The 114,272-nt window shown below is 69.5% G+C and carries 97 protein-coding genes and 1 pseudogene (1 of these 98 running past the window's edge); 37 read left to right on the top strand and 61 right to left on the bottom strand.

Annotated elements, in window-relative coordinates; genetic code table 11:
• Positions 1-548 precede the first annotated feature (548 nt).
• The 16 genes from GGQ63_RS03085 to GGQ63_RS03160 form a co-directional block, all read right to left on the bottom strand.
• Positions 549-1,364 carry a DeoR/GlpR family DNA-binding transcription regulator gene (locus tag GGQ63_RS03085; RefSeq protein ID WP_183852354.1) on the bottom strand — a complete coding sequence of 272 codons (816 nt, stop codon included), beginning with the start codon at positions 1,362-1,364 and terminating at the stop codon, positions 549-551.
• Positions 1,365-1,456: 92 nt separating this feature from the next.
• The gene (locus tag GGQ63_RS03090; RefSeq protein WP_183852356.1) at positions 1,457-2,230 is read right to left on the bottom strand and encodes an SDR family NAD(P)-dependent oxidoreductase; all 774 of its coding nucleotides are present in this window, start codon (positions 2,228-2,230) and stop codon (positions 1,457-1,459) included.
• 44 nt (positions 2,231-2,274) lie between these two features.
• Positions 2,275-3,099: a carbohydrate ABC transporter permease gene (locus GGQ63_RS03095; protein ID WP_183852358.1), complete on the bottom strand. Its 825-nt coding sequence runs from the start codon at positions 3,097-3,099 to the stop codon at positions 2,275-2,277.
• A 2-nt stretch (positions 3,100-3,101) separates the two neighbouring features.
• The gene (locus GGQ63_RS03100; protein WP_183852643.1) at positions 3,102-4,022 is read right to left on the bottom strand and encodes a carbohydrate ABC transporter permease; all 921 of its coding nucleotides are present in this window, start codon (positions 4,020-4,022) and stop codon (positions 3,102-3,104) included.
• Between the two features lie 66 nt (positions 4,023-4,088).
• Entirely contained in the window at positions 4,089-5,408 is a 1,320-nt protein-coding gene (locus GGQ63_RS03105) for an ABC transporter substrate-binding protein (protein ID WP_183852360.1), read from the bottom strand.
• 80 nt (positions 5,409-5,488) lie between these two features.
• Positions 5,489-6,718 carry a carbohydrate kinase family protein gene (locus tag GGQ63_RS03110; protein WP_183852363.1) on the bottom strand — a complete coding sequence of 410 codons (1,230 nt, stop codon included), beginning with the start codon at positions 6,716-6,718 and terminating at the stop codon, positions 5,489-5,491.
• A gap of 240 nt (positions 6,719-6,958) precedes the next feature.
• Positions 6,959-7,774, bottom strand: a complete 816-nt coding sequence (locus tag GGQ63_RS03115; RefSeq protein WP_183852365.1) for a DeoR/GlpR family DNA-binding transcription regulator — start codon at positions 7,772-7,774, stop codon at positions 6,959-6,961.
• A 9-nt stretch (positions 7,775-7,783) separates the two neighbouring features.
• Positions 7,784-8,722 carry an ROK family protein gene (locus tag GGQ63_RS03120; protein WP_183852367.1) on the bottom strand — a complete coding sequence of 313 codons (939 nt, stop codon included), beginning with the start codon at positions 8,720-8,722 and terminating at the stop codon, positions 7,784-7,786.
• On the bottom strand, positions 8,719-9,447 hold the full coding sequence (locus GGQ63_RS03125) for a ribulose-phosphate 3-epimerase (protein WP_183852369.1): 729 nt from the start codon (positions 9,445-9,447) through the stop codon (positions 8,719-8,721). The genes GGQ63_RS03120 and GGQ63_RS03125 overlap by 4 nt, the downstream gene beginning before the upstream one ends.
• A complete protein-coding gene (locus GGQ63_RS03130; protein WP_183852371.1) occupies positions 9,444-10,280 on the bottom strand; it encodes an alpha/beta fold hydrolase in 837 nt (278 codons plus the stop codon). Before GGQ63_RS03130 ends, GGQ63_RS03125 begins: the two co-directional genes overlap by 4 nt.
• A complete protein-coding gene (locus GGQ63_RS03135; protein ID WP_183852373.1) occupies positions 10,277-11,101 on the bottom strand; it encodes a sugar phosphate isomerase/epimerase family protein in 825 nt (274 codons plus the stop codon). The genes GGQ63_RS03130 and GGQ63_RS03135 overlap by 4 nt, the downstream gene beginning before the upstream one ends.
• A complete protein-coding gene (locus GGQ63_RS03140; RefSeq protein WP_183852375.1) occupies positions 11,101-12,177 on the bottom strand; it encodes a Gfo/Idh/MocA family protein in 1,077 nt (358 codons plus the stop codon). Before GGQ63_RS03140 ends, GGQ63_RS03135 begins: the two co-directional genes overlap by 1 nt.
• Positions 12,178-12,193: 16 nt before the next feature.
• Positions 12,194-13,021 (bottom strand): sugar phosphate isomerase/epimerase family protein, encoded by an 828-nt coding sequence (locus GGQ63_RS03145; RefSeq protein WP_183852377.1) that lies wholly within the window; start codon positions 13,019-13,021, stop codon positions 12,194-12,196.
• Positions 13,018-13,854: a carbohydrate ABC transporter permease gene (locus GGQ63_RS03150; protein ID WP_183852380.1), complete on the bottom strand. Its 837-nt coding sequence runs from the start codon at positions 13,852-13,854 to the stop codon at positions 13,018-13,020. Before GGQ63_RS03150 ends, GGQ63_RS03145 begins: the two co-directional genes overlap by 4 nt.
• Positions 13,851-14,783 (bottom strand): carbohydrate ABC transporter permease, encoded by a 933-nt coding sequence (locus GGQ63_RS03155; RefSeq protein WP_183852382.1) that lies wholly within the window; start codon positions 14,781-14,783, stop codon positions 13,851-13,853. The genes GGQ63_RS03150 and GGQ63_RS03155 overlap by 4 nt, the downstream gene beginning before the upstream one ends.
• The gene (locus GGQ63_RS03160; protein ID WP_183852384.1) at positions 14,783-16,120 is read right to left on the bottom strand and encodes an ABC transporter substrate-binding protein; all 1,338 of its coding nucleotides are present in this window, start codon (positions 16,118-16,120) and stop codon (positions 14,783-14,785) included. The genes GGQ63_RS03155 and GGQ63_RS03160 overlap by 1 nt, the downstream gene beginning before the upstream one ends.
• Before the next feature lie 195 nt (positions 16,121-16,315).
• On the opposite strand from GGQ63_RS03160, the gene GGQ63_RS03165 reads away from it, so the two are divergent.
• On the top strand, positions 16,316-17,464 hold the full coding sequence (locus GGQ63_RS03165) for a Gfo/Idh/MocA family protein (protein ID WP_183852386.1): 1,149 nt from the start codon (positions 16,316-16,318) through the stop codon (positions 17,462-17,464).
• A 6-nt stretch (positions 17,465-17,470) separates the two neighbouring features.
• Here GGQ63_RS03165 and GGQ63_RS03170 read toward each other — a convergent pair whose 3' ends face one another.
• The 10 genes from GGQ63_RS03170 to rfaD form a co-directional block, all read right to left on the bottom strand.
• Positions 17,471-18,388 (bottom strand): eIF2B alpha/beta/delta subunit family protein, encoded by a 918-nt coding sequence (locus GGQ63_RS03170; RefSeq protein ID WP_183852388.1) that lies wholly within the window; start codon positions 18,386-18,388, stop codon positions 17,471-17,473.
• Between the two features lie 47 nt (positions 18,389-18,435).
• Positions 18,436-19,335, bottom strand: a complete 900-nt coding sequence (locus GGQ63_RS03175) for a carbohydrate kinase family protein (protein ID WP_183852390.1) — start codon at positions 19,333-19,335, stop codon at positions 18,436-18,438.
• A gap of 93 nt (positions 19,336-19,428) precedes the next feature.
• Positions 19,429-20,745 (bottom strand): M20 family metallopeptidase, encoded by a 1,317-nt coding sequence (locus GGQ63_RS03180; protein ID WP_183852392.1) that lies wholly within the window; start codon positions 20,743-20,745, stop codon positions 19,429-19,431.
• Positions 20,745-21,698 (bottom strand): ABC transporter permease, encoded by a 954-nt coding sequence (locus tag GGQ63_RS03185; RefSeq protein WP_183852394.1) that lies wholly within the window; start codon positions 21,696-21,698, stop codon positions 20,745-20,747. Before GGQ63_RS03185 ends, GGQ63_RS03180 begins: the two co-directional genes overlap by 1 nt.
• Complete coding sequence (locus GGQ63_RS03190; protein WP_183852396.1) at positions 21,698-22,672, bottom strand: ABC transporter permease; 975 nt, start codon at positions 22,670-22,672, stop codon at positions 21,698-21,700. The genes GGQ63_RS03185 and GGQ63_RS03190 overlap by 1 nt, the downstream gene beginning before the upstream one ends.
• Positions 22,673-22,687: 15 nt before the next feature.
• Positions 22,688-23,671: an autoinducer 2 ABC transporter substrate-binding protein gene (locus tag GGQ63_RS03195; RefSeq protein ID WP_210308351.1), complete on the bottom strand. Its 984-nt coding sequence runs from the start codon at positions 23,669-23,671 to the stop codon at positions 22,688-22,690.
• A gap of 45 nt (positions 23,672-23,716) precedes the next feature.
• Complete coding sequence (locus GGQ63_RS03200) at positions 23,717-24,490, bottom strand: ATP-binding cassette domain-containing protein (RefSeq protein WP_343061063.1); 774 nt, start codon at positions 24,488-24,490, stop codon at positions 23,717-23,719.
• A 43-nt stretch (positions 24,491-24,533) separates the two neighbouring features.
• Positions 24,534-25,322, bottom strand: coding sequence for a glutamine amidotransferase (locus tag GGQ63_RS03205; protein ID WP_343061064.1), 789 nt, complete (start codon positions 25,320-25,322; stop codon positions 24,534-24,536).
• Positions 25,319-26,368 (bottom strand): LacI family DNA-binding transcriptional regulator, encoded by a 1,050-nt coding sequence (locus GGQ63_RS03210; protein ID WP_183852398.1) that lies wholly within the window; start codon positions 26,366-26,368, stop codon positions 25,319-25,321. Before GGQ63_RS03210 ends, GGQ63_RS03205 begins: the two co-directional genes overlap by 4 nt.
• 260 nt (positions 26,369-26,628) lie before the next feature.
• On the bottom strand, positions 26,629-27,594 hold the full coding sequence (rfaD, locus tag GGQ63_RS03215; protein ID WP_183852400.1) for an ADP-glyceromanno-heptose 6-epimerase: 966 nt from the start codon (positions 27,592-27,594) through the stop codon (positions 26,629-26,631).
• Between the two features lie 152 nt (positions 27,595-27,746).
• Here rfaD and GGQ63_RS03220 point away from each other — a divergent pair, with 152 nt between their 5' ends.
• The 3 genes from GGQ63_RS03220 to GGQ63_RS03230 all read left to right on the top strand — a co-directional run bounded on the left by GGQ63_RS03220 (position 27,747) and on the right by GGQ63_RS03230 (position 33,521).
• Positions 27,747-29,162, top strand: coding sequence for a PfkB family carbohydrate kinase (locus GGQ63_RS03220; RefSeq protein ID WP_183852402.1), 1,416 nt, complete (start codon positions 27,747-27,749; stop codon positions 29,160-29,162).
• A gap of 109 nt (positions 29,163-29,271) precedes the next feature.
• Positions 29,272-30,234: a class I SAM-dependent methyltransferase gene (locus GGQ63_RS03225; RefSeq protein ID WP_183852404.1), complete on the top strand. Its 963-nt coding sequence runs from the start codon at positions 29,272-29,274 to the stop codon at positions 30,232-30,234.
• On the top strand, positions 30,231-33,521 hold the full coding sequence (locus GGQ63_RS03230; RefSeq protein WP_183852407.1) for a glycosyltransferase: 3,291 nt from the start codon (positions 30,231-30,233) through the stop codon (positions 33,519-33,521). The genes GGQ63_RS03225 and GGQ63_RS03230 overlap by 4 nt, the downstream gene beginning before the upstream one ends.
• A gap of 13 nt (positions 33,522-33,534) precedes the next feature.
• Here GGQ63_RS03230 and GGQ63_RS03235 read toward each other — a convergent pair whose 3' ends face one another.
• Positions 33,535-33,969, bottom strand: a complete 435-nt coding sequence (locus GGQ63_RS03235) for a DUF1330 domain-containing protein (protein WP_183852409.1) — start codon at positions 33,967-33,969, stop codon at positions 33,535-33,537.
• Positions 33,966-34,628, bottom strand: a complete 663-nt coding sequence (locus GGQ63_RS03240) for a DUF2239 family protein (RefSeq protein WP_183852411.1) — start codon at positions 34,626-34,628, stop codon at positions 33,966-33,968. The genes GGQ63_RS03235 and GGQ63_RS03240 overlap by 4 nt, the downstream gene beginning before the upstream one ends.
• 190 nt (positions 34,629-34,818) lie before the next feature.
• Here GGQ63_RS03240 and GGQ63_RS03245 point away from each other — a divergent pair, with 190 nt between their 5' ends.
• Together GGQ63_RS03245 and GGQ63_RS03250 are read left to right on the top strand one after the other, a co-directional pair.
• Positions 34,819-35,262, top strand: coding sequence for an SRPBCC family protein (locus GGQ63_RS03245; protein WP_183852413.1), 444 nt, complete (start codon positions 34,819-34,821; stop codon positions 35,260-35,262).
• Positions 35,263-35,313: 51 nt separating this feature from the next.
• A complete protein-coding gene (locus tag GGQ63_RS03250) occupies positions 35,314-35,793 on the top strand; it encodes a VOC family protein (RefSeq protein WP_183852415.1) in 480 nt (159 codons plus the stop codon).
• Between the two features lie 94 nt (positions 35,794-35,887).
• On the opposite strand, the gene araD1 is transcribed toward GGQ63_RS03250, so the two are convergent.
• Complete coding sequence (gene araD1, locus GGQ63_RS03255) at positions 35,888-36,874, bottom strand: AraD1 family protein (protein ID WP_183852417.1); 987 nt, start codon at positions 36,872-36,874, stop codon at positions 35,888-35,890.
• Positions 36,875-36,950: 76 nt separating this feature from the next.
• Here araD1 and GGQ63_RS03260 point away from each other — a divergent pair, with 76 nt between their 5' ends.
• Complete coding sequence (locus GGQ63_RS03260) at positions 36,951-37,976, top strand: aldo/keto reductase (protein ID WP_183852419.1); 1,026 nt, start codon at positions 36,951-36,953, stop codon at positions 37,974-37,976.
• A gap of 58 nt (positions 37,977-38,034) precedes the next feature.
• On the opposite strand, the gene GGQ63_RS03265 is transcribed toward GGQ63_RS03260, so the two are convergent.
• Positions 38,035-39,384: an ABC transporter substrate-binding protein gene (locus tag GGQ63_RS03265; protein ID WP_183852421.1), complete on the bottom strand. Its 1,350-nt coding sequence runs from the start codon at positions 39,382-39,384 to the stop codon at positions 38,035-38,037.
• 62 nt (positions 39,385-39,446) lie between these two features.
• The gene (locus tag GGQ63_RS03270) at positions 39,447-41,066 is read right to left on the bottom strand and encodes a GMC family oxidoreductase (protein ID WP_183852423.1); all 1,620 of its coding nucleotides are present in this window, start codon (positions 41,064-41,066) and stop codon (positions 39,447-39,449) included.
• Between the two features lie 217 nt (positions 41,067-41,283).
• Between GGQ63_RS03270 and GGQ63_RS03275 the strand changes: the two genes are divergently transcribed.
• A complete protein-coding gene (locus GGQ63_RS03275) occupies positions 41,284-42,033 on the top strand; it encodes an SDR family oxidoreductase (protein ID WP_183852425.1) in 750 nt (249 codons plus the stop codon).
• Between the two features lie 3 nt (positions 42,034-42,036).
• On the opposite strand, the gene GGQ63_RS03280 is transcribed toward GGQ63_RS03275, so the two are convergent.
• Positions 42,037-42,939: an SMP-30/gluconolactonase/LRE family protein gene (locus GGQ63_RS03280; RefSeq protein WP_183852427.1), complete on the bottom strand. Its 903-nt coding sequence runs from the start codon at positions 42,937-42,939 to the stop codon at positions 42,037-42,039.
• Positions 42,940-42,957: 18 nt separating this feature from the next.
• Positions 42,958-44,691, bottom strand: a complete 1,734-nt coding sequence (gene araD / locus GGQ63_RS03285) for an L-arabinonate dehydratase (protein ID WP_183852429.1) — start codon at positions 44,689-44,691, stop codon at positions 42,958-42,960.
• 179 nt (positions 44,692-44,870) lie between these two features.
• Here araD and GGQ63_RS03290 point away from each other — a divergent pair, with 179 nt between their 5' ends.
• The 6 genes from GGQ63_RS03290 to GGQ63_RS03315 all read left to right on the top strand — a co-directional run bounded on the left by GGQ63_RS03290 (position 44,871) and on the right by GGQ63_RS03315 (position 50,840).
• Complete coding sequence (locus tag GGQ63_RS03290) at positions 44,871-45,623, top strand: FCD domain-containing protein (RefSeq protein ID WP_210308352.1); 753 nt, start codon at positions 44,871-44,873, stop codon at positions 45,621-45,623.
• Positions 45,624-45,631: 8 nt separating this feature from the next.
• The gene (locus tag GGQ63_RS03295; RefSeq protein WP_183852432.1) at positions 45,632-46,777 is read left to right on the top strand and encodes an alpha-hydroxy acid oxidase; all 1,146 of its coding nucleotides are present in this window, start codon (positions 45,632-45,634) and stop codon (positions 46,775-46,777) included.
• Between the two features lie 251 nt (positions 46,778-47,028).
• Complete coding sequence (locus GGQ63_RS03300; RefSeq protein ID WP_183852434.1) at positions 47,029-47,952, top strand: carbohydrate ABC transporter permease; 924 nt, start codon at positions 47,029-47,031, stop codon at positions 47,950-47,952.
• Positions 47,949-48,770, top strand: coding sequence for a carbohydrate ABC transporter permease (locus GGQ63_RS03305; RefSeq protein WP_183852436.1), 822 nt, complete (start codon positions 47,949-47,951; stop codon positions 48,768-48,770). Before GGQ63_RS03300 ends, GGQ63_RS03305 begins: the two co-directional genes overlap by 4 nt.
• 5 nt (positions 48,771-48,775) lie before the next feature.
• On the top strand, positions 48,776-49,933 hold the full coding sequence (locus tag GGQ63_RS03310; protein ID WP_183852438.1) for an ABC transporter ATP-binding protein: 1,158 nt from the start codon (positions 48,776-48,778) through the stop codon (positions 49,931-49,933).
• A 4-nt stretch (positions 49,934-49,937) separates the two neighbouring features.
• Positions 49,938-50,840, top strand: a complete 903-nt coding sequence (locus GGQ63_RS03315; RefSeq protein ID WP_183852441.1) for a dihydrodipicolinate synthase family protein — start codon at positions 49,938-49,940, stop codon at positions 50,838-50,840.
• 156 nt (positions 50,841-50,996) lie between these two features.
• On the opposite strand, the gene GGQ63_RS03320 is transcribed toward GGQ63_RS03315, so the two are convergent.
• Positions 50,997-51,611, bottom strand: coding sequence for a TetR/AcrR family transcriptional regulator (locus tag GGQ63_RS03320; RefSeq protein WP_183852443.1), 615 nt, complete (start codon positions 51,609-51,611; stop codon positions 50,997-50,999).
• 78 nt (positions 51,612-51,689) lie between these two features.
• On the opposite strand from GGQ63_RS03320, the gene GGQ63_RS03325 reads away from it, so the two are divergent.
• Entirely contained in the window at positions 51,690-52,601 is a 912-nt protein-coding gene (locus tag GGQ63_RS03325; RefSeq protein ID WP_183852445.1) for an SDR family oxidoreductase, read from the top strand.
• A gap of 58 nt (positions 52,602-52,659) precedes the next feature.
• Here GGQ63_RS03325 and GGQ63_RS03330 read toward each other — a convergent pair whose 3' ends face one another.
• The 5 genes from GGQ63_RS03330 to GGQ63_RS03350 all read right to left on the bottom strand — a co-directional run bounded on the left by GGQ63_RS03330 (position 52,660) and on the right by GGQ63_RS03350 (position 58,231).
• Positions 52,660-53,664, bottom strand: coding sequence for an ABC transporter ATP-binding protein (locus GGQ63_RS03330; protein ID WP_183852447.1), 1,005 nt, complete (start codon positions 53,662-53,664; stop codon positions 52,660-52,662).
• Positions 53,661-54,671: an ABC transporter ATP-binding protein gene (locus tag GGQ63_RS03335; RefSeq protein WP_183852449.1), complete on the bottom strand. Its 1,011-nt coding sequence runs from the start codon at positions 54,669-54,671 to the stop codon at positions 53,661-53,663. The genes GGQ63_RS03330 and GGQ63_RS03335 overlap by 4 nt, the downstream gene beginning before the upstream one ends.
• On the bottom strand, positions 54,668-55,681 hold the full coding sequence (locus GGQ63_RS03340; protein WP_183852451.1) for an ABC transporter permease: 1,014 nt from the start codon (positions 55,679-55,681) through the stop codon (positions 54,668-54,670). Before GGQ63_RS03340 ends, GGQ63_RS03335 begins: the two co-directional genes overlap by 4 nt.
• On the bottom strand, positions 55,678-56,562 hold the full coding sequence (locus GGQ63_RS03345; protein ID WP_183852453.1) for an ABC transporter permease: 885 nt from the start codon (positions 56,560-56,562) through the stop codon (positions 55,678-55,680). The genes GGQ63_RS03340 and GGQ63_RS03345 overlap by 4 nt, the downstream gene beginning before the upstream one ends.
• 79 nt (positions 56,563-56,641) lie before the next feature.
• Positions 56,642-58,231, bottom strand: a complete 1,590-nt coding sequence (locus GGQ63_RS03350; protein WP_183852455.1) for an ABC transporter substrate-binding protein — start codon at positions 58,229-58,231, stop codon at positions 56,642-56,644.
• A 300-nt stretch (positions 58,232-58,531) separates the two neighbouring features.
• Between GGQ63_RS03350 and GGQ63_RS03355 the strand changes: the two genes are divergently transcribed.
• The 6 genes from GGQ63_RS03355 (at position 58,532) to GGQ63_RS03380 (ending at position 68,128) form a co-directional block, all read left to right on the top strand.
• Positions 58,532-60,610 carry a hydantoinase/oxoprolinase family protein gene (locus GGQ63_RS03355; RefSeq protein ID WP_183852457.1) on the top strand — a complete coding sequence of 693 codons (2,079 nt, stop codon included), beginning with the start codon at positions 58,532-58,534 and terminating at the stop codon, positions 60,608-60,610.
• Positions 60,607-62,070, top strand: coding sequence for a hydantoinase B/oxoprolinase family protein (locus GGQ63_RS03360; RefSeq protein WP_183852459.1), 1,464 nt, complete (start codon positions 60,607-60,609; stop codon positions 62,068-62,070). The genes GGQ63_RS03355 and GGQ63_RS03360 overlap by 4 nt, the downstream gene beginning before the upstream one ends.
• Positions 62,063-63,805 (top strand): hydantoinase B/oxoprolinase family protein, encoded by a 1,743-nt coding sequence (locus GGQ63_RS03365; RefSeq protein ID WP_183852461.1) that lies wholly within the window; start codon positions 62,063-62,065, stop codon positions 63,803-63,805. Before GGQ63_RS03360 ends, GGQ63_RS03365 begins: the two co-directional genes overlap by 8 nt.
• Positions 63,805-65,883 carry a hydantoinase/oxoprolinase family protein gene (locus GGQ63_RS03370; RefSeq protein ID WP_183852463.1) on the top strand — a complete coding sequence of 693 codons (2,079 nt, stop codon included), beginning with the start codon at positions 63,805-63,807 and terminating at the stop codon, positions 65,881-65,883. The genes GGQ63_RS03365 and GGQ63_RS03370 overlap by 1 nt, the downstream gene beginning before the upstream one ends.
• Entirely contained in the window at positions 65,883-67,553 is a 1,671-nt protein-coding gene (locus GGQ63_RS03375; protein WP_183852465.1) for a hydantoinase B/oxoprolinase family protein, read from the top strand. Before GGQ63_RS03370 ends, GGQ63_RS03375 begins: the two co-directional genes overlap by 1 nt.
• Positions 67,554-67,708: 155 nt before the next feature.
• Positions 67,709-68,128 carry an OsmC family protein gene (locus tag GGQ63_RS03380; protein WP_183852467.1) on the top strand — a complete coding sequence of 140 codons (420 nt, stop codon included), beginning with the start codon at positions 67,709-67,711 and terminating at the stop codon, positions 68,126-68,128.
• On the opposite strand, the gene GGQ63_RS03385 is transcribed toward GGQ63_RS03380, so the two are convergent.
• Complete coding sequence (locus tag GGQ63_RS03385; protein WP_183852469.1) at positions 68,118-69,296, bottom strand: MFS transporter; 1,179 nt, start codon at positions 69,294-69,296, stop codon at positions 68,118-68,120. The two genes, GGQ63_RS03380 and GGQ63_RS03385, sit on opposite strands and share 11 nt — an antisense overlap.
• Positions 69,297-69,512: 216 nt before the next feature.
• On the opposite strand from GGQ63_RS03385, the gene GGQ63_RS03390 reads away from it, so the two are divergent.
• On the top strand, positions 69,513-69,956 hold the full coding sequence (locus GGQ63_RS03390; protein ID WP_183852471.1) for a helix-turn-helix domain-containing protein: 444 nt from the start codon (positions 69,513-69,515) through the stop codon (positions 69,954-69,956).
• Positions 69,957-70,552: 596 nt separating this feature from the next.
• On the opposite strand, the gene GGQ63_RS03395 is transcribed toward GGQ63_RS03390, so the two are convergent.
• The 6 genes and pseudogenes from GGQ63_RS03395 to GGQ63_RS03420 all read right to left on the bottom strand — a co-directional run bounded on the left by GGQ63_RS03395 (position 70,553) and on the right by GGQ63_RS03420 (position 79,530).
• The gene (locus GGQ63_RS03395) at positions 70,553-70,960 is read right to left on the bottom strand and encodes an Imm50 family immunity protein (protein WP_183852665.1); all 408 of its coding nucleotides are present in this window, start codon (positions 70,958-70,960) and stop codon (positions 70,553-70,555) included.
• A gap of 30 nt (positions 70,961-70,990) precedes the next feature.
• Positions 70,991-71,762: pseudogene (locus tag GGQ63_RS03400) on the bottom strand (IS5 family transposase); the annotation flags it as partial.
• Positions 71,763-72,047: 285 nt separating this feature from the next.
• A complete protein-coding gene (locus tag GGQ63_RS03405; protein WP_183852473.1) occupies positions 72,048-72,977 on the bottom strand; it encodes a hypothetical protein in 930 nt (309 codons plus the stop codon).
• A gap of 128 nt (positions 72,978-73,105) precedes the next feature.
• Positions 73,106-74,014 (bottom strand): polysaccharide pyruvyl transferase family protein, encoded by a 909-nt coding sequence (locus GGQ63_RS03410; protein ID WP_183852474.1) that lies wholly within the window; start codon positions 74,012-74,014, stop codon positions 73,106-73,108.
• 228 nt (positions 74,015-74,242) lie between these two features.
• Positions 74,243-77,953, bottom strand: a complete 3,711-nt coding sequence (locus GGQ63_RS03415) for an autotransporter outer membrane beta-barrel domain-containing protein (protein ID WP_183852477.1) — start codon at positions 77,951-77,953, stop codon at positions 74,243-74,245.
• A gap of 155 nt (positions 77,954-78,108) precedes the next feature.
• Positions 78,109-79,530 carry a hypothetical protein gene (locus GGQ63_RS03420; protein WP_343061065.1) on the bottom strand — a complete coding sequence of 474 codons (1,422 nt, stop codon included), beginning with the start codon at positions 79,528-79,530 and terminating at the stop codon, positions 78,109-78,111.
• A gap of 204 nt (positions 79,531-79,734) precedes the next feature.
• On the opposite strand from GGQ63_RS03420, the gene GGQ63_RS03425 reads away from it, so the two are divergent.
• Positions 79,735-80,337 (top strand): helix-turn-helix domain-containing protein, encoded by a 603-nt coding sequence (locus GGQ63_RS03425; protein ID WP_183852481.1) that lies wholly within the window; start codon positions 79,735-79,737, stop codon positions 80,335-80,337.
• An 18-nt stretch (positions 80,338-80,355) separates the two neighbouring features.
• On the opposite strand, the gene GGQ63_RS03430 is transcribed toward GGQ63_RS03425, so the two are convergent.
• From GGQ63_RS03430 to GGQ63_RS03445, 4 genes are all read right to left on the bottom strand, one after another.
• Positions 80,356-82,047, bottom strand: a complete 1,692-nt coding sequence (locus GGQ63_RS03430; RefSeq protein ID WP_183852483.1) for a GMC family oxidoreductase N-terminal domain-containing protein — start codon at positions 82,045-82,047, stop codon at positions 80,356-80,358.
• Between the two features lie 3 nt (positions 82,048-82,050).
• The gene (locus GGQ63_RS03435) at positions 82,051-82,779 is read right to left on the bottom strand and encodes an SDR family oxidoreductase (protein ID WP_183852485.1); all 729 of its coding nucleotides are present in this window, start codon (positions 82,777-82,779) and stop codon (positions 82,051-82,053) included.
• Between the two features lie 212 nt (positions 82,780-82,991).
• Entirely contained in the window at positions 82,992-84,242 is a 1,251-nt protein-coding gene (locus GGQ63_RS03440) for a class II D-tagatose-bisphosphate aldolase non-catalytic subunit (protein ID WP_183852487.1), read from the bottom strand.
• Positions 84,239-85,204 carry a sugar kinase gene (locus GGQ63_RS03445; RefSeq protein WP_183852489.1) on the bottom strand — a complete coding sequence of 322 codons (966 nt, stop codon included), beginning with the start codon at positions 85,202-85,204 and terminating at the stop codon, positions 84,239-84,241. Before GGQ63_RS03445 ends, GGQ63_RS03440 begins: the two co-directional genes overlap by 4 nt.
• A gap of 196 nt (positions 85,205-85,400) precedes the next feature.
• Here GGQ63_RS03445 and GGQ63_RS03450 point away from each other — a divergent pair, with 196 nt between their 5' ends.
• Positions 85,401-86,420, top strand: a complete 1,020-nt coding sequence (locus tag GGQ63_RS03450) for a LacI family DNA-binding transcriptional regulator (RefSeq protein ID WP_183852654.1) — start codon at positions 85,401-85,403, stop codon at positions 86,418-86,420.
• A gap of 41 nt (positions 86,421-86,461) precedes the next feature.
• Here the strand turns inward: GGQ63_RS03450 and GGQ63_RS03455 are convergent, their stop codons facing one another.
• The 4 genes from GGQ63_RS03455 to GGQ63_RS03470 form a co-directional block, all read right to left on the bottom strand.
• Positions 86,462-87,217: an ATP-binding cassette domain-containing protein gene (locus GGQ63_RS03455; protein WP_183852491.1), complete on the bottom strand. Its 756-nt coding sequence runs from the start codon at positions 87,215-87,217 to the stop codon at positions 86,462-86,464.
• Complete coding sequence (locus GGQ63_RS03460; protein ID WP_183852493.1) at positions 87,210-88,316, bottom strand: ABC transporter permease subunit; 1,107 nt, start codon at positions 88,314-88,316, stop codon at positions 87,210-87,212. Before GGQ63_RS03460 ends, GGQ63_RS03455 begins: the two co-directional genes overlap by 8 nt.
• Positions 88,317-88,485: 169 nt before the next feature.
• Positions 88,486-89,490 carry an ABC transporter substrate-binding protein gene (locus GGQ63_RS03465; RefSeq protein ID WP_183852495.1) on the bottom strand — a complete coding sequence of 335 codons (1,005 nt, stop codon included), beginning with the start codon at positions 89,488-89,490 and terminating at the stop codon, positions 88,486-88,488.
• A gap of 401 nt (positions 89,491-89,891) precedes the next feature.
• Entirely contained in the window at positions 89,892-90,800 is a 909-nt protein-coding gene (locus tag GGQ63_RS03470) for a sugar-binding transcriptional regulator (protein WP_183852497.1), read from the bottom strand.
• 183 nt (positions 90,801-90,983) lie between these two features.
• Here GGQ63_RS03470 and GGQ63_RS03475 point away from each other — a divergent pair, with 183 nt between their 5' ends.
• Positions 90,984-91,892 (top strand): tagatose-bisphosphate aldolase, encoded by a 909-nt coding sequence (locus GGQ63_RS03475; RefSeq protein ID WP_183852656.1) that lies wholly within the window; start codon positions 90,984-90,986, stop codon positions 91,890-91,892.
• A gap of 2 nt (positions 91,893-91,894) precedes the next feature.
• Entirely contained in the window at positions 91,895-93,412 is a 1,518-nt protein-coding gene (locus GGQ63_RS03480) for an ROK family protein (RefSeq protein WP_183852499.1), read from the top strand.
• A gap of 156 nt (positions 93,413-93,568) precedes the next feature.
• On the opposite strand, the gene GGQ63_RS03485 is transcribed toward GGQ63_RS03480, so the two are convergent.
• From GGQ63_RS03485 to GGQ63_RS03505, 5 genes are read right to left on the bottom strand one after another with little or no spacing between them, the layout of a single operon-like run.
• A complete protein-coding gene (locus GGQ63_RS03485; protein ID WP_183852501.1) occupies positions 93,569-95,041 on the bottom strand; it encodes a nucleotidyltransferase family protein in 1,473 nt (490 codons plus the stop codon).
• A gap of 19 nt (positions 95,042-95,060) precedes the next feature.
• Positions 95,061-95,753 carry a glycosyltransferase family 2 protein gene (locus GGQ63_RS03490; protein ID WP_246429572.1) on the bottom strand — a complete coding sequence of 231 codons (693 nt, stop codon included), beginning with the start codon at positions 95,751-95,753 and terminating at the stop codon, positions 95,061-95,063.
• On the bottom strand, positions 95,750-96,514 hold the full coding sequence (locus GGQ63_RS03495) for a glycosyltransferase family 2 protein (RefSeq protein ID WP_183852503.1): 765 nt from the start codon (positions 96,512-96,514) through the stop codon (positions 95,750-95,752). The genes GGQ63_RS03490 and GGQ63_RS03495 overlap by 4 nt, the downstream gene beginning before the upstream one ends.
• Positions 96,504-97,565, bottom strand: coding sequence for a serine kinase (locus GGQ63_RS03500; RefSeq protein ID WP_183852505.1), 1,062 nt, complete (start codon positions 97,563-97,565; stop codon positions 96,504-96,506). The genes GGQ63_RS03495 and GGQ63_RS03500 overlap by 11 nt, the downstream gene beginning before the upstream one ends.
• A gap of 1 nt (position 97,566) precedes the next feature.
• A complete protein-coding gene (locus tag GGQ63_RS03505) occupies positions 97,567-98,190 on the bottom strand; it encodes a PqqD family protein (RefSeq protein WP_183852507.1) in 624 nt (207 codons plus the stop codon).
• Here GGQ63_RS03505 and GGQ63_RS03510 point away from each other — a divergent pair.
• The 8 genes from GGQ63_RS03510 (at position 98,189) to GGQ63_RS03545 (ending at position 106,622) form a co-directional block, all read left to right on the top strand.
• Positions 98,189-99,376, top strand: a complete 1,188-nt coding sequence (locus GGQ63_RS03510) for a hypothetical protein (RefSeq protein ID WP_183852509.1) — start codon at positions 98,189-98,191, stop codon at positions 99,374-99,376. The two genes, GGQ63_RS03505 and GGQ63_RS03510, sit on opposite strands and share 2 nt — an antisense overlap.
• Before the next feature lie 249 nt (positions 99,377-99,625).
• Complete coding sequence (locus GGQ63_RS03515; protein ID WP_183852510.1) at positions 99,626-100,630, top strand: ABC transporter substrate-binding protein; 1,005 nt, start codon at positions 99,626-99,628, stop codon at positions 100,628-100,630.
• A 2-nt stretch (positions 100,631-100,632) separates the two neighbouring features.
• On the top strand, positions 100,633-102,183 hold the full coding sequence (locus GGQ63_RS03520; RefSeq protein WP_183852512.1) for a sugar ABC transporter ATP-binding protein: 1,551 nt from the start codon (positions 100,633-100,635) through the stop codon (positions 102,181-102,183).
• Entirely contained in the window at positions 102,173-103,117 is a 945-nt protein-coding gene (locus tag GGQ63_RS03525) for an ABC transporter permease (protein WP_183852514.1), read from the top strand. The genes GGQ63_RS03520 and GGQ63_RS03525 overlap by 11 nt, the downstream gene beginning before the upstream one ends.
• Positions 103,114-104,073 carry an ABC transporter permease gene (locus tag GGQ63_RS03530; protein WP_183852516.1) on the top strand — a complete coding sequence of 320 codons (960 nt, stop codon included), beginning with the start codon at positions 103,114-103,116 and terminating at the stop codon, positions 104,071-104,073. Before GGQ63_RS03525 ends, GGQ63_RS03530 begins: the two co-directional genes overlap by 4 nt.
• The gene (locus tag GGQ63_RS03535) at positions 104,070-105,041 is read left to right on the top strand and encodes a phosphotriesterase family protein (protein ID WP_183852518.1); all 972 of its coding nucleotides are present in this window, start codon (positions 104,070-104,072) and stop codon (positions 105,039-105,041) included. The genes GGQ63_RS03530 and GGQ63_RS03535 overlap by 4 nt, the downstream gene beginning before the upstream one ends.
• 8 nt (positions 105,042-105,049) lie before the next feature.
• Positions 105,050-105,808 (top strand): creatininase family protein, encoded by a 759-nt coding sequence (locus tag GGQ63_RS03540; RefSeq protein ID WP_210308353.1) that lies wholly within the window; start codon positions 105,050-105,052, stop codon positions 105,806-105,808.
• A gap of 13 nt (positions 105,809-105,821) precedes the next feature.
• Complete coding sequence (locus GGQ63_RS03545; protein ID WP_183852520.1) at positions 105,822-106,622, top strand: UTRA domain-containing protein; 801 nt, start codon at positions 105,822-105,824, stop codon at positions 106,620-106,622.
• On the opposite strand, the gene GGQ63_RS03550 is transcribed toward GGQ63_RS03545, so the two are convergent.
• A complete protein-coding gene (locus tag GGQ63_RS03550; RefSeq protein ID WP_183852522.1) occupies positions 106,612-108,174 on the bottom strand; it encodes an FGGY-family carbohydrate kinase in 1,563 nt (520 codons plus the stop codon). The genes GGQ63_RS03545 and GGQ63_RS03550 overlap by 11 nt on opposite strands.
• A 633-nt stretch (positions 108,175-108,807) precedes the next feature.
• Between GGQ63_RS03550 and ppsA the strand changes: the two genes are divergently transcribed.
• From ppsA to GGQ63_RS03565, 3 genes are all read left to right on the top strand, one after another.
• Positions 108,808-111,231, top strand: coding sequence for a phosphoenolpyruvate synthase (gene ppsA / locus GGQ63_RS03555; protein ID WP_183852524.1), 2,424 nt, complete (start codon positions 108,808-108,810; stop codon positions 111,229-111,231).
• Between the two features lie 822 nt (positions 111,232-112,053).
• Complete coding sequence (locus GGQ63_RS22305; RefSeq protein ID WP_183852526.1) at positions 112,054-113,379, top strand: SMODS domain-containing nucleotidyltransferase; 1,326 nt, start codon at positions 112,054-112,056, stop codon at positions 113,377-113,379.
• Positions 113,369-113,950 (top strand): SLATT domain-containing protein, encoded by a 582-nt coding sequence (locus tag GGQ63_RS03565; protein ID WP_183852528.1) that lies wholly within the window; start codon positions 113,369-113,371, stop codon positions 113,948-113,950. The genes GGQ63_RS22305 and GGQ63_RS03565 overlap by 11 nt, the downstream gene beginning before the upstream one ends.
• A 203-nt stretch (positions 113,951-114,153) precedes the next feature.
• On the opposite strand, the gene GGQ63_RS03570 is transcribed toward GGQ63_RS03565, so the two are convergent.
• Positions 114,154-114,272, bottom strand: the end of a protein-coding gene (locus GGQ63_RS03570) for a papain-like cysteine protease family protein (protein ID WP_183852530.1). Its footprint extends 517 nt past the window's final position; only the last 119 of its 636 coding nucleotides appear in the window; its start codon lies beyond the right edge, outside the window; its stop codon occupies positions 114,154-114,156.

Raw genomic sequence — 114,272 nt, forward strand, 5'->3', positions numbered from 1 at the left:
AGGCCGAAGGCCCGCCACGCCAGAGCACCCGTCACCCCGGCCTCCGTGCCGGGGTCCATAATCGTGACGCGCGAGGACCGAACGCCGCTGTCTCCCCCAACACACCCTTCATCCGGGGGCTTGATGGGTCCCGGCTTCCGCCGGGATGACGGACGGATAGGGCGTCCCCACAGCACCAACCCTCACGATTATGGATGCCGGCACGGAGGCCGGCATGACGGGTGGAGGGGGCTGTTCGAAAGAACGGGCGGAAAGGGCCGTGGAGCAGCCGGGCGGGTCCTGGAGCAGCGGACTCCCTACCCCGTATGGGACCACAAGGGGAGAGGATCGAGGTGGGGGTGACGGCGCCGAGGCCGAAGGGCCGCCACGCCAGAGCCCCCGTCACCCCGGCCTCCGTGCCGGGGTCCATAATCGTGACGAGGGGCGAGCCGAACCCTGCTCCCGGCCCCTCCCCTCCGGCCCTCCCCCAAAAAAGGGGGAGGGAGACCGGGCCCGGCGCGCGCCGCAGCCGTCCGGCGGGCTGCATCGCGGCCCGCCGCCTTGCGCGCTCAGGCCTCGGACGGCGTCACCGGCACCACGGTGACCTTGACGTTGAGCGACCGGAGCGCGGCGAGGTGTTCGGCGGGGATGCCGTCATCGGTGATGATCTCGTCGACCGCCGAGACGTCGCAGAAGGTGCTGAAGGCCGGTGCCTGGAATTTCGAGGAGTCGACGAGCAGGATCGTCCGCCGCGCCGACTGGATCATCAGGCGCTTGAGCGAGGCGACTTCGAGCGTCGCGTCGGTCAGCGTGCGGCCGGTGACCGCATAGGCGCCGACGAAGCAGATGTCGACATGGATCGACTTCAGGAACGTCTCGCCGGGCTCGCCCACCATCATCTGCGAACCCTGGCGGATCGTGCCGCCCGACATGATCACCCGCCATGTGGGACAGGCGGCGCAGAGCTGTGCGATGTCGAGGCTGTTCGTCACGACGGTGAGCGGAATGTCGCGCAGCGTCGCGGCGCGCACCGCCTCCGTCACCGTCGAGGAGGAATCGAAGATGACGCTGTCGCGCGGATTGAGCCGTGCCGCGGCAGCAAGGCCGATCGCCACCTTCTGGTCGTGCTGCAGCAGCGCGTTGATCGAGGGCTCGCGCTCGAAGGTGGCGCGCAGCGGCGGTACCAGGAGGACGCCGCCATGGGTGCGCTCGAGATAACCTTCCTCGGTCAGATGATCGAGATCGCGCCGGATCGTCGAGGGCGAGGCGCGTATCTCGTCGGCGAGCTCCTGGATCGTCGCGGCGCCGTTGCGGCGCACGCGCTCGAGGATCATCACGCGGCGTTGCGCCGGCAGGATTTCCACCCGCTTGGTGGGGGCGTCCATCCGCAACTCCTTCCCCACGCCGCGTCTGCCGCGGCGGCCGTCGACCGATGCGGCGGCGGGAGGCCCCTCCTCCCGCGCGCCGCCCTCGACACCTACCAGATCGTATAGCCGCAATCGACGACCACGACGGCGCCGGTCATCGCGCTCGACGCCTCGGTCGAGAGGAAGAGAATCGCCGAGGCGATCTCGTCGGCGCGCGCGACGCGGTTCATCGGCGTCATCGCCATCCAGGTCGGGAAGAGCGCCGGGTCCGTGAAGCCGCCGCGCGACATCACCGTGTCGACATAGGTCGGCGCGACCGTGTTGACCCGCACGCCGCGCTCCGCCCATTCCCCGGCGAGCGATTTGGTGAGGTGGTGCACGCCGGCCTTGGCGGCGTTGTAATGCGCCTGCCGCTGCGGCTTGTTGGAGATGATGCCCGACATCGATCCGACGGTGACGATCGCACCGCGCCCGCGCGACAGCATCGCCCGGCCGAATTCGCGGCAGGACCAGAACACGCCGTTGAGGTCGATATCGACGACCTTCAGCCAGACCTCGTCGGTCATCTCCTCGCCGCCCGTGTCGGGCCAGGCGATGCCGGCATTGGCGATCAGAATGTCGATGCCGCCATGCTTGGCGTTCGCCTCGGCGGCGACGCGGGCGACCTCGTCGGACCGCGTCACGTCGAGCACGACGGTCTCGACCGAATAGCCCTTCGCCGCGAGTTCCGCGCGGCCGCTTTCCAGCAGCTCGGCGCTGATGTCCGAGATGATGACGGCGGCGCCCGCCTCGAGCAGCGCCTCGGCGGTGGCGAGGCCGATGCCGCGGCCGCCGCCGGTAATGAAGGCGGTCTGGCCCTTCAGATCGTATTTGGCGAGATACATGGTTCCTGCCCCGTTTGCGGGTTGGCGTTGCGAAGAGGACGGCGTCACTTGACGGCGCCGAAGGTGAGACCGCGGACGAGCTGCTTCTGGGTCAGCCAGCCGAAGGCGACGATCGGCCCGATGGCGAGCAGCGAGGCGGCCGACATCTTGGCCCAGAACAGGCCCTCGGGGCTCGAGAAGGAGGCGATGAAGGCCGGCAGCGGCGTCGCCCGCCAGGCGGTCAGGTTGATGCTCCAGAACGCCTCGTTCCAGGCGAGGATGATGGCGAGCAGCGCCGTCGAGGCGATGCCCGGCGCGGCGAGCGGGATGATCAGATGGACGAACTGGTCGAAGGAGCGCGCACCGTCGATCCGCGCCGCCTCGAGGATCTCCTTCGGGATCTCGCGCAGGAAGGTGAACAGCATCCAGACGATGATCGGCAGGTTGATCAGCGTGTTGAGGACGAGGAGGCCGGTGATGGTGTCGAGCAGCCCGGTCCAGCGGAAGAGCAGATAGAGCGGCACGAGCACCCCGACCGCCGGCATCATCTTGGTCGACAGCATCCAGACGAGCAGATCCTTCGCCCGCCGGCCGGGATGGAAGGCGAGCGCATAGGCCGCCGGCAGGCCGATCAGGATGCCGAGCGCCGTCGAGCCGACCGAGACGGCCACGCTGTTGAAGAAGAAGTGCAGGTAATCGGCGCGCGCGAGCACCGCCTCGAAGTTTTCGAGCGTCGGCGTGAACAGGAGCACCGGCGGCGAGGCGATCGCCTGCGTCTCCGTCTTGAAGGCGGCGAGACCCATCCACAGGATCGGGAAGAACATCACGAAGGTCGCCGACCAGCCGGCGAGGCCGATCGCCAGCCGGCGCTTGGCGGAAGGACGCGGCATGGTCAGCGCTCCAGATTGTGCGCGATGGTGCGCACGAGGAAGAAGGCGACGATGTTGGCGAGGATGATCGCGAAGACGCCGCCGGCCGAGGCTCCGCCGACATCCCAGTCGAGCAGCGCGATCTTGTAGATGAGGAAGGGCAGCGTCATCGACTGGTCGCCCGGCCCGCCCGAGGTGGTGACGAGGATTTCGGCGAAGATCGACAGCAGGAAGATCGTCTCGATCATCGCGACGATGGTCATCGGCCGGTAGAGATGCGGCAGGATGACGTAACGCAGCCGCTGGCCGTCGCGCGCGCCATCGATGAGGGCCGCCTCCATCTGCTCCTGGTCGAGCGACTGCAGCGCGGTCAGAAGGATCAGCGTCGCGAAGGGGATCCATTGCCAGGCGACGATGATGCCGATCGAGAACAAGGGCCAGCTCGTGAACCAGTCGACGGGCGGCAGGCCGAAGAGCTTGGCGATCCAGGCGAACAGGCCGTTCACCGGATGCATGAGCAGGTTCTTCCAGACCAGCGCCGATACGGTCGGCATGACGAAGAAGGGCGCGATGGCGAGGAGCCGGGCGAGATTGCGGCCGGGAAAGCGCTGGTCGAGCAGCAGCGCCATCACCGTGCCGATTGCGATCGAGGCGACGAGCACGCCGCCGACGAGGAGGATGGTGTTGCCGACCGCGGTCCACAGCGCCGGGTCGGACATCAGGTAGCGGTAGTTCCGCAGGCCCGCGAAGCCGCTGACGCGCGGATTGAGCAGATTGTAGCGCTGCGCCGAGAACCACAGCGTCATGGCGAGCGGCACGATCATCCAGATGAGGAGCAGGACGACCGCGGGGGCGAGCAGCGGCTTCGTATTGACGCCCGGTCGCCGGCCCGGGTGAGCGGACCTCCCGCGCGCCGGCGCGGCGGCGGTCCGAGGCGATGCCATGGTCATGCGCGATTCCGATCGTTTCCGGTCGGCGGGCGGCGACGGAAGCCGCCGCCCGCCCGCCCGTCAGTTGAGGTAGCCGGCCTGCTGCATGGCCCGCTTCGTCGAGGCCTGCGCGGCGGCGAGCGCCTCGTCGACCGTCTTCGAGCCGGCGATCACAGCGGCGAACTCCTGGCCGACCGTCGTTCCGATGCTCTGGAACTCGGGGATGCCGACATAGGAGATGCCGACATAGGGCACCTTCTCCTGCGTCGCGTCGGTCGGATTGGCGGTCTCGATCGTCTGCAGCGTCAGCTTGGCGAAGGGCGCGGCCGACAGATACTCGGCATTCTCATAGGTCGAGGTGCGGGTTCCCGGCGGCACCGTCGCCCAGCCGGAGCGTTCGGCCACCAGCTTGATGTAGTCCTTCGAGGTCGCCCAGTAGATGAACTTCTGCGCCGCTTCCTGCGACTTCGAGCTCACCGGAACGGCGAGTGCCCAGGACCAGAGATAATGGTTGCCCTTGTTGAACTTGCCGTAGGGCGGCAGCGCATAGCCGACCTTGCCGACAACCTTGCTCTGCTTCGGGTCGGAGAGGAAGCCGGCCGAGACCGTGGCGTCGATCCACATCGCGCACTTGCCGTCCGCGAACAGCGCGAGGTTCTCATTGTAGCCGTTCGAGGCGGCGCCGGGAGGTCCGTATTTCTTCAGGAGGTCGACATAGGTGGTGAGCGCCTCCTTCCATTCCGGCGTCTCGAGCTGCGGCTCCCAGTTCATATCGAACCAGCGCGCGCCGAACGAATTGGCGACCGGCGTGATCTGGCCCATGTTCTCGCCCCAGCCCGGCTTGCCGCGCAGGCACATGCCGTAGACGCCCTTGTCGGGGTCGTGCACCTTCGCCGCCAACTGGTCGATATCCGCCCAGGTCGGCTGCTCCGGCATCGTCACGCCCGCCGCCTCGAAGAGGTCCGAGCGATAGAAGGTCATCTGGCTCTCGGCGTAGAAGGGCAGCGCATAGAGCTTGCCGTCGTGCGAGAGGCCGTCGCGCACCGACTTGAAGACGTCATTGAGATCGTAGTCGGCCGGCACGGTGTCGAACGGCACCAGCCAGCCCCGCTCGCCCCACATCGGCGCCTCGAACAGGCCGATGGTCAGGATGTCGAACTGGCCGCCGCCGGTCGCGATGTCGGTGGTGAGACGCTGGCGCAGCGTGTTCTCCTCGAGGATCGTCCAGTTGAGCTTGATGTCGGGGTTCGCCTCCTCGAACTTCTTCGACAGTTCCTGCATCACCACCATGTCGCTGTTGTTGACGGTGGCGATCGTCACCGTCGTCTGGGCGACGGCGGCGCTCGACATCAGCGCCGCGGCAAGACCCGCGGCGAATACGGCCCCAAGCGTTCTCTTCATTGTTTCCTCCGTTTGGTCGTGACGTGCCGGATCGGCCGGTGAACCGGCGTCCGGGCCTTCCCGGTCCTCCGCAGGGGCGCTCAGCGCGTCGGCGGCGAACCTTGTCCGAAGACCAGCAGGCACCCTCCGGTGAAGCTGTCCCCGAGCCCCAGCGTCGTCGCGGGGGTTTCCAGATAGGGCGAGGCGCAGGAGACGAGGGTCCACCGCCCGCGGCGGACCGGCTCGTCGAAGGGAGAAGCGGCGAAGCGGGCGCCTTCCGGCAGGCGCTCCGGCCGCACCGGCGTGCCCGCCGCCGCCCGCGAGGCGGCGATCAGGCAGCCGGCCATCAGCGCGTCGCGGTCGCGCGCCGCGTCGCGGCGGGTGGCGATCGCGGCGAAATGGTCCGCATGCACCACCAGCCGGTCGAGGCCGAGCTCATCGGCCATGGCCGGCATGCCAACCGACAGGTCCTCGGCGCCGCCGAGGCCGCGATATTCGGAATGGCTCATGCCGAGCGCGTCATAGCGGCCGCGCAGGCCGGTCAACGTCGCACGGCAGGCCTCGATGGTGTCGAAGCCGCCGAGTTCGTAATAGACCGTATCGAGGCCACCCGCCTTCCAGGCACCGGCGAGCGCGCCGACGCGGGCGATCTCGCCGTCGAGCCGGTCGCGGGCGACCGCATTGAAGGCGGAGATGAGCCCCGCCCCCGCCTCGCCGGCACGCGCGACGGTGAGGGCGTCGAACGCATCGTCGTGCTCGAGATCCGGATCGTTGAAGCGGACGATGATGCGCGACGAACGCGCCGGCACGACGTCGCCGATGGCGCGGCCGGCGGTGTATTCGAAGATGAAGATATGCGGCCGGCTGCGGCCGGCCCGCCGTGCCTCGCCGGCGGGAACGAGCCGGCCCTCCTCCGCGACGAGGATCTCGGCCGGGACGTGGGAGAGCATCGTCTCGCTGCGGTCCTCGAGTGCCACGACCGCCGGCGCACCGGCGGCCGTGAGCACCCAGGCGGCATGGGGACCGGTGCCGCCGAGGGAGGAGCGGATCGGCAGCCGTTCGGAGAGCCATGCCGGACCCTCCGGCCAGTCGACCCGCACCTCGCCGCCGATACCGCGGCGCGCCCGGTCGACCAGCATGGAGAGGAAGTGCCGCGCTTCGGCCGGCGCATCGCCGTCGAGCAGAGGCGCGATCGCGGGAAGGTGGATACGCGCGTCGATGCAGGAGCCCATGCCGCAGAAGGTGAGCCGCGCGCGGGCCACGAGCGCCGGCAGCCGCTCGAGCAGCTCCCGATACGCCTCGCTCCACGCGATCGCGGCGATTGCGGACATGTTTTCCTCCCTCGCGCCCCGTTCTCGAGGTCGCCAATTTGTTCCAAAAGATATCATCCTAGCCGGGGGAGTCAACGGCGCATTTTGGTGGATTTTGGAATTTATAGGACAGCGAAAGGCGCTCGAAGAAAAACGCCCGGGCTCGGCAAGGGATGGGGCACGCGCCCGACCCGATGGCGGGCGCTCCCGGGTCTCTCCGCGCGCAGCCGGCTCACGACCGGGCCGCCGGTCTGCCGACGCTCAGGGGTGGCAGACGAGGACCTGGACGCCGGCCCGTTCCAGTGCCGCGGCGAGATCCGGCGGCGGCGGCGCGTCGGTGACGAGATGCTCGATATCGTCGAGCGGCGCGATGTTCGCGAAGGCGGCGACGTCGAACTTGCTCTTGTCGGCGAGCACGATGGTGCGCCGGGCGATGCGGATCATGTTCGCCGTGTGGCTCGCCTCGTCGAGCTTGCTCATCGAGATGCCGGAGGCGGAGACGCCGGTGCAGCCGATCACGGCCGTGTCGACATGGATGCCGGCGACCGGGGCGAAGCCGATCGTGCCGATCGTCACCTGAAAATTCGCCCAGTAGGTGCCGCCGAGGATGTGCACGGCCTCGACGGCACTCTCGGGCAGTGCCGGCGGAACGCGCAGATTGTTGGTGACGATGGTCAGCTTGCGCCGGGCGCCGAGCGCGGACGCGAAGAAATAGATCGTCGAGCCGCCGTTCAGCAGCAGCGTCTCGCCGTCGCGCACCAGTTGGGTCGCGGCCCGGCCGATCCGCCGCTTCGCCTCGACATGCTCGTCCATGCGGGACCCGAGCGTCGTATCGACCCGCACCATCCGGTCGCCGTTCACCGCGCCGCCATGGGTGCGGACGAGCAGGCCGCGTTTTTCGAGCAGATCGAGATCGCGGCGGATCGTGTCGCGCGACACGTCGAACAGGGCGACGAGCTCGTTGACGGTGACCTGGCCGCGCTCGCGCACCAGCTGGACGAGCCGGTTCTGGCGGGCCGCCGGAAGGGCGCTCCCCGATTCGCCGTCTGTGATCGCCGCCTGTTCTTCCCGCTCCATCGCCTCCGTCTAGAGCACGAGACCGGCTGCGCCGACAAGGCCCGCATTGCGGCCGAGCGCGGCGGCAACCACCGGCACATCGCGATAGGCGACCATCGCCCGCTCCGCGATGGTCGCCTCGATCGTCGCACGCATCAGGTCGAGTGCCTCGCCGACGCCGCCGCCGAGGATCAGCCGCTCCGGCGCATAGAGATGGAGAAGGTTGACGAGGCCGATGCCGAGCCAGACGGCCTCGGCCTGCAGGAGACCGGCGGCGACCGGGTCGCCCGCGCGCGCCGCCTCCGCGACATGCCGGGCGGTCGGCGCGCCGCCCGCGGCCCGCGCGGCGATTGCCGGGGCTTCTCCCGCCTCCACGCGGCGTGCCGCCTCGCGGCCGAGCGCCGTGCCCGAGGCGAGCGCCTCCCAGCAGCCGAGCGCGCCGCAGGCGCAGCGCTCGCGGCCGGCGGCGATCGTCATGTGGCCGACCTCCGCGGCGAGGCCGCGGTGGCCGCGCAGCAGCCGCCCGTCGGCAATCACGCCGCCGCCGATGCCGGTCGAGACGGTGACGAAGACGACCGAGCGGGTGCCCCGCCCGGCACCGAAGCGCCATTCGCCGAGGGCCGCGGCGTTGGCGTCGTTCTCGATCCGCACCGGCAGGCCGAGCCGCGCCTCGAGCCGCGCGGCGAGCGGCACGTCGCGCCAGCCGGCGAGCGTCGGCGGGGCGATCGCGATGCCCGCCTCGCCGTCGAGCGGCCCCGGCGCCCCGACGCCGAGGCCGACGGGCGCGATCTGCGGCCGCTCGGTCGCGACCCGGCCGACCAGCGCGACGATCTGGTCGATCACCGCGTCCGGCCCGGCGGCGGCCGCCGTCGCGGTGGCCGCGAAGGCGCTGACCGCGCCGGTCTCCTCGACGATCGCGGCGCGCAGCTCGGTGCCGCCGAGATCGACGGCGAGCGCGGCGCGTGTCACGGCAGCGCCTCCGGCATCGGCAGGCCGTGCAGCCAGGCGATGCGGCCGGCGAGATCGGGATCGGCGAAGGCGAGCGAGCCGAGTACGACGGTCTCGGCGCCGGCGGCGCGCAGCAGCGGCACGGTCTGCGCCCGGATGCCGCCATCGGCGGCGAGCCGGATCGCGCCCTCCCGTCCCGCGGCGGCGATCAGCCGGCGTGCCTCGACGAGCCGCGGACAGGCGGTGTCGGAGAGCCCCTGCCCCTTCACGCCGATCGCCGTGCCGAGGAGCGTGACGAAGGAGACCCGGTCGAGAAAGGGCACGATCGCCTCGACCGGCGTTTCGAGCCGCAGCACGATGCCGGCTGCCCGGCCCGCCTCCGCCACCGCATCGAGCGCCGCGTCGACCGCGGCGCCATTCTCGGCATGGATCGTGACCAGGTCGGCGCCGGCCTCGACGAACTGCCGCGCCTGCGCCGCGACGATGTCGCCCTCGACCATCAGATGGACGTGCAGCGGCTTCGCCGTCAGTGCCCGGATGCGCGCGAGCTGATCGGGGAAGAACAGGAAGGACGGTGCGAAGCGGCCGTCCGCGACATCGACGTGATAGAGGTCGACGAAAGGCTCGGTGCGAAGGATGTCGCGTTCGAGATTGGCGAGATCGGCGGACCAGAGCGAGAACTCGCCGAGCAGGCGATCGCGCGGCAGGGTGTCCAGCCAGTCGGCGGCGGGGTGGTTGGCGCTCATGGCCGAGGCTCTTCGGTTACGGGGCGAAGGGGAAGCGTAGCGGCGAGGAAATCAGCGACCGCGGCGCGGAATTCGTCGCGATGGCGGGCGCGGTCGGTCGCCTTGGGCGCGATCTCGACGAGGCGCGCCCGTGGCAGCGTCGCGGCGAGAGCGCGCGCGAAGGCGACCGGGTGGGCATGGTCGACGCCATGACCGATGACGAGCGTCGGCACGTCGAGCGCTCTGGCCTCGGCCTCGGTGACGCCCGGACCGTCGGCGGCGATGTCGGCGAGCAGCTCCGCCGTCAGCGGCGGGTCCGGCCGGCCGAAGAAGCCGAGCAGCGAGGCGAGATTGTCGGGCGCGTCGCGGGAGAGCATGGCGGCGCAATCCGACGCGGCGAAGCGCGCTCGGGCGGCGTCCGGCGGCAAGGCACGGAGCGCCGCGGCGACCTCGGCATAGGGCCGCATATTGTCGGGTGCCGGCGCGAACAGCCAGGCCGGCCGGGCGAGCACGAGCGCCGCGACCCGGTCGGGATGGCGCGCGCCGATCGAAAGGGCGATCGCCGCGCCCATCGAAATGCCGCCGAGCGCGAACCGATCGAGGCCGAGCGCATCCGCCGCGGCGAGCACATCGTCCGCGAACAGGCCGATCGTGAAGGGCCGCACGTCTCCGGCCGTCGAGCCGCCATGGCCGCGACATTCGATGGTGATGCGGCGGAGCCCCGCCATTTCGGCGACATTGTCGGCGACCTGGGCGGCATCGCCGCCGAGCCCGTGCTGGAAGAGGACGGGGAAGCCCTCGCCCGCCTCGACGATCCGCAGCCGCGCGCCGTCGCGCCGGAGAAAGCCGGTCATTGCCTCACGAGACCGCGGAGGAAGGACGCGACGCCCGGCGCCTCCTCGGCCGAGAGGCCGTGCGTGACGAGCGGCCCGTCGAAGCCGGCGGCGCCAAGTCGGGCGATGAGATCGGGGAAGTCGACCACCCCCGTTCCGGCCGTCACGAAGGCGCCGTCGGCAGCGCGGTCCTTGGCATGGGCGAGCGCGATATGGGGGCCGAGCGCATCGACCGCCGCGGCGACGATCGCCCGTGCCTCGGCCGGCGTCGCCCGTTCGAAGAGATTGGCCGGGTCGAGCACGATGCGGATCGCCGGCGAGCCGATCGCACCGATGAGCCGGAGCGCATCGGCGGCCGAGGTGACGACGTTCGCCTGTTCCGGCTCGATGCCGAGCGCCACGCCGTGCCGCTCGGCGAGCGCAGACGCCTTCTCCATCTCGGCGAGCAGGTCGGACCAGGCCTCGGGCGTCGCATTGTCGGGATGGTGCCGCCACATGTCGGCGGCGTCGCGCGTGCCGGTGCACAGCGTGACGAGCGGCACGCCGAGATCGGCGGCCGCGGCGAGCATGCCGCCGAGCCGGGCGAGCCCGCTCGTCCGCACCACCGGGTCGGGATGGATCATGTTGTAGGTCGCCGACAGCGCGGCGATCGCGACGCCCGTCCGGCGCGAGGCGAGCCGGATCGCGGCCAGCGCCTCGTCCGGGATCGCCTCCGGCAGCGAGGCGAGCCCGGCGCAGCTCATGTTGAACTGCACGCAGTCATAGCCGGCTGCCTTCGCGGCCGAGAGGACCGTCTCCGGGTCCGAGCCCGGGAAGGTCTTGGCGAAGATGCCGACCCGCATCACACCGCCCCTTCGAAGTCGGCGACGCCGACCGCCTCGCCGGTCTTCACCGAACGGGCGATCGCCGCCATCGCGCGGACCGAGGCGAGCCCGTCCTCGATGTCGGCGCCGCGCATCGGCGCTCCGGCGAGGATCGTGTCGGCGAAGCCCTCCAGCTGGCGACGGAAGAAATGTCCGTCCGCCCCGAGCGGGCGCCGATAGGCCGCCTCGCGCTCGGAGAATATCTCGACATCGCTCGATCGGTAGTACCACGGGTTGTAGGTCCGGGCGACGACGCTGCCGTGCTCACCATAGAGCTGGAAGCCTTCGAACCAGTCCATCCGCACCGCGACCGTCAGGTCGAGATGGCCGAGCACGCCGTTCCGGAAGCCCGTTTCGACGAACCAGCAATAGGCGCCGAAGCGCTCGGAGAGCCGCGCCCGCACCCAGTCGATCTCGCCGCAGAGGAAGCGGGCGGTGTCGACGAGATGGCTGCCATGGGCGAGCATGTAATAGCGCGCCCGGTCGGCCTTCGGATCGCCCTCGGGCTTCTTCGCGCTCTTCGAGACGACCGGCAGCGGCTGCACGGCATCGGTCATCGTGTAGCGATGCGTGCTGTCGCAATACCAGGCCTTCAAGGCCAGCAATTCGCCGATCTCGTCGTCGATGAAGGCGCGCGTCGCCTCGAGCCCGGGATCGAAGCGCTTCATGTGGCCGACCTGCAGGACGAGCCCGGTCCGCCGCACCGCTTCGCGCAGCCGCAGCACCTCGGCGACGTCGACACCGAGCGGCTTTTCGCACAGCACGTGCTTGCCCGCCTCGATCGCCTTCAGCGCCATCGGCACGTGGAAGGCGTCGGAAACCGCGATGATCACCGCCTCGACATCGGGGTCGGCGAGCATCGTGTCGTAATCGGAATAGCGTCGCGCCGGCTCATAGGTCGCCGCCATCCGGGCGAGCAGGTCCGGCGCCGCGTCGCATAGGGCGAACAGTTCGGCGTTGCGCGCCTTCACGCAGGCCTCGAGATGCGCGAACTGCGCGATCGGACCCGCCCCCAGCACGCCGACGCGCAGCCGCCGTGCATCCTTCTTCACCATTCTTCGACCTCTCGTCTCAGGCGCCGAGCGCCCGCATCGTCTGCCGGTTCTTCGCCACCGCTGCCGCAGGGTCGGCGGCCGCCTCGTCGGATTCCTCCTCGAGCACCAGCCAGCCGGTGAAGGCCGGCGCCGCCGCCACCGAGGCGATCACCGCCGGCGTGTCGCAGACGCCGGCGCCGAGCATCGCCCAGTCGCCCGCGGCGTCGACATCCTTCAGGTGCAGATAGCGGATCCGGTCGCGATAGGTGGCGAGGGTGTCGAGGATATCCTGGCCGCCGCGCAGGATGTGGCCGGTGTCCGGCACCCAGCCGACGAGCGCGTCGAGCCGCGCGAACAGCGCGTCGTAATCGGCGCGGTCGAAGAGGAGCGTGTCGTGATGCGAGCTCGGATGCACCGCGACGCCGATGCCGGCCTTCGCGCCCCGCGCCGCGGCGGCATTGTAGAAGCGGGCGGCGGCCTCGAACTTCTCCTCCCGCGCGCCCGGCGACATCACGGTCGCGCTGCCGAGCGACAGCAGTGCGCCGGGAAAGCCTTCGAGGAAGCCGAGCCAGCGGTCGACCGACGCGAGATCGGCATCGCGTGCGTCCGGCTCGGTGAAGCCGCTCGCGCTGCCGGCGGCGAAGGCGACGAGCGTGAGCCCGCGGGCGCCGAGCGCGCGGGCGAAATCGGCCGGCCGTCCGGCATAGTCGCCGATCATCGTGTTGGTGATCTCGATGCCGGCATAGCCGGCGGCGGCGATCGCATCGAGGAGATCGTCCGGCCCGCCGGTGAAGCCGGGTCCGAGCATTTCCCAGGTGTAGGTCTGGCAGCCGACCTTCAGGCCGGCCGGGGTCTGCGCGCTCATTCCTTGACGGCTCCGAGGGTGAGGCTTTCGATGATGTGACGCTGGAAGAACAGTACCAGCAGGATGAGCGGCACCGTGACGACGACCGAGGCCGCGGCGATATCGCCCCAAGGCACGTAATAGAGATTGGTGAAGTTGGCGATGCCGACCGGCACCGTCTGCCGGCTTATACTGGACGTGAAGGCGAGCGCGAACATGAACTCGTTCCAGGCCGCGATGAAGGCGAGCAGGCCCGTTGTGACGAGCGAGGGGAGCGACATCGGCAGGATGATCCGCACGAGCAGGCCGATCGGACCGCAGCCGTCGATCCACGCCGCCTCGTCGATCTCGCGCGGCAGCGTGTCGAAATAACCGAACAGCACCCAGGTGACGAGCGGTACGCCGAGCGCGACATAGGTGATGACAAGGCCGCGATAGGTGTCGAGCAGGCCCCAGTCGGAGGCGATCAGATAGAGCGGCCCGACGATCGCGATCTGCGGGAACATCGACACCGACAGGATGAGCCCGAGTATGCCGAACCGACCCTTCACCTCGAGCCGCGACAGCGCGAAGGCGGCCATCGCGCCGATCGCGAGGCAGACGAACGTCGTCAGGCCGGCGACGACGAGCGAGTTCCACAGATAGCGGTGGAAGCTCTTGGCGACGAAGATGTTCGCGTAATGCTCGAGGGTCGGCGGCGATGGCAGGAAGGTCGGCGTCGGCTGGGTGAGCGCGGCGTCGTACTGGAACGAGGTCGAGAACTGCCAGAGGAACGGCCCGGCCGACCAGGCGAAGATGAGCAAGCCGCCGGCATAGACGAGCAGGCTGCGGAGCGTGCTGCGGGAGCCGGTCATCGGGCGCTCCGCATCTTGCGCATGATGAAATAGCCGAAGCCCGCCGCGATCAGCGCCTCGGTGACGAACATTGCCGTCGACAGGGCCGATCCGTAGCCGAACTGCAGCGTCGAGAAGAGGATCTTGTAGCTGAAGGTCGACAGCGTCTCGGTCGAGTCCGCCGGTCCGCCACCGGTCAGCACATAGACGAGGTCGAAGACGCGGAAGGCGTCGAGGGCGCGGAACATGCCGGCGATCAAGAGCGTCGGCATCAGAAGCGGCAGCCGGACGTTCCAGAAGGTCGACCAAGCCCCCGCCCCGTCGATCCGCGCTGCCTCGATCAGCGATTTCGGCACGGTCTGCAGACCCGCGAGCAGGAGCAGCGCCATGAAGGGCGTCGTCTTCCAGACATCGGCGATGATGATCGTCGCCATCGCATTGTCGATCGAGCCGTACCAGTTGACGTTCTGGTCGATCAGACCGACCGAGCGGAGCAGATAATTGACGAGGCCGTACTGGCCGTCGAACAGCCAGCCGAACATCTTCGAGGTGACGACGGTCGGCATCGCCCAGGGCACCAGCATCGCCGCACGGATCATGCCGCGGCCGGTGAAATGCTCGAACAGCAGGAGCGCCATGGCGAGGCCGATCAGCGTCTCGGCGAGCGTCGAGACGAAGGTGAAGAAGACGGTGTGGCGCCAGGCGTTCCAGAACAGCGGATCGGCGATCAGCGCCTCGTAATTGCGAAGGCCGATGAAATCGTGCTCCTGCGTCACCAGCGAGGTGTTGGTGAGCGACAGCCGCAGCCCTTCGAAGATCGGATAGACGGACACGGCGCCGAGCGACACGGCGACGGGAAGCAGCAGCAGCCAGGGCGTCAGGCGCGACGCCAGACGGCCGGTCCCCTTGCGGGGGCCGGCCTGTTCGCCGAGACGGGCGGTCGCAGCCATCAGCCGCCGACGACCGAGCTGATCTTCTGGTTGGCGGCCTCGAGCTCCGCCTTCACATTGCCGGTCGCGAGGGCGCGGGAGACGCCGGACTGGATGGCGAGCGTCACCTGCGCATATTTCGGCGTAACCGGACGCGGCGTCGCGCCGGTGAAGACCGGCTTCAGCTGCTTCATGAAGGGCTGCTCGGCGCCGAGCTTCTGGTCGTCGAACACGGCCGGTCGCGTCGGCGCGATGCCGAGCTGCAGCGCGAAGTGGAGCTGGATCTCCGGCGAGGACATCCAGGTCAGGAAATCGATCGCCGCCTCGCGGTTCTTGGTCGCGGCGTTGACGCCGTACTGATAGCCCCCGAGGCACGCGGCGCTCGAGCCGCCCGCGAAATGCGGCAGCGGCACGACGCCGACCTTGTCGACGACCTGGGAGGCCTTCGGGTCCTGCGCGATCGAATAGACATAGGACCAGTTGCGCAGAAAGGCCGCCTCGCCGCCGGTGAAGGGCGCGCGCGACGGCTCCTCGTCCCAGCTCAGCACGTCGGACGGGCTGATCTTGTGGGTGTTGATCGTGTCGTGGAGGAACTGGATCGCCTCGACCGCCTTCGCATCCGCGAGCGTGCCGGACTTGCCGTCGGCGGAAAGGATCGAGCCGCCATTCGAGGCGATCACCTCGACCGCGTCGCAGACCAGCACCTCGGCCTGCTTGCCCTGCCAGAGATAGCCGAACTTCGCCTTGCCGCCCTCCTGCAGCGCCTTCGCCGTCGCGACGAGCTCGTCCCAGGTGGTCGGCGGCTTGGCGCCGGCCGTCTCGAGCAGGTCCTTGCGATAATAGAGCATGCCCGAATCGACGAACCAGGGCAGCGCCGTCAGCTTGCCGTCATAGGTGCAGGCGGCCACCGTGCCGGGGAAATAGGCGGCCCGCGCCTCGGCGTTGAAATACTCGTCGAGCGGCAGCGCCCAGCCGGCGCCGGCGAACTCGGCGATCCAGACGACGTCCTGCGTGAAAACGTCCGGCGTGCCGCTCTTGCGGGCGAGCTGCTGTACCAGCGCCTGGTGCACCTCGGTCGAGGCGCTCGGCGGCGGCAGCTCGACATAGGTGACGTGCACCTTCGACTGCGCCTGATTGTACATCTCGACGACGTCGCCGACCGTCTGCTTGCCGAAAAACTTCGCGCTCGCGAAGGTGATCTCGGTGCGCGACTGGGCGCGCGCCCGCGGCACGCCGAGCGCCGCGGCGCCGACGGCCATGCCCGCCCCGGCCATGAACTGGCGGCGGCCGACCATCAGGCGCGATGCGGCCTTCGGCCGTTGCGGTGACGGAGTCGTCTTGTTGGTGTCCTCGGACATGGTCTTCCTCCTCCACGGCGGCCGATCCGCCTATTCTTGTTTGCGCCCATGTTTGCCGCATCTCGCCGATTGGTCAAGCAAAACGTGCGAAAACATGCATGAAGCGGCATCGGAGGGACTTGAGATCAGCGGCGCCTTGGCGCAAAACTGCGGCAAGGCCGCCGCGAAGCACGGCCGTCGGGAGGAGTTCGCCCCATGCGGGACCTGAAGATCGGCGTCGTCGGCTGCGGCAACATCGCCGGAACATACTTGCGCAACGCGGCCCTCTTCCGCGGCGTGCGGCTCACCGCCTGTGCCGATGTCGTGCACGAGGCCGCAGAAAGACGCGCCGCGGAGTTCGGTCTGCGGGCGCTCCCGGTCGGCGCCCTGCTCGCCGATCCGGAGGTCGATCTCGTCCTCAACCTCACCATCCCGGCGGCGCATTTCGACGTCTCGCTCGGCGCGCTCTCGGCCGGCAAGCACGTCTTCACCGAGAAGCCGCTCGCCGTCACGGCGGCCGAGGGCCGGCGCCTCGTCGAGGAAGCGGCGGCGCGCGGGCTCGCCATCGGTTCGGCGCCCGACACCTTTCTCGGCGCCGCCGGCCGGCTCGCCCGGCGCCTGATCGACGAGGGCGCGATCGGCAAACCGGTCGCCGGCACCGCCTTCATGATGACGCGCGGCATGGAGCACTGGCACCCCAACCCGCAATTCTACTATCAGCGCGGCGGCGGCCCGGTGCTCGACATGGGTCCCTATTACCTGACCATGCTCGTCAACCTGCTCGGTCCGGCGCGTCGCGTCACCGCCTTCGCGACCTCCGGCGAGGCCGAGCGGCTGATCACCGCCGACGGGCCGTTCAAGAACACGACTTTCGCGGTCGGTACGCCGACCACGGTCATGTCGGTCGTCGAGTTCGTCGCCGGTGCAGTCGTCACGGTCGGCATGAGCTGGGACGTCTTCAGGCACGGCCAGCACCCGATCGAACTGCACGGCACGGCGGGGTCGCTCCGCCTGCCCGATCCCGACACCTTCGGCGGCACGGTCGAGCTCAGCCGGCGCGGCGCCGCTTGGGAGGAGCACTCGACCGCCCAGATGCTGCACGGCGTCATCAACTGGCCGTTCGGCGCGCCCGACCGGGCGAACTACCGGATGATCGGCATCGCCGATCTCGCCCGCGGCCTCGCCGACGGCCGGCCGCCGCGCGCCTCGGGCGCGTTGGCGCTGCACGTTCTCGAGATCATGGAGGGCATCCTCGCCTCGGCCGAGGCGGACCGGCCGGTCACGCTGCCGGCGGCGGAGATCCGCCCCGCCGCGCTCGGTGAAGGCGAGGCCGCCGGCCTGATGGCCGAGCCGGTTGCGGCGTGAGCGGGCTCAGGCGGCGCCGGCGATCGCCTTCGCCGCCTCGACCACCGCAGCGGGCGCGAGCACGCCGCGGTCGGTGACGTAGGAAGCGACGAGCGCCGCGGGCACGACCTCGAAGAACTGGTTGAAGACGGTGACGCGCCCGCTTGCCGCCATCTCCCAGTCCTCGACCAGTTCCTCGGCGGGCCGCATCTCCATCGACACCTCGGCGGCATCACCGAGATGCACCTTCGAGAGTTCGCCGGCGACATGATAGGGCACGCCGAATTCCCGGCAGATCAGCGCCGCCGGCAGCGAGCCGGTCTTGTTGGCGAACGAGCCATCGGCGAGGATCGCATCGGCGCCGACGATGCAGAGATCGGCCTTCCGCGCCGCGATCGCCATGCCGGCGTCGGAATAGAGTTCGAGCCGCACCGGCAGGTCGGCGAGCGCGCTCGCGAGCAGCCGGCTCTCGCGGAGCGGCCGCGATTCCATCAGCTGGATGGTGAGGCCCGGGCAGGCCTCGGCCGCCGCCTTGAGCACGAAGGTCAGCGATTCGCTGTAGGAATGCGTCATCACCACCTGGCCGGGGCGGAACAGCGACAGGCCGTGCGCCCCGAGCGAGGCGATCGCCCGCTCCGATTCGGCGATGAAGCCGCGCATCGCCGCGGCGATCGCCGCCGCCGCCTCGCCGACCGGCAGGGGGCCGCCGGACGCGAGCGCGTCCCGGGCGATCCGCGCGACGGCGGAAACGCTCGTCATCGACGGCTTGGTCGCGACGCCCCAGCGCGCCGCCTCCTCGATCGCCGCGTCGAAGGCCGCACGGTCGGCGCCGGCGTTCCGCTCGGCGGTCAGCGCGATCACCTCGGCGACGGCACGGCCGAACCGGCTGCCGCCCTTCACCTCGTTGTTGTCGACGGCGGCGCGGATCTCTTCGAGCTTGGGCATCACGGGCATCCTGGAAGGCGGGTGGATCGGGGGGCGAGGATGAGGGATCAGCGGGCCGGACGGCCGCCGAGCCGCGTCACGGTCGCCGCGCCGGCGGCGACGCCGCTTTCGAGCGCGGCTTCGAGGTCCCGGCCGGCGAGATGCGCGGCGAGGAAGGCGGCGAGAAAGGAATCGCCCGCCCCCGTGGTGTCGACCGCAATCACCGCCGGCGGCATCGCGGTGACCGTCCGGCCGGCCTGCCGCGCCTCGGCGGCGAGCGGACCGCGCTTGATCACCACGGTGCGATAGAGGCCGGCGAGCCGGGCGAACTGCGCCTCGGGTTCGGCCGTTCCGGTCAAGACCGCCGCCTCCTCGCCGTTGGGGAAGCAGAAATCGGCGCCCCGCGTCCAGTCGAGGAAATCGGCGGGGCCGATCTCGGCGAGGAAGCTCGCCGAGGCGGGGTCGACCGAGACGGCGATGCCGGCGGCGCGCGCCCGGGCGAGGAAGCCGAGCACGGCCGCCCGCGGCCCGGGCGCCACGAGGGCATAGCCCGAGACATGGACGAGATCGGCGCCCTCAAGCAGCGCGTCGGGCAGGTCGTCGACTGTGAGCGCGTCATTGGCGCCGCGGTCGGTGAAGAAGCTCCGCTCGCCATCCGGCGCGACGAGGGTGACGAGCATGCCGGACGGCAGCGCCGCATCCGCGGCGAGCCGGGGCTCGACCCCCGCTTCGGCGAAGGTCGCGGCGAGCGCATCGCGATCGCCCACGCCGACCCGCGCGACGAAGCGGACGGCGACGCCGAAATGGGCGAACCACGCCGCCTGATTAGCGCCGGAACCACCCGGCAGCATGCGGATCGTCGCGCGCCGGTCCGAGCCGCGGATCATCTCGCCCTCGGCGCGCACGATGACGTCGGTCATCACGTCGCCGATCACCACGACGACCGGCCGGCCCGCCGCGTCAGCCATCTGTCGACTCCGGCGGCGTCAGGACGGGCGCGACGGACCTCGGTTGGCGACGGCGCGCCGCCCGGTGCCGATGCCCCTCCCCGCCCCGCATGCTCAGGCGCACCAGCGGGCGATGGTGAGCGCGATGGCGCGAGTGCAGTCGACGAGATCGGCAACCGAGACGTGCTCGTTCGGCTGGTGGGCCTGCGTCGGGTCGCCTGGACCGAAATTGAGCGTCGGCGTTTTGCCGAGCTCGGTCGGAATGCCCATGTCGGTGTGGGCGCCGGTGCCGGTCAGCTTCGGCGACAGGCCGGCGCTCGCCACCGCATCCTGCATCAAGGTCACGAAGGGATGCTCGGCCGGCACCTCGGCGCAGTCGGCGTCGAGGATCCATTCGATGCGGGCCGGGTGCTGCCGCAGATAGGGGTCGGCGTGGCAGACGGCGGCGATGTGCTCCTCGAACTCGCGCTTCACATGGCCGCCGAGCAGGAACTCGTCTTTTTCGGAAGGCAGGTACTGGATATCGACGACGATCTCCGCCCGGCCCGCCATCGACGCCGGATGCTCGCCGGCCTTGATCATGGTCGGGATGATCTGGTTCGGCAGGTCCATCAGCGGGTGGTTCTTCTTCGGGTCGAACTGCCAGCGGCGGTTCAGGATGTCGATGCCGTCGAGAATCTGGCGGCACAGCCAGATCGCATCGACCGGTCCCGTCGAATACCACGGATTGGGCTGCAGTTCCGCATGGCCGCCGATGCCGTCGATGATGATCCGCGCCCACAGGATGCCGTGGCAGATCGGCGCGATGGTGTTGGCGGTCGGCTCGGTCATGATGCCGACATCGGCGCGCCAGCCGCGATCGGCCATGGCGAGCGCGCCCATGCCGCCGATCTCCTCGTCGACCACCGTGCCCCAGACGACGTCGCCCGACAGCTCGACGCCGATCTCCTTCAGGATCTCGATCGCCATCAGCATGCAGGCGACGCCGCCCTTCATGTCGACGGCGCCGCGGCCGTAGATCTTGCCGTCGATCAGCTCGGACTTGAACGGATCGGTTTTCCAGTGCTCCGGCGGGCCAGGCGGCACGACGTCGATATGGCCGGTCAGGAACACCGAGCGGCCGCCGCCCGTCCCCTTCAGCCGGCCGCCGAGATTCGGCCGGCCCTCGAAGGTGCGGCCCTTATGCGCCGCCGGCCCACCCTTGTATTTCTCGTAGAGCGCCGGGCCGTCGGGATCCCAGAGGTCGGTCTCGAAGCCGATCTTCTCGAGCCGGTCCTTCAGATAGACTTGGCAGTCGTGCTCGCCCGGCCCCGCCTTGGTCGGATCCGACATCACGATCGAAGGGAAGTCGAGGATGTTCATCAGCGTCGCGGCGATGCGGTCCGCCCGCGCGGCGACGGCTTCGGCGATGGTGCGGTCGAGGTCCGACATCAGGCTCTCCGGCGTGGAATCAGGAAATCGAGGAGGAGGACGAGAAGGAGCAGCGCGCCGACGATGCCGACCTGCCAGACGGTCGAGACATTGACGAATTGCAGGCCGGTCTTCAGCGTCACGATCATCAGGACGGCGATCAGCACGCCGATCACGCCGCCCGAGCCGCCGGTGATCGCGATGCCGCCGAGCAGCGCCGCGGCGAGCGATTCGAGCTCGAGGTTGAGGCCGATATTCGGCCGGCCCGAGCCGAACCAGGCGAGCGAGACGAGCGCCGCGAGGCCGGACAGCGCGCCCGACAGGCAATAGGCGAAGAAGCGGATGCGATCGACCCGGATGCCGACGAGATGGGCCGAGCGCTCATTGTAGCCCATCGCATAGAGCCAGCGGCCCCAGGCGGTGAAGGTGAGGATCACCGCCGCCGCGAGATAGGCGGGGAGCACGAGCGCAAGGAAGTGGTAGGGCACGCCGCCGACGAGGCCGCGGCCGAACGGCACCAGCCATTGCGGCACCCCCGACAGCGAGCCGCCGGCGGTCAGCGCCATGGCGAGGCCGCCATAGACGAACAGCGTGCCGAGGGTGGCGATCAGCGGCAGGATCCGGATCCGGGTGACGAGGATGCCGTTCACCGCGCCGAGCAGCGCCCCGATCGCCACCGCGAGCACCGGCAGCGTGACAGGCGGTGCGCCGGCCTGCAGCGCCATCATCGACAGGATGGCGGAGAGCGAGACGATGCCGCCGACCGAGAGATCGATCCCCGCCCCGCCGGCGAGCACGATCAGCGCCTGGCCGAGCGCGACGAGCGCCAGCATCGAGGCGAACTGCAGCACGGTCGAGACGAGCGAGGTCTGCAGGAAACGCGGCTGGTAGAGGCCGAAGGCGGCGACGATCGCCGCGAAGAGGACGAGGAGGATGACGAGCTTCAGCGCCGTCGAAGTGGTGCTGCGGGGCATCACGGCGCTCCGAAGGCGAGCCGGCGCACACCGCCCGATGCGGCGAGACGCTCGAGCGACAGGGCGGCGAGGAGCAGGACGCCGGTGACCACCGGCTGCCAGAGCGAGGGCAGACCGACGATGGTGAAGCCGTTCTGCAGGACGCGGATGAGAAGCACGCCGAGCGCCGTGCCAAGAAGGCTCGCCCGGCCGCCGAGAATGCTCGTGCCGCCGAGCACGACGGCGGCGATCGCATCGAGCGCGACCGTCGAGCCGACCGTCATTTCGACGTTCCGGTAATTGGCGATGTAGAAGGTGGCGGCGAGACCGCACAGCGTGCCGGACACGACATAGGCGGCGAGCCGCACCCGCCGCACCGCGACGCCGGCGAGCCGGGCCCGCTCCTCGGCATTGCCGACCGCGAGCAGATGCAGGCCGAAGGGCGTCCGCCTGAGCACGACGAAGGCGGCGAGATAGGCGGCGAGGATGACGATATAGGAGGCCGGGAGGAAACCGCCGATCCGCGCCGCGAAGATGTCGGAGAGCGAGGACGGCAGGCCGGACAGCCAGCTGCCGCCCAAGAGCGCGAAGATCGCCGTGCGGTAGACGCCGAGCAGGCCGATCGTCGCGACGATCGCCGGGATGCGGCCGAACACGATCACCGCGCCGGTGAAAGCCCCGAGCGCGGCGCCGACGAGCGGCCCGGCGAGCGCGGCGACCCACGGGTCGGCGCCGGCGAGCAGCAGATTGCCGATCGCGATCGCGGCGATGCCGAGCACCATGCCGACCGAGACGTCGATACCGCCGATCGCCAGCACGAAGGTCAGGCCGAGGCCGACGACGAGCAGCTCGACGCTGTTGCGGACGACCTGGTAGAGATTGCCCGCCGAGAGATAGACGGGCGACAGGACGGCGAAGATCGCCATCGCGACGAGACCGGCGACGAGCAGGGTCAGCTCCCGCCCTCCGATCGATCCGGCGATCCTCGCGCCCATGCGCCCGTCTCCGTCTCAGAAGTTGAAGCTGTCGACGTTCTCGGCGGTGAACACCGTCGGATCGCCGAGGAGCAGGATGCCGGTCTTCTCGTCATAGGGGATCGGGTGATCCATCCCCGGCACTTCGTTCGAGGCGACGAAGGGCTTGCCGTCGATCAGCTGCTTGCCGGCCCACACCGTCAGATAGCCGAGCGCCGCCGGGTCCCACAGCACGGTGAAGCCCATCGCGCCGCTCTTGATGTAGGAGCGGGCGGTGTTCGGGCTGCAATAGCCGGTGCCGACCACCTGGCCGACCTTGCCGGCGGACTCGATCGCCTGTCCGACGCCCGGGCAGGTGCTCGAGGCGACGGCGATCAGGCCCTTGAGGTCCGGATTGGCGGTCATCAGGTCGGAGGCGAGCTGGGCGGCGCGGTCCGAGGAGCCGCCGGCGAACTGCGGCTCGAGCAGCGTCACCTTCGGATATTTCTCCTTCACCCGGTCCTGGATGATCTTGATCCAGGCATTGAGGTTGGAGGACGTCGCCTCGCCGGAGACGAAGCCGATCTTCGCATCCTCGCCGACGCGCTTGACGAGCTCGTCGATCAGCGTCTCGCCGAGGCCCTGGTCGGAAGCCTGCGCGACATAGACGTCGCGGCCGCTGTCCGGCGCGTCGCTGTCGGAGGTGAAGAGCTTGAGGCCCTTCGCCTTTGCGTCCGCGACGACCGGAGCGATCGCCGAGGCGTCGATGATCGAGATCGAGATCGCCTCGACGCCCTGATTGACGAGGTTCTGGACGATCTGCAGCTGATCGACCGGGTTGGCATCGACCGGGCCGGTGTAGATGAAGTCGACGCCGAAGGCCTCGGCCGCCTTCTTGCCGCCCTCCTCCATCGAATTGAAATACGGAATGCCGATCAGCTGCGGCACGAAGGCGACGCGCGGCTTGTCCTGGGCATGCGCGGCGCCGGCGAGGGCGGCGAGCGCCACCGTCGCGGCGAGAACGGATTTCAGCATCTTCATGTCTTCATTCCCCTCTGGTTGGCGCGAACCACTCGCGCCTCTTGTTCATCCGAGGTGTTCCAAGGATCGCAGGCTTGGATGGGCGCCCGTGATGAATGAGACGATCTCTTCGGGATCGGTGTCGGCGCGCCGCCGCTCGGCGATCTTGCGGCCGCGGCGGAACACCACCATGCGGTCGGCGACCTCGAAGACGTCGGCAATGTTGTGGCTGATCAGCACGACGGCGCAGCCGCGCTCGGCGAGCCGGCGGACGAGGGCGAGCACCTTACGCGTCTCGGCGACGGCGAGCGCCGCGGTCGGCTCGTCCATGATGACGAGGCGGGCGTCGAGATTGAGCGCCCGGCAGATCGCCACCGCCTGACGCTGGCCGCCCGACAGGCCGCCGACCGGCATGTCGGGATTGGGGATGTGCGCGTCGAGCTCGTCGAGCAGCACGCCGACCCGCCGCCGCATCTCGGCCCGCTTCAGGAACGGGATACCGAGAATGCGCCGCACGTCCTCGCGGCCGAGATAGACGTTCTCGGCGACCGACAGGTTCTCCGACAGCGCGAGTTCCTGATAGATCGTCGCGATGCCGGCGGCCGCGGCGTCCTGCGGCGAGGCGAGGCTCACCGGCCGCCCCTCGATCGCGATCGTGCCGGCGCTCGGCCGGTGCGCGCCGGCGAGCACCTTGACGAAGGTCGACTTGCCGGCGCCGTTGTCGCCCAGAAGCGCGAGCACCTCGCCGCGACGGATGTCCATGTCGACATCGGCGAGCGCGGTGACGCCGCCGAACTGCTTGCCGATGCCGCGCGCCTCGAGAAAAGCGTTGTCCGTCACGGGCTTGTGCTCCTCCTTGGGGGGCTCTCAGCGCGCAGGGCTCTCAGCGCTCCTGCGCCGCCCAGCCGACGATGTTGTTCCAGAGCGTCGCGTAGCCGGGCCATTCGACGAAGGCGTTCGGCACCCAGTGCGGCCCGACATCGGAGGTCCAGGCGACGGTGCGGCCCTTGCCGAACGTGCCGGTGACGAGGAGCGGATGGCCGCCCTCCTCCGCCGGCAAACGCGCCAGCACCTCGGCGCCGGCCTTCGGCAGCACCTCATTGGCGCCGAGCAGCAGCGGCCATTCGCCCGACAGGCCCTCGAGCACCGGATGGTCGGCAGGGCCCGTCAGGTCGGCGCGGAAGCCCTCCGGCACCTCGACACGGTCGTCATAGGGCAGGCAGGTGACCGGCAGCGCCTCCTCGACCGGGGTGCGCGCCCAGCGACCACGACCGTCGATGCCCTGGAAGGTCAGGTAGCCGCCGAACATCACGAGCCCGCCGCCATTCCGCGCCCATTCGCGCAGCAGCTTGAGACGGTTCGGCCGCGGCTTGCCGGTCAGCCACACATCGGGGTGGAGAAGCAGCGTGTTGGCGCCGATGTCGGAGATGACGATCACGTCCCAGGCGCCGAGGCCGTCGAGATCGAAGGGCAGTTCGGTCGCGGCGACGTGCGAGGGCATGTAGGTGACGTCGTAGCGCGCCTTCAGCGCGGCGACGAAGGGCTCGCCGCCGAGGTGGAAGGTGACGCTGCCGAACTGGTCGAAGCCCTTGTAATGAGTGGCGGAGGTCATCCAGCTCTCGCCGAGCAGCAGAACCTTCTTCCTGTCCGTCTTGGTGTTCTCGGCCGTCACGGGCGCCTCCTCGTCGGCTTTTTCGCTTGGGTTGAATCTCGGGGAGCGGCCACGGAGGCCCGCGGCACGAATTCGATCGGCAGGCGGATCACCTCGGCGGCAGCGCCGCCCTTCATGCCGGCGATCACCCGCTGCACACCGATGCGGCCCATTTCGCCGATCGACTGGCGGATCGCCGAGATCGCCGGATCGAAGAAGGCGAGCGGCACGACATCGTCGAAGGTGACGATCGACACCTCGTCCGGCACGGCGATGCCGCGGGCGCGAAACACCTCGAGCAGGCCGAGCATGGTCTGGTCGCTGGCCGCGAAGACCGCCGTGGGCCCAACCGGGCTCGCGAGCATCGCCTCGGCCGCGCGGCGCCCCTGTGCAACCGTATAGTCGCCGGCAAGCGCCTCGACCGAATCCTCGGGCAAGCCCGCTTCACGCGCAGCGGCGCGAAACCCCTCGGCACGCTCGCGCGCGCTCATCAGGGCCGGCGGGCCGCCGGCGAGGAAGAGCCGCCGGTGGCCGGCCTCGATCAGCGCCCGCGCCGCCAGCCTTCCGCCCTCGACATTGTCGGCGAAGACCTTCGACACGCCGGTGCCGGGCACATCCTCGTCGAGCAGCACGACCTGCGCGGCGTGGCCGATCGCGGCCGCGAGCCGGCCGTCCTCATCGGCGTGGTTGGTGACGAAGAGCAGCGCGTCGACGTCGCTGCGGCCGAGCCGCGAGAGATATTCGAGTTCGCGTTCCAGCCGGTTCTCGGTCGCGAACAGCATGATGCCGAGGCCCTCGGCGGCGGCCGCGCGCTCGGCGGCGGCGGCGAGTTCGGCGAAGAACGGATTGCCGATCTCCGGCACGACGAGCGCGATCGTGTCCGAGCGGCCGAGGCTCAGCCGGCGGGCATGGGCGTTCGGCCGGTAGTCGAAGAAGGCGATCGCCGCCTCGATCCGCTCGATCGTGGCGGCGGGCAGGCTGATCGACCCGTTCAGAAAACGCGATACGGCCGCCGGGGAGACCCCGGCGCGGGCGGCGACATCCTTGAGCTTGGCCGGCGCTCGCATTCGGTAAACCGCGTTATCTCTCGTCGCTACGGGTTAGTATACCGCTTTACTAAGATGAGGGTAAAGTTTCCCCACCTCGCTCCGCAAGGGGATTGATGAGGCAGTCCTGCGCATTTTTTAGGCTAAGCGAAACACCCGGGCCGGCGGCGCTGGCACCGCGTGGTTGGGAGACTGCGGAGAGGAGGAAAGATCGGCGGGCGGCGCGGACGAAAAGGCGCCATTTGGCGCGGCGTTTCGGTCGCGCGACGGACGACTCCCGGTCACCAGCTCTCGACCGGCCCGTGCAACAGCGGCGCCTCGCGCTCGAGCCAGGCCACGTAATCCGCGACGCCCTCCGGCATCGGGCGGAACCGCTCGTCACAACCTGCCGCCCGCAACCGCTCCAGCGATGCCCGGGTCGTGCTCTGATAACTCGGGAGGAGCCGGCCGGGAAAAGGCACCCGCCGCACCTCGCCCTGCGCCAGCCGCTCCACGACCGCCCGCGCCACTGCGTCGAACGACCAGGCCTCCCCCGTGCCCACGTTGAAGATGCCCGCAACCTGTGACCGCCAGGCCCAGACGAGGACCGAGACCACATCGTCGACGTGCACGAAGTCGCGCCGCGGCTCGGCACCGCCGGCGGGCGGCTCGAACACCTCCGCAGCGCGTCCCTGCCGGATCTGTGAGAAGAAGCGGAAGACCGGCGAGCACATATCGTCCTTGTGGTGCTCGCCCGGCCCATAGACGTTGAAGAAGCGCAGGCCTGTGACCGGCGCCCGCAGACTGCTCGCCGTCACCTGCCGCACCCGGACGTCGAACAGACGCTTGGAGAGCGCGTAAACGCTGAGCGGCCGCTCGCACTCCGGCTCCTCACGGAAGACGCCGCCATTGCCGTAGACGCCCGCCGAGGAGGCGTAGACGAGCGGCACGCCGCCTTCCTGACAGAGGGCGAGCAGCGCGCGGGAGAACTCGTAGTTGTTCTTCATCACATAGCGCCCGTCCGCTTCCGTCGTCCGGGAACAGGCGCCGAGATGGAACACGATCTCGACCTCGGCCATGCGCCCGGCCAGCGCGGCGAGGCAGTCTTCCTTGTCGACATAGTCTTCGAAGCATGCGGTGGCGACGTTCTTGGCCTTGCGCCCGTCCGTCAGATTGTCGGCGACGAGAATATCGCTGCGGCCAAGGCGGTTCAGCCTGTGGACCAAACGGCTTCCCACCATGCCGCATCCGCCGGTGACGACGATCATCGAATCCGTCCTTCTCAAGCTTCGAAGGGGCTGCTACCCAAACGGAAGGATAGTTGAAAGAGCCATCGCGCGGACGGAGAACCACCGTGCATCTCGACACGGCCGCGATCGGCGCGACTGAGCCCACGCGTGCGCGGCCCCGGATCGCGGTGATGGGCGACCTGATCCTCGACACCTTCACGCAAGGGGAGGTCCGCCGCATCTCTCCCGAGGCGCCCGTACCCGTCCTCGTCTGCTCGGAAGACACCGATATTGCCGGCGGCGCAGCGAATGTCGCGGCCAATGTCGAGGCGCTCGGCGGCCATGCGCTCCTCTTCGGCGTCGCCGGCGACGACGCGCCCGGCAGCCGGCTCATTGCCTGCCTCGACCGTCTGCCCTGGGCGACGCCACCCGTCATCCCGCGGCGCGCCGGCTGGCAGACCCCGCACAAGATCCGTTACCGTGCCGGTGCGCAGCATCTGTTGCGGGTGGATTACGAGGCCGAGGGCGATCAGCCCGAGGCCTTCGAAAGCGCCGGCCTTCTCGCAGCGGTCGAAGCCGCAGCCGGAGCGGTGCGGATGGCGGTGATCTCCGATTATCGGAAAGGCACCCTCGCCCCCGCGGTCTGCCGGGGGATCATGGCCCGTCTGCGCCAGCACGGCGTTCCGGTGCTCGTCGACACCAAATCTACCGATCTTGGCCCGTTCGCGGGCGCTACTCTGATCACGCCCAATCTCGGCGAGCTCGCAAAGTCCGCCGGCCGCCCGGTCGGCTCGCTCGACGAGGCGGCCGACGCGGCGCGGGGCCTGCTCGTCGCGCACGATATCGGCGCCGCGGTGGTGACCATGGGTGCGCGCGGCATGCTGATCGTCGAGCGGGATCGCCATCGCCATCTGCCCGCCCTCGCGCGCCAGCTCTACGACGTGAGCGGCGCCGGCGACACGGTGGTGGCAGCGCTCGCCGTCGCGCTCGCCGAAGACATGGCACTCGACGAGGCGACGCGCTTCGCCAACACCGCTGCCGCGCTCGCCGTCGAGAAGCCCGGCACCGGAGTGGTGACACGCGGGGAGGTCGTCGCCCGCACCGCTCCTCCGCACGCCGTCCCCGTTCTCGACGCCTCCCGCGATGGTGCCGCCCTGCGCGCCCTCGTCGCGACCTGGCGCGCCTCCGGTCTGCGGGTCGGCTTCACCAATGGTTGTTTCGACATTCTCCATCCCGGCCATCTGAAGATCATCACCGAGGCCGCGGCGCATTGCGACCGGCTGGTGGTGGGGGTCAACACCGATCATTCGGTGAAGCGGTTGAAGGGTCCCTCGCGCCCGGTTCAGCCGGAGGATATCCGTGCGATGGCGGTGCGCGGCGTACCGGGCGTGGCGGCTGTCGTCACCTTCGCGGACGACACGCCGGCCGCCCTGATCGCCGCGATCGAGCCCGACCTCCTCGCCAAGGGCTCCGACTACACGCTCGACCGGATCGTCGGCGCCGTCGAGACGATCGCTCGCGGCGGCACGGTCCTGCGCGTCCCGCTCCTCGACGGCCACAGCACGTCCGGTCTCATCCGCACCATGACGCCGGAGCCGAGCCGATGACGCCGCTCGGATCGGATCGGCGACCGCACTCGCGGCGCGGCTCGTGCGACGGTCTCACACAAGGCGGCGTGTCCGCCGCGGCGGCTCGTGGCGGATACGGAGGGGCATCTTGACTGCGAAGGACGACGAACGGCAGCCGGCAGAACCCGATCTCGCCGCGATCGCGGCAGGGCTCGAGGCGATGGAGGCGAGGCTCCACGCTGCCCTGCGACCGATCAATCGACGCCTGCGCGACCTCGAGAACCGGACGCTGCTGCTCTGCCCGACGCCGGAGGTGGCGGCCGGGCTTCAGGAGCGCGTTCTTCGCATCGGCCGGCTGCTGCGGCCGCAGCGCGCCCGAGGCGTCGGCAAGATCCGGGTCGGCAAGATCGGTGATGGCGGCTATGTGCAGCTCGACGATTTCGAGCACACCGACGCCGCCCTCTCGCTCGGTATCGGGACGGAGGTGAGCTGGGACCTCGATGTCGCCGAGCGCGGACTGACGGTCCTGCAGTTCGACCACACCGTCCCTGGCCCGCCGGTCGACCATCCCAATTTCCGTTTCGCCCCGCTCCGGATCGGTCCGCAGAGCGGAGAGGGCGTCGTCGCACTGTCGGACGCCATCGAACGCGCGGCCGGCCGAGACGGACGCGCGATCCTCAAGATGGACATCGAGGGGGCCGAGTGGGATGCGCTCGATGCGACGCCGCTCCCCGTCCTCGCCCGCTGCCGGCAGATCGTCTGTGAACTGCACGGCTTCCAGCAACTCCCCGCACAACGGACGAGCGACTTGGTCCACCGGGTCCTCGCGAAGCTGCATCAGGTGTTCGGGGTGGTCCACGTCCACGCCAACAATGTCGGCCCGATCATCGTGCTCGGGAATGTCCCCTTCTTCTCGACGCTCGAGGTGACCTTCGCGAACCGCGCGGACTTCGACCTGGAGCCGTCCGGAGAGGTGTTCCCGACGCCGCTCGACTCCCCGAACAATCCCGCCGGGCCGGACCATTTCCTCGGCACCTTCGACTTCGGGCCGGACCCCGAACCATCGTCGCCCGACAGCCGGCCCGCAGCCGGAAGCGGGGCCGCCGCATGATGCGCTCGCCCGACCGGGGCGACGCCTCGCCGGCCGGCCACGAAAGCGATGCGCGCGACGACACCCTCGTCGCGCGGAAGGTCTTCGGCGAAGATGTCACTTCGCTCGACGCGGATCGCGTTATCGTGGTGCCGCCGGCAGAAGGCGAGGTGGCGACGGAACGGGATGCCGCCTGCCGCGAAGCGCTCAGACCACACCATGTCGCCGCCTTGGGATGGGACGGCAGGATCGCGATCCGCGCCGGCGATCTGCGCGAAGTCGCCGCAGTCCATCCCGGTGCGGCGACGGATTGTCGGCGCCTGGCGCCGGTTCTGGTGGCCGCCGGGCGTGTCGTGTGGGCCGAGGCGACCGACGATGCGCCGGTCTTCCAGCCGCAAGGTCTCGGCCCGGTCTGGCATGGGCTCGAAGGTCCGCTGCCCGACGGGCTGGCGCGCCTGTCCGCCGCGGGCCTTGCAGTAGGCCCCGCTCCGGTCACGCTTCGCGTGGAGACGCCCGAAGCCGCCGCGACACTGCGGCAGGCGATCTGGGCAAACCCACCCAGCGCGCTCGTCGTGCCCGATGAGGCCGTTCCCGCCATCACCGAGTCGGTGCGGCGCCTCGCGGTCGCCGTGCTCTCGGCGAGTGAATGTGCCCGGCTCGAGCCTGCGGCCGTTGTCCGTCTGATCGGCGCGCGCCAGATCCCGGTGGCGGTGGCGCTCGGCAACGGTATCGGCAACATCATCGTCGGCACCCCGCTCGTCCGCCGTCTCGCCGAGGCGCTCGGCCGCCCCGTCGATGTGCACCTCAACGCCGACTATCCCGGCTGCGAGGTGATTTTCGAGGGGGTCCCCTGGGTCGATGCGGTCCTCACGAGCTCCGCCGATGCGGTGCGCACGCCCTACGCCCTGGTGGTCGCTACGCATTTCTGCCTGGCCCAGCCCAGCGATTACCCGACCGGTCGGACGCTGTGGGCGCGCGAGCACGGCTCGGTCGCGCGGCTGAAGGTCGCGCACGAGGCTGCGGTCAACCTTTCGCTCCTGCGGGGTCCCTTGAGAATCCCTGTTCGGGAGGACGATGTGCGGGGCCAGTTCCTCGGCACCTTCCGCCATCGCCCGGCCGGACGCCGGCGCATCGGCCTTCATGCGGGATCGAAGCCCGGCCGGTGGGCGGTGAAGCGCTGGCCGCATTTCGAAGCGCTCTGCAGCCGGCTCATCGCGCGCGGCTTCGAGATCGTCTGCGTCGGTGGTGCCGACGAACTCGTCGCCGGCGCGCGGGACGAGACGGGCCGCACGCTCTCCGAGACCTTCGCGGCGATCGCCGCCTGCGACGCCTTCATCGCCAATGACAGCGGCCTGATGCACGCCGCCGATGCGATCGGCGTGCCGCTCCTCGCGCTCTTCGGGCCGACCTCGGTGGTGAAGAACGGGCCACTCGGTGCGGCCAGCCGGGTCGTGCGCATCGAGAAGGACTGCGCGCCCTGCCAGTTCGATCCCAACCGCTTCGCCGTCTGCGCGTGCATCGGCGAACTGACGGTCGACCGGGTCGAGGCGGCCTTCGACGCGCTGTGGGCGGAGGAATGCGCCGGCGTCGGACGCGGCACCACGCCCGCAGCCGCCGCCAAAAAACCCGCGCCGGCCGCCGTCGGAGCGGCCGCGCTCGCGCAGGAGCGGGCGGCGGCCGCGCGCCTGCTCGCCGATGCCGAGGCCTTCGGAGCACTCTCCGTCGCCGACGCGGCGCGACTTCTCCATCGCGCGCCGCTGCTCGGCCTCGCCGCGGAAGTGGCCGCCCTCCCCGCACCGGCGGTGATGGCGCTGCCGCGCCGCGCGCCTGCGCTCCTTCGCGCCTATGGGGAGGCTGCCGCCTTCGCGCTCGACGCTGCGGCCTTGCGGTCACGGCTCGACCTGTGCCTGGAAGCGGCGATCGCAGCGCGATCACCCGCGGCGGCCCAGGAGGCACTCTCGCTCCTGCTCGCCCATTGCGGCAAGGAGGCTGCGGCGACCGCCTTGCGCGGGCTGCAGAAGGGCGAGGCCTTCGCGCAGGCGCTTCGGCCGCCGATCCGCGAACTGGCGGCGCTCGCCGATGCGGAGCCCGGCCTCGGCGCGGCTCTGCCGCTCCAACGGCGTATCGAAGATCGGCTGGCGGCCGGAGATCGGCAGGGCTTCGTCGCCGCGGTCAACCAGTGGCTCGCCACCTGGCGCGATCCGCGGACGCTGGCGCTGGCGCTGCGGACGGAAACCGACCGTCTCGCGCGCCTCAGCCTCAGACCCGAGGAAATCTGGCGAAGCGGCGCCGGCGAGCCTCTTCTCGATCTTCTGCTCTTCGCGGGCGGGGTCGATGCACCGCGCGGCGACGCGGAGATGGCCGCGATGGTGGCAGCGGCCCGCGGCGATCTAACGCCCCTCAACACGTTCATGGAGGGTGCTCTCGACGGTCTCGAACCCGTCCGCTTCACGGGAACGGAGCGGCGGGGCGTGCTCGCCTCGGCGCTGCGCTGTTCGGCGCCGCCGGCGCCCTCCTCGTTCGGAAGGGTGTCGGTGATCATCACGGCGCATGCGCCCGACCTGGAGCTTCTCGCCCTCGCCATCACCTCGATCCTGCGCCAGAGCTATCGCGACCTCGAGATCATCCTCGTCGACGATGCGAGCCCGGTGCCGCTCGCGGGACTGCTGCGCCCCGGGCACCGGTCGCACGACCGCATCCGGCTGATCCGGATCGATCGGCACAGCGGCCCCTACACCTGCCGGAACGAGGCGATAGCCGTCGCTTCGGGCGACTGGATCGCCTTTCACGACGCCGACGACATCGCCCATCCGCAGCGTATGGCCGTGCAGATCGCCGCTCTCGCGGCCGACCCGTCGCGGCGGGTCTGCTATGCCGGCCATATGCGTTTCGATGCCTGCGCACGGATCCAGCCGGAGTTCAAGGGCGGCCTCATCGGCGACGGGCCGTCGACCTCGGTCTTTCCCCGCGCCGTCTTCGAGGAGATCGGCCTCTTCAGTCCCGTCCAGTCGCGCGGCGACATTGAGATGCGGGAGCGCGTCGCGCTCGCCTATGGTGCGGACGCGGTCCTGCATCTGCCGCTGCCGCTCCTCTATTGCTCGGGCGGCTTGACACTCTCGATCCGCGCGCAGCGCGAACTCCTTGGGCCGCTGCAGCTTTTCCGTCGCGCCTTTGGTGCCCGGCTGGTCGAAGACCATGCCGGAGCCGATCGTCGGGCGGCGACGCTCGGACCGCTGCCGATTCCACCGGGCCTGCTCGGCGGAAAGCTGAAGGGGCTGGGCGTGAGCCCACCCGCCGGGCGCCGCTGACCCGCGACCCGGCTCAGGCCGTGATCGCCCGCTCGACGAGCGGCAGCAGGCGGGCATCCGCGAGCGCCGCGACCCGATGGCCCAACCCGGCCCGATAGGCCTCGTCCTCCGCGAAGGCGAGAAAGGCGGCGACGCTCGCCTGCCGGACCAGCATGACGAGGTCCCAGGATTCGTCCTCCGGGCCGATCAGGAAGGCGCCGCCCTCGCCGAGGAAGACGAGATCGCCGCCGCTCGCCCGCAGGAAAGGCAGGGTGTGCCGGACATAGCGGTCGAACGCCGCCGCGCCGGAGATCGGCTCGGGCGGCGCGAGCTCCGGATGGGCCGCATAGTCGGCGACGGGGCGGAACCGCAGCAGGTTGAGCATCGTCACGCCGCCCTTGATGCGGCGGCCGACGAAACGGCGACCGGCGGCCTGCGTCGGCTCGATGAAGGCGGGCCAGCCGGTCACGGTGCCGCCTCCGCTGTAGCGGCCGCCGCCGCCTCGGCACCGAAGGCGAGGCGCAGCGCATAGGCCCGGATGTCCTCCGGCCAGTCCGCCATGCGCGCCTCCATCCCCGTGCGATCGTCGGCGAAGAGCGCGCGCGTCGCTTCTTCATAGCCCGGCCGGTCGCCGGCGATCGCCAGCATGAAGCGGTAAGCCGCCTCCTGCGCCGTACGGCGCTCCTGCCGCGCACCACCGTTCCGCCGCGCCTCGTCGACGAGTCGGCGCAGGGCGGCGGACGCACCGCCCGGCTGGGCGCCGAGCCAGTCCCATTGCCGCGGCAGCAGGGTGACCTCGCGGGCCACCACGCCGAGCCGGGGCCGTCCGCGGCCCCGCGGTTCGGCCGTCTCGTGCGCCGCCTCTTCGGGCTGCGCGGCAGCGCGCGGCCGGTAGCGGCCCGCCGGCGCCGCCGCCGGCTGCGTCAGCCGCCCGATCAGCTCCGCCGTACCGCCCCGCAGATCGAGATCGACGACCCTCCCGGTCGCGTCGTCGAAGACGAGCAGCGGCTCGGCCGGCGCCCGCGCCGCGGCCGCCTTCACGGCCAGCGCGACATCGACGAGCGGGCCGGAGAGCAGGAGGCGGGCGCCTTCGAAGGCGGTGGACGGTTTCGACAGGCGGTCGGACATGGACATAGCTCCCAAAGGATCCCGTCCATATACCCGGGTATAATTTCCATTTCAATAAAGGCCGGGTAAAAAAATCCGAACCCGGGGCCGCGGGCTTGCTCTCGGCGCGGGCTCGCGAAAATGATCGGGCCGTGTCGGCGCGGCGACCCCTTACCCGTCCTTGAGACGAGATCCAATGGAGAAGCGGCCAATGCCCAGCACCGTCACCCTGCATCGTGTTCTGACGACCCGCCCGGAAAAGCTCTATCGCGCCTTCGTCGAGCCGGACGCGCTCGCCCAATGGCTGCCGCCGAACGGCTTCGTCTGCACCGTCCACCACGTCGAGCCCCATGTCGGCGGCACGTTCCGGATGTCCTTCCGGAACTTCACCAATGGCGAGAGCCATGCCTTCGGCGGCGAGTATCTGGAACTCGTCCCCGGCGAGCGCCTGCGCTACACGGACCGGTTCGATGATCCGGCGCTGTCCGGCACGATCACGGTGACGGTCACGTTGAAGGCCGTCTCGGTCGGCACCGAACTGACCATCGTGCAGGAGGGCATTCCGGACGTGATCCCGCCCGAGGCCTGCTATCTCGGCTGGCAGCAGTCGCTGCGCAATCTCGCCCGGCTGGTCGAACCCGAGATCAACGGCTGAGGCGGGCCGCAAAGGCCCCGCGGCGCCGCACGATCAGGAGGAGGAGCGATCATGACGACCCCGAAGAACACGATCTGCCTGTGGTTCGAAAGCGAGGCCGAGGCGGCCGCCCGGTTCTATACGGAGCTCTTTCCGGACAGCGCGATGGGCGAGGTGTTTCTCGCGCCCACCGACTATCCCTCGGGCACGGCCGGTCAGGTGCTGACCGTCACCTTCACCGTCGCCGGCATTCCCTGTCTCGGGCTCAATGGCGGCCCGGCCTTCCGGCACAGCGAGGCCTTCTCCTTCCAGATCGCCACCGACGACCAGGAGGAGACCGACCGCTACTGGAACGCCATCGTCGCCAATGGCGGGCAGGAGAGCGCCTGCGGCTGGTGCAAGGATCGCTGGGGCATCTCCTGGCAGATCACCCCGCGCGCCCTGACCGACGCCCTCGCGGCGGGCGGCGCGGAGTCGGCGCGCGCCTTCGCGGCGATGATGACGATGGGCAAGATCGACATCGCCGCCATCGAAGCCGCGCGCCGCGGCTGAGCGAAGGCCGCAAGGCCGGCATTCCGGCCGACCGACAGGGCCGAGGACAGGCGCCCCCACTCCACGGCGGGGGCGTGCGGACCGCCGTCGGCGCTCAGAGCGCCACGACGCGCGGGGCGGCATCCGCGGTGTGGCGGATCGTGTTGACGAGCGGCAGGCCGAAGGGAGCGGCGGCGATCGCGATGCGGTCGCCCGACTCGATCTTCAGACCCTCGGAGAAGCTGAGCAGGCTCGCGCCGTAGTAGTAGACGTGGACATCCCCCGGCCGGCGGAAGCCGGCATATTTGAAATGGTGGTGCTCCAGATTGGCGATCGAATGACACATGTTCGCCTCGCCCGACAGGAACACGCTCGACCAGATCTCGCGGCCGCCGCGCGACACCGACACGCGCCCCTCGACATGATCCGGCAGAGCGCCCACCAGGAGCTCCGGCCCGTAGGACGAGGCGCGCAGCTTCGAGTGCGCCAGATAGAGGTAATTGCGCTGCTCCATCACATGATCGGAGTACTCGTTGCCGAGCGCGAAGCCGACCCGCAGCACCGCGCCGTCCGGCGCGATCACATAGAGCCCGGCGATCTCCGCCTCCTCGCCGCCGTCTTCGGCGAAATCCGGCCGGTCGAGCGCCGCGCCCGGCGGCACGGCCCAGCTTCCGTCGCCCTTATAGGCCCATTCCGGCTGAACGCCGATCGCGCCCGGTGCGGGCTTGCCGCCCTCGATGCCGAGCTTGAACATCTTCATCGAGTCGGAGAGATCATCGGCGGCGAGCTTGGCGTGCATCGCGTCGCGCGACTGCGCGCTGCCGAGATGGGTGAGCCCGGTAATGGCGAGGACGGTGCGCGCGGGCTCGGGATGATCGAGCGGCAGGAGGAGCCGCCCGGAAGCGGCGAGCGCCGCGGCATCGACCGTCTCCGGGCGGAGGAGGGTTTCGACATGGGCCGCAAGGCCGCGTCCGGCCGCATGGGCGGCGAGCGCCAGATCGCGGACCGACGTCGCGTCCACGACGCGGTGCGCCGGCGCGCCCGGCATCAGCGCCGCGACGCCGCGGCCGCCCGCCTCGGTCAGGAACTGCAACAGCCGCATCGGATCCTCCCGGTGACATTACCACTATCGTATGAGTATATATCCGCATTCAGCCTGTCCATGGGAGGAAACGGCAATGAAGGCAACGGACCGACGTCCGCTCGGCAAGTCCGGCATCGAGGTCACGCTCTTGGGTCTCGGCGGTGCCCCGCTCGGCGATCTCTATGAGGCGATCCCCGAGGACCGGGCGCTCGCGACCATCGAGACGGCCTACCGGCTCGGCGTCCGGCTCTACGACACGGCGCCCTATTACGGCCAGGGCATCTCGGAGCACCGTTTCGGCCATGTGCTGCGGCAGCGGCCGGACGAGCGCGACGAGATCGTGCTGTCGACCAAGATCGGCCGCTACATGGTGCCGGAGCACCGCTCGAAGGTCGATCACAGCGTCTTCAAGGGCGGTCTCGATTTCCGCCTGATCGCCGATTACAGCTATGACGGCACGATGCGGGCGCTCGATCAGAGCTGGCAGCGGCTCGGCATGAACCGCATCGACATCGTCCACATCCACGATGTCGACGTGCGCAGCTGGGGCGGCGTCGAGGCTTATGAGGCGCGCTTCAAGGAGGCGGCCGACGGCGCCTACAAGGCGCTCGACGAGTTGCGCTCCGCAGGAGTCGTCGGCGCGATCGGCGTCGGCGTCAACGAGATCGAGCCGCTGCTCGCCTTCTCGAAGGTCGGCGATTTCGACTGCTTCATGCTCGCCGGCCGCTACACGCTGCTCGAGCACGCCGCGCTCGACGAGTTGCTTCCGCTCTGCGAGACGCGCGGCATCGGCATCCTGACCGCCGGACCGTATAATTCGGGCATCCTCGCCACCGGCGCCCGGCCGGGCGCCAAGTACAACTACCAGCCGGCGCCGCAGGACATTCTCGACCGCGTCGCCGGGATCGAGGCGGTGTGCGGCCGGCACGGCGTCCCCCTCCCCGCCGCTGCGGTGCAGTTCCCGCTCGCCCATCCGGCGATCTCGGCCATGGTGCCGGGCGCGGTGCGGCCGGAAGAGGTCGAGGCGAATGTGAAGCTCGTCGAGACGCCGATCCCGGCCGATTTCTGGGCCGAGCTGAAGCACGAGGGCCTGCTGCGCGCCGACGCACCGACCCCCTGACGAAAGAAGCCCCGGCCGTGCGGGCGGCCGGGGCTTCCTGCGGGGCCAGGGAGGACGACTACCCGCCCATGGCGCGGGTCATACCCGCAGCGGCATCCTTCATCGCCGTCTCGACGTCCTTCGTGCCGGTCAGCACATTGACGATCTCGATCGACAGCGCGTCGACGACCGGCGGGAACTTCGGATCGGAATACGGCACCCGGAGCGGCTGCACCGAAGCGAGCGTCTTCGAGATCTCGGCCGCGGTGTCGCCCGGATAGAACTTCCGGAAGCCCTCGTCTTCCCATACCGAGGCGCGGGCGACCGGCGAGCCGGTGTCGCGACCGACGGCGAGCGAGATCTCCGGCGAGGTCGCCCAGGCGATGAACAGCGCGGCGGCTTCCTGATTACGGCTCGTTGCCGGCATGCCGAGCAGCCAGAACCAGTAGTTCGGCGCCGCCGCCTGATCGCCATAGCTCGGCCAGGCGAAGGTGCCGACCGTGTCGACGACGCGGCTGCTCGCCTTGTCGAGAACGACGGCGAGCTGGCCGCTCGCATCCGTATAGATCGCCGCCTTGCCGTCCTTGAACACGCCCGAGGCCTCGAGCCAGGACATGTTGGCGGTGCCCTGCGGGCCGTTCGCCTTCAGGAGCTTGTTGACATAGAGGTCGGTCGCCTTGACGCCCGCCTCGGTGTCGACCCCCGGCTTGCCGTCGACGAAGAAGTCGCCGCCATGGCCGAGGAAATAGCCGGTCCAGACCCAGACCACGTCGAGGCCGCGCCGGCCGCGGCCGACGATACCCGCGACGCCGTCCTTGTTCATCGCCGTCGCCGCGGCCTCGAGATCGTCGAAGGTGCGGATCGGGCCGAGACCGGCCTTTTCGAGCAGGTCGGTGCGGTAGATCACCGCCTCGGCCTCGGTGCTGATCGGCAGCGCCTGCAGGCTGCCGTTCATCGAGCCCGCCTCGCGGCCCGGCGCGAAGATGTCCTCCAGATTGTACCAGGACTTGTCGATGATCGCCGAGGAGGACAGAAGATCGCCGAGCGGGGCGAGCCAGCCGGCCGCCATATACTGGCCGGCCTGCATGTTGCCGACCATCAGCGCGTCGTAATTGCCCATGCCGGCGGAAAGCTCGACCGCGGCCTTCTGGTAATAATTATCCTCGGCGAGGACGTCGAGGGTGACCTTCATTCCGGTCAGCTTCTCGAACTCCGGAATCTTCGCCTTGACCGCGTCGGTCCACCAATGATTGACGAGCAGCAGGCGCAGATTGGTGCCGCTGAACTTCGCCCAGTCGCCGGCATTGGCGATCTGCGCATAGGCCGGGCCGAGTCCGCCGAGGCCGAGGCCCAGCGCACCCGCGCCGATGCCCTTCATGAGGCCGCGCCGCGTCGGCGTCCACAGCCCGGTCTTACCGTTCTTGATCATTATCAGTCCTCCCATGGGATTGGTCTTGTCGCCCGCCGGAGCCGGCGGCGGGCTCGTTGGTGTCAGATCGCGACGGGCGCCGGGCGCGGCTCGCCCATCATCAGGCCGACCGCCTTGTCGGCGATCGCCATCGTCGGCGCGTTGGTGTTCGCGCTGATGAGGTTCGGCATGATCGAGGCGTCGAACACGCGCAGGTTGCGGATACCGCGCACCGCGAGCTCGGGCGTCACCACCGCCATCGGGTCGCCGTCATGGCCCATCTTGCAGGTGCCGACCGGGTGATAGTTGGTCTTCACCGTGCGGCGGCAAAAGGCGGCGAGTTCCTCATCCGTCTGCGCGTCGGGCCCGGGCAGAACCTCGCGGGCGATGGTGTCGCTCATTGGCCGGCTGGCGAGGATCTCGCGGCCGTAGCGCAGCGCCGCGATCTCGATCCTCAGGTCGTCGGGATGACCGAGGAAGTTCGGATTGATCAGCGCGTTCTGCATCGGATCGGCGGAGCGCAGCTCGACATAACCGCGCGCCTTGGGCCGCATCAGGCAGCAGGTGAAGGTCACGCCGTGGCCGGGCGGCACGTCGGAGACGTCGCGGTCGAGATAGATCATCGCGACGCAGTAGATCTTCACCGTCGTGTCGTCGGTGCGCGTCTCCGGATTGACGAAGGCGCAGGTCTCGGCGCCGTTCGAGGCGACCGGGCCGCTGCCGAAGAGCAGGTACTGGATGCCGTTGATCAGCATCTTCACCCCCCGCTCCTCGCCGAAATAGCCATAGGCGCCGTTCGTATAGGCGCTGACCGGCACTTCGTGGTGATCCTGCAGGTTACGGCCGACGCCCGGCAGATCGACCTTCACGTCGATGCCGTGCTTGCGCAGATGATCGGCCGGCCCGATGCCGGACAGCATCAGGAGCTTGGGCGAGACATAGGAGCCCGCCGCGAGCACAACCTCGTTCGCCGCATGCGCCTTGTGGACCTGGCCGTTCTGGACATATTCGACGCCGATCGCCCGGTCGCCGTCGAAGAGCAGCCGCGTCACCTTCGCGCCCGTCTTCAGCGAGAAGCGCTTGTCCTTCCGGATCGGATCGATGAAGGCGCGCGCGGCGCTGCAGCGCTTGCCCTTGTGGGTGGTCAGTTGCATGAAGCCGGCGCCATACTGGTTGCCGGCGTTGAAATCATTCGTATAGGGCACGCCCATGCCCTGCATCGTCTTCAGGAAGATGTGGGCCATGTCGCAGATATAGAGGTGGTCCGAGACCTTGAGCGGACCGTCTATGCCGTGCGCCGGACCGTAGAGCCGCTGATTGCCCTCGAGCCGGGTGTAGTGCGCGAGCATGTCGCGCCAGCCCCAGCCTGCGCCGCCGGAGGCGACGTCCCACTCCTCATATTCGGACGGCTTGCCGCGCATGTAGATCATGGCGTTGACCGAACTGCCGCCGCCGAGCACGTTCGCCTGCGGCACCTTCGTGGTGCGGCCACCGAGCAGCGCCTGCGGCTCGGATTCGTAGATGTTGAGATAGGGGCTGCCGCCGAGCATCTTGAAGAAGCCGGCCGGCATCGAGAAGAGCATGCTCCTGTCGAGGTGCCCCGCCTCGAGCATCAGCACCTTGGCGCCGTGGTCCTTGACCAGCCGCCAGGCCGTGACGCAACCGGAACTGCCGCCGCCGACGACGATGTAATCGTAGTCCATCACTCTTCCTTCCGGGCGGCCCGGAGGGCGTGACGATCCATCCATCACCTCCGGCACAGGTGTCCGGAGAGGCGGCTCTCACTCCCTCGCGGCGGCGCCTTCGCGAGCCCGCCATTCTTCTTGGGGCGGCCCGGGCGGGCTCGCCTCTTGTTTCTATTCCTCGTAGGATAATAGAATATGAGTAGCGGTCAAGCGCGCCAGAGTGGGAGGAAACAGCGTGTCGAAGCTATCGGGAGTTGTGATCGTGACGGGCGCGGCGTCGGGTATCGGCCGGCGCTCGGCCGAAATCTTCGCGGAGCGCGGCGCAACGGTGGTCGCCGCCGACATCAACCGCGCCGGGCTCGAGACGATTACGACGCCGGGCGTCCACGCCATCGCTGCGGACCTCACCCGCGCCGGGGACTGCCGCGAGGTCGCCGCCTTTGCGGCGCGCCTCGGCACGGTGGCGGGGCTCTTCAACTGCGCGGGCCTCGAACTGCACGGCAGCGTCGTCGACATGCCGGAGGAGGATTGGGACCGGGTGATGGCGATCAATCTGAAGGCCATCTTCCTGCTCTCGAAGCACGTCATCCCGCTGATGGTCGCAGCGGGCGGCGGCGCCGTCGTCAACATGTCGTCGATCCACGCGCAGGCGAGTTCGCCCGAGGTCGCCGCCTATGCCGCAACGAAGGGGGCGGTGATCGCGATGACGCGGGTGATGGCGCTCGACCACGGCCGCGACAATGTCCGCGTCACGGCGATCCTGCCGGGTGCCATCGACACGCCGCTGATGCGCGGCAATGCGGCCGCCTTCAATCCGGAGAACCCTGAGGCGAAGATCGCCGAATGGGCGGCCGAGCACGCGCTGAACCGGCTCGGCCGCACCGACGAGGTGGCGAAACTCGCCGCCTTTCTCTTGTCCGACGACGCTTCCTTCATCACCGGCTCGGCGCATCTCGTCGACGGCGGCATGCTGGCGTCGTTCTGAGGCTCAGAGCGTGACGCGGTTCTCCGGCAGGCCCGTCACGCTCGTCTCCATGGCGAAGAGCGAGCCGCGCAGTCTCTCGCTCTCCGGCGCCATCATGCCGGCGGAGGTGAAGAAGAGCGTCGAGAGATCGTCGCCGCCGAAGGCGCAGGTGGTCGGATTGGTGACCGGCGTCTCGATCACCCGGTCGACCGTGCCGTCGGGCGCGATGCGGACGATGCAGCCGCCGCCGAACCGGCAGTTCCACAGATAGCCGTCCGAATCGATCGTCGAGCCGTCCGGACCGCCGCGGCCGAAGCCGGCGAGGAAGACCTCGGGCGCTCCGATCGTGCCGGCGGCGTCGTCATAGGCATGCACCCAGATGATGTCGGCGAGCGTGTCGGCGAAGTAGAAGCGGCTGCGATCGGGGCTCCAGCACAGCGTGTTGGATATGCCGATCCCGTCGCGGAACACCGCCGACGACCCCTCGCGGCCGATCCGGAAGAGCAGCCCGTCCGTGCCTCCGGCGTCGAGCACCTCGCCGTTCGGTCCGACATTCGAGCGCATCGACCCGACCCAGAACCGACCGGACGGATCGCTCCGCCCGTCGTTGAGGCGGACATGCGGCGTCCCCTCGAGCACGAAGCCCTGAGGGCGCCTCGCATCGGTCTCCGGCGACCAGATCAGCAGGCGCGAGGCGACGGCGACGAGCATCTCATCCGCCCGGTCGGTGAGCGAGAGCGCCACCACCGGCTCGTCGAACATCCAGGAATGCACCGCCCCGTCCGCCGCCCGCCAGCGATGGACGAGGAAGCGGTTGATGTCGGTCCAGTAGACCGCCTTCTCGGACGCGCTCCACAGCGCGCCCTCGCCGCACCGGTCGCCGGCCGGCACGACACAGCGCACCGGCCCGATCTCGATTCCGCTCATTGGTCCTCCCCGAAAACGTCAGTGCGATTCGCGCGGCACGGCGGAGCCCCGCGTGCCGAGCAGGAAATCGAAGTCGCAGCCGGTATCCGCCTGCATCACGTGGTCGGTGAAGAGCCGCGTATAGCCCGTCTCCGAATGCGCCGCCGGCGGCGTCCAGGCCGCCTTGCGGCGTTCCAGTTCCTCCGCGCCGACATCGAGATGGATTCGCCGGCCCGGCACATCGACCTCGATCATGTCGCCGTTCTCGATCAGCGCCAGCGGCCCGCCGATCGCCGCCTCGGGCACCGTGTGCAGCAGCACCGTGCCGTAGGCGGTGCCGCTCATGCGCCCGTCGGAGAGGCGGATCATGTCGCGCACCCCCTTCTGCAGCACCTTGGGCGGCAGGCCCATATTGCCGACCTCGGCGAAGCCGGGATAGCCGACCGGCCCGCAATATTTGAGCACCATGATGCAGGTCTCGTCGATGTCGAGGTCCGGATCGCCGATCCGGGCGTGGTAGTCCTCGATCGATTCGAAGACGACCGCCCGGCCGCGATGCACCATCAGCTCGGGCGACGCCGCCGAGGGCTTCAGGATGCAGCCGCCGGGGGCGACGTTGCCGCGCAGCACGGCGATGCCGCCGCTCTCGGTGAGCGGCCTGTCCGCCGGACGGATCACCTCGGTGTCGAAGCACTCCGCATCGCGGATCCCCTCCCAGACCGGCTGGCCGGTGACGGTGAGCGCCTCCCGATGCAGATGGCCCTCCTCGGCGAGCCGCCGCATCACCACCGGCAGGCCGCCGGCATAATAGAAGTCCTCCATCAGGAAGCGGCCCGACGGCATCAGGTCGACAATGGTCGGGATGTCGCGGCCGAGCCGGTCCCAGTCTTCGAGCGACAGCTCGATGCCGACCCGGCCGGCGATCGCGAGCAGGTGGACGACGGCGTTGGTCGAGCCCCCGATCGCGCCGTTGACGCGAATGGCGTTCTCGAAGGCGGCCCGCGTCAGGATCTGCGAGGGCTTCAGGTCCTCCTCGACCATCCTCGTGATGCGGTGGCCGACGGCGTTGGCGAGCACCATCCGGCGCGCATCGACGGCCGGGATCGCCGCATTGCCGGGCAGCGCCATGCCGAGCGCCTCGGCCATCGAGGCCATGGTCGAGGCGGTGCCCATCGTCATGCAATGGCCGGCGGAGCGCGACATCGCCGCCTCGGCGGCCATGAACTCGTCGCTCGAGATGAGGCCGCTCTTCACGTCCTCGCTGAGCTGCCAGACGGCCGTCCCGGAGCCGATCGTGCGGCCGCGATAGCGCCCGTTCAGCATCGGCCCGCCGGACAGCACGATGGTCGGCAGGTCGACGCTCGCCGCACCCATCAGGAGCGCCGGCGTGGTCTTGTCGCAGCCGCAGAGCAGCACGACGCCGTCGATCGGATTGGCCCGGATCGATTCCTCGACATCCATCGAGACGAGGTTGCGCAGGAACATCGCGGTCGGCCGGATATTCGACTCGCCCGTCGAGGTCACCGGGAACTCGACCGGGAAGCCGCCCGCTTCATAGACCCCGCGTTTCACATGCTCGGCGAGACCGCGGAAGTGCGCGTTGCACGGCGTCAGTTCCGACCAAGTGTTGCAGATGCCGATGACCGGTCGACCATCGAAGACATGCGATGGAAGCCCCTGGTTGCGCATCCAGCTGCGATGGATGAAGGCATCCTTGTCGTTCTTCCCGAACCACTCCGCCGACCGGTAGCGGCGCTTTTCTTTTTCGCTCATCCTGTGTCCAGACTCGGATCCATGAGGACGAGAGGGCCGAAACCATAGGGGCCTCATCCCGCCGGAGGGGCGGGGATGGCGGTCGCTGTTTGCACGTTGCGCCTCCCTCGCTACATCTATTATTGTATGAGTAATTCGCAGAGCTCGCAACGGTGCAGCAGCGCCGAGGAGAGAAAGCCGTGGACCTTGTCGACCTCCTGGCGCGCGTCAACGCGCCCTCCTCGGTCAGCCAGAGACGGCTGCACGGCTCCGTCGCGCATCAGCTCGCGGTGATGATCATCGGCGGGCGGCTGAAGCCGGGCGAAGTTCTGCCGAACGAGGACCTGCTCTCGGCGCAGCTCTCGGTCTCGCGCACCGCCTATCGCGAGGCGATGCGCATCCTGGTCGCGAAGGGCCTCGTCAAGTCGCGCCCCAAGGCCGGCACCACGGTCAATCCCCGCTCGGAGTGGAACATCCTCGATCCGGACGTGCTGTCCTGGCATTTCGAGGTCGAGCCGAGCCCCTCCTTCATCATCGCGCTGTTCGAACTTCGCCGGATCATCGAGCCCGCCGGCGCGGCGATCGCGGCCGAGCGGCGGACGGCGGACGATCTCGCGGCGATGCGCAGCGCCCTCGAGAAGATGCGCACCATGCCGCCGGGCGACGTCACCGGCCTCGATGCCGACCTCGCCTTCCATCACACGATCCTCGTGGCGGCGAAGAACGAGGCGCTGCAGGCGCTCACCAATGTGATCGGCTCGACGCTGCGCTGGTCGGTCCGTTTGAAGATCACCGCCGACCCGCTCGTCTACGAGACCTCCCTCCCCGACCATGTCGCGGTCATGGAAGCGATCGAGCGGCAGGATGCGGCGGAGGCGAGCGGGCGCATGACGATTCTCGTCAACAAGGCACTTTCGGATACGCTGCGCACTCTCGAAAGCCAGTCCCGCTGAGTCTCTCCATGATCGTCAATATCGAGGACGCGCGCCGCCGCGCCCGCCGCCGTCTTCCCCGTATGTTCTTCGACTATCTCGACGGCGGCGCCTTCGCCGAGGCGACGATGCGGCGGAACCGCAGCGATTTCGACGCTCTGACCCTCGAGCAGCACGTTCTGGTCGACGTCTCCCGCCGTGACCTGACCCACCATTTCCTCGGCCGGACGTGGAAGCTGCCGATGATGCTCGGGCCGATCGGCTTCTGCGGCATGATGGCGGGCGGCGGCGAGGTGAAGGCGGCGACGGCCGCGGCGAAGGCCGGCATCGGCTTCGCGCTTTCGACCTTCGCGATCGCCTCGATCGAGGCCGTGCGGACGAAGGCGCCGCTCCCCGCCTTCCAGCTCTATATGTTCCGCGACCGGGCGATCGCCGCCGATCTCGTCGCCCGCGCCGCCGCGGCCGGCGTCGAGACGCTGTTCGTCACCGTCGACACCGCCGTCTCCGGCATTCGCGAGCGCGACACCCGGAACGGCTTCCGCACCTCGGCGCGGCTCGGGCCCCGCGCCCTGCTCGACATGGCGCTCCATCCGCTCTGGGGCCTCGATGTTCTCGCGAACGGCAAGCCGCAGCTCGGCAATGCCGCCGGCCGGCCCGGCATGGGCAGCACGCTGATGGCGCAGGCGGCGCAGTTCAGCGCCGGCCTCGACCCGACCGTCGGCCCGGCCGATCTCGAATGGCTGCGCTCGCGGTGGCAAGGCCGGCTGATCGCCAAGGGTGTGCTCTCCGCACGCGATGCGCAGACCGCGATCGATTCGGGCTGCGACGGCGTCGTCGTCAGCAATCACGGCGGGCGGCAGCTCGACGGCGCGCGCTCGACGATTTCGGTGCTGCCCGAGATCGCCGATGCGGTCGGCGGCCGTGCCGAGGTCCTGCTCGACAGCGGCATCCGCCGCGGCAGCGACATTGCGAAGGCGCTGGCGCTCGGCGCCGACGGCGTGCTGATCGGCCGGGCCTATATCTACGGCCTCGCCGCGGCGGGCGAAGCGGGCGTCGGCGGCGTGATCGAGCATCTGCGCGGCGAACTCGACGTCACCCTCGCCCTGATGGGCCTCGATTCGATCGCCGCGCTGAAGGCCGCAGGCCGCGACGCCGTCCGCCGCGCCACCCTCTGATCCCCGGCCGGGCGGCATCCGGCCGCGCCCCCCCCGAATCGAGCGCCGCACGCTTCCCTTCGTCGAGTCCTTCGGCCGGGCCGTCAAAGCCGTGCGCCGGTCGCGGAGTCGCGTCCGGCTGTCCGGTGAGGATCGCGCGCGCGAGCGCAGCGTGACCCGCCTCGGCACTTTTCTTCTCATACAATATGAGGTATTAAATTCTCGCCGGGGCGGGGAAATCAGGAAGGCGCCCGCGGCGGGAGGAGTTGAAGATGAGCACCCCAGCCGGTGCGCGGTCCGCCGCGCGCCGATCGCGCGGCCGCGGCCTCGTGGAGCGCTCCGCACCGGTCGTGATGTTGGCGCCGATCATCATCGTGCTCGCCGCGCTCACCCTCTATCCGTTCTTCGCCAATGTCTGGTACAGCCTGCACGCGCGGGACCTGACCCAGCCCTTCCAGACCGGCTTCAACGCGCCGCGCAATTTCGAGGCGGTCATCGAGGGCGGCAGCCTCCTGCACGCCCTCTCGATCACCGGCCAGTTCGTCGTCATCGCGCTCATCGTCGAGCTCGTGCTCGGCGGCCTGATCGCCCTCGCCCTCTGGCAGCCGATCCGCGGCGCGCGGCTCTTCTCGACCATCCTCATCCTGCCCTTCGGGCTCACGCCGGTGGCGCTCGCGCTCGCCTGGCGCCTGCTCCTCAATCCGGCCGGCGGCGGGCTCAATGCGATCCTCGCCCATCTCGGCCTGCCGACACTCGACTGGACGGCCTCGCCCGCCCTCGCGCTTCCCTCGCTGATCCTCGTCGACGTCTGGCAATGGACGCCCTTCGTCACGCTGATCCTGCTCGCCGGCCTCGTCGCGCTGCCGAACGAGCCGTTCGAGGCGGCTTCCGTCGAGGGTGCCGGCTATTGGCGCTCCGTCTTCGACATCGCCCTGCCGCTCCTCAAGCCGCTGATCCTCGTCGTCGTACTGTTCCGCGGCATCGACCTCTTCCGCACCTTCGACACCTTCTGGGTGATCACCGGCGGCGGACCGGGCAATGCCACCGAGACGCTCAACATGCTGCTCTACCGGCTCGCCTTCCAGAACCTCAATTTCGGTCAGGCCGCCGCCCTCGCCCTGGTGATGCTGGTGATCGTGATCCTCTGCACGCAGCCGCTGATGAAGCGCCTCGTTGCGCGGAAGGACGGACGATGAAATCGCGCGGCTCCAATCTCGTCCGGTTTCTCGTCCTCCTCGTCTTCTGCGCGATCTGGGCGTTGCCGCTCCTCTATATCCTGCGCGTCGCCTTCGCCGCGCCGCTCGATGCGGCGAGCGGTGCGCCCTCGCCCTTCGCCGCCCTGTCGCTCGAGAATTTCCGCACCGTGCTCGCCAATCCGGAGATGATCCGGGCGCTCGGCAATTCGCTCGTCATCGGCGTCGTCTCGACGCTGCTCGTGCTCGCCATCGCGACGCCGGCCGCCTTCGTCTGCGCGACCCGCGAGTTCCGCGGCCGCGAGATGATCGAGGGCTGGATCCTGAGCACCCGCATGCTGCCGGCCTTCGTCGTCATCCTCCCCTATTTCATGCTGTTCCGCACGGCGCATCTTCTCGACACCATGCTCGGCCTCGTGATCATGCACGTGATCGTCAGCCTGGCGCTCGCCTTCTTCATGCTGCGGAGCTTCTTCGCCGAACTGCCGCGCGAGGTGCTCGAGGCGTCCTACATGGAAGGCGCCGGCAGCTACCGCACCTTTGCGAGCGTCGCGCTGCCGCAGGTGCGCGGCGGCCTGATCGCCACCGGCATCATGGTGTTCATCTTCTCCTGGAACGAGCTCGCCTTCGCCTTCACCCTCGCCGGCGGCGCGGTGAAGACCGGGCCGGTCGCCATCCTCGGCTTCATGGCTTTCCAGAACGTCCAGATCGCCCCGCTGATGGCGGCGGCGAGCATCCTGATCGCGCCGATCGCGATCCTTCTCATCCTCGCGCAGAAGGGGCTCATCCGCGGCCTCAGCTTCGGCGCGGTCAAGGCATAGGTCTCATGGCTCGGATCAGCATCGAAGGCGTCACCAAGCGCTATTCCGACGGCTCGGCTGCGGTCGACAACGTCTCGATCGAGGTCGCCGACGGCGAGTTCCTCGTTCTCGTCGGCCCGTCCGGCTGCGGCAAGTCCACCCTGCTGCGGATGATCGCCGGGCTCGAGGACATCACCTCCGGCGCCATCCGGGTCGACGACCGCATCGTCAACGACCTGCCGCCGAAGGATCGCGACATCGCGATGATCTTCCAGACCTACGCGCTCTTCCCGCACATGACGGTCGAGAAGAACCTCCGCTATGGCCTGAAAGTCCGCGGCACGCCGAAGGCGGAAGCCGATGCCCGCGTCCAGAAGGCGGCGAAGACGCTCGGCCTCCTGCCCCTGATGAACCGCCGGCCCGGCCAGCTCTCCGGCGGCCAGCGCCAGCGCGTCGCGATCGGCCGGGCGCTGGTGCGCGAGCCCTCGGTCTTCCTGATGGACGAGCCGCTCGCCAATCTCGATACCAAGCTGCGCGTCCACATGCGCACCGAGTTCGCCCGCCTGCGCGAGCAGTTGCGCACGACCACCGTCTACGTCACCCACGATCAGGTCGAGGCGATGACGCTCGGCCACCGGGTCTGCGTGCTGCGCGACGGCGTCGTCCAGCAGATCGACACGCCCGACCAGCTCTTCGCCCGGCCGAAGAACATGTTCGTCGCCGGCTTCATCGGCTCGCCCGAGATGAACTTTGCGAAGGCGAAGGTCGTGGGCCGCACCGTGACGCTCGGCAGTCACGCGGTCGGCCTGCCTGACGACGTCGATCTCGCTCGCCATGACGGCCGCGAGATCGTGCTCGGCATCCGTCCGAGCGACTTCTACGAGCGTGCGGACGGTCAGTTCATGGTCGATGTCGAGCTCGTCGAGCGGCTCGGCAGCGAGAACATCGTCGTCTTCCCCGTCGCCGCCGAGAGTGTGCGGGCCGACCGGATCGGCGGGCGCGCCTCGGCCGTCGTCGACGACGAGGAGGCGCTGCAGGCCGGCCAGGCGGGCCGCACCCCCTTTACCGCGCGGCTCGACGGCACCGCGAAGGCGCGGGCCGGCGTGCCGCTCCGCCTCGGCGTCGCGCCGGAGGCGCTGCATTTCTTCGATCCTCAGACCGGCCTTTCGATCGGCAGGCGCTGACGTCATGCCCGCGACCCCCGGCTTCTCCGGCATCCACGCCGTCCTCTACGCCTTCTTCGACGCAGACGAGCGGCTCGACCGCACGGCCATGCGTCGGCAGGTCGAGACGATGCTCGCCGCCGGTGTCGATGGCATCGTCGTCAACGGCCTCGCCACCGAGGTGGCGAAGCTCTCGGAAGCGGAGAAGCGGACGATCGTCGCGTGGGCGGCGGAGGATATCGCCGGCCGCGCGCCGCTGGGCGTGACGGTGACCGGCGGATCGGTGGCGGCGCAGACCGACCTGCTGCGCCACGCCGAGGCCACCGGAGCGCACTGGGTGATCCTGCAGCCGCCGGCCGTCGGCAGCTACGCCGCGGCGGAATATATCCGCTTCTTCGGCCGGGTCGCCGCCGGAACGTCTCTGCCGGTGGCGATCCAGAACGCCCCCGCCTATCTCGGCCGGGGCCTCTCCGCCGCCGACATCGCCGAGCTCACCCGCCTCTATCCGAATATCCGGCTCCTCAAGGGCGAAGGCCCGGCCGTCGAGATCGAGCGGCTGATTGCGACCACCGAGGGGCGGCTGCCGGTCTTCAACGGGCGCGGCGGGCTCGAACTCGTCGACAATCTGCGCGCCGGCTGCGCCGGCTTCATCCTCGCGCCCGACCTGATCGACGTGGCGCTCGCCGCCTGTCGTGCCTATCGAGCCGGTGACGAGGCCGGCGCCGAGGACGCATATCGGCGTATGCTGCCCGCCGCGTGCTTCGTCATGCAGTCGCTCGAGACGCTGATCTGCTACGGCAAGCGGCTCTTCGCCGCCCGCGCCGGGCTCGCGGTGCACGACCGCGCTCCGGCGCTCGCCCCGACCGAGTTCGGCCTCGCCCGCGTCGCCGCCTATGCCGAGGCGCTCGGCCCCCTGCACGAGGGCTGAAGCCCCCCGACCGCGCCGTCGATCGCGACGGAGACCCCGCAGCCGAACAGGGCGGACTTATCCGCCGCGTGCGGAGAGCGCCGGAAGCGCCCCACGTCGCGGAAGCCTGTCCGAACCCGCTCACTGATCTCTTTCCGCGCCCGGGCGCGAGCAGGCTCAGAGGCGCCGGTCGCTCATTTCGCACTCGAGAGCATCGAAGACGCTCCCGAAAACCGTCCCGATCGGACGTCGCCCGCCCTCCCGATTGAAGGTCTCGGTCGCCAGCCGCATCGCGCCGACCGCCATCATCGCCACCAGCCGCAGACCGGTCTCCCGCTCCGCCGCGGGCCAGCGCTCCTTGAGTGCGCCGAACAGCGCGTTCTCCTGCTCGACATAGCTCGCCTGCTTGCGCGCCTGGACGGCCGGGCTGGCGCGCATCAGCCGGTCGATCTCGATCATGTCCGCGGCCGGGATCAGTGCGCAGACGGCGAGCACCGCCTCACGCACCGTGTCGAGCGGCCCGCCATCAGGTGGGGCGCCGCGCACCGCTTCGACCAGCATGTCGCCGACGCCCGCCTGCAGCGACAGCAGAATCTCGTCCTTCGACTTGAAGTAGTAGAAGAAGGTCCGGCGTGAAATACCGGCTTTCTCGGCGATTTCTTCGATGGTCGTCCCTTCGTAGCCCTTCGCGATGAAGAGGCTCATTCCCGCGTCGGTGATCCGGGCGAGCGTCTCGCGGCGCTTTCGCTCGCGCAGCCCCTCGCCCCGCGGATCCGCAACGCGGTCTCCCATAACGCAAGCCCCTTGAATTTTACACTCAGTGCGATATTGATCTTACATCCAGTGCAACATTTTTGAAAGGCCCTCACTTTGGCCCGGTGGACAGCAACGGACATCCCCCCTCAGCACGGCCGCACCGCAGTGGTGACGGGAACCGGCGGCCTCGGCTTCGAGGATGCGCTCGCCCTCGCCCGGGCCGGCGCCGAGGTGATCATCGCCGGTCGTAATCCGCAGAAGGGTGAGACGGCGCTCGCGCGGATCCGCGCCGCCGTGTCCGGCGCCGCCGTGCGGTTCGAGCATGTCGACCTCGCCGACCTGCACTCGATCGCCGCCTTCGGCACGCGCATGGCCGAGCAGCAGGACCGTCTCGATCTCCTGATCAACAACGCGGCCGTCATGGTGCCTCCGAAACGCGAGCTGACGAGGGATGGCTTCGAGCTGCAGTTCGGCACCAATTATCTCGGTCCGTTCGCGCTCACCGCGCATCTTCTGCCGCTGCTGCGCAGGGGCCGGCATCCGCGCGTCGTAACGCTGTCGAGCGTCGCGGCGCGGAGCGGCACGATCGACTTCGACAATCTCGACGCGGAGCGGATCTACCGGCCGATGCCGGCCTACAGCCAGTCGAAGCTCGCCGACCTGATGTTCGCGCTCGAACTGCAACGACGGAGTACCGCACGGGGCTGGGGCATAGCGAGCATCGCCGCCCATCCCGGCGTCGCCCGCACCGAGCTTCTCTACAACGGCCCCGGCCGCCGCAGCGGTCATGGTCTTGCTCGATCCCTGCTGTGGTTCCTGTTCCAGCCTCCTGCGCAGGGCGCCCTGCCGACCCTCTTTGCCGCCACCGCGCCGCAGGCCCGGCCCGGCGGCTATTACGGTCCCGACCGCTTCAGCGAGACACGAGGCTATCCCGCGGAAGCGGCGGTCCCGCCCCAGGCGCTCGATGCCGCCACTGTGGCCCGCCTCTGGCAGGTTTCCGAGGAACTGACCGGCATCGGCTTCTAGAGACGAGACCCGGCCGCCGCTCTCGGGCCATAGCCGCGCACGGGTCGGTCCGGGTCGCTCAGGGGGCGAGTTCGCCCGGGTAATGGCAGGCGGCGGCGTGGCCAGCCGCAGTCGTGGCGAGGGGCGGGCGGACGTCGGCGCAGAGCGCACGATCGCGGCCGATCGGACAGCGCGGCCGGAAGATGCAGCCCTTGGGGCGTTCGCCGCTGATCGGTGCGATCTCGCCCTCGAGGATGATCCGGCGCGCCGGCGCGGCGCCGCGGCGCACCGTCGGCACGGCGGAGACGAGGCTCGCCGTATAGGGGTGCTGCGGCGCCCCGAACAGCGCTGCGCTCGGCCCCGCCTCCATCACCTCCCCGAGATAGAGCACGACGATCTCGTCGCAGAAGAACTCGGCGACGTGCAGGTCGTGCACGATGAACACGTAGGAGACCGCGAACTCGGCCTGCAGATCCTTGAGGAGGTTGAGGATCTGCGCCTGGACGGAGACATCGAGGGCGGACACCGGCTCGTCGAGGACGAGGAGCTCGGGCGCGAGTGCGAGCGCCCGGGCGATGCCGATCCGCTGCCGCTGGCCGCCGGAGAATTCGTGCGGCCTGCGGCGCGCCACGGCCGGATCGAAGCCGACCCGTTCGAGCATCGACGCGACCTTCGCCCGTCGCTCCGCGCCGCTGCCGATGCGGTGCACGCTGAGCGGCTCCTCGATCAGCGCGCCGACGCTCATCCGCGGGTCGAGCGTGCCGGTGGTATCCTGGAACACCATCTGCATCCGCCGGCGAAAACGCCGCAGCGGCTCCGGCGCGAGCGCGAGCAGGTCGATGCCGTCGAAGGTGACGGAGCCCTGCGTCGGCTCGATCAGCCTGAGGAGCGCGCGCGCCGCGGTCGACTTGCCGCTGCCCGACTCGCCGACGATGCCGGTCGTGCGGCCGCGGCCGACCGCGAACGACACGCCGTCGAGCGCGCGCAGCGTCTCGCGTCCGCCCGAGGCGTCGCGCCGGGTCGTCTCGAAGGTCTTGCCGAGATCGCGGACCTCGAGCAGCGGACGGGCGGGCACGGCGCTCATGCGGCGCCCTCCCCCGCCCGCTCGGCGGCGAAATGGCATTCCGCGAAGGCACCCGGCCCGCGGTCGGCGAGCGGCACGGGCGGCGGCGCGACGGTCCGGCAGACCGGTCGGCCGCGGCCGACGGGGCAGCGCGGCTCGAAGGAACAGCCGGTCGGCAGCCGGCGGAGATCGGGCGGCAGGCCCTCGATCGTGCGCAGGCGCGCGCCGCGGCGCGCCGGATCCGGAATGCTCTCGATCAGCGCCTCGGTATAGGGATGGGCCGGCCGCTCGAAGACCGCGTCGACCGCACCGCGCTCGACGATGCGGCCGGCATACATCACCTGCAGCGTGTCGCAGAAATTCGCCACCACGGCGAGATTGTGGGTGATCATCAGGAGCGCCAGGCCGCGGCGGGCGACCAGCCGGTCGAACAGCGCCAGGATCTGCGCCTGCGTCGTCACGTCGAGCGCGGTGGTCGGCTCGTCGGCGACGACGATATCGGGATCGTTGGCGATCGCGATCGCGATCATCACCCGCTGACGCATGCCACCGGAATACTGGTGCGGATAGTCGTCGAGCCGGCGCTCGGCATCGCCGACCTCCACCTCACGCAAAAGTTCCGCCGCTCGCCGCCGCGCATCGGCGCGCGACAGGCCGGGCTGGTGGCGGCGAAGCGTATCGACGAGCTGCGCGCCGATCGTCTTGATCGGATCGAGCGCCCCCATCGGGTCCTGGAAGACGAGGGAGATCGACCGGCCGCGCACCCGCTTCAGCGCTCCCTCGCCGAGCCCGACGAGGTCGCGGCCATCGAGCCGGACCGCCCCGGCGGCGATCCGGCCGGGCGGATCGAGGAGCCCGAGCAGCGCCAAGGCGAAGGTCGACTTGCCGCTGCCCGATTCGCCGACGATCGCCACTTTCTCGCCCGCCCGCACCGTGAAGCCGACATCGCGCACGACATGCGCAGTACCCTCGCGGGTGGCGAATTCGGCGGAGAGCCCCGCGATGTCGAGCACGACATTCCCGGTCATCGCGCCGCCCCTGCGACGCGCGGATCGATGAGGCCGGCGATCAGATCGACGGCGAGGTTGCACAGCACATAGATGACGGCGCTCAGGAGGATGAAGGCCTGCACGACCGAAAAATCCTGCTTCAACACGCCATCGGTGACGAGCGCCCCGACGCCCGGCCAGACGAACACCCGCTCGACGAGCACGCTGCCGGCGAGCAGCTGGCCGAACAGAAGGCCGGAGGCGGTCAGCGTCGGCAGGAAGGCGTTCGGCAGGGCGTGGCGGACGAAGGCCCACCAGCGGGTGAGACCCCGGCTGCGGGCGACCGTGATGAAGGGCTCGCGGGCGATGTCGATCAGATTGGCGCGCAGCAGCCGGAAGAGGAAGGAGAACGGCATCAGCGCCAGCGTGACGCCGGGCAGGATCAGATGGGCGAGCGCATCGCGGAACGCCGCGCCGTCGCCGGCGAGGAGCGCATCGACGGTCACAAAGCCGGTGACGGCCGGCGGCGGAATGGTGCGCAGCGACAGCCGGCCGTCCGGCCCGGGCAGCCAGCCGAGCGCCTCGAAGAAGACGAGCAGCAGGACGAGGCCGAACCAGAAGGGCGGCACGCCCATGGCGAAGAAGGAGACGGCGCGGGCGCCCGCATCGGTCGGTCCCCTCCGATAGGCCGCGACGAGGGCGAGCGCGACCGCCGCGACGAAAGCGAGGAGGAAGGCGAAGAGGCCGAGCTCGAGCGTCGCCGGAAAGCGGCGGGCGATCAGCGTCGCGACGGGCTGGCCAGTCGAATAGGAAAAACCCCAGTCGCCGCGCAGGAAATTGGCGATGTAGAGGAGGTATTGCGAGGCGAGCGAGCCGTCGAGGCCGAGCTCGACGCGCAGCGCATCGACCGCCTCCCGGCCGGCGAACGGGCCGAGGAAAAGGCGCGCCGGGTCGCCGGGCGAGAGCCGCAGGATGAGGAAGGCGACGAGCGAGGCGCCGAAGAGCGAGACGAGCGAGGCGCCGAGCCGGCCGATCAGGAAGCGGCTCATCGCTCCCGCCCCCGCACGCCGAGGACCGCCTGGGCGTGATCGGCGAGAAGGTTCGCAGCGACGACGGCGGCGAGCACGCCGAAGCCCGGGAAGAGCGCCAGCCACCATTGGCCGGTCAGCGCATATTGCAGCCCGTCGGTGATCATCGCGCCCCATTCCGGCTCGGGGATCTGCGCGCCGAGCCCGATGAAGCCGAGGCCGGCGAGCGTCAGGATCGCATAGCCGAAGACCGAGGCGCACTGCACCAGCATGGTCGGCGCGGTGTGCGGCAGCAGATGCCGGCCGACGATGCGCCAGCGGCCGACGCCCACCGCGACGCTCGCCTCGATGAAGGGCAGCGCGCGGATGCGCAGGATGTCGGCGCGCATCAGCCGGGCGAAGAACGGCACGCAGGAGAGCATGATGCCGAAGGCGGCGGTGGTCAGGCCCACGCCGAGGCCGACGGTGATCGCCATGGCGAGGATGAGCGGCGGAAAGGCGGCGAGCGCGTCGACGATCCGCATCAGCACCGTGTCGAGGACCCGGCCGCCGATCCCCGCCGCGATGCCGATGCCGCCCCCGACGATCAGGCCGGTGACGACCACCGCCGCGCCGACCGCGAGCGAGATCCGCGCGCCGGCAAGGAAGCGAGCGAAGACGTCGCGGCCATTGCTGTCGGTGCCCATCGGATGCGCGAAGGAGGGCGCGGCGAGCGGCGCGCCGAAATCCATGTCGAGCGGCCCGAGATGCCACAGAGACGGTCCGGCGATCGCAAGCAGAAGAAGCACGACCGTCAGGACGAGCGCGAGGCCGAAGCCCGCATTGCGGCGAAGGGAGGCGAGGACGGCGCGGGATCGCGATCGAGGGCGCGCGCCCGCCGCGATCGACCCCGCCTCGCTCATCGGCCGCCCCGGACCGGCATACGGCGACGGAGCGGCCGCGAGGCCGCTCCGCGATCGTCACGTCCCGTGTCGGGACGGCTCAACGACGGCCCCACTGGTCGAGGTCGAACGGGCCGTCCTGCGCGAAGTGCCATTCCTTGACCGAGCCCGAGACGACCGCCGTATAGGTGTCGGCATAGATCGGAACGCGCGGCGAATCGGCGATCCAGATCTTGGCGATGTCGTCCCAGATCACCTGCCGGGCGGCCGCATCGGCCGTCGCGTGGCCCTTGTCGAGCAGCGCCTCGGCCTCGGCATTGCAATAGTTCGAGGTGTTGTAGGCCGACTTGCAGCGCATGTCGTAATCGAGCAGCCAGGCCGGATCGTCGACCGAGGGGCCGTCGAAGCGCACGATCAGCGCCTCCTTGGTCTCGGCGCCGACCGCCTCCTGATAGGCGGAGGCCGCGAGCTTGCGGATCGAGAGATTGACGCCGAGCTGCGACCACGCCCCCTGCAGGATGGTGGCGATCTGCTCCTGGTCGTTCTGTCCTTCGCGGATCACGATGTCGGCGGCAACCGGCGTCGCGACGCCGGATTCGGCGAGCAGCGCCTTCGCCTTGTCGAGGTCATAGCTGCGCGGTGGGGCGATCTCGGCATTGAACGCCGGGAAGGCCGGCGGATAGGGTCCGTAGAAGATCGTGCCGAGACCGTGCGCGACATTGGCGAGGATCGGCTCGTAGGGCACCGCATAGCTGAGGGCCGCACGGAACTTCGCGTTGTCGAAGGGCGCCTTCTTGTTCGGGAAGCCGACGAGCTGCCAGCGGGCGGTCGGCACCTTGATGACCTTCAGGTCGGCGCTCTCGGCGAGGCTCGCCACCGAGGCCTTCGACAGGCCGAGCGTCACGTCGGCCTGGCCGTTGCGGGCCTGAAGGAGCAGCGTCGCATTGTCGGTGACGAAGTTGACGATCACTTCGGGCTCGATCGGCGGCGTGCCGAAGAAGTCCGGATTGGCCTTGAACACGGCCCGCACGCCCGGCTCATAGCTGGCGAGCACATAGGGGCCGGAGCCGGCGGCGTTGCTGGCGAGCCAGGTCTTGCCGCCATTCGCCTCGACCGCCTTCAGATCGATGATGCCGGTGTTCGGCTGGGTGAGCGCGTGCAGCACGAGCGGCTCGCCGCGCTTCAGCTTGATGACGACGGTCGTCGCATCCGGCGCCTCGATCGCCTCGGTGTTGCCGAACTGCGCGGCCTCGAAGAAATAGGTGCCGCAGGTGCCGCTCTTCCAGGTGAATTCGAGCGAGGCCTTGACCGCCGCGGCGTCGAGCGGATTGCCGCTCGGGAATTTGAGCCCGGGGCGCAGCTTGAAGGTCAGTGTCCTGCCGTCGTCGGAGACGCTGTAGGACTCGGCGAGATAGCCGACCACCTTGGTGGTGTCCTCGGTCGTCACCGTCACCCCGGCCGGCACATCGGTGACCGGCTTCGCCTCGTAGCGGAGCAGCGGGGTGTAGAGGCTGGCGATGAAGCCGTCATCGGCGATGTCGCAGACGATGCTCGGATCGAGCGTCGGCGGCGGCAGCGAGTAATTGACCACGAAGGGTCCGTCGGCCGCCGACGCCGGCAACGCGGCGAATGCACTCGCCATGCCGAGCAAGGCGCTCGCGGCGATACCAAGTCCTGATCTCTTCGTCATCTTCGACCCCAATCCTTGCGCGGGCTACCGGTGCGCCCCCACCCCGATCCGGCGCAGGCAACGGCCGATCGACCGTTCCCGCCGGAAGACGCGGCCTGCGACCCTAGCCCCTCGACATCCTTTTGACGTGCAATTTTCGTGCTCGATTTTTGGTCCTGCTGAAAATATGGTTTCATAGATTTCGCGCATGCGAAAGCCGTTTCCTCGCGGAAAGGTGCCGGTTCCGGCAGCGTTGTCCGCCCTCCCTTTGGCGATCGCCGCTTTCAACCAGCGGCGACCGAGACCGACGAGCACCGGCACATGGCGCACTGGAACGTGGGAATCGATGTCGGTGGCACCTTCACCGACCTCGTGGCGATCAACGAGCACGGGGAAATCCGCGCCACCAAGACACCATCGACGCCGGACCAGTCCGACGGCGTGATCAATGCGCTCGCCCGTCTCGCCGGCGAGCTCGGCGAGGACCTCTCCGCCTTTCTCGCCGGCCTGCCGATGATCGTGCACGGCACCACGGTCGCGACCAACGCGCTGCTCGAATATGACGGCGCCAGGGTCGGTCTGATCACGACGAAGGGCTTCCGCGACGAGATCGAGTTCCGCCGCTCCTACAAGGAGAGCGTCTTCGACCCGCGGCTGAAGCCGCCGCATCCGATCGTGCCGCGGCGCTCCCGGCTCGGCGTTTCCGAGCGCGTCGATTTCAAGGGCAATGTGCTCACCCCGCTCGACGAGGACGAGGTCCGCGCCGCAGTGGCGGACCTGAAGGCACAGGGCGTCACCTCGGTGGCGATCTGCTACCTGTTCTCCTTCGTCAATCCGGCGCACGAGCGGCGCACGGCGGAGATCGTCCGCGAAATGATGCCGGACGCTTTCCTGTCGCTCTCCTGCGACGTGCTGCCGGAGATCCGCGAGTTCGAGCGCGTCTCGACGACCGTGGTGAACGCCTTCGTCGGCCCGCGCGTGCACGCCTACCTCTCCCATCTCGAAAGCCGGCTGCGCGAAAAGGGCTTCGGCGGCGAGCTCTTCATCATCCAGTCGAATGGCGGCGTTCTGTCCGCCGACGAGGCGGGCCGATATGCGGTCAACACCCTCCTCTCCGGGCCGGCGGGCGGCGTCACCGCCGGCTCGTTCCTCGGCACCATGTCGGGCCACGACAATCTCATCACCGTCGACATGGGCGGCACGAGCTACGACATCGCGCTGATCGAGAACCTGCGGCCCGCGGTGACGACCGAGAGCTGGATCGGGCGCTACCGGATCGCGCTGCCGATGCTCGACATCCACACGATCGGCGCCGGCGGCGGCTCGATCGCGTGGGTCGATTCGGGCGGCGCGCTGCAGGTCGGCCCGGCGAGTGCCGGCTCCTATCCCGGCCCGGCCTGCTATGGCCGCGGCGGCACCCGCCCGACCGTGACCGACGCCAATGTCGTGCTCGGCCTTCTCAACCCGGACTTCTTCCTCGGCGGCGAGATGGTGCTCGACAAGGCGAAGGCCGTGGAGGCGATCCGCCGCGAGGTCGCCGAGCCGCTCGGTCTCGGCGTCGTCGAGGCGGCGAGCGCGATCATCGACCTCGTCAACAACAACATGGCGAACGCCACCCGTCTGGTGACGACCAAGCGCGGCCACGATCCGGCCGCCTTCGCGCTCGTCGCGGCGGGCGGTGCCGGCGGCATCCATGCCGGCAAGCAGGCCGAGGAACTCGGCATCCGCACCGTCATCGTGCCGGCGCTCGCGCCGGTCTTCTGCGCGCTCGGCGACAATGTCGCCGATCTCAAGATCTCGGAATCGCGCACCAGCATCGCCCGGCTCGACCAGCTCGACTTCGAGGCCTTCAACGAGGTGTTCCAGGAGATGGAGGCGCGGGCGCGCAAGCGCCTCTCCGAACAGTCGATCGTCAAGAGCTTCGAAACCCGCCGCAGCCTCGACATGCACTATGTCGGCGAGGTGCACGAGGTGACGGTGCCGATCCGCTCGCGCACCCGCCGCATCACCAAGCTCAATCTCGACGCCACCCTCAACGACTTCCACGTCCTGCACGAACGGCTCTTCGCCCATAAGGACGTCAAGCAGCCGGTCGAGGTGCTGACGCTGCGGCTCGACCTGATCGGCATTCGCGAGCGGCCGCGCATGAATGCGGCGGAGTTCGGCGAGGAGGACGCCGCCCCCGCCCTGAAGGGCCACCGCCCGGTGCATTTCGCCGTCGAGCCGACCATCGTCCCGGTCTATGACGGCGGCCGGCTGAAGCCCGGCAATTTCATCCTCGGACCGGCGATCATCGAGCAGTGGGGCACGACGATCGCCGTCTATCCCGGCCATGAATGCCTGATCGACGCCTATGGCAATGTCATCGTCGAGATCGGCCAGGGCGGAGCCGCCGGATGATCGTCCGCTCCCAGATCGTCTACAGCCGCCTCTGCGCGATCGTCCGCGAGCTCGCCGAGACGGTCGGCCGGACCGCCCGCTCGCGCGGCCTGACCGAGGGGCGCCGCTACGCCGCCGCCGTGCTGACCGGTGCGCCGCAGCTCGCCGCGCAGGTCCAGTTCGGCCCGGAACACGCCTATCTCGTGCGCGACAGCGCCGCCACCGTGCTCGACCGCTTCGCCTTCAATCTCTTCGACGGCGACGTGGTGATCGTCGGCGATCCCTATTCCGGCGGCTCGACGCCGCAGATGCTGACCGTCGTGGCGCCGCTCTTCTTCGAGGGCGAGCTCGTCCTCTTCCCCGCGGTGCGGGCGCAGATGGCCGACCTCGCCGGCGAATTCCCGGGCGACCTCCATCCCTTCGCCGCCGAGACCTGGCAGGACGCGGTCCGCTTCACCCCGCTCAAGATCTACCGGCACGGCGTGCTGCAGCGCGACGCGCTGCGCTTCGTGCTGCGCAACAGCCGTGCCGAGAAGATCGTCGCCGCCGATCTCGAGGCGATCGTCGCCGCGCTCCGGGCGAGCTGCGCCGCGCTCGTCCGGCTGATGACCGAGCACGGCCGTGCCGATGTCGAGACGGCGGTCGCTTCCGCCATCGCACACAGCCGCCGGGTCGCCGCCGCCGACCTCGAAGCGCGCTTCGGCGGCCGGGACGAGACGGCCGAGGCCACCATTCCCGGCGCTGGCGGCGCCGTGCCGCTCAAGGTCCGCGTCGCGGTCGGGCCGGACGGGCTGACGCTCGATCTCGCCGGCACGGGGTCCGACCCTTCAGGCCCGTTCAACATGACGCCCGGCCAGGTGAAGGGCTATGGGCTCGTCGCCGCGCTCGCCGAGCGGCTCGACGAGATCGCCTTCAACGACGGCCTGCTGCAGCTCGTCACCGCGACGGCGCCGAAGGGTTCGATCGCCGATCCGGTTCTCCCCGCCGCGACCGGCCTGTCGGACGCGCTCACCGGCCACCGCCTCGCCGCGCTCGTGCGCCGCGCGCTCGGTCTCGCCGAGCGGCTCGACGGTCCCGCGCCGGCGATCGTCGCCTTCCGGCCGATCGGCGCGGAGGAGAACCCGCCGGTCGCCCTCGATCTCGCCTTCCCGCTCGCCGCGCAGGGCTGGGGTCCGCCGGTTCTGGCCGGCCGCCGCACCATGCCGTCGGCCGAGGAGATGGAGGCGCGCGAACGGCTCGTCGTGCTCGGCCGCGAGTTCGACGAGACGGGAGCGGTCCGCGCCGCCGTCCGCAACGACCGCATGCCGCTCGAGGCGAACTTCTTCCTGCCGCAGGCGGCTGACGGCGCGACGGCCGGCAGCTTCACCCTGACCGCCGAGGGCGCCACCCGCCCGCTCGAGAGCGCCACCATCGTGCCGATCGCCGAGGGCGGTCTCGTCGAGATCACCTACCCCGCTTATGGAACCCGTGCCGATGGATAAGCGCAGCGTCGTCCTCTCGCAGGTGATCGGCGGATCGCTCAACACCATCGCCGACGAGATGAGCGCCACCGTCACCCGCACCGCCCGTTCGCCGGTGTTCAACGAGGCGCACGATTTCACCACCGCCATCTTCGAGATGAACGGGCTCAAATCCCGCCTCGTCGCGCAGTCGCCCGGCTGCACACTGCATCTCTATGCCGTCGCGATGGCGGTCGACCGGGCGATCGACGCCTTCAAGCACGATCTGCAGCCCGGCGACGTCCTGCTCGCCAGCGATCCCTACAATGGCGGCACCCACATCCCCGATCTCGTCGTGGTGACGCCGGTCTTCCGCGACCGCAAGCCCGTGCTCTTCCCGGCCGTGCGCGCCCATATGGGCGATGTCGGCGGACCGGTCGCCGGCGGCTACAATCCGCATGCCCGCGACGTCTGGCAGGACGGGCTCGTCATGCCGCCGGTCAAGATCGTCGAGCGCGGCGAGCGGCGCACCGAGATGCTCGATCTCCTCGTCGCCAACAACCGCATCGCCCACTGGATCGAGGGCGATCTCGCCTCGATGATCGGCGCCTGCGAGATGGCCGGCCGACGGATCGAGGCGCTGCTCGACCGCTACGGCCTCGACACGGTGCGCGACGCGATCCAGGCGAATGTCGACTATTCCGAGCGGCGTGTCCGGGCGGAGATCGCCTCCTGGCCGGACGGCGAATATGTCGGCGAGACCTTCGTCGACCACGACTATCAGGGCCAGCGGGACGTCCGCGTCGTCTGCAAGGCGACGGTGAAGGGTTCCGACCTCACCCTCGACTTCACCGGCAGCGACCCGCAGACCAAGGGCTTCATCAACAGCCCGATCGCCAACACGCTCTCCTTCATCTTCATCGCGCTGACGACCTGCTGCGACGAGGACATCCCGATCAATGAAGGCTGCATGGCCCCGGTCACCTGCATCATCCCGGAAGGGACGGTGATCAATCCGACCCGCCCCGCGCCGGTCGGCACCTGCACCTGTTCGGCCGGCGCCGAGGTGACCGAGGCGGTGCTCCTCGCGCTCGGCCGCTGCGCGCCGGAGCGGGTCGGCGTCAACGCCCACAAGATGCCGCTCGCCTTCTCCTATGGCAGCTATGACGACGGCCGGATGTGGGTGTTCCTGAATTTCATCGGGTTCACCGGCGGCGCCGGCGCCGCCTATGAGACAGACGGCTGGGGCCTCTATCCGCCGCTGATGACGGGCGTCATCCTGCCCTCGATCGAGATGACGGAGATCCAGTATCCGTCCCGCGTGCTGAAGCACGAGTACGTCGCCGACATGACCGGTGCCGGCCGCTGGCGCGGCGCGCCCGGGCTCGAGACGGTGACGCAGCATCTCGTGCCGAGCCTCAGCAGCGTCATGATGGAGGGCGTCCGTCATACCGCGAAGGGCTTCGCGGGCGGCGAGCACGGCGCCCCGAACCGCGTCTTCCTGGTCGAGAGTGCGGCCGCCGACGCGATCGACGTGCCGGAATACGCCTTCATGCACGCTTTGCCGCCCGGCGGCATGCTGCGCACCGTCCGCGGCGGCGGTGGCGGCTGGGGTCCGGCGATCGAGCGTGATCCCGACGCCGTCCGCGAGGACGTGCTCGACGGCTATGTGACGCGCGACGGCGCCCTCGCCGATTACGGTGTGGTGCTCGACGCCGCGCTCGAGCTCGATCGTGCCGCCACCGAACGCGAGCGCGCCCGCCGGGTCGCCGCCTGATGGCCCGCAGCGTCCGTCTCGCCTTCGACATCGGCGGCACCTTCACCGATATCGTGCTCGATCTCGACGGGCGCATGGTCTCGACGAAGGTGCTGACGACGCCCGACGCCCCGGAACGCGGCGCGCTGGAGGGCATCGCCGCGGTGCTCGCCGAAGCGGGCGTCACCCCGCCCGAACTCACGCTCCTCGTCCACGGCACGACGCTCGCGACCAATGCGATCATCGAGCGAAAGGGCGCAAAGACGGCGCTCGTCACCACCGCCGGTTTCCGCGACAGCCTCGAAATGGCCTATGAGAACCGTTTCGAGCAATACGACATGTATATCGAGAAGCCCGCGCCGCTCGTGCCGCGCCGGCTGCGCTTCACCGTGCAGGAGCGGCTGAACGCGCGGGGGCAACCCCTCGTCCCGCTCGACGAGGCGGCCGTCGCCGCGCTCGCCGCGCCGCTGCGGGAGGCCGGTATCGAGGCGGTGGCGGTCGGCTTCCTGCATTCCTATGCGAATGACGCACACGAGCGCCGCGCCGCCGCCCTGCTCGCCGAGGCGCTGCCGGGCGTGCGGATCACCCTCTCCTCCGAAGTCTGCCCGGAGATCCGGGAATACGAGCGGCTGTCGACCGCGGTCGCCAATGCCTATGTCCAGCCGCTGATGGCCTCCTATCTCGTCGCGCTCGAGCGCGCGCTCGGGGCGTTCGGCGTCGCCTGCCCGATGTTCCTGATGACCTCGGGCGGCGGCCTCACCACCTTCGAGACCGCGGCCCGCTTTCCGATCCGCCTCGTCGAGAGCGGCCCGGCCGGCGGCGCGATCCTCGCCGCCTCGCTCGCCGGGGAACTCGGGCTCGGGCGCATCCTCTCCTTCGACATGGGCGGGACCACCGCCAAGATCTGCCTGATCGACGAGGCGGCGCCGCAGAAATCGCGCTTCTTCGAGGTCGACCGGCGTTATCGCTTCGTCAAGGGCAGCGGCCTGCCCGTCCGTATCCCGGTCATCGAGATGGTCGAGATCGGCGCCGGCGGCGGCTCGATCGCGGCGGTCGACGCGACCCGGCGGATCGTGGTCGGCCCGGACAGCGCCGGCGCGGCGCCGGGCCCCGCCTGTTACGGCCGCGGCGGTACCGAGCCGACCGTGACCGATGCCGATGTCGTGCTCGGCCGCATCGCCGCCGACGGCTTCGCCGGCGGCCGCCTGACGCTCGACGCCACCGCGGCCGCAGCAGCGATCGGGCGGTCGGTCGGCACGCCGCTCGGCCTCGACGTGGCGACCGCCGCCTATGGCGTCGCCGAGATCGTCGAGGAGAACATGGCGAGCGCGGCGCGCGTCCATGCGGTCGAACGCGGCAAGAGCCTCGAGGGCCGGGTGATGATCGCCTTCGGCGGCGCCGCGCCGCTCCACGCCGCCCGCGTCGCGGAAAAGCTCGGCATCGACACCGTCCTCGTCCCGGCCTCCGCGGGCGTCGGCTCGGCGGTCGGGTTCCTGCGCGCCCCGATCGCCTTCGAGGGTGTCCGCTCGCTCTACCTCCGCCTCTCCGCCTTCGACGCCGGCGCCGTCAACGCCGCGGTCGAGGCGCTCGTCGCGGAGGCGACCGCCGAGGTCCGCCGCGGCGCGCCGGATGCCCCGCTCATCGCGACGCTCACCGCCGACATGCGCTATCGCGGCCAGGGCCACGAGGTCGTCGTGCCGCTGCCGCTCGAGCCGTTCGAGCCGGGTCACGCGCCGACGCTGCGCGCCGCCTTCGAGGCCCGTTATGCCGCGCTCTACGGCCGGACGATCCCCGGGCTCGATATCGAGGTGCTGACCTGGACCGTCTCGGTCTCGACACCCGTGGTGCCGGTCGTGCCCGCAACCGAGGCCGGCCCGGCGATCGACGCGCGCTCCGTCGGCACCCGCCCGATCCATGACCCGGCGACGGAGCGGTTCGTCGGCGTCCCGCTCTACGATCGCGCCGCGCTCGCACCGGGCGCGCGGGTGACCGGCCCCTCGGTGATCGCCGAGGCGCAGACCACCACCATCGTGACGCGCGGCTTCGATGCGGCCGTCGACAGGGCGGGCCATCTGCGGCTGACCCGAAAGGAACGCTGATGCGCGGCCTCTCCGAGATCCAGCGGCAGATCCTGTGGAGCCGGCTGATCGCCGTCGTCGAGGAACAGGCGCAGGCGCTCGTGCGCACCGCCTTCAGCACCTCCACCCGCGAAGCCGGCGATCTGTCCGCCGGCGTGTTCGACGAGAACGGCCTGATGATCGCGCAGGCGGTGACCGGCACACCCGGCCACGTCAACTCGATGGCCCGCTCGGTCGGCCACTTCCTCGCCCGCTTCCCCGCCGCGACGATGCGCGACGGCGACGTCTTCGTCACCAACGACCCCTGGCTCGGCACCGGCCATCTCAACGACATCGTCGTCGTCACGCCGGTGTTCCGGAACGGCGCGCCGGTCGCCTTCTTCGCCGCGACGGTGCACGTCGTCGACATCGGTGGCCGCGGCACGCCGATCGAGAGCCGACAGGTGTTCGAGGAAGGGCTGCTCGTCCCGATCTCCCGCCTTGTCGATGCCGGCGCGATCGTCGAGCCGCTGCTCGAACTGATCGCTGCCAATGTGCGCGACCCGGTGGCGCTCCGCGGCGACCTCTATTCGCTGATCGCCGGCAATGAGACGGGCGGCCGCCAGCTCCTGCGGCTGATGGACGAATACGGCCTCGACACGCTCGCCGAGGTCGCGGCCTTCATCTTCGAGCGCAGCCGCGCGGCGAGCATCGCCGCGATCCGCGCGCTCCCGGCCGGGCGCTGGACGCACGACGTCACCGCCGACGGCGTCGACCAGCCGATCCGCCTCGTCGCCACGCTGTCGATCGGCGAAGACGGCATCGACATCGATTTCGCCGGCACCGACGGTCCCTCGCCCTACGCGATCAATGTCCCCTTCTGCTACACCGAGGCCTATGCCTCCTTCGGCGCGAAATGCGTCGTCGCGCCCGCCGTGCCGAACAACGCCGCCTCGCTCGCCACGATCCGGGTGAGCGCGCCCGTCGGCTCGATCCTCAACGTCGCGCGCCCCGCCCCGGTCGTCTCGCGGCACATTCTCGGCCAGCTCCTGCCCGATCTCGTGATCGGGTGCCTGGCGCAGGTGCCGGGGCTCGACCTGCCGGCCGAAAGCGCGGCGCCGCTCTGGCCCGTCGTCCTCACCGGCGGACCCGGCCGCGTCGAGGCGCCGGCCGCGACGCTCGCCGACGCCACCCCCTTCGTCGTCGCGAGCTTCCATTCCGGCGGCACCGGCGCGCGCCCCCGCGCCGACGGTCTCTCGGCGACCGCCTTCCCGAGCGGGGTGCGCAATGTGCCGGTCGAGGTGACGGAGGCCGTCAGCCCGGTGGTCTTCTGGCGCAAGGAATACATCACCGACAGCGGCGGCCCGGGCGCGCAGCGCGGCGGGCTCGGCCAGGTGCTCGAGATCGCCTCGAGCGAAGCAAAGCCCTTCGCGATCAATGCGTCCTTCGACCGCACCGCCCATCCCCCGCGCGGCCGCGCCGGCGGCGGCCCGGGCGGCGCCGGCAGACTGGTGCTCGACGACGGCACGCCGCTGACCGGCAAGGGCCATCAGGCCATCCCGGCCGGCCGCCGCCTGCTCCTCGAAATGCCGGGCGGCGGCGGCCACGGCGACCCGCGGCGCCGCGACCGGTCGCGCATCGCGGAGGACCTCGCCGACGGGCTCGTGTCAGCGGAAGCCGCGAAGACCGTCTACGGCTTCGAGGGCGAATGAGCCCGGCGGCTGACACGGCGCGTCCGGAGCGCCGCGCCGCCGCCGCGGTGCGGGCAGCGACGCGTCTTGGACGATGCGGGCAGCGGCGATCGGCTTGAGCGCGCCGGGCGTTTCGGCGATGAACGGGGCTTCGAGGCTGGCGAAGGATGGCGGTCATGGCTATCGGAACGATCAAGCTGCGTCCGACCGGCGCCACGGCGACGCTCGGACGCACCGGCCATCCCGAGGTGGTCTCCGTCACCGGCGGCGCGCTGACGGTCGTCACGCGCCCGGCCGAGCCCGGCTTCAACCCGCTCGATCTCCTCTATGCCTCGGTCTCGGCCTGTCTCGTTCTGAGCGCCCGCATCGCGGCGAGCGAGCTCGGCCTCCTCGACCGCTTCGAGAGCGCCCGTGCGGAGGTGACCGGCCGGAAGGCGGCGGACGATCCCGCCCGGATCGAGCGGTTCGACATCCTCCTGACGGTCGAGGGCGCTCTCGACGCCGCCGAGCGGGCCGCACTGATCGAGCGCGCCGAGCGCATCTGCACGGTGAGCAACACGCTCAAGGCGGCGCCGGCCTTCGTCGTCAACGGCTGAGGCCGGGCCGCGCCACCGCGATCGCCGCGAGCATCAGCCCGCTCGCGACGAGGAAGGTCAGCCGCATCCCCGCGCCGATCGCCGCGGCCCCGGCGCGGCCGAAATCCTCCGTCCCGACGCCGAAGGCGAAGACGGCCCCCATCGCGGACGCGCCGGCGATCAGGCCGAGATTGCGCGCGAGGCCGAGCAGGCCGGACAGCGTGCCGCGCGTCTCCGGTCGCCCGGCGGCGAGCGTCGCGGTGGTGTTGCCGGCCTGGAAGAGCTGATAGCCGGGGGTGAGCACGAGGAGCGCCAGGCCGTAGCCCGTCACGCCGATGCGGGGCGGCAGGACGGCGAGGAGCGCCGCCCCGGCGGCGAGGAGCACGAGCCCGAGCGCGACGACCCGCCCGCTGCCCCAGCGATCGACCAGCCGGCCGGACGGTACGCCGCTGACGATCGACAGCGTCGGCCCGATCGCCATCACCAGCCCGACCCGCGCCGGGTCGAGACCGAGACCGAGCGCGAGATAGAACGGCCCGACGACCAGCGTCGCCATCATCACGGCGGCGACCAGCGCGTTGGCGATGAGGTTGCGCCAGAGGCCCGGTGCCGATGGCCACCGGCGGCCGGCGCGGGCGGTGCGCCGCGCCCCTGCGGCCGGCAGGCCGAGCGCCGCGAGCCCCAGCGCGAGGACGGCGAGCGGCACCTGCAGCCAGAATACGCCACGCCATCCGGTGATCGGGATCAGGACACCGCCGAGCGAGGGGCCGAGCGCGGTGCCGAGCGCCGAGACGGTGCCGGCCAGGCCCATCGCCCGCCCGACACGGTCCTCCGGCGCGGTCTCGCGCATCAGCGCCGTGGCGAGCGTCGTCATGAAGGCCGCGCCGACGCCCTGCAGCACCCGGGCGGCGACGAGCAGAGGAAGCGCGGGGGCGAGCGCGCAGAGAAGCGACCCCGCCGCGAAAAGGCCGAGCCCGGCGATCAGCGCCGGCTTCAGCCCGTAGCGGTCGCCGATCCGTCCCGCGACGAGCACGGCAGCCGTCATCGCCGCGAGATAGGCGACCACGACCCCCTGCACCGCGGCGAAGGGGGCCGCGAAGGCCTCGGCGAGAGCCGGCAGCGCGATGTTGGCGATGCTGGTGCCGAGCGCGGCGATGAGCACGGCGAGCGCGAGCGCCGCCGTGCTCATCGCCCTGCCGCCCCTTGCGCCGGCCCCGGCCGGCACGGCGGGCCGGCCCTCCCCGCCCGCAGGCGCCGGATCTCGGCCCCCGCCCTCGCCGCCCGCCGATCGTGTGGCGAGCGAGCCGTGCGAGACCTCTCTTTTCGTCCTGTCCATCGCCTGTCTCCCTTGCTCCGTGAAGGCTCCTGGGGCAGGCTGCCACTTCAAGTCGACTTGAGGTCAAGGATGAAATTGCTCGATATCGGCGAGGTCGCCGCGCAGAGCGGCGTGCGCGCCTCGGCGCTTCGCCATTACGAGGAGGCGGGGCTGATCGCCTCGGTCGCCCGCCACGGCCTGCGCCGGCAGTTCGCGCCGCACGTCCTGCTGCAGCTGAAGCTCATCGCCATGGGGAAGTCGGCCGGCTTCACGCTCGAGGAGATCGCGGCGATGTTCGCGGCGGACGGCACGCCGGTGCTGCCGCGCGACGCGCTGCGCGCGAAGGCCGACGCGATCGACCGCCGCATCCGCGAGCTCACCGCGCTGCGCGACACGCTCCGCCACGTCGCCGACTGTTCGGCCCCCTCGCACATGGAGTGCCCGACCTTCCGCCGCCTCGTCGACCTCGCCGGCAAACGTCCCCGCGTCCGTACCGCCGCGGCCCCGACGCCCCGCCCGCGCCCGACCCGCTGAAGCCCGCCGGCGCGCGGCCGTGATCCCGCGCGAGGCATCGCCGGGCCCCCGGATCCATCGAACAGGGCAACGCACGGAGCGAGCCGGCGGCGGCCGTCCGACTTCGCCCGTCGCCCGCTTTTGCGCTCGTCACGGATGGAGAGGCGAGCGAGACGCCAGCCGGCACGATGATGGAGGCCGGCATGACGGACGGATGGGGCTGCTCGGATGGCGACGGGCTCGGGGGGCGAGAGAACGGGTCGGGAGCGGCCGGAGGGTTCGAGGGCGGAAGCCCCGGGGCAACAACCAGAACACCCGTCACCCGCCCCGTGCCGGGGTCCATAATCGGAACGCGGGGCGAGATATAGACAGACACCCCCGAGGCAGCCCGTTCGGGGCGGGCGCAGTTGACGCCCGGCACTCATCAAGCGGAGCAAGGGAGGACAGCGGGCAGGCTACCGGGCTTCGTGGCTCCCAGCCCTTGCGCAAGTGACGGGGCGGAACGAGCCGGCCGTCGCGCCGACGAGCCGGACATCGGCATGCGGGATTTTTGCCCCGGGGCGTTTTGGTCGCGACGCCCGAGGCGGCACTCACGCATTGCGGATGTCGAATTTCGGTCAGTATGATTCGTCAGAATACCAGTAGCCGCCTACCCCCTTTACGCTGACGAACTCACACTCGAAGTCCAACTCTATCTCACCTCTAATCGATATCCTGATAACCCCACCGTCGTCCGGGACACTACCGAGAAGCGACGATTCCCGAGGATAGGACAGTTTAGCCAGAGACAACGACCTTATTCCCAAGAAAGACATATTGATAGATACCCTATTTATACGGCCCCATTTCTTAGGAATATCTATAGGCAAACGACTAACGTTAAACTTTAAGAATATCTCCGGTCCATGGGGCCTCAAAATTACCTCAGTGATAAAAATCCGATCAAAAGGAAGCTCTTCTCCATAGAGAATCTTTATGAATTCGGCTTCAAGCAATTTCTCCGAAAGTGCCCTGTTTCCTACCACGGATAATGCTCCCTCGGCCTTGTTGACAAAGTTCCTGATCCAGATCCGGATTGCGCCAATCAGGGCGAAGCCAAGATGGCTTTCCGAGGTCTTGTCGTAGCGGGTGGCGACGCGGCGGGCGTTTTTGAGGCGATTGAAGCAACGCTCGATGCGATTGCGCAGAGCGTAGACGAAGCCGTCGACCGGGACTTGCGGGACTTGGACGAGGCGATTGCGCTTCATCGGGATGACCGGCTCGGCGCCTCGCGCTCTGAGGTCCTCGCGGATGGCGTCGCTGTCGTAGCCCTTGTCGGCGATCAGGACCCTCGGGGCCGGGCCACCTTCATCCGTGACCGGCTTGTAGCCCTTGGCGTCGGAGGCCTCGCCGGGGGGCAGGACGAGGGCGACGGGCAGGCCGAAGCCGTTGGCACGGAGGTGGATCTTGGTCGTGAGGCCACCACGAGAACGGCCGATATCGTGGTGCGAAGGGCTTGAAACGAATCCCCTTTTTCGCGCCCGCCGAATGTTGGTGGGCGCGAACGATGGTGCTGTCGATCATCTGGACGCTGTCCTGGCCTTCGCCGCTCTCGTTGAGCGCGTCCAGGATCACATCCCAGACCCCTGCCAGCGTCCAGCGCCCGAACTGGCGGTAGACCCTCGTCCATTTGGGGAAGCCGGCGTCGAGGTCACGCCACAGCGCACCCGTCCGGGCGATCCAGAAGATCGCGTCGAGGATCAGGCGATGATCGCTCGGCGGCCTGCCGCTCCGCGGCCCCACGCGCACCAGAAACGGCGCGAAGAACGCCCACTCCTCATCTGTCATCCGCCCGCGAACCAAAACCGCTCTCCCGCAAAGAGCAACCTTGAATCAGAGGGGAAGCGATTGGGGAAGCGCCTTTGTCAACACGGCCTGAGCGCAAATCCGGCTTCTGGAGAGCCCCGATCCGTCGGGAGGGGCAGTACCGTCAAGGAGACGGTCCTGCGCCGCAAGGTTGCCGAAGTGTGGGCGCTCGACATGGAGCGCCGCATCGATCGCCAAGAGCCCGCCGTCACGCGCAGGTCGCGCGACGCGAAACGGATCGACATTCCGATCCGAGAACTCTTCGTCTCACGACCCGAGCGAGCCGTCCTCATGACGATCCCGAAAGTACTTCTCGACATAGGCGTGCATGTCTTTCTTGTCGCTGCCCCAGACCCAAGTCCCTTCCGATGACAGGGTGATGTCCCGCTCCGGATCGAAATCATAGCCGACAAAGCCACGATGTCTCGTGTTGTAACCTCTGTCTTTCCGTTCTCCGTGCCAGTAATGGTAAACTGTATTATCTATGAATCCGATCTTCATCGCGATATCCTGATGGATGGGCTGCGCCCACCGCATATAATGATCCATACGAAGCGGACTGAGGCGCGAGATGTTCTTGGAGTCTTCGAAGTCTCCTGACGCAGCGCTGGAGAACGCGCGATCTCCGCCGCCCAGAACCAGAGCGTCGTAGAAGCCGTGCTTCGCGAGAAGGTCGCGCGGGGCGGCCCAGGCGAACCCGGGTGTCCCGAGCCGGACGTTGGGGCCGCGGTCCGTGTTCCGGGGCGAGCCGAGCGACATCCAGGCAGCAAAGCCGAGCCCTGTCGGCGAGAGATCCGGGCTTTCGTGTGTTTCTCCGGGTTTCAGATCCACCAGATGCTCGAACAGCTGGACGACGCGATCGTTTTCGAGCGCCTCCCTTGCACGGACAACCCAGTCCTGCCTCATGAAGACGATATCACAATCGACCCAGGCGACGTGGGTAGCCGACGATGGAAGACTTTCGAGAGCGATATTGAGAAGACGTTCCTTCTGCCAAAGGACAGATCCGCTGCTTCTCCGGACAAGGATATCCGCATCGTCCGCTCCAAGATCGAACGCGCCGTCGAAGCCGAGCTCAACCGCCAAGAGGTTGCAGCCGATGTTGTCCTTGAATCGACGATAATTTTCTCGCCGAGTTCTATAGCGCAGCGGGTTGAAATAGGCCGTGATCGCCCAAAACTCGCCAGGTCCCGCCATTCTCTTCCCAACACTCGCATCGGTAGCCGCCAAGCCGTCGGCCGAGATTTAGGGATCGGGCGCGGAATTGACAGCCGATTTTTGGACCGCCGGCGCCTCCGCGGGGGTCGCCTCGCAGGACGCTCGCCTCACGCGCCCCCGCGGCGGCGGCCGCCCCAGCAGACGGACAGTCTGCTCTCGATTTCGGCCTTTCTTACCGCGTTCATGAACGGACAAGCCTGGATCAGACGGGACAGGTCCACCGGCCGCAGCGGGCAGACGGCGCGCGCGACGAGGTCGGCTCCGGTCACATCCGGCGTGACGATCAGCGGGGCGATCGTGTCATGGCCGACGGACGCGAAGTAATCGCGGAACTTGAAGCCGTCTCCCAATGGACGATCGCTGAACTTCAACCAGGCTGCCGGCACGCCGTAGCTGTGCGCTGCGATAATTCCGTGCAGCGAGCTCGACGCGATCACTCGGCAGGACTTGACGGCGTCGACGACCTCTTCGAGGCCGCCGGTGATGTCGATGATCCGGACGGAGAGTGGCTCCGGAATCGCCGGCAGCGGCTCGATGCCGCGCTCTCGCACATGCTGGATGATACCGAGGTCGAATTTGGTCTCGACCGGTGGATCATAGAAGATTGGATAGAGCAGAGCCGGATCGCCATAGACCTCCGGACACTCGATCCCTTGTGCGAGCAGCCTCGACCGCGTGAGCGGACCGCGCACGGCGCAGATGCGCGGCAGCGGTGGAGCGAGCTGCGCGTCCGAATGGACGAAGCCGGTGCCCCAGACAACGGTGCGCGCGCGTGCCTTCTCGGCGCCGAGTTGGCCGAGGCCGCTGCCGATCACGCTGTAGATCGGCTGCCCGGGATCGGCGGCTTCCCGGGCGTGAACGACCGGACGCTGAGCGAGCTTGCCGACGAGCACCGGGTTGAGCTTGTCGCCCCAATTGTCATGGACGGCGGGGCTGCGGGCCCAGCGAAGGGCGAGCGGCTCCGGGGCGGGGCCGCCGAAACGGCGCGGCGCCAGCCGGGTCCACAGCGGCCGCAAGATACTCGCTCCGGGCTTCTTCGGCGTGGGCACGACATCGTCCGAGCAGGCTGGCCTTACCTCCTCCGCCGAACGCGATCGCATCCGCGCGGCCTTTGCCGCCCAGAAACATCACGGAGCACGAAGAAGCAAGGCCGCCGCCCCACGACGGCGCCTTGCCGCGCCCCCTCCGGCGACCCGCCGGCCAGCGACCATCCCCGGAGCACCGACGCCGTGCAGCCCGCGGCCTCAGAAGCGGAGCGCGCCCTTGGCGAGGCCGGCATGGCTCTCATAGCCGCTGCGGAACTGGCCGACATATTCGGCGCCGAAGAGCAGCCGGCCGGTCTCGAGCGCAAGGGCCGCGCCGACCTCCGCGCCATCCGCCGCGAGGCGGTCGGTGGCGGTCGCAAAGGGCGTGCCGGCGAGCGTGCCGGTGGTGACGACCGGATCGTCGAGATAATCGTGCAGCCAGACGGCGCGGAGCTCCGGTGTCCACCGGCCGAACCCGGTCGCGACCGGCCAGGCGATCGTCGCGCCGAGCGTCGAGGTGAGGTTGTTGACGTCCTGCCCGTCGACCGAGAGGTTCGCGGCGCCCGCACCGGTCTCGCGATAGGGATCGTAGACGTTCCGCTGGAAGGCGATACCGGCGAGCGGCGTGAGAATCGGGCCGCCCGCCGCGAGCGCCAGATCATAGCCGGCCTCGGCACGGGCCGTCGCGCCGACTCCGTCGAAATCCGACCGTGCGACCGCGCCGAGGAAGCCGATCGTCCGGCTCTGCTCGATATGGCCATAGCTGCCGCCCGCCTGCGCGTCGACATGGAAGGCGCCGGCGCGCCAGCTGGCATAGACGAGCGCCTGATAGAGCTGTTGCGTCGCTTCGGCCGCTGCGGCGTCGGTGTCGAGCGACAGCCAGCTTCCCGCCGCGCCGAGGAGGACCGAATCGGAAAGCGCGACATCGGCGCCGAAGGCGAGGCCGCCGCCCTTCATGTCGTAGCCCGGACCGTTCGCGACGCCGCCGAGACCCTGGAGCCAGACCTCGCCGTCGAAGCCCTCGCCCGGCCGACCGGCGGTCTCCGCTCCGGTGAGCGCGCGCCACGCCTCGTTGCCGCGCTGCGGGGCGGCGTCGGCATAGCCCGACACCGGGCTCGCCGCCGGAGCGCCGGCGCCGAAGCCGCCGAACTGCCGCTGGCCGACGGCGTCGCCGAACAGGGTGCCCGCGGTGAAGCCCGCCTGCCAGCCCGGCGTGTCGCCGGAGGGCGCGAGTTCGGCGATCGCCTGCGGCTGGTCGGCCTCGTCGAGCGCCAGAAGGGTGGTGAGCACCGTGCTCTGGAACGCGATCGCCTCGTCGCTCTCCCCGCCGGCGAGCACGTCGAGGGTCGTGCCCATCGCGGCACCGGCCGGGCCGGCCTCCGCGCCGATCTCGGAATAGGCGCTGCTCGGCCCCTGGTCCGGCAGATCGGCGAGGAGCCGGGTGACGCCGTCGACCGTCTCGGTCGAGAAGGTGATCGTCTCCGTGCCGACCTTGACCGTCGTGCCGGTGAGATCGAGCGTGCCGGCGCTGAGAATGGCGGCGATGTCGCCCGAAAAGTGGTAGCCGCCGATCGGCACGATCACGATCGAGCTGCCGGCGAGCCCGGCCGAGCCGGATACGGTCAACTGGCCCATCGCGTTCCGGGTCGCGGCGATGACGAGCCTGGCGGCGGCCGACTGGCTGTAATTGCCGGTGATCGAGACGGCGTCGTCGAGACGAAGCGTGCCGTCATTTGTCACCGTGTTGGTGCCGACGTCGATGTCGCTGTTGAGGCGCGTGTTGCCGGACTGGAAGATGACGCCGGAGTTCTTGCTGTCGATCAGACCGGTGACGAGCGTCGCCGGGTCCGCCGAATAGCCGGTGATCAGGCCGTAATCGTCGCCCGTCGCGCCGATGAAGACGAGATCGTCGGTGGTGCGGTTCTTGATCGTGCCGGCGATGGTGCCGGTGTTGGTGATCGTGCCGAAGGCGGCATCGCCATAGAGGGCGATCGCCTCCGGACCGGTGATCGTGCCGGAATTGTCGAGATCCCCGATCGTCGCGCCGCCATCGACATAGAGCGCCACCGAGCCGCTCTCGATCGTGCCGCTGTTCTCGATCGGACCGACGGTCGCGCCGCCGCCGACATAGAGGCCGAGCAGGCCGCCCGAAATGGTGCCGGAATTGTCGAGGCTGTCGATGGTGGTCGGGGTTGCGAGCGCCGTGTCGCCGAGGCCGGAAAGCAAGGCGAGGATCGCATTGTCGCCGAGCGGGCCGGAAAGGCCGGCATCACCGAGATTCTGCGCCATCGCGCCGAGGCCGATCACCGCCATGCCGCCGGAATAGATGCCGCTGCCCTCGATCGTGCCGGAGTTCTCGAAGCTGCCGATATCGGAGGAAGCGACGATCAGGCCGCCGCCGAGCGTCGTTCCCTCGCCCTCGATCGTGCCGGCATTGGTGAAGCTGTCGGCCGAGGCGAGCGCGAACAGGCCGCCGAGCGCGATATCGCCGGTCGCTGTGACGGTGCCGGTGTTGCCGAACGTGCCAATCTCGGTCGCATCGCCCTCGACGCCGAAGGCCGTCGGGCCAGCGGCGAGAATGCCGATCGCCGTGCCGCCGTCGCCCGCCGCGGTGACATCGACCGCACCGTCGTTCTGAAGCGTCCCGGCCGAACCGCCGGCCAAGCCGATGCCGAGGGCGAGGCTGCCGGAAACCGAGATGGTGCCGTCCACCCCATTGGTGACCGAACCGAAAGTCGAGCCGACGCCGAGCAGGCCAGCGGCGAAGCCGTTCGATGTGGAGGAGAGGGTTCCGTTGCTGGTGAACGTTCCGATATTGGAGAGGATCGCGAGGATCGCAGCATTGCCGGTGACGGTCGAAAGCGCGTCCGGAAGTGTGACGCCCGCGCCGCTGGCGATAGTGGAGAAGATGCTGGCGTCGGCCGTTGCCGAGATCGTGCCATCATTGGTCAGCGCGTCGATCGAGGAGAGCGCCACGCCGAGCCCGGCGCCGTCGCCTGTGATCGTCCCGCCGAGCTGATTGTCGAGGATGCCGAGGGTGAGAAGGAAGCCGGCGACGCCGGTGGCGCCCGAGATCGTGCCGGAATTCTCGACCGATCCGGCCTTGTCGGCGAGGGTGCCCAAAGACAACAAGCTCAACCCCGACAAAGTCGCATTGCCCTCGATCGTGCCGGAGTTCGAGATTGTCCCGAACGTGCCGCAGACCTCGGGGAACGACCCGCATACGATCGCGACGCCCCCGAGCGCAACACCCTCGGGGGCGGTGATCGCGCCGGCATTGACGAACGAGTCGACCGACTGACCGTCCTGCATGCTGATGTTTACGCCGGTGATCGTGCCCGTGTCTGTGTTCTCGAACGACGTCACGGCAGAAGACGAGTTAATGCCGAGCGCGCCGGTGATCGTGCCGCTATTCTCGATCGAGCCGATGAGGTCGCCGCCGTTGTTACGAATGCCGTAATCATCGCCGGTAATCGAGCCGCTGTTGACGATCGAGCCGATGGTGCCGTCGTTGGTAATGTCGACTGCGCTCGCGACGTCGCCTGTCTCGCCCCTCTCCGATGAGATTGTGCCGGAATTGTTGAGCGTGCCGATCTGGCCCTGATTTTCGAGGCCCGCGGAATGGAACCCGTTCGCGCCGACCGCCGTGATCGTGCCGTCATTGTCGAGGGTCGTGACGGTGCCGCTGTTCTTCAACGCCACCGAGTTGGCAGACACGCCGCCCGGCGCCGAGATCGTCGCCGTGTTCGAAAGGGTGCCGAGCGTGGCGCTGTTGGAGTAATTCGTGCAATCCGCGCTGATCGTCGCGGCATCGGCGGTGCAGTCCGCGGCGCGGGCGGCGCCCGGCGCGAGGCAGACCGCGAAGGCGGCGAAGGAAACGCCGGACAGCAGACCGCCGAATCCGGCGGAGCGCGGAGTGGTGAAGCGCATCGTCTTTCGCCCCCGAAAGAACCCCTGAAGGGGGCCGCGCGACCTGCGCCGCGCGGCCCGTTTCGGACGGCTCGCGCCGCCCCCTGCCCGATCCCCCCGGCCCCCCGGCCCGTCGGATCGGACCGGCCGCCCCCGCGAAGGGGCGGCCGTTTGCCTCACTCGAGCGTCAGCCGCACGAGCGCGATATTGGAACTGCCGTCCTCGGCGACCGTCGAGCCGGCGAGGACGACCAGACGATCGCCATCGAGCACCAGGCCGTTCGCCTTGTCGTCGCCGTCGCCGAGCGAGATGTTGACGACGCCATCGGCGGTGCCGTCCGCACCGCCATCGGCGCCGAAGGCGGCGTCGAGCGCGCCGTTCGCGTCATAGCGGGCGACCGCCATGCTGAGACTGCCGCCGTCGCGGTGGTAACCCGAGACGAGGATCTTGCCGTCCGGCTGCAGGGCGAGGCCGGTCGCCACATCGTCACCCTCGCCGAGCGAGGTCGCGACGAAGCCGTCCGGCGTGCCGTCGGAGCCGCCATCGGCGCCGAAGGTGGCATCGGCGCTGCCATCGGCGCCAAGCCGGGCGACGACGAAATTCGAGCTGCCGTCCTTCGCGACCGTGGTGCCGGCGACGACGATCTTGCCGTCCGGCTGCAGCGCGACCGCGGTGCCGGTGTCGTCGCCATCGCCGAGCGAGACGCCGACGACGCCGTCCGGCGTGCCATCCGCGGCCGTGCCGAAGCTCGCATCGAGCGCGCCCTTCGCGTCGAGACGGGCGACGACGATGTTGGCGCTGCCGGCCTCCTGATGCGAGCCGACGACGACGATCTTGCCGTCGGCCTGCAGGGCGACGCCATTCGCCCGGTCGTCGCCGGCGCCGAGATCGATGCTCACGAAGCCGTCCGGCGTGCCGTCCGAGCCGCCATCGGCGCCGAAGCCGGTGTCGGGCGTGCCGTCGGCCTTGAAGCGGGCGACGACGATGTTGCTGCTCGTGCCCTTGACGGTATCGCCGACCACGACGATGCCGCCATCGGGCTCGACCGCGACGCCGCGCGCGATATCGTCGCCATCGCCGAGCGAGACGTTGACGACGCCGTCCGGCGTGCCGTCCGAGGCGGTGCCGAAGGTCGGATCGAGCTTGCCGTCCGCCCCGAGGCGGATGACGAAGATGTTCTTGCTGCCGCCTTCGACGTGATAGCCGGCGAGGACGATGTGGCCGTCCGGCTCGGCCGCGAGGGCGGTCGCGACATCGTCGCCGGCGCCGAGCGAGATGTCGACGACGCCGTCCGGCGTGCCGTCGGCGTCGCCATCCGCGCCGAAGGCGGGATCGAGCGTGCCGTCATTCTTGTAGCGAAGGATGACGATGTCCTTCGAGCCGTCGGCGGCGCGGTTGCCGACCACGACGAGCTTGCCGTCCGCGGTGCGGGCGATCGCGGAGGCCTCGTCATTGCCGGCGCCGAGCGAGGTGGAAACGACGCCGTCCGGCGTTCCGTCGTCCGTGCCGACACCGAAGGTCGGGTCGAGCGCGCCCGGCCCCTTCTCGGCCGCGGAGGCGGCGATCACCCCGGCGGCGCCGAGCGCGACAGTGGACACGCCAATAAGAAGAGCGTGCCGCACAACATTACTCAGTCTGCTCTGCTGTTTCATCATCGCCCCCCGGGACGATTCAGTTTGATTATTAAGATGTGCGTCGCCAATTCTCAACTTACGGCAGAGACGCACTTGAAGCGCCGTTGAAATCCGATAGCATGCCTACGTCCGGGCGGCGAAAACTAAATTATACGTTTTTATAAGCAGATGACCGAGATCAGCCTTGCCGAAAAGCTGAAGACTTGGCGCCGCGTCAACGGCATCAAGCAGAATGCGATCGCCACCGCGCTCGGTGTATCGCAAGCGGCCGTCTCCCGCTGGGAAAATGGAGTCGACCTTCCATCGATCGAAATCTTACAGAGACTTACAGATCTCATTGCGCACGGCATTCGCGACGAGCTGGCGATCGATCGCCGCTTCATCGAAAGACTGTCGTCGGTAGAGGCGATCTTCGATTTCGACGGCATCCGCCTTCAGGCCGCGTCGGCCGGGCTGAACCGGCTCTGGCCGGGATTCTCGCGGCTGATCGGCCGATCCTTCGAGCACCGGATGATCGGCGAGAGCCGAGTCGCCATCGACGACGGTGATCTGCGCAAGTCGATCCTGCGCGGCGACGTGGCCATTCTGGTCGGCGTCAGCACGCGCCACACCAATCTCGAACTCGACACGGAGATGCGGCACCGCTGGATCGCCCGCTTCCGCCTCGACGGCCACCGCGTGCTGGCGACCATGGTCTACGAGCCCTGCCCGCCCGACACGCCCTGCGGGATCGAGGACATCATGCGGCTCGACGACATCACGGTGCGCTGAGGCGGCCTCGCGGCCGCCTCACGCCGCGAAGATCGGATCCTTGCGGACGAGATCGGCGCCCTTCTCGGCGATGCAATAGGTCGCCGCGACCGTGTTGCCCGAGACGATCGCCGGCATGATCGACGCGTCGATGACGCGCAGCCCGTCGACGCCGTGCACCCGCAGCGTCTCCGGATCGACCACGGCGTCGGCCGTCCGGCCCATCGCGCAGGTGCCGACCGGATGGAACAGCGTGCCGACCGTGCGGCGGATGAAGGCCTCGAGCGCGCCGTCCGTCTCGGCCTCGGGACCGGGATCGACCTCGCGGTCGAGATGCGGCGCGAAGGGGGCCTGCGCGACGATGTGGCGGGCGATGCGGATGCCTTCGCGCAGCGCGTCCATCGTGCTGTCGCCGCGAAAGAAATTGTAGAGGATCGACGGCTTGTCGGCCGGATCGGCGCTTCGGAGGCGCAGCCGGCCGATGCTGCCGGGGCGAAGCTGGCAGACATGCATCAGGAAGCCGTGGCCGGTGAAGCCGGCGGCGTTCTGCGTGTTGCCGACGCCGGTGCAGAAGAAGAGCTGGATGTCCGGCCGCGCGACGCCCGGCACGGTGGAGAGGAAGGCACCGCCCTCCCCGGTCGTCGAGGCGAACACGCCGCGCTTGCGCAGGAACCAGTCGAAGACGTGCAGCACGTTGCGCGGCAGCGCCTTCCACGAGATGCCATAGGGCGCGGTCGACTTCGCCTTGTATTCGAGCGTGACGTCGAGATGGTCCTGCAGATTGCGGCCGACCCCGGGCAGGTCCTCTCGCACGGGAATGCCGTGCTGGGCGAGCTCGCGCGCATCGCCGATGCCCGACAGCATCAGGAGGTGGGGCGAGACGAAGGAGCCGGCGGAGAGGATCACCTCGCCCGCCTCGATCGTCACCGGGCCGCCGGCGCGGGTGGCCTCGACGCCGACCGCCTTCCGCCCCTCGAAGAGGAGGCGCGTCACGCGCGTGTCGGGGATCAGGGTGAGGTTGGGTCGGCCGCGGATCGGGTCGATATAGGCGCCCTCCGCGGTCAGCCGCTCGCCGCGGCGCTGCGTGAAGGTATAGAGGCCGGCGCCGGCCTGCGACGCGCCGTTGAAATCCGGATTGAGCGGATGGCCGGCGGCGACCGCGGCGTCGAGATAGACGCGCGCCATCGGGTTGACCGAGCGGAGCGGCGCGACGTCGAGCGGGCCGTCCGTGCCGTGATAGGCCGGGTCGATCTGCTCGGCGAGCGGGCGCGCGCCGAAGCCGATGTGGCGGCCGGAGCGGCGGTCGGCGAGGAGTTCGAAGCGCTCGAGCCTGCGGAAATAGGGCAACAGGTCGTCATAGCCCCAGCCGGGATTGCCGAGAGCGCGCCAGTGGTCGAAATCCTCCCGCTGGCCGCGGATGAAGATCTGGCCGTTGACATTGGTACTGCCGCCGGTGCCCTGGCCGCGCGGCAGGGCGATGGTGCGGCCCTGCAGGCCCGGCTCCGGCTCGGTCTCGAACCACGACATGAAGCGCGGGCCGCCGAGAAAGGCGAGCGCCGGCGCCATGAAGGTGACCATGGCGAGCGGCACGCGGACGATCGCCCGGCGCTGGTTGCGGTCCGGCCCCGCCTCGACGAGCGCGACACGGACCTTCGGATTCTCCGACAGGCGGTTCGCCAGCACGCAGCCCGCCGCGCCGCCGCCGACGATCAGATAGTCGAACCGGGCCACGGCTCAGATGTCCTGGTTCTGCGGCAGGATGACGAGATCGCGGATGGTGACGTTGGCCGGCCGGGTCAGCATGAAGACCATCGCGTCGGCGACGTCCTCGGAGCGCAGGCCCTCGCGGCTCGCCACCTTCTCGTCGATCGCCGCGGCGTCGCGATAGCCCCACAATTCATTGAGCACGACGCCCGGGGCGATCGCCCCGACGCGCACGCCGTGCGGCGCGACCTGCCGGCGCAGCCCGTGCACGAAAGACTGGATGGCGTGCTTGGAGGCGGAATAGACCGGCTCCCAGGGGATCGCCTGATGGCCGGAGATCGAGCTGGTGACGAGCACATGGCCGTCGCGCCGCGCGATCATCTGCGGCAGCACCGCGCGCACCAGACGGAACACGCTGTTGACATTGACCGCGAGGAGCTCGTCCCAGGCGTCGGGATCGCCCTCGGCGACATCGCCGGGGATATAGAGACCGGCATTCGGCAGCAGGATGTCGATCCGGCCGAAGCGGGCCTCGGCCGCCGCAACGGCGCGCTCGACCTCGCCCGGCCGCGTCAGGTCGGCGGCGATGGCGAGCGCCTCGGTCGGCAGGCCCTCGGCGACCGTGGCGAGCCGCTCGGCGGAGCGGCCGACCAGCGCGACGCGCGCGCCTTCCGCAGCGACGGCGCGCGCCGCGGCGCGGCCGATGCCGGAACTGCCTCCCGTGACGAGGACGATCCTGTCCTTCAGCTCCGTCCGCATGCCCACCTCCCATGGACCGGCGCATTGATGCGCTCATGCGCCGGAGCGTAGGGCGACAAGCTGCTGCCCGTCAACAAAGACTCTTTCGCGCGTAAACTTTCCCCGGCGGGAGGGGTCGGGAGTCGGACACGGGGGGGCGCAGACCCGGGCGGCGGCCGGTCGGGCGCTGCGGGCCGGGCGCCGGCGGCGCGGCGCCGGGCGGTGCGGGCCGGTCAGGCGCGGGCGGCGGCGCGGTATTTGGCGACGACGGCGCCGACCATGCGACGGACGAGCGCCCGAGGCAGCGCGCCGGGCCGGCCCGGCGGCTCGACCAGCCCGCCGGTCGCCTGCGCGATCAGGCCGGGTTCGGGCCGGCCGGCGGCGATGTTGGCCTGGAGCCGGCCGAGCGCCTGCTGGATCGCCCGGCGCGGCCAGTAATAGCGGACGCGGTCCGACAGGCCGAACAGCATCATCGCCTCCTCGCGCCGGTCGGCGGCGACATAGGCGCGCCAGTCCTTCGGCACGGCGCGCATCTCGGCGCGGATCACGGCGAGGATGTCGGACGGTTCGGCGGGCGCGAGCGCCGCCTCGATGCCGGCGAGCGCGACCACCGCCTGGCGATAGGCGAAGGTCAGCTCCGGCCCGACCTTCAGGATGGCGAAATGGCCGTCGACCAGCGCGGCGAGCGCCGCCTCGCTCTGATAATCGGTCGAATGGGCTTCGAAGACGAGGCCCGGCAGGCCGGCGACGGCGGCCGAGAGCGCGGCCGCGGCCTCCGGCACGAAGGCATGGACGGCATCATTGCCGAAATCGACGCCCGGCTGGACGACGACGCCGAGGACGCGCTCGAAGGCGGCGGAAAGGCCGCGCGCCGCAAAGGCCTCCCGGTGCAGATCGACCGTGGCCGCGACGGCGCCGGGCGCCGTCACGGCGAGCCCGTCGAGCGCCTCGGTCTCGCCGCCGGGGATCGGCACCTCGGTACCGACGACATAGGCGAGGTCGCGCGCCCCGGCCGCCGCTTCCGCGACCGCGGCGAGATCGGCGGCGCGCTCGGCCATCACCGGCTCGGCGAGCACCGCATCGTCGGCGCAGGCCATCGAGGCGTCGAGATGGATCTTGGTGAAGCCGGCCGCGACATAGGCGGCGACCATCGCGCGGGCATTCTCCATCGCCTCGGCGGCCGTCTCCGACTTCCACGGGTTCGGGCCGAGATGATCGCCGCCGAGGATGAGGCGCGCCGGATCGACGCCCTCCTCCGTCGCCAGCCGCTCGACAAAGGCACGGAAGCCGGCCGGCGTCATGCCGGTATAGCCGCCGAACTGGTTGACCTGGTTGCAGGTCGCCTCGACGAGGATCGGCGCGTCGTCGTCGCGATAGGCGGCGAAGATCGCCCGGAGCGTCTCCGGATGAGCGGTGCAATAGGACGGGATGCCGATCCGCGAACCGGCGCGGTTGGCGGCGACGATCGCCTTCAGCGCGTTCACGATCCCGGCTCCAGCAGCCGCTCGAGCGCCGGCCGGTCGGAATTGCCCTCCATCGGCCCGAGCCGGCCGACGGCGAGCGCGCCGGCGGCGTTCGCCCGCGCGACCGAAGCGGCGAAGGGAAGGCCGAGCGTGCGGAGCCCGACATAGGTCGCGCAGAAGCAATCGCCCGCACCGGTCGGGTCGACGACTTCGACCCGGTGCGCCGGCCGCTCGACCGTCGCACCGGCCCGGTCGCGGCCGAGACAGCCGGCGGCGCCGCGCTTCAGCACCACGCTCTCGGCACCCGCCGCGATCAGCCGGTCGGCATAGGCCTCGAACGCCTCGCCGGGGAAGAGGACGGCAGCGTCCTCCTCGCTCGGCAGGACATAGGTCGACAGCGCGGTCAGCGCCGCGACGGCGGCGAAATAGCCGGGATCGCCGAGCAGTTCCTTGCGGATGTTGGGATCGAAGGAGATCGCCACACCCGCCTCGGCGAGGCCGCGGGCAACCGCGAGCGCCGTCTCGCGCATCGCCGCATCGCCGAGCGATGAGCCCGAGATATGAAAGACGCCGGTGCCATGGGCGATGAAGGCGGCGATCGCCTCGCCGGCGCCGGGCAGCCGGGCGGCGGCGGAATGGGCGATGTTGAAGACGAAATCGCGGCTGCCGTCGCTGTTATAGGCGACGAAGGCCGAACCGGTCGGCACCCCGTCGACGACGCGGATCAGCGCGTCCGACACGCCGACGGCGCCGAGCCGGTCGGTGAGCACCGTTCCGAAGGCGTCCGAGCCGACGGCGCCGGCGAAGATCGCCCGCGCGCCGACCCGCGCCGCCTGATCGATGAAGATGCCCGGCGCACCGCTCGGAAACGGGCCGACATAGGCGGTGGCGCGGCGGTTGTGGCCGTCCTTCTCGGTGCAGACGAACTCGACCAGCAGTTCGCCCAGCGAGGCGACGGCGGCGCCCTCCCCGGCCGCGCTCATCGCAGCAACCCGCCCAAGGAGGTTTCCCGCGGAGAGAAATGGGCTTTTTGCACGTCAATCCTCTTCTTTACGCATGCCCAGCTGTTTGACAGAAACCGCGTGAACTGGCAGCACTCTGCGGACGGGTCCGCCGCCGGCGCCGCCGCGCAGCCCGCCCCAAGACCGCGAGAGCATGACGAAAAAACCGATCCGCACCATGGAAGATTTCGCCGCCGCGGTCGGTCTGTCGCGGCCGACCGTGTCGAAATTCTTCCAGGACCCGACTTCCGTCCGCGCCAAGGTCCGCGAGCGGATCGAGGCGGGCCTCACCGAGACGGGTTTCCGGCCGAATCTCTTCGCCGTCAACCTCAATCGGCGCCGCACCAAGATCATCGGGCTGATCTTCCCGAACTCGCTCGACCCGTTCTATACGGGCCTGCGCCGGCGCATCGAGACGGCGGCGGCGGAAGCCGGCTACATGCCCTTCGTCTTCTCCTCCGACGGCAAGGCCGAACTGGAAGCGGAGGCGATCGAGACGCTGACCGCGCTCAACGTCGCCGGCATCATCATGGCGCCGGTGAGCGGCAATGCGAAGCATCATGCCAAGGTGAAGGCGCTCGCGCGGCGCAATCCGATCGTCTTCATCGACGCGCCCTTCGACGCCGAACAGCCCTTCGTCGGCACCAACAATGCGCAGAGCATGGCGCTGATCACCGACTATCTGACCCGGCTCGACGACACGCCCTGCTATTTCGACATGCCCTGGGTGAACAGCAACGCGCACGACCGGCGGCAGGCCTATGTCGACACCATGACGCGGCGCGGCTTCGAGCCGGTGGTGCTCGACCTCGAGCGCTCGGAGACGTGGGATTTCGAGCGCTACGCCTACGAGCAGGCGAACCGCATCCTGAAGAGCGGCGGCTTTCCGACCAAGATCGTGCTGTGCGGCAATGACCGCGTCGCCTTCGGCGTGCTCGCCGCGGTCAATCAGGCGGGGCTGAAGGTGGGTCTCGGCCGGGATTGCGATCTGCGCGTTGCGGGGCACGACAATCAGCCCTTGAGCGAATACACGTGGCCGCCCCTCACCACGGTGTCGCAGAACACGGCCGAGATGGGGCGGCTCGCCATCAACCTGCTGCTCTCCAAACTCGACCCCGGCCGCCCCTTCGACGACCCGCGGCTGTCGGGCGGGCACATCCTCGTCAGCGGCGACCTGGTGCTGCGCGCCTCGGCCTGAGCCTTCCGCGCCGCGCCCGGCGCCGCGCGAGGAGGTCCGCCTCAGCCGCCGATCATCAGCTTGACGACCTCGTCATGCGTCGTCTCGGCGATCTTCCGCTCTCCGGCCATCACGCCGCGCCGCAACACGACGATGCGGTCCGACACGGCGAAAATGTCCTGCAGATTGTGCGAGATGAAGATCACGCCGCGGCCCTGCGCCTTCAACTGGTGGATGAGCGAGATCACCTTGCGCTGCTCGGGCACGCCGAGGGCGGCGGTCGGCTCGTCCATGATCAGGATCTGCGCGTCCCAGTAGACCGCCCGGCCGATCGCCACCGCCTGACGCTGGCCGCCGGAGAAATTGCTCACCGGCGCGTCCATGCGGCTGACGTGGAAATCGAGCAGCGCCATCGTCTTGCGCGCCGCGTCGGCCATCTTCTTGCGGTCGAGCACGGGCAGGAAGCCGAAGCGCTTCGTCATCGGCTCGCGGCCGAGGAAGATATTGGCGCCGATGGTCAGATTGTCGGCGAGCGCGAGGTCCTGGTAGATCGTCTCGATGCCCTTGTCGCGCGCCTCCTGCGGGGTCGCGAAGGTGACCGGCTGGCCCTTCAGCCGGATCTCGCCGCCCGACGGCTTGAAGACGCCGGAAATCGCCTTGATCAGCGTCGTCTTGCCGGCGCCGTTGTCGCCGGCGAGCGCCACCACCTCGCCGGCATGCACCGTCATCGACAGATCGTTGAGGGCCCGCACCGCGCCGAAATGCTTCGACAGATTGACGACCTCGAGGAGAGGCTCTCCGTGCGCCACGCTACTCATCCTGGCGACCTCCGCTGAACCGGCGCTGCGCCTGATCGATGAGCACCGAGATGATGATGACGACGCCGACGCTGATGAACTGCCAGAACGGCTCGACATTGACGAAGACGAGGCCGTACTGGATCACCGCGATGACGAGGGCGCCGGCGACCGTGCCGAGAATGGTGCCCGAGCCGCCGAAGAGGCTCGCACCGCCGATGACGACCGCGGCGACCGAATCGAGCAGCAGCGGCTCGCCGGCCTGCGCCGCGCCGGCGCTGAAGCGCGCGGCATAGAGCACGCCCGCCACGCCGGCGCAGATCGCCGACAGGATATAGAGGCGCAAAAGGTGCGACTTGATGTCGATGCCGGAGCGCCGCGCCGCCTGGACATTGGCGCCGATCGCGTAATTGTGCTGGCCGAAGCGGGTCTGGCTGAGCAGGTAGTGCATGATCAGCACGAACACCGCGGCGATGATCACGATGTAGGGGATCGAATAGAAGCGGCCGTTGCCGATCGTCGCGAAGACGGAATTGCTGACCGGCACCGTGGTGCCGCCGGCGAGCAGGAAGGCGACGCCGCGGGCGACGCCGAACATGCCGAGCGTGCCGATGAAGGGCGGCACCTTGAGCCGCGAGATGAGGAGGCCGTTGACGAAGCCCGGGATGGCGGCGACGGCGACCGCGATGACGAAGCCGCCGAGCACGGCGAGCGGCAGGCCGAGCGCGGGGTTGAGCGCGTTGATGGCGTGCGAGGCGACGACCGCGGCGAGCCCCATGATGAAGCCCAGCGACAGATCGATGCCGCCCGAGATGATCACGAAGGTCTGGCCGGTCGCGAGCAGGAGCGGCGCCACGGCGAAGATCGCGATCGACTGCAGGTTGAACCCGTTCAGCACGAAGGTGCCGCCGAAATCGAGCCGGGCCCAGCTTTCGAAGACGATGATGAGCGCCGCGAGGAACAGCCAGGCGCGCAGATCGGCGACGCGCTGCACGAAGGACTTGGCGCGGTCGGCGTGATCGGCCTGCGGCGCGACGTGATGGGTCGGCGCGGCGGCGCCGTGCGGCGGGGAACCGCCCTGGCCGGTCGAGGCCGGAGGATTGGTATCGGAGATCGTCATGAGGGCTCACCCGATCGGCGCGGGACGACGCGACGGGCGGGGCCAGCGGCCGCCCTCGCATCGGGACCGGCCTCCCCCGGATGGCGGGGGAAGCGCGGCGGCTCGAGGAAGGTCCGGACCGGACGCGCGGCGCCCGGCCCGGGAAGATCGCCGGAGCGACGCGGACGTCTCAGTCCGAGTAGATGTACTTGGCGACGTTCGGGTCGGCGACGTTGCCCTTGTCGATGACCGTGAAGCCGGTGCCGATCGAGACCGGGATCGACTGGCCGGTCAGGTGGGCATAGGCGGAGACGACGCCGTAATAGCCGATCTCGGCCGGGTGCTGGGCGATCGCCACGTCGACGAGGCCGGTGTTGATGTTGTCGACGATCGAGGTCGGCGCGTCGAAGGCGACCACCTTGATGGCGCCGGTCTGGCCGGCCTGTTGCACGCCGTTGCCGGCGCCGAGGGCGGAGAACAGGTTGGCGCCGAACACGCCCTTGAGGTCGGAGTTGCGGGCGAACACGGCCTGCAGCTGCGAGGCCGCCTTGTTGGCGTCGTTCTCGTTGAACTGCGTCTCGAGCACGGTCACCTTCGGGAAGCTCTCGGCCATCTCGGCCTTGAAGCCTTCCTCGCGCTGATCGGTCGTCGAGATGCCCGGCTTGACGTTCGAGACGTAGACCTTGCCCTCGCCGCCGATCGCATTGGCGAGCGCGCGCGCCGCCATGCGGCCGCCGAGCACGTTGTCCGACGCGATATAGGCGAGCGGGAAGTCGGCATCGCCGGCGCCGGTCTGATACTTGCCGTTGCCGATGAAGGTGTCGACGGTGATCACCGGAATGCCGGCATCGTGCGCCTTGCGGAGCGGCTCGACGAGCTGGGTGGTGTCGGTCGGGGCGATCAGGATGGCGTCGGGCTTGCGGGCGATGACCGCATCGAGCACCGGCACCTGGACGACCGGGTTGAACTCCGGACCGCCCTGGAAGACGAGCTCGGCACCGAGCGCATCGGCCGCCGCCTGCGCGCCCTTGCGCATGGTGATGTAGAAGGCGTCGGTGGTCAGGCCCGGGATCAGGGCGATGGTGAATTTCTTGTCCTGGGCGTGGGCGACACTGCCGGGGCCGACGGCCGGCAGGCCGACCGACGCGGCCACGGCGGCAATCGCCGCCAGCTTCAGAACCGAACGACGCTCCATGGTTTCCTCCCTCATGAGCGGTTCAAAGCTTCGAGCCGACCAAATCGCTCGGTCGGTCGTCCTATCAACGCGACGGCAGGACGGCTCCGTCAAGCGCAATTTCTTTCTGAAGCGATTTTCACGCCGCGAAAGGCCTCCCGCGCTCCGGCCGCAGCGGATCCCCGGCCGCACCCCCGAAACGGCACTCCGTCCCTTCGCGGAGACGGTGCCCGAGGGGGCGGCGAGCCCCTCCCGCCGGTCACCCGGCGGCTGCCCGACGCGAACTAGAGGGGAGTGGAAGCGCGCTGTCAATCGCTTTTAGGCGCGATAAGCTGAAGCTTTACGTGGCGAAAGTTATGCCCGACAGAGCGCGCTGCGACGCAGCATTTCCGCGGCTTTCTCCTGTGCGGCTGCGAGGCCGCTCAACCCGGCCGCGACAGCCGGTCGAGGATCACGCCGGCCGTCGCGCCATCGGTGACGAGCGCGTCGATGAGCCCCGCCCGCGCCGCGCCGACGATCGCCGCCGCCTTCGCCTCGCCGGTCGCGACGCCGATGACGCGCGGCGTGCGGCGGAGCTGCTCGACCGAGACGGCGATCATCCGCCCCTCCCCCTCCCAGTCGAGGATGGCGCCGGCGGCATCGAAATAATGGCGGATCACATCGCCCGCCGCGCCGGTGAGCCGCCGCTCGCTCGCCGTCGCCGCGGTCTCCTCCCGGGTCCGCGGGGCGTGCGGCATGCCGACGCCGACGACCGCCACGTCGATCCGCTCCCACAGCGCGACATTGTCCCGGATGGTCGGGTCGGCGAGGAAGGCGTCCCGGCTCTCGGCCGAGGGCAGATAGGGCGCGTGGATGAAGCGCGGCTCGCCGCCGAGATGCTGCGCCGCGAGACGGACGAACTCGTTGACCTGGAAATGCGGCGCCTGCTGTTGCATGCCGCCGGTCGCCGGCACGACGCGCACGCCCGCGATCTCCGGCAGGCCGGTCTGCACCACCGCCCGCACCGCCCGGCCCCAGCCGATCGCGAGCACGCCGCCGGAAGCGAGCTTCGTCTCGCGGATCAGGCCGCCGACCGGCTCCGCGAGCGCGGCGGAGAGGCCGGCCGCCGGCGTCTCGACGACCGCCGCACGGCGCAGGCCGAGCGCCGCGGCGAGCCGCTCGGCGAGCGCCTCCGGCGCCTCGAACGGACGCACCTCGATCCGCACGATGCCTTGCTCGCGCGCCTGGCGCAGCAGCCGCGAGATGGTCGCCGTCGACACGCCGAGCTGTCTGGCGATGTCGACCTGGCTCATGTCGCTCTCGTAATGGAGCTTCGCGACGGTGTGCAGCATCGCCCGGGCGGCGCGCGTCTCGGCAGACGGAGGCTGGGACAGTTGCAAATCCTTTCTGCAAGGTGTTACAGAGAGACTTCGAACGACGCTATACCCGATCCCCGCGGCAAGGCAATCGAGCGCCCGCCCCGCGGTCCGCGCGCCGCCCGGCCGCCGACGAGGAGACTTCGCATGGCACCCCCGATCGCCCGCATGACGACCGCCGAACGGCGCGGCTACCAGCAGATCTGCGGCGCCGACGGGGCGATGATGGTGATCGCCTGCGACCAGCGCGGCGGCATGCGCACCCTGCTCGCCAAGGACCCGGCCGAACAGGCGAAGATCGGCAATGACGTGCTCGGCGACACCAAGGCCGACATCGCCCGCTACCTCGCGATCGAGGCCTCCTGCGTGCTCGTCGATCCGATCTGCGCCGTGCCGAAGCTCGTCGACGACGGCCTCCTGCACCGCAACACGGCGCTCCTGATCGGGCTCGACGCCTCCGGCTGGGACACCGCGCCCGAAGGCTGGCGGCTGTCGAAGCTCGTCGAGGGAATCGATGCGCGGAAGGTCCGCGCGCTCGGCGGCACGGGCGGCAAGATCATGGTCTATCTGCGCTCCGACACGCCGGCCGCGAACACCCACAACATCGCCATCCTGAAGCGGGTGATCGAGGATTTCGCCGCCGAGGACCTTCTGCTCGTCGTCGAGTTCCTGACCTATGCGCTCGACGGCGAGAGCCCCGAGGCCTATGCCGCGAAGATCCCCGAACTGATCACGGGCGGCAGCGCGATCTGCCTCGAACTCGGCGCCAAGGTGCTGAAGATCCCCTATCCCGGCTCGGCCGAAGCCTGCGCCGCCGTCACCCGCCTCGCCGGCGACGTGCCCTGGGCGGTCCTCTCGGCCGGCGTCGACCACGCCACCTTCCTGAAGCAGGTCGAGACCGCGATGGCGAACGGCGCCTCGGGCGTGATCGCCGGCCGCTCGCTGTGGAAGGACTGCATCGCGCTCGATCGCGCCGTCACGCGCGAGCGGCTGACCACCATCGCCGTGCCGCGCCTGCGCGAGATCCAGGCGGTGATCGCCCGCCACCGGCCCGCCGCGGCGGCCTGATCATGGCGCCGGGCCGGTCCGCGATCGGCGTCGACATCGGCGGCACGCATATCCGTGCCGCCCGGGTCTCCGAAGCGGGCGCCATCCTCGCGATCACGCGGACGGCGAGCGCGCGCGATCCCGAGCGGGCGCTCGACGCCGTCATCGCGGCGATCCGTGCCGTCGACGCGGACGACGCCGCGGCGATCGGCATCGGCGTGCCCGGCCGGGTCGACGCGGCGACCGGCGCGGTGCTGTCGGGCGGCTATGTCGACCTCTCCGGCGTCGCCCTGCGCGCCCGGATCGAGGCGCTGTTCGGCCGGCCGGTGGCGATCGACAATGATTGCGGCATGGCGCTCGTCGCGGAAGCGGCGGTCGGCGCGGCACGCGGCCTTCGGAACGTCGTCATGCTGACGATCGGCACCGGCATCGGCGGCGCGCTGATGGAGGGGGGCCGGCTCCTGCGCGGCCGGCGCACCGCCGGCCAGCTCGGCCATCTCGTCGTCGAGACCGAGGGGCGGCCTTGCGTCTGCGGCAAGCGCGGCTGCGTCGAGACGACCAGCTCGGGCACCGCGCTCGGCCGGCTGATCGCCGGGGCGGGCCTCGCCGCGGGCACAACGGCGGCGGAGCTGCGCCGCCGCGCCGAAGCGGGCGACCCGGCCGCCACCGGCGTATTGCGGGCATGGGCGCTGCCGCTCCGCGCGGCGATCGACAGCCTCGCCGCGGCGCTCGACCCCGACATCGTGCTGCTCGGCGGCGGGCTCGGCGCCGAGGCCGCCGCGGCCGTCGCCGCCCTGCCGGCGCAGCCCTCCTGGTATCCCTGCCGGATCGCCGCCGCCGCGCTCGGCGACGAGGCCGGCGTGATCGGCGCGGCGCACGCCGCGCTCGACCGCTCCGCTCCCCTCGCGGCCGGCTCGCCCCCGGCCGCGATCGGCCGTTCCGCTTCGGCCGCGGCCGGCTCGCCGCCCGCCGCGATCCCCGCACGCGCCGCGGGCGCGACCGCGCCGCGGCCGAAACGGGCGGTGCTCGTCAACGGCGTGCCGGCGAGCGGCAAGAGCGGCGTCGCCCGCGCCCTCGCGGAGCGCACCGGCTGGCCCGTCCTCGCGCTCGACGTGATCAAGAACCCGTTTCTCGAGCGGATCGAGGGCGTCGACCGGCCGTTCAACCGGCTGCTCGGCCAGGCGAGCTATGCGGCGATCTTCGCGACGATCGGCGCGGCGCCGCCCGGCTCGACCTTCATCGTCGACGCCTGGTTCGGCTTCCAGCCGGAGGCGGTGCTCGATGCGCACATCGCAACGGCGGGGCTCGATCAGGTCGCCGAAATCTGGTGCCACGCGCCGCCCGACACGGTCGCCGAGCGCTACCGCAGCCGGGCCGCGGCGCGCCTCCCCGGCCATCCCGGCGCCGCCTATGCGGACGAACTCCGCCTCCTCGCCGCCCGCGCCACCCCGCTCGGCCGCGGCCCGCTGATCGCGGTCGACACCACGACCCCGCTCGACGCCGGCCGTCTCGCCGACTGGCTGACGGAGATGGGATTTTAGGGGATCGGGACCGGCCGAGCGCGGATCCCTGCGGCTCGCGACGCAGAGAGCGACGGACCGGCCCGGACGGCGGCGGCGCCGCGTGCGGGCCGCGCCGTCACATCCCGGCAGGGTCCGGTCCGCACGAAATGGCACCGCCCCCGCGGCCGCGTCGCCTCAGCCGGCGGACGGCACGGCCCGCGCGGCGATCAGGCGGAAGGGCACGGCGTCGTATTTCGCGTGCATCTCCGCCGGCGCGTCGGTGTTGAAGCTGCGCGACGGCGCCGCGGCGATCGCGAGGCCGGTCTCGCCCGGCTCGAGCGCGAGGCGGAAGCGGAAACGGAACACACCCCGTCGTGCACCCTTGTCCCGCACATAGGCCCGGAGCCGCAGATGGTGGCGGCCGGCCGTGTTGATCTCGAAATCGACCCGGCGCGTGGCGGGCGGGAGCTCCGCCTCGACCGCCAGATCGACGAGCCCGCGCCAGCCGTGCCCCGCCTTCACGCCCGGCAGCGCGATCGCCGCCTCGATCGCCTCCGGTCCGGCGGATTCCGCGGTCGGTGACGGAGCCGGCGGAAGGCGGAGCGCGGGCAGGACGAGCCGGCTGCGGACCCGTTTGCGGCGACGCGCGAGACCGTGCCGCATCTGCTTCGCGAACAGGCGGGCGGTCCAGAAGAAGCCGAGCGAGGCGTTCTTCGGCCGCGCTTCGGCGACCGTGGCGAGGAGACGGAGCGGATGGCGGCCCGCCCGACCCTCGAGCCGGCGCAGCATCCCCTCCGGCACCGGGCGTTGCAGCCGTTCGCGGACATAGCCGAGCACCAGAGCGCCGGCGACATCGAGCCGGCGGCGGACGAGGTCGTCTTCGAGACGGTCCCAGTCGATGCCCTGATCCGCCATATGAGCGATGTCGGCGAGCCAGTCGCTCGACTTGTGGGCATCGTGCACGCCGTGCGCGATGGCGAGCGTCGTCGTGTCGGTCGGATCGGGGATCAGCACCGCGACGCCGCCGAGCCGGGCGGCCCGGGCGTGGCGCCAGATCTCCCGGTCCGCTTCCATATTGTCGAACGGGCTGTGGAACGGTGTCCGGTGGAGGTCGAGATTGCCGAAGCGGCCGGACAGCAGATTGATCCCGACGGCGTCGGCCAGCTGGCTGCGGTGATAGAGCACCGTGCCGGAACCGGACGGAATCCAGCCCGCGCCGGTGACGATGTCGTAGGCGGCTTCGAGCTGCACCGGCCGGACGCACACGTCGATGTCGTTGACGATCCGGCCGCGCGCCGAGAGATCGCCGCTCGCGGCGCGGGCGGCGCCCTTGACGGCGAGGAGCTCGATACCGGCGGCGGCGAGACGGCGCAGCACCGGCGAGACGGCGCCGATCGCCAGCTGGCTGCGGCTCCAGATCGCCCGCTCGATACCCGCGATCCGCGGCGCATAGGGGCTCGCGGGCGCGAACATCGCGATGCGCGGCGCGGCGAGGCTGATCAGCCGGTATTCGCCCCAGGGGAGCGCGTCGAAATCGGCGGCCGCCTCAAAGGCGTGCCAGGCTTCGGCCGCCGCGCCGGAATCGGCGAGGGTGGCCGCGCGCAGCAAGAGGTCGATCGAACCGGTCGGCCAGCCGCTGCGCAGCGTCCGTTCGACGAAGCCCCCCATCTCGCCCGCCCGCCCCCGCTCAGCCCGCCGGTCCGCCGCCCGCCGAGGCGACGGCTTCGCGCCGCTTCAGCGCCTCGTGGATCGCGTGCAGATAGCCCTTCACCCGGTCGCTGTTGCGCGCATCCGAAAGGCTGCCCGGCCGCACGCGGCGCAGCGCCAGCACCTCCTCGATCATCTCGTGCCGCTGCCCGGCGGCGCGGCCGCGCTCCAGCCAGTCGATCAGCTCGCCGAGATAGCCGGGAAAATCGACGAGATCGCCGACCGCGCGCGCCGCCTCGGTGCGGAACACCATGGTGGTGCGGGTCCACATCCGCTGCGGCGCCGCGCTCTCGTCCGGAGCCGTGCCGTCCCGGAAGAGCCGGCCGAGCGCGAAGACGGCGGCGAGATCGGGCCGCGCGTCGAGCCGGTCGAGTTGCACCGTCATCTTGTGCGGCAGCCAGAGATCGTCCGAATCGAGCGTGGCGAAATAGGGCGTCGCGACGGCATGGATGCCGGCGGTGGTCGCCGAGCCCGGACCGCCATTCGCCTTTCGGATCACCCGGACGCGCGGATCGATCGCCGCCGCGACGGCGGCCGTGCCGTCCGACGAGCCGTCGTCGACGACCACGACGGCCTGCGGCGGCTCCGTCTGCGCGAACGCCGAGGCGATCGTCTCGGCAAGCGTCGCCGCAGCATTGTAGGCCGGGATGACGACGGTATAGGCCCGCATCATGCGCCGAGATCCTCTTCGATCTGATCGCGGCGCAGGAACAGCTCGTGAAACACCTCTGGCAGCTCGCCGCGCTTCGCCAGGCGATTGCGGGCCGCCCATTTGAGGCTCGCCAACATGAATTCCCGCCGCATTTCCGCCGTGTCGAGCGTCACATTCGCATCGTGCCGGCGATAATAGGCGGCGATGCCGTCGTCGAGCACCAGCCGGGCGCCGGCCTCGACGACGCGCAGCACATAGTCCGTGTCGCAGCCCTGCCGGAAGGTCTCGTCGAAGCGGCCGACCTTCGCGAACACCGCTGCCCGATAGAGGGCCGACTGCAGGTAGGGGCCGCGGATGACCTTGGTACGGCTGCCTTCGAGCGGGCCGAGCGTCACCGGATCGAACCGGCCGAACATCGCGACGCGGCCGTAGAGCACGTCGATCTCGGGATGGTCGGCGAGCAGCGCCTGCTGGCGCGTCAGGCGGCCCGGATAGGAGAGGTCGTCGGAATCGAGGAAGGCGACGAAGTCCGCGTCGGGCCGCCGCGCCTCGACCGCGGTGTTGCGCGCCGCCGCGATGCCCTTTCTCGGATTGTCGAGCAGACGGATGCGCGGCTCGGCGCGGGCATAGCGTTCGATGATGGCGCGCGTGCCGTCGGTCGAATGGTCGTCGACGACGAGGATCTCGAGGTCGAGCGGCCCGGCCTCGGGGAGCAGCGAATCGAGCGCCGCCGCGATGAAGCGCTCGGCATTGTAGGCGGGCATGACGACGCTAATCGACATGGCGGGGCAGCTCCGCGAAGAGGCGCCGGAAGGCGGCCGCGACATCGGCCGGATCGCGCCCGAGCCGCGCCCGATAGGCGGGCAAGGAGCGGGCCAGTCCCGAGAAGAAGCGGAATCCCTCCTCCCTGTCCCCGGGCAGCTGGAAGACCGCCGAGGGCGCGAGACGGAGCGCGGCGATCTGTGACGACGTCGGCACGATCTCCGTCGTCGATCCACCGGTGATCTCGGGAATGACGATGGCGTCGATCGCGAGCGTATCGACGAGACCGCCGGGCACCAGCGCCGCGGCATCGAACTCGTATTTGCCCGCCCAGTTGAGCTCGGCGGACGGCAGATCCTCGGGCCGTAGGCCGACACGGTCGAGCCCGGGGGCATCCTGCTTGAAGGTCCGGAACAGAGCGCGCGCGACGATCGGCCCGTTCCGTTCGAGCATCACGTAATCGTCGCCGACGCTCGTCAGGCCGTGGAGGACACCGGACAGGGTGGTGCCGGACTTGCCCGATCCGCTCCCCCCGACGAGCAGCACGCCGCGCCCGTCGAGGCCGAGCGTCGCGGCATGGGTGAAGCGGCGGCCGGACGCGGCATAGGCCCAGTGCATGAAGAGCCGCAGCGGCGCGCCGCGTTCCCAGGGCGGCACGGCGAGCGGCTCGGGCAGGCTATAGACGCCGCGGCCGGTGGCAGGATCGAAGATCTGCCAGGACGGCGCATCGTGATAGTAGAAGCCCCGCAGCCCCTCCCCGGTGAGCGAGGCGTCGAAGGCGCGCGCCGAGAAGCCCGCCTCCGTGTCCCACGGTGCGGGCGCGGGCCAGCCCGCCATCGTCGCGTCGAAGGCGAGGACGCTCGCCCGCACGGCCGGCATGGGTTCGGCCGCGGGCGGGACGAGCTGGGCGCGACAGAGTTCCGTAAGGGCACCGCGGCCGGCGGTGAGATCGATCGTCAGTCCGGGAAGGACGAGAGCCTCCCGATCTGTCTCCGCCGGCGCGAACGCTTCCGCCTCTGCGAGCAGGGCGCGCGCATAGGCCGGCAGCCCGGCGAGCGAAACCGGCCGCACGTCAGGGCGTCGCAGGGCGCTGGACGGGCCAGCCCTGCCCCTCGTCCACATCGTGGATCGGATCGGCATAGATCAGCTCGGCCAGATCGTCATAGACGACGAGGGCCGGCGGCTCGCCCGACAAGGGCTCGGCGAAGACGACGGGCTCCGGACGACCACCCTCGCCCGGCCGAATCAGCTTGCGCCCGACCAGTTCGGAAAGAAAGGATCGCACCCCCGGCACGAGGTCGGAACGCCCGGCACCAACGCCATCGACGATCGACTCGATTGAATAGCCGTCGATCAGCAGAGACCAGATCCGGCCGGCATTGCCGCCCAGACTGTAATAATGGCCACTCGAAAGATCGAGAACGACGGATTGCCCCTGGAACGTCTCCGTCACGACGTCCGGCGCATTGATGACCCAATGCCCCGATAACTCACCCATCAAGATTGGCCCCCGCCGATCCCACTCCCGCTCAGCGGGCATCAGGTCAAATTCGACACGGTTACAATATCTTACGACGGCAAAACGCGTCAATCCCCGCGAGCTCGGGCCGGCGGCGCCGCCACGCCGCCGATTGACAGATGTCTTCTTGTTCGGACAACTGATCAGGTTCGAAGCAGGAGCCGGAGCGCCCGCCATGCAGCTTTCGATGTGGAGCTATCCCTGGGACCTCGACGATCTCGGCATCGACCGCGCGGTCGCCGATCTGTCGGGCACGGCCGGGCTCAACACGATCAGCCTCGCCACCTCCTACCATGCCGGCCGCTTCCTGCAGCCGCGCAGCCCGCTGCGGAAGGCCTATTTCCCGGAAGACGGCACGATCTACTTCAAGCCCGACCCGGCTGCCTGGGAAGGCGTCCGGATCGTGCCGCAGGTCGCCTCGATCGTCGAGCGGCGGGACGTGCTGCGCGAGCTCGTCGAGCGACGCGACGCCGGCGGCATGGCGGTGTCGTGCTGGACCGTCTGCCTGCACAACACCCGGATCGGCATGCTGTACCCGCAGGCGGTGACCCGCAACGCCTTCGGCGATCCGAACTATTACAATCTCTGCCCGTCGCATCCCGACGCCCGCGCCTATGTCCGCGCGCTCGTCGCCGACGTGACGCGCGCCTACCGGCCGGACGTGATCGAGCTCGAAAGCCCCTGCTTCATGGGCTTCGCGCACGAATACCATCACGAGAAGGACGGCGTCGGCATGACGGCGGAGGACGATTTCCTCCTCTCGCTGTGCTTCTGCGACGCCTGCCTCGCCCGCGCGGGCGCCGCCGGCGTCGACGGCACGAAGGCGCGCGCGACCGTCCGGCGCTGGATCGTCGAGGCGTGCGAGCGCGATTATCCCGCGCCGCGCTTCCCCGACTTTCCGGCCGGCGGGCTCGACGTCTTCCGTGGCCATCCCGAGGTCCACGACTATCTGATGTGGCGGTTCGAGCCGGTGACGAGCCTCGTCGCCGAGATCCGCGACGTGGCCGATCCGGCGACGAAGGTCTATCTGATCGACCTCAAGGACGGCTGGCTCGGGGGCTGCGATCTCGCGGCGATCGGCGCGGCGTGCGACGGCGCCATCCTCTGCGCCTATTTCATGGACGCCCCGGCCACCGAGGCGCTGATGCGGGCCGGACGCGCGGCGCTCGGGCCGGAGAAGTATCTCGGCGCCGGCTTCCGCGTCTTCTATCCCGAAATGCCGGGGCCGGAAGAGCTCGCCCGCCGCAGCGCGGCGGCGATCGCCGGCGGCGCGACCGGCATCAACTATTATAATTACGGCCTCATTCCCGAGCAGCGCCTCGCCTGGGTCGGCGCGGCGGTCGACGCGATCGGCGGACGATAGGCGCCGCCTTTCGCCGGCGCGCCGGCGCCGCATTCTCCCTGCGCGCGGCGATCCCGGCTTCCGGATCGCCGCGCGCAGGCGTCGTGGAGCCGCGCCTTTGCCGCAAAATCGGCCTGTTCCGCCCCCTGCCCAGCGAATGAGCGGACCAACTTGACTCCTTGTATGGACAAGTTAGCATCATGGCCGTCGGCGCCAGGAACGGGCGGTCCGGCGCAAGCATCCGAGCCATTCGGACCAGAGGGACATGAGATGAAAAAGGGACTCCGGATCCTCGCCTCCGCCGCCGTGCTGACGGCGGGCCTGACGGGCGCGGCCTTCGCGGCCGACGGCAAGTACACGATCGGCTACGACAATTATTTCATGGGCAATAGCTGGTCGGTCCAGCTCGCCGCCGAATTCAAGGCCGAGGCGGAAAAGCACACCGACAAGGTGAACGTCGTCTATGTCGAATCGGCCGGCGACACCCAGAAGCAGATCGCGAACATCGAAGACCTGATCACCAAGAAGGTCGACGCGATCATCACCACGCCGACCTCGCCCACCGCGCTGATCCCGGCGCTGAAGAAGGCGCGCGCGGCCGGCATCAAGATCGTGCTGCTCGCCGCGACGATCAAGTCGCAGGATTATGACGCGCTCGTCACCGTCGACGACGTCGCCTTCGGCCGCACCGGCGCCGAATGGCTGGCGCAGAAGCTCGGCGGCAAGGGCGACATCATCGCGCTCAACGGCATCGCCGGCATCTCGACGAGCGACGACCGGTTCAAGGGCGCCGAGGAGGTGTTCGCGAAGTATCCGGACATCAAGATCGTCGCCGCGGTCAATGCCGGCTGGGACTATGCGCAGGGCAAGCAGGCGGTCTCGAATCTGCTGGCCGCCAATCCGAAGATCGACGGCGTCTGGTCGCAGGGCGGCGCCATGACGCTCGGCGCCATCGACGCCTTCGAGGCGGCGCAGCGGCCGCTCGTGCCGATGACCGGCGAGGACAATAACGGCTATCTGAAGCGCTGGAAGCAGCTCGAGGATAAGGGCTTCGACTCGATCGGCACGTCCAAGCCGACCTGGCTGGGCTCGGAGGCGCTGCGCGTCACGATCGACCTGCTCGACGGCAAGGCGGTCGAGAAGGACATGGTTCTGCCGGTTCCGACCATCACCGCGGCCGACCTCGACAAGTTCGTCAAGCCGGACCTGTCGGATTCCTTCTGGGCCGGCACCCGTCTGACCGACGAGCAGGTCAAGGCGACCTTCGCGAACTGACGATGGCGATGCTCGCGTCCCCCCTTCCCTCCGACGGCGCCGCGCCCGCGCGGCTCGCCGTGTCGGGCGTGTCGAAATCCTTCGGCAGCAATCTGGTGTTGCGGGACGTGAGCTTCTCCGTCCGCGCCGGCGAGGTGGTTTCCCTCGTCGGCGAGAACGGCGCCGGCAAGTCGACGCTGATGCATGTCTGCGCCGGCACCTTTCCGCCCGATGGCGGCACGCTGACGCTCGACGGGGCGGCCTACCGCCCCGCATCTCCGCAGGCCGCCCGCACGGCCGGCGTCGCGCTGGCGCTGCAGGAAACGGCGATCCTGCCGGACCTGACGGTCGCCGAGAATCTGCTCTTCGGCGCCGAGCCGCGCGGGCTGCTCGGCCTGATCGACCAGCGCCGGCTGCACCGCGACGCCGAGACGGTGCTCGCCGGGCTCGGTTTCGCGCTGCGGTCCGACCGGCTCGGCGCCGACCTTTCCGCCGCCGAGCGGCAGATGCTCGAGATCGCCAAGGCGATCCGGCTTGCCCCGCGGCTCCTGATCCTCGACGAGCCGACCGCCTCGCTCTCCTCGCACGAGACCGAACTCGTGCTGAAGGCGATGGCCCGGCTCACCGCCGCCGGCGGCTCCGTCATCTTCATCTCGCACCGGCTCGACGAGGTGATGGAGGCCGCCGACCACGCCGTCGTGCTGAAGGACGGCACGCTGACGCTCGACGCGCCGCGCGGCGGCTTCGACCGCGACGACCTGATCCGCGCCATGGTCGGCCGGACGCTGACCGACATCTTCCCCGCCCGCCCCGCGACGCTCGCGGACCGGCCGGTGCGCCTCGCGCTCGACGCGGCGGTCGCCCCGGGACTGAAGCCCCTGACCCTCGATGTGCGCGCCGGCGAGATCGTCGGCTTCGCCGGGCTCGAAGGCCAGGGCCAGCGCCCGCTCGCCCGCGCGCTCTCCGGTATCGCGCCCTTCACCGGCGGCACGATCGCCGTCGACGGCGCGGCCGTGCCGGTCCGTTCCGTCTCGCGCGGCATCGCCGCCGGCATCGCCTCGATCCCCGACGACCGCAAACACGAGGGGCTCGCTCTCGACCTGCCGGTCCGCATGAATGTCAGCCTGTTCGCGCTGTCGGCGAGGAGCCGCTGGGGCTGGCTGCGGCAGAACCTCGAGCGGACCTTCGCCGAGGAGGCGCGCCGCCGCTTCGCGATCCGCTCGACGGGCATCGAACAGCCGGTCCGCCAGCTCTCCGGCGGCAATCAGCAGAAGGTCGTCTTCGCCCGCTGGCTCGCCGAGACGCCGAAAGTTCTGGTGCTCTACGAGCCGACCAAGGGCGTCGACGTCGGCGCCAAGACCGAGATCTACCGTCTCGTCGGCGAACTCAGCGCACAGGGCGTCGCCGTCGTGCTGATCAGCGCCGACATGCTCGAACTGATCGGTCTGTCGGACCGCATCCACGTCCTCTTCGAGGGCGCCGTGACGGGCACGCTCGAGCGCGCCGATTTCTCCGAGGAGGCGATCATGCGTCTCGCCGCGGGCCCCGAGGGAGCGGCCGTCCATGCTGCCTAGGGGCTCGATCCGCACCAATCTCCTGCTCGGCCTGCCGGCGCTCCTGCTCGCCGCGGCGATCGTCGCGGTCGCCGCCTCCTGGTCGGGCGATTTCTTCGCCGCCGGCAATCTCGGCAATCTCGTCAACCGGGTCCTGCCGCTGTCGCTCGCCGCGCTCGGCCAGGCCTTCGTGCTGTTCGCCGGCCGGATCGACCTGTCGGTCGGCTCGGTGATCAGCCTGTCGACCGCCATCCTCGCCACCACATCGACCTCGCTCGGCTGGGCGGCCGTGCCGCTCGTGCTCGTCGCCGGCCTCGCCTGCGGCGCGCTCAATGCGGCGGGTGTCATCTATCTGCGCATCAACCCGCTGATCATGACGCTCGCCAGTTCCGCGATCGTCAAAGGCGCGGCGCTGATCCTGATGCCGACGCCGGGCGGCGAGGTCGACTACACGTTCTACGACGCCTTCTACGGCCAGGACCTGCTCGTCGGCTGGCCGCTCGCCGTCATTCTGCTCGCCTTCCTCGGCGCCTTCCTCCTGTTCGGCTTCACCCGCTTCGGCCGCCGCATCTATGCGCTCGGCTCGGACGACCGCGCGGCTTACGCGAACGGCGTCGACGTGCGGCGGGTGGAATGGTCGGTCTTCCTCGCCTCGGGCTTCTTCGCCGCGGCGGCGGGCGTCGCGGTCGGCATCAAGATCCTCTCGGGCGACCCGCTGATCGGCGATTCCTTCACCCTCGACGCGATCGCCGCGGCGGTGCTCGGCGGCGTCGCGCTGCAGGGCGGCCGCGGTGCCGTGCCGGGCGTGCTCGCCGGTTCGATCGCCCTCGTCCTGATCGCCAATGCCTTCAACCTGCTCGAGCTCGACCCCAACCTGCAGCAGATCGCCAAGGGCCTGATCTTCGTGGTCGCGCTGATGCTGTTCATGCGCGGCGGCGTCCGGAGGACCGCATGAGCACCAGCGCCTATCTCGTCCGCATGCGGCCGGCCGCGGCGAGCCTGCGGGCCGTCGCCCTGCTCGTCCTGCTGCTCGTCGCCTTCTTCGTCTCGGCCGGGCTGTTCTCGCCGCTCCTGCTCCTCGACAATGTCCGCCAGGCCGCCCCGCTCGGCGTCGTCGTGCTCGGCCAGGCGATCGTCCTGATGATGGGGCGGCTCGATCTTTCGGTCGGCGCCACCGCCTCGATGGCGAACATCGTGCTCTGTGCCGTCTTCGCCGGCGACATGGCGAATACCGGGCCGGCGGTCGCCCTGACGCTCGGCGCCGGCGCGCTGGTCGGCCTCGCCAACGGGCTGATGACGACGAAGCTGCGCATCCCGTCCTTTCTCGCCACCCTCGCCACCTCGATGATCGTCGCGGGCCTCGTCGTCTTCTTCACCGGCGGCTCGCCGCGCGGTGCGGTGCCGGCGGGCTTCCGGGTCGTCACCGAGGCATGGCTGTTCGGGTTCGTGCCCTATTCGGCGCTGATCTGGCTGGCGCTCCTCGTCCTCCTGATGCTGCTCGTGCATTTCACCATGCTCGGCCGCAAGATGATCCTTTCGGGCGCCAATCTCGTCGCCGCGCGCCACAGCGGCATCCCCTCCGACGGGCTGATCGTGCTCGCCTTCGTCCTGTCGAGCCTGCTCGCGGCGACCGGCGGCATCCTCGTCTCGGCGATCACCGGCATGGCCTCGATCGGGGTCGGCAACGGCTTCACCCTCGATTCGATCGCCGCGGCGGTGATCGGCGGCGCGCTGTTCTCGGGCGGCGTCTTCCTGCCGCTCGGCGCCATGGCGGGCGCGCTGATCCTCTTCGTCGTGCAGAGCCTGCTCTATCTCCTCGCCCTTCCCCCGGCCGCGAAATTCATCGTCCAGGGCCTCATCATCATGCTGGCGCTCGCGCTTGCGAGCTTCAGGAAGGAGAAATCCTCATGAGCTTCATCCGCACGCTCACGGGCGACATCGATCCGAAGACGCTCGGCGTCACCTATGCGCACGATCATCTCTTCTGTGTGCCGCCGCTCTGGAAGGAAAAGAAGCTCGACGATTTCCTGATCGACGACATCGAGGCGTCGATCAAGGATGTCGAGCTGTTCGTCGCCGCCGGCGGCCAGGCGGTCTATGACGCGACCGCGATCGACTATGGCCGCGACCCGGTCGCGTTGAAGACGATCTCGGAGCGCACCGGCATCCGGATCATCGCCACCGCCGGCTTCAACAAGGCGGTGATGTGGCCCGGACACATGAAGGACGGCCGCACCTTCCAGGCCTTCATCGACGGCAAGAGCCGGGCCGAGCTCGCCGCCCATATCGCATCCGAGGTGACGGAGGGGCTCGACGGGACGGATCTGCGCGGCGGCGTGGTCAAGTTCGGCACCGGCTACAACACCATCTCGGAGGCCGAGGACAAGGCGCTGCGCGCCGCGCTCGACGCGCACAAGGAGACCGGCGCGCCGCTCCACTCGCACACCGAGCTCGGCACGCTGATCCTCGAGCAGCTCGCCATCGTGCGGGCCGAAGGCGTCGATCCGACGCGGCTGACGATCGCCCATGTCGACCGCAACCCCGATCCCTTTGTGCACCGGAAGGCGGCCGAGACCGGCGCCTTCCTGTGCTTCGACGGCATCTCGCGGATCAAATACCACCCCGAAAGCGTGCTCATCGACTGCATCCTGAAGCTCGTCGCGCGCGGCCACGAGAAACAGATCCTGATCGGCGGCGACATCGCCCGGCGGACCATGTACCGCAACTATGGCGAGGGCGGCCTCGGGCTCGGCTACATCCTCGAAAGCTGGGTGCCGCGCTTCGTCGAGGAGGCGGGCGAGGCCGGCTTCGACGGCAAGGCGCTCATCCACACCTTCATGGTGGACAATCCGCAGCGCGCCTTCGCGTTCACGAGCTGAGGGCGATCGTGCATCTGGAAAACGCCGATCTCGAAGGCCTCAACGATTCCGAGGCGCGGGCGCTTCTCGCGCGGAGACCCGTCGCGCTGCTGCCGATCGGCGCCGTCGAGGCGCATGGCGAGCATCTGCCGTCCGGCACCGACAACATCCTCGCCCGCCGGCTGGTGACCGCGCTCGTCGAGCGCGTCGCCGGCGCGACGCCGCTCCTCCTGCTGCCCCTGCTGCCCTTCGGCCAGGTCTGGTCGCTCGCCGATCAGCCGGGCTCGATCTCGTTGTCGAACGAAACCGTGTCGCGCATCGTGGTCGAGATCGGCCTGTCGCTGAAGGCGAAGGGCGTGACGGCGATCGCGGTCGTCAACACGCATTACGGCAATGTCGTCGCGCTCCGCGACGCGCAGCGCCGGCTGAAGGACGAGGGCGTGACGCTCGCGATCTTCAACTATCCGGGCGCTGCCGAACCGACGCGGGCGGTGCGCGAGAAGCCGGCCGCCCACCCCGCCTATATGCACGCCTGCGAGATCGAGACCTCCTATATGCTGCACCTCGCGCCCGAGGCGGTGCGGATGGAGAAGGCGGTCGTCAACTATCCGGCCTTCCCGGAGGATTTCTCCGAGCTCGCCTATCGCTGGAGCGAATTCTCGGCGAGCCCGGTGCTCGGCGACGCGACCGCCGCGACCGCCGATAAGGGCCGGATCATCCTCGACGCCGTGCTCGGCCGGATGGCCGAACTCCTCGCCGCCCTCTATGCTCGCGGCAGAGAAGCCTGAGCAGGACCCGACCGTGAAAGCCGACGTCGCCGCGCGCGATCACCGACCGATCTACATCCAGGTCGCCGAAGGTCTGCGCGCCCGCATCCTGTCGGGCTATTACAAGGACAAGATCGACGGCGAACTGAAGCTCGTGCAGGAATGGAAGGTGTCGCGCCGGACGATCCAGCAGGCGCTCGACATCCTCGTCCAGGAGGGCCTGCTCGGCCGCCAGCAGGGCACCGGCACCTTCATCAATCATGGCGCGGTGGCGAAGCGCTACCGCGCCATCACCTCGATCACCGACGGCATCCGGGCGCAGGGCCTCACGGTCGATTATCGCGTGCTGGGCAGCGGGCCGGAGCCCGCGAGCGCCGCGGCCTGTGCCTTTTTCGGCATCGAGGACGGCGCGAGCGCCTATCGCCACGTCCGGCTGGTGCTCGGCGACGGCCGGCCGCTCGCCGTCACGAGCACGCTCCTCAACCTGCGTCTGCTCGGCGCGATCGAGCTCGCCCATCTCGACCGCGGCCTCTACGACACGTTGCGGCGCAGCCACGGCCGCACCGTCGTGCACGCCGAGGACGCCTATCGCCCGGTGATCGCGAGCGCCGCGACCGCCGGCCTGCTCGGCCTGCCGCCCGGCAGCGCGATTTTCCTCGCCGAGCGGCGCGCCTGGGACCAGGAGGGCGCGCCGATCGAACTGTCGACCGTCGAGATGCTGCCCGTGCCGCTCGAAATCTCGATCTCGCAGGTCGGCACCGACTGGATCGACAAGCCGCCGCCCGTCGCCGACCCGTGGGATTACCGCGTCGGCTTCGGCGATTTCAAAGGCTGACGGCCGGCTTCGGCCGATAGGCCGGCGCCACCCCGTCGAGGAGCGCGTCGGAGGCGCGGCGGAAGCGCTCGAACCCGGCATCGTAAGCGGCCGCGGGCGCGGCATCCGGCTCGAACCGGCGGCGCGTGCGGTGGCTCGCCGCGGCGGCTGTGCGAACGTCCGGGAACCAGCCGACCGCTACGGCGGCGAGCAGCGCCGCGCCCTTCGCGCCGAACTCGCTGCCCTCCGGCACCTCGACCGGCGTGCCGGTGACGTCGGCGATCATCTGCGCCCAGAAAGGGCTGCGCGCCGCGCCGCCGACGAGCCGGATCGCCGAGACCGGCCGGCCGATCCGCGCATAGCAATCGCGGATCGCGTAGGCGAGCCCCTCATAGACGGCGCGCACCAGATGCGGCCGGCGGTGATCGGGATCGAGGCCGAAGAAGCCGGCCCGGGCGCCGGGCTCGAGCCGCGGCGCGATGATGCCGATATGGGAGAGATAGGGCACATAGCCGAGGCCGGCCGCACCCGCCGGGCTCTCCGCCGCGATCTCCGCGAGGCGCTCATAGGCGTCGGGCCGGCCGGCGATGTCGGGCGTGAGCGCTGCGAGCGCCCAGTCGAGATTGGTCGTGCCGGCGACGTTGACCATCGTCTTGATCCACAGATCGCCGGGCACGGTGAAGAGGATGCCCATGTCGCGCGGGGTGAAGACCGGCTCGTCGGCGACGACGCCGTTGAGGCAGGTCGTGCCGACGACGGAGACCGCGATGCCCGGCTCGACCGCGCCCGCGCCGATGACGCAGGCCGGCAGATCGCCGGCGCCGACCGCGACCGGCGTGCCGGCCGGGAGGCCGAGCGCCGCGGCCGCACCGACCGTCAGCCCGCCGACCATCGCTTCCGACCGGGCGACCGCCGGCAAGAGGTGAGCGAGGTGACCGATGCCGAACAGATCGAGCAGCGCCGGATTGAAGCGGCGCTCGCGCGCGCTGCCCGGGGCGATCGCCGAATCGGTCTCGTCGGTGCCGACATGGCCGGTGAGCCGCAGGCGAAGGTAATCCTTGGCGCAGAGGATCGTGCGGGCGCGGGCGATCGTCTGCGGCTCGTTCTCGGCGAGCCAGGCGAGCACCGGCAGCGTGCAGCCGAGCTGCATCACCTGGCCGGAGGAATCGAAGAGCTTCGCCATCAGCGCCGGATCTGCGGCGACCCGGCGGTCGAGCAGGGTCTGCGCCCGCCCGTCATTCCAGAGAATGCCGGGCCGCAACACGGCGCCGCCCGCATCGACCGGCCAGCCGCCGATCATCACGCCCGAAATGGCGAGGCCCTCGACATCGGCCGGGGCGACGCCGGTCTCGGCGACTACGGTCCGGCAGGCGAAGGCCGCGGCGCCGTAGAGCTCCTCCGCCTCCATCTCGAACCAGCCGGGATAGGGCGAGCGGAGCGCGGTGCGCCGTCCGGCCGAGCCGACCTCCCGGCCGGCGCGATCGAACAGCGCCGCCTTGGTCATCGAGGTTCCGACATCGATGCCGAGCACGTAGCCGCCCACGATCCGCTCCTCGATTGACCCCTTGTCCATACAAAGAGTCATGTCGGCTGGCTCATCATTCGTCAAGCTGCCGTCACCCCCGGGAGGCGTGGAGGCGCGCCGACGGTCGGGCGCCCCCTCTCCCGCCGATGAAGTCGGCTGTTGCCGACTTCGCCTTTTCCGCGCCCGGCTCGGCAACAGCCGAGCGGAGGGGGAGAGGGCTTCCGGCCTTGGCGTCGCAGGACGCGGCAGCGGCCGAGACGCTCAGGACGGAAGGGTGAGGGTGCGCCTTTCTTCATTGACGGAGGAAAGGCCCTCACCCCGGCCCTCTCCCGCGGAGCGGGAGAGGGGGTCCCGGCCGTGGCGCCCGGGCGATCGGCGCTCTTCCACCCGAATCATGGGCGCAGTCCGGGTCGCCGCCCCCTCTCCCGGCGGTGAAGTCGGCTGTTGCCGACTTCGCCTTTTCCGCGCTCGGCTCGGCAACAGCCGAGCCGAGGGGGGAGAGGGCTTCCGGCCTCGGCGTCGCAGGCCGCGGCAGCGGCCGAGACGGTTGGGCCGGAAGGGTGAGGGGGCCCTTCGCCAATCAGGACAAGTGCCGATCGGCACGCCCCCTCCCTTGACCGCGATCAAGGCGACGCGCTCCCGCAGGCGCAGACTCCGCTCCGGGAACAGGGAGAGGAAACGATGCAGAACCTGCCGGGCGAGAGCCCACAGACGCCCGTCGAAGCCGCGGCGCGGCCGGTGATGTGGTTCGAGGAGGTCGGCCGCGGCGATGTCGCGCTGGTCGGCGGCAAGAACGGCTCGCTCGGCGAGATGGTGCAGCGGCTCGGCGCCCGTGGCATCCGCGTGCCGCCGGGCTTCGCCACGACGGCCGCCGCCTTCCGCGGCTATGTGACGGAGAACGGCCTCGACGCGCCGATCGCCGAGCGGCTCGCCGCGCTCGCCGACGGCCGCGCGAGCCTCGCCGAGACCGGCGCGGCGATCCGCGCGCTCCTCCTTTCGGGCCGCTTCCCCGCGGCGACGCGCGGCGCGATCGCCGCCGCCTATCGCGAGCTCTGCGCCCGCACGGGCAAGGCCGAGGTCGACGTCGCGGTGCGCTCGAGCGCCACGGCGGAGGACCTCCCCGATGCGAGCTTCGCCGGCCAGCAGGAGACCTTCCTCAACATCCGCGGCGAGGCGGCCCTCCTCGACGCCTGCCGGCGCTGCTATGCCTCGCTCTTCACCGACCGGGCGATCAGCTATCGCCAGGCGAAGGGTTTCGACCACCGCGCCGTGGCGCTCTCGATCGGCGTGCAGCAGATGGTGCGCTCCGATCTCGGCGGCTCGGGCGTGATGTTCTCGATCGACACCGAGACCGGCTTTCCCGATGCCGTCGTCATCAATGCCGCCTGGGGCCTCGGCGAGAATGTCGTGCAGGGCGCCGTCGACCCGGACGAATACCAGATCTTCAAGCCGCTGCTCGCCGACCCCGCGCTCCGTCCGATCATCAGCCGCAAGCGCGGCGAGAAGGCGAAGAAGATGATCTATGCCGGCGGCGCATCGCCGACGCGCAACGTGCCGACCTCGAAGGCCGAGCGCGCCGGCTTCGTGCTGTCGGACGCCGAGGCGCTCGGCCTCGCCCGCTGGGCGGTCGAGATCGAGAAGCATTATGGCTGCCCGATGGACATGGAATGGGCGAAGGACGGCGAGACCGGCGCGATGTTCATCGTCCAGGCCCGGCCCGAGACGGTACAGTCCCGCCGCGGCGCCGAGGCCTTCCGCCGCTACACCGTCGCCGGCCAGGGCCGCACCCTCGTCAAGGGACTCGCGATCGGCGATGCGGCGGTCGCCGGCCGGGTCTGCCTGATCGAGGACCCGCGCGACATCGACCGTTTCGTCGAGGGCTCGATCCTCGTCACCGGCACCACCGATCCCGACTGGGTGCCGATCATGAAGAAGGCGGCGGCGATCGTCACCGATCACGGCGGCCGCACCTCGCACGCGGCGATCGTCAGCCGCGAGCTCGGCCTGCCGGCGATCGTCGGCACCGGCAACGCCACCCACCTCCTGCACGACGAGGAGGAGGTCACGATCTCCTGCGCCGAGGGGGACGAGGGCCTCGTCTACGCGGGCACGGCGCAGATCGCCACCGAGACGGTCGATCTCGCCGGCCTGCCGCAGACCCGCACCGAGGTGATGCTCAACCTCGCCAATCCGGCCGCGGCGCTCCGCTGGTGGCGGATCCCGGCCGATGGCGTCGGCCTCGCCCGGATGGAATTCGTCGTCAGCAATCATGTCCGCGTCCATCCGATGGCGCTCGTCCGCTACGACACGCTGAAGGACGAGGCGGCGCGGGCCGAGATCGCGGCGCTGACGGCCGGCTATGCCGACCGCACCGACTATTTCGTCGACACGCTCGCGACCGGCCTGTCGCGCATCGCCGCCGCCGTCTATCCGAAGCCCGTGATCGTGCGGATGAGCGATTTCAAGACCAACGAATATGCCGGCCTCGTCGGCGGGGCGGAATTCGAGCCGGCGGAGGAAAACCCGATGATCGGCTTCCGCGGCGCGGCGCGCTATTATTCGCCGCGCTACCGCGAGGGCTTCGCGCTCGAATGCCGGGCGATCCGGCGGCTCCGCGACGAGATCGGGTTCTCGAACGTCGTCGTGATGATCCCCTTCTGCCGCTCGACGGCCGAGGCCGACCGTGTCCTCGCCGTGATGGCGGAGAATGGCCTCACGCGCGGCGACAAGGGCCTGAAGGTCTTCGTGATGTGCGAGATCCCGTCGAACGTCGTGCTCGCCGCGCAGTTCGCCGAGCGCTTCGACGGCTTTTCGATCGGCTCGAACGACCTGACCCAGCTCACCCTCGGCGTCGACCGCGATTCGGGCGAACTCGCCGATCTGTTCGACGAGCGCGACCCAGCGGTGAAATGGATGATCGCGAGCGTGATTTCGGCGGCGAAGGCGGCGGGCGCCAAGATCGGCCTGTGCGGCCAGGCCCCGAGCGACCACCCCGACTTCGCGGCCTTCCTCGTCGAATGCGGCATCGATTCGATGTCGGTCAGCCCCGACAGCTTCGCCGCCGTGAAACACGCCGTCGCGGCGGCGGAGGCGGGGGGAGGGTAGGGGGAGGGGAGGCGTGGGAGGAAGGGAAGGGAGGCGGGCGGAGGGATCGAAGGAGACGATAACGCAAGGGAAGGGACGGACCAACTGCCGGACCGCACCACCGCGCGCCTCGCCCCTTGAGCCGAACCGCCCTCGGCAGGCGGTGTTCGGGTTCGCAGGGCGCGCGCCACAGGTCGAGAACGGCGGGCGCCCCCCTCGAAAGCCTCCTTCGGTAGCATCGTCATGATTCCATGATGGCGGCGATGGTCGGAGAGATCGGCGATCAGGCGAAAGGGTCGACGACACCTCACTATCCACGTCCGCCCCATAGCCAGCCCCAAGAGAAGCGTCACGAGCCGCAGCATCGCCCGCGGCCCGTCGGTGTGGTATCCGCCCGGCCTTAATTGGATGCTTGATCCCAGGTTTCGCTGTGCATCTATTCCGCTTCAGAGGTAAACTTGCGTTCGTGCACCATGTGGCCGTCGCGATTGACGACGCAGGGATTGACGGTACGGGCCGAGACATCCCGCCCAATGTAATGACTTTGGGACATGCGAATCCCCTTGTCGAATCAAGGGCCGGCACTTCTCATGACCAATCTTCAGATGGCTTATAAACTACGAATATTTCAGTATTTGTTCAAAGGAGAGCATCGCACACGGGTTCTTCTCAACGAAGATACCGTTGTGAAGCTGATCTCTACGAAGCTTTCCGCATTTTCTGTTGGCAGATCATGTTGCGTGGTTTGACGGATGCGGCGGCGCCAGCACAAAGTAGGAACATCAGCTCGTCGATTCGGAACCTACGGCGTGCACATCATCCCGAGAGGCGACAGGAGGCAACGTGGGTATCGCGGACGACTTCAGGACTTTTCTCGACAATATCAAAGTAGATAACTCAGCAACTATCTCGCTTCGCTATGGTGAGATCACGTCCGCGCTGAACAAGCAATTTCGAGATACCGATTCGAAAACTGCCAACAGCCTTCAGGTCGGCTCCTATGGTCGTTGGACGGCGATTAAGGGCATTTCCGATCTGGACATGATCTATATTGTCCCGGCCTCTGAGTGGGATACCTACAAGGATGGCGGACAGTACGAGCTCCTTCGCGACACCAAGGATGCGATCAAGGCGCGCTATCCATCCACAACGGTGAAGGTTGATCGGCTAGTTGTGCGGGTCCTCTATAGGGATTTCCATATTGAGGTTATGCCCGCTTTTCGGGAGGCGGATGGAAGCTACAAATATCCCGACACAGCGAACGGAGGTTCATGGAAGATCACAAAGCCCCAAGCCGAACTCGATGAGGTGCGGGCGGCTAATGAGCGAAAGAATCGGAATCTCCGGCGCTTGTGTAAGATGGCTCGCGCTTGGAAGAACAAGCGCGGCGTGGCTATGGGTGGCCTTCTGATTGATACGCTCGCCTACAACTTTCTTGAATCGACCGATGAGTATGACGAGAAAAGTTACCTCTACTACAATTATATGTGTCGCGATTTCTTCAAGTTCCTGGCTGACCAACCCAAACAGTCGGAATACGCCGCCCTCGGCAGCCGACAGCGCGTACGGGTAAAGAAGAGGTTCGAGCGGAAGGCAAAGAAGGCCCACGAACTCTGCCTGAAGGCTATCGAGGCGAGCGGCCAAGCGAATGAGCGCCAGAAGTGGCGAGACGTGTTCGGCAATGGCTATCCCGCTCCAGCATCCAAGTCGGAAACAGAAGCCACGCTCGCCAAAGCAGCGTTTCGCAACACCGAGGAATTTGTTGAGGATCGGTTTCCGTTGGATGTCCGGTACGAGATGCGGATCGATTGCGAGGTTACACAGAACGGCTTCCGGGCCACACGCTTGCTCGACCTTCTCGAGCGGCACGGCATCCTGCTGCGCAAGAAAAAACTTCGATTCTTCGTCGCGGACGGCGCCGATCTCCCCGATCACGTCGACATCTATTGGAAAGTGTTGAATCGAGGAGACGAGGCTGAGCGGCGCGACATGATCCGCGGCCAAATTATCCGTGACGATGGCGATTGGGAACGGCGTGAAAGCACCGACTTCCGGGGCAACCACCTTGTGGAATGCTATGCGGTCCTGAATGGTGTTGTCGTCGCGCGAGATGACATCCTCGTTCCCATTAGCGCACAGAGCGCTGAAGTAGGTGACCATGAAGCTTGATTATGACATCACCCTTGAGGATCAAATCCGCGAGTGCTTCGGTCGGGTGGTCTATACACACAAGACGCACGAGAGGATGGCCGACAACTGCACTAAAAAACTCAATCGGTTTAAGGTTGGACAGATCGTCCTCACCGCAGCGACGAGCACGGGCGCTGTTGGTGTAGTTGTAACGAATGAGACGTTCTTCGAGGTCGCAACGGTTCTGGTGTCATTCCTTACGCTCTTGGTGACAACCTACCTCAAGAACTTCGATTTGGGCGCGACCGCGCAGAAACACCGCGATGCCGCGGCAAAACTGTGGAACGTCCGCGAGTGTTACCTTTCGCTCCTCACGGATCTGCCGGCTCTTGACCGGCAGGCGGCCGTTGAGCGTCGCGACGAGTTGCAGACTATGCTCGCCGCACTCTATCAATCTGCGCCACAAACGGATGGCAAAGCCTACGTTGAGGCTCAGAAGCGTCTTCAGAAAATGGAAGACATGACGTTCAGTTCTGACGAGATAGATTGTTTTCTACCGCTATCACTAAAACGTTCAGGCGGACGACCGAAGACCGATGAAGGAACATAAGCGCGTGCCCCTTTCATGCTCACCGGTTATCTAACATTGGAATTCTATGGCGACTCGATGATTAGCTCCGCATGGTGCCAGTGGAAGTCCTAATTGGCTCAACCACGCTCGAAGTTGCTGTGCAAGAGCGCTCGAATACCCCATCTGAAATAGTCGCTTTCGCGAGCGATAGCTACCCCTTTCCGCTGGGATGTTGGACTCAGCTAACTCTCTTGAATACGTGGAAGGCACAGATAGCGGAGGTCCCCTCCCATATGCATAGGGTAGAGTTCGCGCGGCTGCGCGCCGTGGAGTCCGGCTCCGGGAAACGGGTCGGCGACTC

The organism is Prosthecomicrobium pneumaticum (assembly GCF_014199915.1).
Classification (GTDB): domain Bacteria; phylum Pseudomonadota; class Alphaproteobacteria; order Rhizobiales; family Kaistiaceae; genus Prosthecomicrobium; species Prosthecomicrobium pneumaticum.

Excerpts from the sequence above, each read along its gene's own strand:
- GGQ63_RS03515 (WP_183852510.1), top strand. The coding sequence starts at position 99,626 with ATGAAAAAGGGACTCCGGATCCTCGCCTCCGCCGCCGTGCTGACGGCG.
- araD (WP_183852429.1), bottom strand. The coding sequence starts at position 44,691 with ATGAGCGAAAAAGAAAAGCGCCGCTACCGGTCGGCGGAGTGGTTCGGG.
- GGQ63_RS03360 (WP_183852459.1), top strand. The coding sequence starts at position 60,607 with ATGATCGTCCGCTCCCAGATCGTCTACAGCCGCCTCTGCGCGATCGTC.
- GGQ63_RS03240 (WP_183852411.1), bottom strand. The coding sequence starts at position 34,628 with ATGTCCGACCGCCTGTCGAAACCGTCCACCGCCTTCGAAGGCGCCCGC.
- GGQ63_RS03485 (WP_183852501.1), bottom strand. The coding sequence starts at position 95,041 with ATGGGGGGCTTCGTCGAACGGACGCTGCGCAGCGGCTGGCCGACCGGT.
- GGQ63_RS03195 (WP_210308351.1), bottom strand. The coding sequence starts at position 23,671 with ATGAAGATGCTGAAATCCGTTCTCGCCGCGACGGTGGCGCTCGCCGCC.
- GGQ63_RS03190 (WP_183852396.1), bottom strand. The coding sequence starts at position 22,672 with ATGGGCGCGAGGATCGCCGGATCGATCGGAGGGCGGGAGCTGACCCTG.
- GGQ63_RS03375 (WP_183852465.1), top strand. The coding sequence starts at position 65,883 with ATGCGCGGCCTCTCCGAGATCCAGCGGCAGATCCTGTGGAGCCGGCTG.
- GGQ63_RS03335 (WP_183852449.1), bottom strand. The coding sequence starts at position 54,671 with ATGACCGGGAATGTCGTGCTCGACATCGCGGGGCTCTCCGCCGAATTC.
- GGQ63_RS03380 (WP_183852467.1), top strand. The coding sequence starts at position 67,709 with ATGGCTATCGGAACGATCAAGCTGCGTCCGACCGGCGCCACGGCGACG.
- GGQ63_RS03180 (WP_183852392.1), bottom strand. The coding sequence starts at position 20,745 with ATGTCGGACCTCGACCGCACCATCGCCGAAGCCGTCGCCGCGCGGGCG.
- GGQ63_RS03125 (WP_183852369.1), bottom strand. The coding sequence starts at position 9,447 with ATGAGCGCCAACCACCCCGCCGCCGACTGGCTGGACACCCTGCCGCGC.
- GGQ63_RS03160 (WP_183852384.1), bottom strand. The coding sequence starts at position 16,120 with ATGTCCGAGGACACCAACAAGACGACTCCGTCACCGCAACGGCCGAAG.
- GGQ63_RS03425 (WP_183852481.1), top strand. The coding sequence starts at position 79,735 with ATGACCGAGATCAGCCTTGCCGAAAAGCTGAAGACTTGGCGCCGCGTC.
- GGQ63_RS03085 (WP_183852354.1), bottom strand. The coding sequence starts at position 1,364 with ATGGACGCCCCCACCAAGCGGGTGGAAATCCTGCCGGCGCAACGCCGC.
- GGQ63_RS03450 (WP_183852654.1), top strand. The coding sequence starts at position 85,401 with ATGGAAGATTTCGCCGCCGCGGTCGGTCTGTCGCGGCCGACCGTGTCG.
- GGQ63_RS03170 (WP_183852388.1), bottom strand. The coding sequence starts at position 18,388 with ATGCCCAAGCTCGAAGAGATCCGCGCCGCCGTCGACAACAACGAGGTG.
- GGQ63_RS03165 (WP_183852386.1), top strand. The coding sequence starts at position 16,316 with ATGCGGGACCTGAAGATCGGCGTCGTCGGCTGCGGCAACATCGCCGGA.
- GGQ63_RS03465 (WP_183852495.1), bottom strand. The coding sequence starts at position 89,490 with ATGGAGCGTCGTTCGGTTCTGAAGCTGGCGGCGATTGCCGCCGTGGCC.
- GGQ63_RS03355 (WP_183852457.1), top strand. The coding sequence starts at position 58,532 with ATGGCGCACTGGAACGTGGGAATCGATGTCGGTGGCACCTTCACCGAC.
- GGQ63_RS03210 (WP_183852398.1), bottom strand. The coding sequence starts at position 26,368 with ATGCGAGCGCCGGCCAAGCTCAAGGATGTCGCCGCCCGCGCCGGGGTC.
- GGQ63_RS03270 (WP_183852423.1), bottom strand. The coding sequence starts at position 41,066 with ATGGACTACGATTACATCGTCGTCGGCGGCGGCAGTTCCGGTTGCGTC.
- GGQ63_RS03530 (WP_183852516.1), top strand. The coding sequence starts at position 103,114 with ATGAGCACCAGCGCCTATCTCGTCCGCATGCGGCCGGCCGCGGCGAGC.
- GGQ63_RS03365 (WP_183852461.1), top strand. The coding sequence starts at position 62,063 with ATGGATAAGCGCAGCGTCGTCCTCTCGCAGGTGATCGGCGGATCGCTC.
- rfaD (WP_183852400.1), bottom strand. The coding sequence starts at position 27,594 with ATGATCGTCGTCACCGGCGGATGCGGCATGGTGGGAAGCCGTTTGGTC.
- GGQ63_RS03135 (WP_183852373.1), bottom strand. The coding sequence starts at position 11,101 with ATGCGGGTCGGCATCTTCGCCAAGACCTTCCCGGGCTCGGACCCGGAG.
- GGQ63_RS03435 (WP_183852485.1), bottom strand. The coding sequence starts at position 82,779 with ATGCGGACGGAGCTGAAGGACAGGATCGTCCTCGTCACGGGAGGCAGT.
- GGQ63_RS03345 (WP_183852453.1), bottom strand. The coding sequence starts at position 56,562 with ATGAGCGAGGCGGGGTCGATCGCGGCGGGCGCGCGCCCTCGATCGCGA.
- GGQ63_RS03390 (WP_183852471.1), top strand. The coding sequence starts at position 69,513 with ATGAAATTGCTCGATATCGGCGAGGTCGCCGCGCAGAGCGGCGTGCGC.
- GGQ63_RS03115 (WP_183852365.1), bottom strand. The coding sequence starts at position 7,774 with ATGGAGCGGGAAGAACAGGCGGCGATCACAGACGGCGAATCGGGGAGC.
- GGQ63_RS03095 (WP_183852358.1), bottom strand. The coding sequence starts at position 3,099 with ATGCCGCGTCCTTCCGCCAAGCGCCGGCTGGCGATCGGCCTCGCCGGC.
- GGQ63_RS03245 (WP_183852413.1), top strand. The coding sequence starts at position 34,819 with ATGCCCAGCACCGTCACCCTGCATCGTGTTCTGACGACCCGCCCGGAA.
- GGQ63_RS03330 (WP_183852447.1), bottom strand. The coding sequence starts at position 53,664 with ATGAGCGCCGTGCCCGCCCGTCCGCTGCTCGAGGTCCGCGATCTCGGC.
- GGQ63_RS03350 (WP_183852455.1), bottom strand. The coding sequence starts at position 58,231 with ATGACGAAGAGATCAGGACTTGGTATCGCCGCGAGCGCCTTGCTCGGC.
- GGQ63_RS03295 (WP_183852432.1), top strand. The coding sequence starts at position 45,632 with ATGATCGTCAATATCGAGGACGCGCGCCGCCGCGCCCGCCGCCGTCTT.
- GGQ63_RS03495 (WP_183852503.1), bottom strand. The coding sequence starts at position 96,514 with ATGTCGATTAGCGTCGTCATGCCCGCCTACAATGCCGAGCGCTTCATC.
- GGQ63_RS03505 (WP_183852507.1), bottom strand. The coding sequence starts at position 98,190 with ATGGCGGGCGCTCCGGCTCCTGCTTCGAACCTGATCAGTTGTCCGAAC.
- GGQ63_RS03460 (WP_183852493.1), bottom strand. The coding sequence starts at position 88,316 with ATGACGATCTCCGATACCAATCCTCCGGCCTCGACCGGCCAGGGCGGT.
- GGQ63_RS03300 (WP_183852434.1), top strand. The coding sequence starts at position 47,029 with ATGAGCACCCCAGCCGGTGCGCGGTCCGCCGCGCGCCGATCGCGCGGC.
- GGQ63_RS03455 (WP_183852491.1), bottom strand. The coding sequence starts at position 87,217 with ATGAGTAGCGTGGCGCACGGAGAGCCTCTCCTCGAGGTCGTCAATCTG.
- GGQ63_RS03470 (WP_183852497.1), bottom strand. The coding sequence starts at position 90,800 with ATGCTGCACACCGTCGCGAAGCTCCATTACGAGAGCGACATGAGCCAG.
- GGQ63_RS03265 (WP_183852421.1), bottom strand. The coding sequence starts at position 39,384 with ATGATCAAGAACGGTAAGACCGGGCTGTGGACGCCGACGCGGCGCGGC.
- GGQ63_RS03185 (WP_183852394.1), bottom strand. The coding sequence starts at position 21,698 with ATGCCCCGCAGCACCACTTCGACGGCGCTGAAGCTCGTCATCCTCCTC.
- GGQ63_RS03110 (WP_183852363.1), bottom strand. The coding sequence starts at position 6,718 with ATGTCCGCAATCGCCGCGATCGCGTGGAGCGAGGCGTATCGGGAGCTG.
- GGQ63_RS03520 (WP_183852512.1), top strand. The coding sequence starts at position 100,633 with ATGGCGATGCTCGCGTCCCCCCTTCCCTCCGACGGCGCCGCGCCCGCG.
- GGQ63_RS03315 (WP_183852441.1), top strand. The coding sequence starts at position 49,938 with ATGCCCGCGACCCCCGGCTTCTCCGGCATCCACGCCGTCCTCTACGCC.
- GGQ63_RS03130 (WP_183852371.1), bottom strand. The coding sequence starts at position 10,280 with ATGACCGGCTTTCTCCGGCGCGACGGCGCGCGGCTGCGGATCGTCGAG.
- GGQ63_RS03510 (WP_183852509.1), top strand. The coding sequence starts at position 98,189 with ATGCAGCTTTCGATGTGGAGCTATCCCTGGGACCTCGACGATCTCGGC.
- GGQ63_RS03445 (WP_183852489.1), bottom strand. The coding sequence starts at position 85,204 with ATGAGCGCGGCCGGGGAGGGCGCCGCCGTCGCCTCGCTGGGCGAACTG.
- GGQ63_RS03250 (WP_183852415.1), top strand. The coding sequence starts at position 35,314 with ATGACGACCCCGAAGAACACGATCTGCCTGTGGTTCGAAAGCGAGGCC.
- GGQ63_RS03105 (WP_183852360.1), bottom strand. The coding sequence starts at position 5,408 with ATGAAGAGAACGCTTGGGGCCGTATTCGCCGCGGGTCTTGCCGCGGCG.
- GGQ63_RS03140 (WP_183852375.1), bottom strand. The coding sequence starts at position 12,177 with ATGGTGAAGAAGGATGCACGGCGGCTGCGCGTCGGCGTGCTGGGGGCG.
- GGQ63_RS03525 (WP_183852514.1), top strand. The coding sequence starts at position 102,173 with ATGCTGCCTAGGGGCTCGATCCGCACCAATCTCCTGCTCGGCCTGCCG.
- GGQ63_RS03100 (WP_183852643.1), bottom strand. The coding sequence starts at position 4,022 with ATGGCATCGCCTCGGACCGCCGCCGCGCCGGCGCGCGGGAGGTCCGCT.
- GGQ63_RS03405 (WP_183852473.1), bottom strand. The coding sequence starts at position 72,977 with ATGGCGGGACCTGGCGAGTTTTGGGCGATCACGGCCTATTTCAACCCG.
- GGQ63_RS03550 (WP_183852522.1), bottom strand. The coding sequence starts at position 108,174 with ATGGACAAGGGGTCAATCGAGGAGCGGATCGTGGGCGGCTACGTGCTC.
- GGQ63_RS03090 (WP_183852356.1), bottom strand. The coding sequence starts at position 2,230 with ATGTATCTCGCCAAATACGATCTGAAGGGCCAGACCGCCTTCATTACC.
- GGQ63_RS03385 (WP_183852469.1), bottom strand. The coding sequence starts at position 69,296 with ATGAGCACGGCGGCGCTCGCGCTCGCCGTGCTCATCGCCGCGCTCGGC.
- GGQ63_RS03305 (WP_183852436.1), top strand. The coding sequence starts at position 47,949 with ATGAAATCGCGCGGCTCCAATCTCGTCCGGTTTCTCGTCCTCCTCGTC.
- ppsA (WP_183852524.1), top strand. The coding sequence starts at position 108,808 with ATGCAGAACCTGCCGGGCGAGAGCCCACAGACGCCCGTCGAAGCCGCG.
- GGQ63_RS03155 (WP_183852382.1), bottom strand. The coding sequence starts at position 14,783 with ATGGCTGCGACCGCCCGTCTCGGCGAACAGGCCGGCCCCCGCAAGGGG.
- GGQ63_RS03320 (WP_183852443.1), bottom strand. The coding sequence starts at position 51,611 with ATGGGAGACCGCGTTGCGGATCCGCGGGGCGAGGGGCTGCGCGAGCGA.
- GGQ63_RS03310 (WP_183852438.1), top strand. The coding sequence starts at position 48,776 with ATGGCTCGGATCAGCATCGAAGGCGTCACCAAGCGCTATTCCGACGGC.
- GGQ63_RS03175 (WP_183852390.1), bottom strand. The coding sequence starts at position 19,335 with ATGGCTGACGCGGCGGGCCGGCCGGTCGTCGTGGTGATCGGCGACGTG.
- GGQ63_RS03230 (WP_183852407.1), top strand. The coding sequence starts at position 30,231 with ATGATGCGCTCGCCCGACCGGGGCGACGCCTCGCCGGCCGGCCACGAA.
- GGQ63_RS03490 (WP_246429572.1), bottom strand. The coding sequence starts at position 95,753 with ATGATGCGGGCCTATACCGTCGTCATCCCGGCCTACAATGCTGCGGCG.
- GGQ63_RS03220 (WP_183852402.1), top strand. The coding sequence starts at position 27,747 with ATGGGCGACCTGATCCTCGACACCTTCACGCAAGGGGAGGTCCGCCGC.
- GGQ63_RS03415 (WP_183852477.1), bottom strand. The coding sequence starts at position 77,953 with ATGCGCTTCACCACTCCGCGCTCCGCCGGATTCGGCGGTCTGCTGTCC.
- GGQ63_RS03280 (WP_183852427.1), bottom strand. The coding sequence starts at position 42,939 with ATGAGCGGAATCGAGATCGGGCCGGTGCGCTGTGTCGTGCCGGCCGGC.
- GGQ63_RS03480 (WP_183852499.1), top strand. The coding sequence starts at position 91,895 with ATGGCGCCGGGCCGGTCCGCGATCGGCGTCGACATCGGCGGCACGCAT.
- GGQ63_RS03145 (WP_183852377.1), bottom strand. The coding sequence starts at position 13,021 with ATGAGCGCGCAGACCCCGGCCGGCCTGAAGGTCGGCTGCCAGACCTAC.
- GGQ63_RS03260 (WP_183852419.1), top strand. The coding sequence starts at position 36,951 with ATGAAGGCAACGGACCGACGTCCGCTCGGCAAGTCCGGCATCGAGGTC.
- GGQ63_RS03370 (WP_183852463.1), top strand. The coding sequence starts at position 63,805 with ATGGCCCGCAGCGTCCGTCTCGCCTTCGACATCGGCGGCACCTTCACC.
- GGQ63_RS03565 (WP_183852528.1), top strand. The coding sequence starts at position 113,369 with ATGAAGCTTGATTATGACATCACCCTTGAGGATCAAATCCGCGAGTGC.
- GGQ63_RS03150 (WP_183852380.1), bottom strand. The coding sequence starts at position 13,854 with ATGACCGGCTCCCGCAGCACGCTCCGCAGCCTGCTCGTCTATGCCGGC.
- GGQ63_RS03535 (WP_183852518.1), top strand. The coding sequence starts at position 104,070 with ATGAGCTTCATCCGCACGCTCACGGGCGACATCGATCCGAAGACGCTC.
- araD1 (WP_183852417.1), bottom strand. The coding sequence starts at position 36,874 with ATGCGGCTGTTGCAGTTCCTGACCGAGGCGGGCGGCCGCGGCGTCGCG.
- GGQ63_RS03340 (WP_183852451.1), bottom strand. The coding sequence starts at position 55,681 with ATGAGCCGCTTCCTGATCGGCCGGCTCGGCGCCTCGCTCGTCTCGCTC.